Source organism: Pseudonocardia endophytica, from assembly GCF_004339565.1.
GTDB lineage: Bacteria > Actinomycetota > Actinomycetes > Mycobacteriales > Pseudonocardiaceae > Pseudonocardia > Pseudonocardia endophytica.
In genome coordinates, this window is the sequence record NZ_SMFZ01000001.1 from 3552484 (window position 1) to 3663342 (window position 110859).

A 110859-nucleotide genomic window follows, 5' to 3' on the forward strand; every position below is an offset into this window, starting at 1 on the left:
GTCCTGCACCTCCTGCATGAAGTCCTGCTCGGCGTGCTCCGCGGAACCGACGAACCACCAACCGAGCAGGAGCAGGAACGGGTAGGTGAGGAAGCCGAGCAGCAACCACGGCAGCCGGATCCCGAACAGCGAGACCTCGCCGATCGACGGGAACGCCGCGAACAGGGCGGGCATCACGAACAGCCCCAACAGCGCGACGCCGCCGACCTGCAGCGAGATGCGCAGCTGCGTGCTCACCAGCTGGGACCGCAGCATCGAACCGACCGGACCGGGATCCTGCACGTCGACGACACCGCGGACGGACTGGGCGACGGTCCGCCGCTCGGACAGCACGATGCGCTTCCGCTTTCCCTGCGGCGCCGAGTCGAGGTCCGGGCACTCCGGACGGGCGTCCTCGTCGACGTCCGGCTCCTGCTCGACGTCGGTCGTGGCGCCCGCGAAGCGACGGGGCCGGACGCCGGTGTGCGGGTTCGGGGACGGCGCCTCCATCGGAGGCGGCGCCGGCACCGGCGGCTCGTCCAGGCCGGGGGCGCGCCAGATCACCTCGGTGTCCCCGGTCAGGCCGGTCGGCGCGAGGTCGTCCAGGTCGTCGTCGAGATCGTCGTCCTCGTCGTCGTACGGGTAGTCCTCGACGACGCGTTCGGGTGCGACGACGCCCGCGGCGCGGGTCCCGTTCGAGCCGGCCGCCCACAGCGCGGGGACGATGCGGGTCTCCGGCTCGATGTCGTCGACGCCGTCGGCGCCGGTCGTGCCGCCGGGCCGGTCGAGCGTCCATCCCGCACCCGGCACACGGCGCGGAAGGCCCGCCGGCGGCCACTGCTTGGGCGGGGTGGGCGGCGGTGCGGTCCTGGCGGGGTCCGCGACGGGCCCGCGGGGCTCCGGCGAGGACGCCGCGGGGCCCGGCATCCGGAACGGACCCTCCGGGAACGACGACGCGTCCGGTTCCTCCCGCATGCCGTCCGGCGCGTAGGGATCGGGCACGCGGGTCGAGCGACGGCGCGGCGTGCCCCCCGTCGCGGTCACCGCACGCGGGGGTGGCGTCCCGTCCGGCGGTGGGTCCCCGTCGTCCCCCGGTGCGGTCCGGGCGCGGTCGCTGCGGCTGTGCCGTCCGGTCTCGTTGCCCCCCTTGGCGGCGATCCGCCGCTGGATCTCCTGCTGCACCCACCCGGCGTCACCCGCGCCGGCGTTCCTGTTGCCGTCGGAGTGGGCCCGAGGGCGGGGTGGCGAGGCGTCCGGGCCGAACACGGGAGCGCCGACGGCGCCATCGCCGTCGGCGTCGTCCGCCCCACCCACCGACGGCGACGCGGCGCCGTCGGTGTGCGTACTCATCTCTGGCTCCACGCCTGCTTCGTCGCCCGGACCAGACGGTCCTTCAGCTCACGGGTGTGCCGGCGGCTGACCGGCAGCTCGGCGGTCTCCGGCCCGGACCCGATCCGGACGACGTACCCGGACCCGGCCAGCCGCAGCTCGGTGACCAGCGGCAACGCGACCAGGAACGAGCGGTGGATGCGCACGAACCCGGCGTCGCGCCACCGCTCCTCGAGCACCGACAGCGGGATCCGGACGAGGTGGCTGCCGTCGGTGGTGTGCAGGCGGGCGTAGTCGCCCTGCGCCTCGACATAGCGAACGGCGGAGCGCGGAACCAGCTTCGTGGTGCCGGCCAGCTCGACCGGGATCACCTCGTCGTCGTTCGCATCGTCGCGGATCGGCTCGACCGGGGCGGCCGACGACCGCGAGGACACGATCCGGTCCAGAGCGGCCGACAGACGCTCCGTACGCAGCGGCTTGAGCAGGTAGTCCTTCGCGCCGATCTCGTAGGCGTCGACGGCGCGGTCGTCGTGCGCGGTCACGAACACGACGTCCGGGCGGATGGTCATCCCGGACAGCACGCGGGCGAGCTCGAGACCGTCGAGCCCCGGCATCCGGATGTCCAGGAAGACCACGTCGATGTCGGTGTGCTCGGCGACGTCGGTGCCGGTCGACGGCAGCTCGCCCCCACCGGCCTGCAGGCGCGAGCCCGCACCCCCGGCACCACGTTGGCGGCTGTTCAGGATGCGCAACGCCTCGGTCGACTCGGATGCGGTCAGGACGGTGCGGACGCGCGGGTCCTCACCCAACAGGAAGGCGATCTCCTCGAGAGCGGGCTGCTCGTCGTCCACCGCGAGCACGACCAAGCCCCGAGTGGTGTCGTTGCTGTCCACGATCTCCCTCATCCTGCGTCCGGCTCGGGCGACGGGAGCGACCTCGATGATCGCTCCGGCGCCGGAACCATGGTGACGTGCATTCGCCCGGAGTGCCAGGGCATGAACCTGATCAGTGACCGGTCCGGCACGGAGCGCCAACGGTTCGTGTCGATGCGCAGCTCAGCGGGCTCCGTGCTCCACACGGCCGTCTCACAACCCGAACCGGGCCCACGCGGACCGGATCTCCACTGCGGACAGTGCGTCCTGCGCCCATCCGGCGGACGCGCCCGCGGCGGGCGACCCGACGCCGAGGCGGGCCAGGAGCGGCCTGCGGCTCTCGACGGGCCGGGCCTCGGCGTCCGGGAACCGCTCGGCCAGCACGGCGCGAGCCGTCCCCAGCCCGTCCACCAGTCCCAGCTCGAGCGCGCGCCGCCCGAGCCACACCTCGCCGTCGAACAGCTCGGTGTCGCCGGGCTTCAGACGGTCCCCGCGACGCTCGCGGACCCAGTCCGCGAACTGGGTGTGCAGCTGGTCCTGCAGCCCGCGCAGCCAGGTCACGTCCTCGGTCTTCTCCGGCTGGAACGGGTCGAGGCGGGACTTCGACCCGCCGGCGGTGTAGAGCCTCCGCTCGATACCGAACCGTTCGATCAGGCCGTCCAGTCCGAAGCCCTGGCTGATCACGCCGATCGACCCGACGATCGACGTCGGATGCGCGTAGATCTCGTCCGCGGCGCAGGCCAGCCAGTACCCGCCGGATGCGGCCACGTCCTCGCAGAACGCGAGTACCGGCACGTCGCGCTCCGCGGCGAGCGCCCGGATCCGGTCGCCGATCAGCGCGGACTGCGTCGGCGACCCGCCCGGGGAGTTGACCAGCAGCGCGACGGCGGACAGCCCGGCGGGTGCGAACGCCCGTTCCAGCACCTTCTCCAGGTTCGCCGCGTTCAGGACCGACCGCGGGACGGGTGCCGGATGCGGGCTGATCACCCCGTGCAGGCGGACGAGCGACACGACGGGACCGGACGCGGACTCCCCCAGCCGTCCGGGCAGACGGGAGCTCAGTGCGCCCGGGACGCGCAGGACATCCATGGCATGCCACCGTACGCGCGCGCGGTCCGTGACGGCGCCCGACCGGATCGGCAGAGCCCACGCCGTCGCAGGTCACCCGGTCGGTGGAGCGTCAGGCGCGGATGCCCGCACGGAACTTCGGCACCCGCAGCGTGATCTTCATACCTTCGCCGATCGCGGTGTCGACGACCAGGCCGAAGTTGTCACCGAACGCGGAGCGCATCCGGTCGTCGACGTTGCCGAGCCCGACGTGCGCGCCGGACAGGTGCGCGTCGTCCAGGTCCTCGTTCAGCCGGTCCGGGTCCATGCCGACGCCGTCGTCCTCGACGACGATCACGCACTCGGTACCCGCGTTCTCCGCCCGGATGGTGATCGTGCCGCCGTTCGGCTTGCCGGACAGGCCGTGCCGCACGGCGTTCTCGACGAGCGGCTGCAGCGCGAGGAACGGCAGGACGACGTTGAGCACCTCGCTGTCGATCTGCAGGCGGATGTTCAGCCGGTTGCCGAACCGCGCCTTCTCCAGGCGGATGTAGCGGTTGATGTTGTCCAGCTCGTCGGTCAGCGTCGTGTACTCGCCGGCCGAGCGGAACGAGTAGCGGGTGAAGTCGGCGAACTCGATCAGCAGCTCGCGGGCCCGGTTCGGGTCGGTGCGGATGAACGACGCGATCGTGGTCAGCGCGTTGTAGACGAAGTGCGGCGAGATCTGGGCCCGCAGCGCGCGGACCTCGGCCCGGTTCAGCCGCTCGCGGGAGTCGTCCAGCTCGGCCAGCTCCAGCTGGCCGGAGACGTAGCGCGCGACCTCGGCCGTCGTCCGCAGTACCGGAGGACCCGCCGTCGACGGCGTGAGCGCGGCCAGCGTGCCGATGATGTTGCCGTCGCTCTCCAGCGGGACGACGACGATGCCGCGCACGTCGCATCCGGGCTGGTTGCAGCGGATCGCGGTGTGGCTCATCAGCTGCTGGCGGCCGGTGGACACGACCGTGTCCGCGACGGCCTCCACGTCCGGCTTGTGCTGGTCGGCGCCGCCGTCCCAGCCCAGAACCGTGCACCGCGCGTCGGTCATCGCGAGCGCAGTCGTGTCCACCAGCTGGCGCAGGTACGGCAGCGCCTGCGACGCGGAGTGCGGGGACAGCCCCTCGCGCAGCACCGGCGCCGCGAGCGCGACGGTGTGCAACGTGGAGAACGTCGCCTTCTCCAGCGGCGACGACGCGTTGTTGCGCTTCGTGCGCCGCGACCACAACAGGAACGCGACGATCGCGGCGAGCGCCACGACGGCGATGACCGTCACGGCGGTCGCCGGCGACACCAGGACCTGCGCGAGCAGCACCGGCTACCTCACCAGCCGGGACAGGCGCCGGTCGGCGAGCGGTCTACCGCCGGTCTGGCAGGTCGGGCAGTACTGGAACGAGCGGTCCGCGAACGACACCTCGCGGACCACGTCGCCGCAGACCGGGCAGGGCAGGCCGGTGCGGGCGTGCACCCGCATGCCGGAGCGCTTCTCGCCCTTCAGCGACGCGGCGCCCTGCCCGACCGAGCGCTCCACGGCGTCGGTGAGCACGGCGTGCATCGTCTCGGCCAGCACGTCGAGCTCGGCCTCCTTGAGTTTGGACGCCGTCGCGTACGGGGACAGCTTCGCGGTGTGCAGGATCTCGTCGGAGTAGGCGTTGCCGATCCCGGCGATCGTCTGCTGGTCGGTGAGCACGGTCTTGAGCCGTCGTGTGTCGCCGGCGAAGATCTCGCCGAGCCGCGCCCGTCCGATCTCCAGCGCGTCCGGACCGAGCCGCGCGATACCCGGTACCTCGGCCGGGTCCCGCACCAGGTACACGGCCAGGCGCTTCTGTGTGCCCTGCTCGGTGAGGTCGAAGCCGGGCCCGCCGACGGAGTCCAGATGCACCCGCAGCTGCAACGGGCCGCGGCCCGGCTTCGGTGGTGTGGTGGACGCCGTGTCGTGCCAGCGCAGCCAGCCCGCCCGGGACAGGTGGGTGATCAGGTGCAGCGGCTCGTCCGGGCGGTCGGCGAACTCCACCGACAGGAACTTGGCGTACCGCGAGGCACCGGTGACGACCCGCCCGACGAGCGACTGTGGCGTCGGGTCGAACGTCTTGAGCGCGCTCATGCTCGCCACGTCGACGCGCGCGACCGGACGGTAGATCGCGTGTTCGCGCAGGTGGTGGGCCAGTGCCTCGACCTCGGGCAGTTCGGGCATGTCAGTTGACCGGCTGCAGGGGGCTGTCGGCGTGTCCGGGCGTGGCGCGGGTGCGGAGGCTGCGCAGCACCACGCGGGTCTCCTCCCGTGCCGCCGCCTGGCCGCGGACCATGCCGGTCCAGTGCTCGGCGGGCAGGTCGTACCCGCCCTGGGTCTCGGCGACGATCGTCCAGGGGCGGCGGAAGAACCAGCGGACCGGGAAGAACCCGACGATCACGATGATCGCCAGCCAGTAGAACCACGGCATGTAGACGTGCTCCGGGAGCCACACGAACACGACCACCCAGAACAGCACGAGCGACGACAGGATCAACACCATCGCGCCACGGCCGCCGTCGACGTCGTGCTCGAACTCGTCGCCCATCGCCGGTGTCGACCACTCGATGTTCCGGCGGACCTGCCACTCCCTGTTGTCCGCCGCGATGACCGTCTTCGTCGCCACGTCTCCGCCCTCTGCCCGTGCCCGGGCGCCATGGTCCCACAACGCGCACCCGTTCCGAGTGATCAGCAGGCCGGGTCGGCGGGACGACGCTCCTCGGCACCGGGGGCGAGCAGCTCGCTGCGGGTCAGCACGACGGGGTCGGGCCCGTCGTTGCGCATCTCGTACGGCGTGGCGTCGGCGACGTAGAAGCTGCGCTCCGGCGCGACCGGCGCGGGCGTGCACGCGTCGCGCTGCACGACGGTGACCGTGCCGGAGCGGACGACGGAGATCACCGCGCCCGGGTGGGTGATCCAGCCGCTGCTCTGGCCGGGGGCGAGCGTCTCGGTACGCACCAGGAACTCGGCGGGCCCCGGCGTCCGGATCTCGACGGGCGCGTCCAGCGTCCCGCGGGCGTCCGACCCGGCGGCGGCCACCGGCACGGGTGGAGCGGGCTCCGGTGCGGCAGCGGCCGGAGGTCGTGGTGGCGGCGGCGCGTCGTCCTCGTGGCCGAGCTCGCCGGGCCGCGCGCAGCCGGCGGCGAACGCCGTGACGACCAGGGCCAGCACCGCGGTCCGCACGACCGGTCGGGTCACCTCCATGGGGCGGAGGCTACGGCGGGCTCACCACCGCAGCGGGAGGCGGGTGACGCCGTTGATGAAGTTCGAGGTGAGCCGCCGTGGGGCACCGTCGAGACCCACCTCCGGCAGGCGCGTGAGGAACTCGGTGAGGAACAGCCGCATCTGCAGGCGGGCGAAATGCGCGCCGAGACACAGGTGCGGGCCCTGGCCGAACGCCATGTGGTCGTTCGGGGTCCGCGAGATGTCGAAGCGGTCCGGGTCGGGGAAGCGGCGCTCGTCGCGGTGTGCGGACACGTGGTAGACGACGACCTTGTCCCCTTCGGCGATCTTCTGCCCGTTCAGCTCGAGGTCGCGGGCGGCGGTGCGCCGGAACGTGAGCACCGGCGGGTGCCAGCGCAGCATCTCCTCGATCGCGCCGGGTAGGAGTGCCTCCGGATCGGCGCGCAGCGCGGCGTAGGCCTCGGGATGTTCGACGAGCGCGAGCACGCCGCCGGGCAGCGCGCTGCGGACCGTGTCGTTCCCGGCGATGACGAGCAGGAAGAAGAACATCTCCAGCTCGGGGTCGGTCAGCCCGCGGCCGTCCACCTCCGCCTCGACGAGCGCGGTCATCACGTCGTCGGCCGGCTCGGCGCGCTTGCGGGCGGCGAGGTCCTGGGCGTAGGCGAACATGTCCTCCAACGCCGCCGGTGATCGCGGGTTGACCGGCTTGCCGTCGTCGTCGGTCAGCGTCTCGGCGTGCTCCGGGTCCTGGTAGCCGATCACCCGGTTCGTCCAGCGCAGCAGCCAGGGCCGGTCCGCCTGCGGCACGCCGAGCAGGTCGGACAGGTTCTGCAGCGGGAAGTCGTCGGTCACCTGTGACGGCAGGTCGCACGCCCGCTCGCCGGCGACGGCGTCGAGCAGCGCGACGGCCCGCTCGCGGACCTGGTGGGCCGACCGGTCGAGTCGCCGACGGGTGAACGCGCCGGTCACGAGCGTGCGCAGCCGGACCTGCTCCGGCGGGTCCATGTTGAGGACCATCCGGCGGATGAACGGCAGGTCCGACGGGTCGGGGTCGCGGATCTGCGTCGCCCCCAGCGACGACGAGTAGTCGGCCGGGCTGCGCAGGACGTGCCGGACGTCGTCGTAGCGGGTGACGGCCCAGTAGCCGGGGCCCGCGGGCCAGCCGTCCACCTCGTGCTCGTCCTGCCAGGACACGGGCTCGGTGTCGCGCAGCCGGCGCAGCGCGTCGTAGGGGATCGCGCGGCCGAAGATCCGCGGGTCGAAGACGTTCTCGGTCACGGTCGCCACCCCGACATCCTGCGGTGTCGCACGTCACGGGCAAAGCGTTTGCGTCGCGCAACGAACCGGCGCATGCTTGCGCCCGGCAACTACTTGCGTGATACACGCATTTCGATGCAAGACGAAAGGAGGCGAGCAGTGAGCATCGACGCCGGACCTTCGGTGGAAGCGACCGGGACCGAACCCGGTGGCGCCGACCTCGAGCTGGCCGACGACGTCGTCCGGGAGCTGTTCCTGCTCGTCCGACAGGTCAAGCGCTCCGCGGAACGCCACCGGCCGGAGATGGTGGTCGACATGGCCGGCTACCACGTACTGGTCTACCTCAACGTCGAGGGACCGCAACGGGCGGGCGAGCTCGCCGCCGCGTTCCACTCCGACCCGTCCACGGTCAGCCGGCAGGTCGCCGGGCTGGTCAAGGCCGGGCTGGTCGAGCGCCGGGCGGACCCGGGCGACGGCCGAGCGAGCATCCTCGCCGCGACCGACGAGGGCGTGAGGGTCATCGAGACCGAACGCCGCCGCCGCGCCCGTGTCATCGCCGCCGTTCTCGGCGGCTGGTCCGCCGAGGACCGCGCCGCGCTGACCGGCCTGCTCGCCCGCTTCCGTGACGACTATCAGTCCTTCGAGGACCAGGGAGAACGTTCATGACCACCGCTGCTGCCCCGACAGCAGCTCCCCAGGAGACCGAGAAGGCTCCCGGAGAACTGACGCACCGGCAGATCCTGACCATCCTGGGCGGGCTCCTGCTCGGGATGTTCCTCGCCGCACTCGACCAGACGGTCGTGTCGACGGCGATCCGCACCATCGCCGACGACCTGCAGGGCCTGTCCCTGCAGGCGTGGGCCACCACCGCGTTCCTGATCACCAGCACGATCACGACGCCGCTCTACGGCAAGCTCTCCGACATCTTCGGCCGCAAGCCGCTGTTCATGACCGCGATCTCGATCTTCCTGATCGGCTCGGTGCTCTGCACGCTGGCCTGGTCGATGTACTCGCTGGCCGCGTTCCGCGCGGTGCAGGGTCTCGGTGCGGGCGGCCTGATGTCGCTCGCGCTGACGATCCTCGGCGACATCGTCCCGCCGCGTCAGCGCGCCCGGTACCAGGGCTACTTCCTGGCCGTGTTCGGCACGTCGAGCGTGATCGGCCCGGTCATCGGCGGCCTGCTGTCCGGTGTGGACTCGATCTGGGGGATCTCCGGCTGGCGCTGGATCTTCCTGGTGAACGTGCCGATCGGCCTCGTCGCACTGGTCGTGGTCATGCGCGTGCTGAACATCCCGCACGTCAAGCGCCCGGCGCGGATCGACTGGCCCGGTGCCGTCGCGCTCAGCCTCGGCCTGGTGCCGCTGCTGATCGTCGCCGAGCAGGGCCGCGAGTGGGGCTGGGGCTCCACGTCGGCGATCGTCTGCTATGTGATCGGCGCCGTCGGCATCGTGCTGTTCTACCTGGCCGAGCGGGCCTACGGCGACGACGCGCTGCTGCCGCTGCGCCTGTTCCGGACCGGCATCTTCTCGCTAGGCGCGATCATCAACCTGCTGATCGGCATGGCGATGTTCGGCGGGATCGCGCTGCTGCCGCAGTTCCTGCAGATCGTGCACGGCGCGACGCCGATCGAGTCCGGCTTCCTGATGCTCCCGCTGGTCGGCGGCATCATGGTCTCGTCGATCGTGTCCGGCCAGATCACCTCGCGCACCGGTCGCTACAAGATCTTCCCGGTGATCGGCACCGCGTTCATCGCGATCGCGCTGTTCCTGATGTGGCTGTTCGTCACGGCGGACATCCCGCTCTGGCAGCTCGACCTGATGATGGCGCTGATGGGCCTCGGCCTCGGCCAGTGCATGCAGACGCTGGTGCTGGCCGTGCAGAACGCGGTCCCGGCGCGGGACATGGGTGTCGCGACGTCGTCGACGACGTTCTTCCGCCAGATGGGCGGCACGCTCGGCACCGCGATCTTCCTGTCGATCGTGTTCTCGACGGTCGGGGACAAGATCGCCGACCAGATCCGGTCGGCCGTCGGCACCGGCTTCGGCGGGGCGCTGACCGATCCGGCGGTGGCCGCGAACCCGGCCAACCAGCAGGTGCTCCAGGGTCTGCAGAACGGCGGAGGCAACCTCGGCTCGTCGGTCCTGACCGACTCGTCGTTCCTGCAGCGGATCGACGCCCGGCTGGCCGCGCCGTTCCTGAACGGCTTCACCGAGTCGATGACGCTGGCGTTCCTGGTGGCCGCGTGCGTGATCGCCGTCGGCTTCGTCCTGGTGCTGTTCGTCAAGGAACTGCCACTGCGCACGATGTCCGGCGCCCAGGCGGCGCTGGCCGAGGAGGCGGCACGCAAGCGTGCCGAGGCCGGCCTGCCGGCCGAGGGGACCGAGGAGACGGAGGGTGTCGCGATGGCCGACAGGTCCGAGTCGACCCAGTCGAACCAGTCGATCGAGCAGCCGGCAGGGGCGCCGCAGCCGGTCGCCGCGGTGACCGCGGGTGGCGGGTCCGGTGTGACGGCGACCGGTGACGGTCCGGGCGTCCACGGCGTGGTGCACCGCACCGACGGGACCGGCCTGGCGGGTGCCGTCGTCACGGTGACCCACCTGACCGGCAGCCAGCAGGGTCGGGCGACCACCGACGCCCAGGGCCGCTACGAGGTCGCGCTGCCGTCCGGGGGCCAGTACCTGGTGGTCGCGATGAGCGGCTCGCTGCCGCCGAACGCGGCGACGATCACCGTCGACGGACGGCCGGTGCGTCACGACGCGCTGCTGTCCGGCAGCAGCGGGGTGCGCGGCGTCGTCCTGGACGGCGACGGGACCGGGGTCGGCGACGCGTCCGTCTCGCTGATCGATGCCAACGGCGACGTGCTGATCTCCGGCCGGTCCGACCGCTCCGGGCGGTTCGGCCTGACCGGTGTGCCGGAGGGTCGCTACACGCTCACCGGCACCGCGGCGACCCACGAGCCGGCCGCCGTCGGCGTCGAGGTCCCGGCCGCGGGCACGGTCGAGTGCGACCTGCGACTCCCGCAGCGTGCCCGGCTGACCGGCCGGGTCGTGGCGGCACCGGAGGGGCACCCGGTGCCCCGCGCACTCGCGACGCTGATCGACGCCGAGGGCACGGTCGTCGGCTCGACGGTGTCCGATGTGGACGGGACGTTCTCGTTCGAGGGCCTGCCCGCCGGTTCCTACACGCTGGCGACCAGCGGCTACGCGCCGGTGGCGACGGTCGTGTCACTGGAGGCCGGCCGGGTGACCCACACCGACGTCGAGTTCGGACACCCGCTGGGTGACACCACGCTCCAGCCGGAGGCTCCGGCGCCGACCGACACGTCGGCCCCGTCGTCGGAGAACACGAACGGCCACCACGGCCAGCACCGCGTGGAGACCGAGGTCCGCTGACCCGCTGACCTGCTCTCCCCGCCCGTCCCGCCTTTCCGAACGAGGGGCACCTTCGAGCAAATGTGATTGCTCGAAGGTGCCCCTCGTTCGCGTCGGAGGTGGGTGCTCTCGTCGAGATGCGGCTCAGCGGGGTCCCGAGATCGACTCCGCCCGTTGGGCTGCAGCTCGGCGCGGTCGTCGATCACGCCCGCCGTGCGAACGCCGGCGCAGCCCGACCGGCCCGCTCGGTCGCCATACCCGCGACGGTCACACCCGAGCCGGGTCACGCACCAGATCGCTGCCGCACGGCTGGTGAGAACCGGAACGTGCCGGTCGATTCGAGCAGGGGATCGAGTGGCACGTTGCGGCGGTTCCGACCGCTCCGACCGGCACCGGCGCAGGTCACCCGCGCCCTGCTCGTCGCTCGATCAGCCTCTGGGGCGGGTCGTCGGCATCGCTGGGGCTGCCCGCGGTCCGGGCCGCGGTCGTCAGGCCGTCGTGAAGTCCAGCGTCGGCGGGAGGACGCCCTCGAGTGCGAGCAGCCACTCCTTCACCGGGCGCCCGCCGCCGAACCCGCCGAGCCCGTCGGACGCGAGGACGCGGTGGCACGGCACGACGACCGGGATCGGGTTCGACCCCATCACCGAGCCCACGCCGCGTGCGGCCGTGTAGCCGTGCCCGGGGTAGGCACCGGACAGCTCGGCCAGCTCCGCGTAGCCGACGGTCTTCCCGTAGCCGACGTGCGCGTACAGCGCCTGCAACACGGTCCGGGCGGTGCCACCGGTCAGGCGCCAGTCGATCGGGACGTCGAACGTGCGGCCCTCGCCGGCGAGGTAGTCGCGGACCACGGACGCGGCCCGGGCGGTCAGACCGTCCGCATCCGGCTCGTGCCGCACCTCCAGCCCGAGACGGCGCGCTGCGGCCTGCGGCACGTCCGGGTCCTCACCCCACGCGACGCTGACCAGTCCGGCCCCGGTCACACCGAGCGTCAGCCCGTGCACCGGCGACGGCGCGGGCACGACGGTCCACGCGAGGTCACCGCCCACACCTCAACCCTACGGGCAGACCCCGCGGTCGACCGGTGCGAACGGAGCTCCCGAACGGCCCGCTCGGGCGAGCGCAGCTCTCGGCCGGACCGTCGGGCCAGCGGAGCTCCGGCCCGGCTCCGACGAGCGCGGCTGGTCGGGCGAACGGAGCTCTCGGCCGGCCCGGTCGAGCGAGCGGAGCGCTCGTCCGAGCCGATGCGCCGGTCAGGCGCGGTCGGCGTCCACTCCGGTGCCGACCGGGCAGGCCACGCCGGTGCCACCGATGCCGCAGTACCCGTTCGGGACCTTGGCGAGGTACTGCTGGTGGTAGTCCTCGGCGTAGTAGAACTGCGTCAGTGGGGCGACCTCGGTGGTGATCCCACCGCGCCCGGCCTCGCGAAGGGCGTCGCCATAGGCCGTCGCGCTCGCCTCGGCCAGTTCCGCCTGCCGCTCGTCCACGGTGTAGACGGCCGACCGGTACTGGGTGCCGACGTCGGCGCCCTGGCGCATGCCCTGGGTCGGGTCGTGACCCTCCCAGAACACCGTGAGCAGTTGCTCGTACCGGACCTTGGAGGGGTCGAACACGACGAGGACGACCTCGGTGTGCCCGGTCCGTCCGGTGCACGTCTCCTCGTAGGTCGGGTTCTCCGTGTAGCCGCCCGCGTAGCCGACGGCCGTCGAGTAGACGCCGGGGGTCTCCCAGAACAGGCGCTCGGCGCCCCAGAAGCAGCCCATGCCGAACACCGCCGTGGCCATGCCATCGGGAAACGGGGGGATCAGCCGGTTGCCGTTGACGAAGTGCGTCTCCGGAACGGGGATCGGGGTCGAGCGGCCGGCCAGCGCGTCCCCTGCGTCCACCATGCGGGACCTGTCACGACCGAAGCCGAACACCATGACGTCGAGGTTACGCGTTCGAACGCACGGTCTCGACGCGAAGCCGTGCGCCCTCGGCGAACGCTGGGCCGTCCGGGTGACAGTTCGCACCAAGGGGTGGCAATCGTCCACCGTGGTGGCTATCAGTGTTCGCCATGCCGGAGATCGCACCGATCGTGGGCCAGCCCGTGGCGTACGGGATGGCGCTGGCGATGGCGGTGCTGTTCGTGTTCGCCGTCTACATCGGCCGGTATCCGCTGACCTTGGCGCACGAGGGTGCTCACATGCTCGCACTCGTCGCGACGTTGCAACCGATCAAGGACTGGGAGATCCAAGACAACGCCGATGGCGCGACCAGCTGGAAGACCGAACCGGGTTGGTTGGCGTTCGTGTTGGCGGCGTTCGTCGGCTATGCCGGACCGCCGTTGCTCGGCCTCGGCGGTGCCGCGCTGATCGCGGACGGAAACGCATGGGGTGTGCTGATCCTGACGCTCGTCCTGTGCATCCTGGCGCTCGTCCCGGCCCGCAAGTGGGGCCTGGCGTTCCTGGTACCGCTGCTGATCGTGCTCGGGGTCGGCTGGACGCTGATCGACGGAACGCCCGACGTCCGGGCGGCGGTCGCCGTCGGAATGGTGTGGTATCTGCTGCTCGGCGGCCTCGTCATGACCTTCCTCCACTTCGGCAAGTCCGTCGACTCGGGCCTGCTGGCGAAGAAGACCCTCATACCGAGATTCGTCTGGAGTGTGATCTGGGTCGTGATCGGCCTCGTCTGCCTGATCAAAGGCGGGGCGCTGCTGCTCGCTCGTTCCTGACCGTCAGAGCGCGATCGCCGCACCCACACCGCTTCGCGGATCCACAGCCGCACGGAGCGCCGGCCCACCCCGCCCGACGGCGCACATCCGGCCGAGCGCCCACTCCCCCGCGTCGTCGACGAGGTGCCCGCGGCGGGTCAGCCCGGCCAGCGTCGACGCACCCAACCGGGACTCGACGACCAGTCCTCTCGGCTCCCACCCCCGCGGAGCGAACGACGCGGGGAACGCCGTGGAGTGCCACATCGGCGAGTCGATCGCGGCCTGGAGATCCAGTCCGGCGCGCGTGTGCGCGAGCACGAAGCACAGCTGCCACTGATCCTGCTGGTCACCGCCGGGCGTGCCGAACGCGATCCGCGGCTCGCCGTCGTACAGCCCCAGTGACGGGCTGAGCGTCGTGCGCGGACGGCGGCCGGGCACGAGCGAGCTCGGCAGCCCGTCCTCCAGCCAGAACATCTGCGCGCGCGTGCCGAGACAGAACCCGAGCGACGGGATCGTCGGCGACGACTGCAGCCACCCGCCGGACGGCGTCACCGAGATCATGTTCCCGGCCGCGTCGACGACGTCGACGTGCACGGTGTCGCCACGGGCCACGCCCTCGCGGCTCACCGTCGGCTCGCCGGTGCCCGGCCCGTCCGTCCCGGTGCCACGCCCCGCGCCGGGCGTCGCCGCGTACTCGCCGATCCGCGGTGCGCGCCCGCCGGGCGAGCCGGGACGCAGGCCGTCGTCGGCGGTGTCACCGATCAGCGCACGCCGCGAGGCCGTGTAGGCGTCGGACAGCAGGTCGTCGATCGGGACCGGCGCGCTGTCGCCGTACCAGGCCTCCCGGTCGGCGAACGCCAGCTTCGCCGCCTCCGCCGCCGCGTGCACCGTGTCGGCGGTGGCCACACCGTCCACATACGACAGATCGAGGCCGTCGAGCAGGCGGAGCTGCTGGGCGAGCACCGGCCCCTGCGACCACGGACCGCACTTGGCCACCGACCACCCGGCGCCGGCCGGGGCGATCACCGCGTCCTCGTACGACGCGCTCCAGTCCGCCATGTCCTGCGCGGAGAGCAGGCCGGTGTGGTCCAGACCGGTCTCGTCGCGAACCGGTGTCGCGCAGAACTTCTCGATCTCCTCGGCGACGAAACCCCGGTACCAGGCGTCCCGCGCCGCGTCGATCCGCGCCTCCCGGCTCGGCCCGCGTGCCGCGCCCAGCAGCCGCTGCCAGGTCGCGGCCAGCGCGGGCAGCCGGACGAGCTCGCCCGCCGCGGGCACCCGGCCGTCCGGCAGCCACTGCGCCGCCGACGACGGCCAGTGCTCGCGGAAGTGGTCGGCGACGACTCCGATCGCCATCGGCACCCGCGGGACCAACGGCACCCCCGCCGCCGCGTAGCCCAGAGCCGGGGCGAGCACGTCGTCGAGCTCCCACGTGCCCTGGTCCCGCAGCAGCGTCAGCCAACCGTCCCACGCACCGGGCACGGTCGCCGCGAGCAGGCCGGTCCCGGGGACGATCGTGCAGCCCTCGTCCCGCATCCGGGCGACGGTCGCCGCCGCCGGAGCGACACCCTGGGCACACAGCACCCTGGGCGTCGGATCGGCCGCCGTGACGAACACGGCGGGCAGCTCACCACCGGGCCCGCACAGGTGCGGCTCCGCGACCTGGAGGACGAAGCCGCACGCCACGGCCGCGTCGAACGCGTTGCCGCCGCGGGCGAGTACGGCCGCCGCCGTCGCCGTGCCGAGATGATGGGTGCTGCTGACCGCGCCGGAGGGGCCCAGCCGTTCGTATCCGCGTGGCGCCACACCGGCATCCTGCCCCGTCCGTCCGTTCGGCACCGGGCGTCGGGTCGCCCTCAGATCTCGGAGGCCAGCGGAACCCCCCGCATCGCGTCCGACGACATCCACACCCGTAGCGCCTGCGTCGCCGCCACGTCGTCGGCGTTGTAGGCCAGCAGCCGCTCGCGCTGCAGCGGGTCGGGTTCGACGCCGTCCATCCCGACCGCGTCCCGGTACCAGCGCATCGAGTTCTCGCCGCCCGCCTCCGGGTCCCGCCACGAGAACCCCGCCGCCGGAGCGATCTTCTTCAGTCCCTTGCCGTGCGTGCACAGGAACCAGGCCGAGACGACACCGAACAGGTCCACCCAGTCCGGGCCGGACACGAACGCCTGCACCTCCTCGGTGCTCGGCACGCCGGGGACCCCCGCGAACCGCTCCGCCGACCCGAACATCCAGCGGTTCTCGGCCTGCTCGTTGTAGCAGTACGCGGCGAACGTGCGGCCGCTCGCCGCCGCGTCCCGGCGCACCGCGGTCAGCCACGTCCAGAACTCACCGAACGAGCGACCCTCATCGGGCGTCGGCACCGGGTGCCACGTGGCGAACGCCCGGTATCCCGGTTCCTCGTCGCCGTCGCGGGCCCCGCCCGGGTAGGTCAGCAGCGCCCCCCACAGGTAGGCACCGGCCTCCCCGAAGCTCTCCATGTCCACGTCGACCTCGACGTCCGCCCTGCGGACCGGCACGGACTCCACCCGGCGCAGCACCGTCCGCCCCGCCCGGCGGGCCCTGGCCAGCGCGACCAGGTCGGCGAACGGCGGACCGGGCAGCGGGACCGGCAGCTCGGCGGGCGGACCGGCCGGGTCCAGGCGGGCCAGCTCGGCCACCGTGGCGACGCCGACGCCGCGGAGCAGCCGCCCGGTCTCCCCGTGCGCGACGAGGCTGACGTCGTCCACCGCCTCCAGCTCCCGCTCGCAGGTCGGCCACCAGGGGCAGCGGCGGCACTCCGTGACCCGCGAGGGCCGGGCGAGCGCCTCCCGCCCGGCCGCGGCCGCCTCGGCGACGGCTCTGCGGTCGGCGAACCGCGCGTCGTACTCCGCGAGCGTGTGCCGCCCACCCGGCCAGTGACCGGCCAGCAGGTCCTGCCAGACCACGACGTCCGCGTCCATCCCGATCACGCCGCCGAGCCGGCCTGCCGCGTCCGGCGGCGCCCACCCGGCGGTCTCCAGCATGCGGGTCAGGCCGGCGAGCGCGATCAGGTCGCGCGGCTGGGAGCGGACCTTGCGGTCCGGGTCGAGCCGGGCGCGCTGCGGCCACGGGTCGGTGAGCGCGGTGGTCAGCGCACCCTCACCCGGATCGGTGATCCTGCGGCGGACCACGAGCAGCGGGACGTACCCGCCGCCGGGCCGGCGGACGAGCAGATCGGCCGACCCGCGCCTGCCCGCATCACGGTCGACCGGCAGCACCGCGCCCCAGATCAGCGGGGCGCCCGCCTCGACCAGCTCGGCCGTGCGCGCGGCCCGCTCGGCAGCCGATCCGTCGCGGCCGACCTCGTGCCATCCGGCTCCGGACGCCCCCGCCAGCACGGCTCCGACCTGCGCACGGTGCTGCTCGGCGTCCGACCGGCGCTGCTCGGCCGCCGGGTCCGGCAGCGCGCGCTCGGCGTCCACCGCGGACGGATCGTGGTCCAGGTGAACCCGCCTGCGACACCGGGTCAGTGCGGACGCGTCCAGCAGGACGGAACGGGCGGTGCCACCCGTGCCCGCCCGGTCCCCGGTCATCGTGCTCACGGGTCGAGGGTAAGGACACCCCCCGACAGTCACGCCCCGGCGGTGTTGCTCCTGCGCCCGCACGGGTGACGGCCCTAAGCTGCGGCCGACGTCGTCGGAGTCGATCCGTGGTGCTGACGCACACGGGGTCGGGAGGAGCTACTCATGGGACTGCTGCGCAGGAAGCCGACCGCGGCCGAGAGGGCGGCGACGGCGACCCGGGAGGCGGCGGTCACCGCGTCCGAACACGTGCAGGACGCGCTCGGCACCGCCTCCGAGCGGGCGAGCGAGTTCGCGGGCGAGGCCCGCGTGCAGGCCGACCGGGCCGCCGAGAAGCTCGCCGACCGGGCCGAGAAGGCCCGCGAGCGCGCCGACGCGGCCGGCCGTCGTGCGGAGAAGGCTCAGCGCAAGGCGGGCAGGAAGGCCGCAACCGCGGCGAAGAAGGCACGCAAGGTCGCGAGCAGTGCCGTGGAGAGCGCGTCGTCGACGCTCTCGACGGCCGACCGCAAGGCCGACCGCAAGATCGCGCGCTACTCCGCGAAGGCGGACGCCGGTGCCCGCAAGGCCGAGGCGAAGGCCCAGCAGGCCGCCACGAAGGCCCAGGCCAAGACGGACAAGCTGGCGATCGAGCAGGCGGAGAAGGAGCGGCAGGCGCACGAGTGGAACGCCGCGCGCGCCAAGCGCTACCTCGCGCTCAGCCGCGTCGTCGCGCCGGTCCTCGCCCCGTACGCGATGGCCGCCGCCGGCACGCTGCGCCACCGCTGGGACGACCACCGCTCACGCCGCCTCGGCGTCTCCCCGGACGAGCTCGGCGGCTACAGCGGCCGCGGCGGACACCTGCACGCCCGGATCTCGCGGATCGCGAGGACGTTCGGGGAGCTGAAGGACGACGGGTCGACCGAGCGCAGCCCGCAGGCGAAGGCGTTCGTGGAGTCGAACGAGCCGCGGCTGCACGACTTCGCCGCGGCCGTCCGCGCCGCCGAACAGATGCCGGCGAACCGCCGCAAGGCGGCCTACCGCGCGGTGTCGAAGGACCTGGACCGGATCGAGGTCGAGCTCCTGTCGCACCTCGGCATCAGCGCCTGACGGTCACCCTTCGCGGTAGGTCTCCAGCAGCCGCAGCCACACCTCGCTGATCGTCGGGAACGCCGGTACCGCGTGCCAGAGCCGGGACAGCGGTACCTCCCCGACGATCGCGATGGTGGCCGCGTGCACCAGCTCGGAGACGTCCTGGCCGACGAACGTGACGCCGACCAGCACGTCCCGGTCCGTGTCCACGACCATCACAGCGCGCCCGGCGTACCCGTCGGCGTGCAGTGACGAGCCCGCCACCGCGATGTCGATCTCGACGGTGCGCGCGGTGATCCCGGCGTCCGACGCCTGAGCCGACGAGAGCCCGACGGCGGCGACCTCGGGATCGGTGAACACGACCTGCGGGACGGCCCGGTGGTCGGCGGTCGCGGCGTGCTCGCCCCACGTCCCGGTGTGCACCGCGGCTCCGGACGCGCGGGCGACGATCGCGTTGCCGGCGATCCGCGCCTGGTACTTGCCCTGGTGGGTGAGCAGGGCGCGGCCGTTCACGTCGCCGACGGCGTAGAGCCACCCTTCTGCGCCCGCGACCGCGCAGGACTCGTCGACGGCCAGCTCCCTCGGCTCGATCCCGACCGTGTCCAGCCCGACGTCGTGCGTCGAAGGGCGACGGCCGGTGGCGACCAGCAGCTCGTCGACCTCGATCGTCCCGCCGCCCGCGGTCAGCGTGATCGCGTCGCCGGCAGCGGGCGCGACCGAGTCGATCCCCTGGTCCAGGCGGACGTCCACACCGGCCTCGCGCAGCCCTGCGGCGACCCGCTCACCCGCCACCGGCTCCGTGGAGGGCAGCAGCCGGTCACCCCGGTTGAACAGCGTCACCTGCGAGCCGAGGCGCGCGAACGCCGTCGCCATCTCGCAGCCGACCACCCCGCCGCCGAGCACGCCGAGCCGCGGCGGGACCTCCTTCGCCGACGTCGCGTCCCGGGATCCCCAGGTGCGTACCGTGTCCAGGCCCGGCACCGGCGGCGTCACCGGCACGCTCCCGGTCGCCAGGACGACGGCGTGCCGGGCGCGCAGCACGGTCGTCGAACCGTCCGGAGCGGTCACCTCGACGGTCCGCTCACCGGCCAGCCGCCCGCGTCCGCGCAACACCGCGATGCCGGCGCCCTCGGCCCAGTCGACCTGGCCGGCGTCGTCCCAGTCGCCGGTGAAGTACGTCCGCCGCGCCAGTACCTCCTGCGGGTCGTACTCGGCGGTGACACCGGGCAGCCGCCGGGCGTCCACGACCGCCTGCGGCGTGCGCAGCAACGCCTTCGACGGGATGCACGCCCAGTACGAGCACTCCCCGCCGAGCAGCTCGGCCTCCACGATCGCGGCGGACAGCCCACCCTGGACCGCGTACCCGGCGGCGTTCTCGCCCACCGGCCCGGCGCCGATCACGACGACGTCGTACTGACTCTCGCTCGGCAAGCCTCGCTCGGCTTCCTGCTCATCGGCCATGCGGGCATCTTCCCGCCCGGCCGCGCGGTCACGCCTCCCGGTCCGCCATCTCCGCGACGGCCGCCGCGACGTCCTGGTACCCGTTGCGGAGCTCGAGCGTCTGCCCGGCCGTGCCCGGCGACTCGAGCAGCGCGACGAGCACGGCCGCCGTGTCGTCCCGGGTCACCGTGCCCGACCCGTCTCCGCTCCGCGGATCACCGTCCCCCATGTCGCGGTCCACCGGGGGCGGAGCGAGCAGGATCTTCCCGGTGGCCGGCTCGTCGGTCAGCCTGCCGGGGCGCAGGATCGTGGCGTCCAGGAGCAGGTCGGCGCGGATCGCGTCCTCGGCGGCCTTCTTCGCCGCGATGTAGGCGGCCCAGACCTCGCCGCGCTCGGGATCCGGCTCGTCGTCCACACCGGTCGCCGACACGAGCAGGTACCGGCGGACGCCCGCCTTCGCGGCGGCGTCGGCGAGCAGCAACGCCGCTGCCCGGTCCACGGTGTCCTTGCGCTCCGCCGTGCTGCCGGGGCCCGCCCCGGCCGCGAACACGACCGCGTCGGCACCGTCGAGCTGCGCGGCGACCTCGGCGATCGAGGCGGTCTCCATGTCGAGGACGGCGACCGACGCGCCCGTCGCCTCCACATCGGACACGTGGTCGGGGTTGCGCACCAGGGACCGGACCGCGTGCCCCGCCCCGGCCAGCCGCTTTGCCAGCAGCAGCGCGATCTGCCCGTGTCCGCCTGCGATCACCACGTTCATGAGCGGCGACGTTAACCGTTCGCCGGTGCCTCCGCCCGGTTCGGGCGCAGCGTCCACACGACGGTCAGACGGGTCGTCGTCCGCCCGCTGCCGTCGGTGACGTCGACCTCCACCGCGAACTCGGGCCGCCCGCCCGCCTCGAGCTCGGCCAGCACCTCACCGGAGGGACGGGTCAGCACCGCCTCCGCCCGCAGGTCGCCGCGGGCCAGCTTCAGGTATCCGATCTCCGAGCGGACGACCAGCGGCGTGGCCACCTCGCCCGCGGAGGCGAACGCCGCCAGCCCGACGGCGCCGGACGCGGTCTCGCCCAGGCCGAAGATGACGGCGGCGTGCGGTCCGCCGACGTGGTTGTGCTGATCATCGCGGTCCGGCAGGACGGCGACCGCCCGCTCGGTGGTGATCTCACCGAACTCGATCCCCGCGGTGGTCACCCACGGCACGGCGGCACGCATCGCGTCCGCCACCCAGCTCGCGTCCTCGGCCATGCGCTGGATGTTACCGCCCGGTAGGCGGGTATCCGCGTGCGCGTCGAGCGCTCGCTTCTGACCGATTTGTCTTGTTTTGCGCCCACAGAGAATGGACCCCCTTGTCGGCCCACTCCAGTGGCATTGAGATCGGTGTGACCGCGGACACCCGGTTTCCCGCCGCCGTGCCCGTACACCGCCCACGACGCACCCACCACATGCGCACCGTCGCGCATCCGACTCCAGGAGGTCCCCCGTGAAGGCCGTGCGGGTGCACGCGTACAAGGAAGACCCCAAGATCGACGACATTCCCGAGCCGACGATCCAGGGGCCGCTCGACGTCATCGTCAAGATCGGCGGCGCCGGTGTGTGCCGCACCGACCTGCACATCGTCAACGGCGACTGGGCCGACATCCAGAACCCGGACCTGCCCTACGTGATCGGTCACGAGAACGCGGGCTGGGTGCACGAGGTCGGCGAGGCCGTCACGAACGTGGCGGTCGGCGACACCGTGATCCTGCACCCGCAGCCGTCCTGCGGCCTGTGCCTCGGCTGCCGGTCCGGCCGGGACATGCAGTGCACCGGCGACGCGTTCTTCCCCGGCCTGTCCAACAACGACGGCGGCATGGCCGAGTTCATGCGCACGACGGCGCGGTCGTGCGTCAAGCTGAACCCGGAGACCAAGCCGGCCGACGTCGCCGCGCTCGCCGACGCGGGCATCACGTCCTACCACGCGGTGCGCAAGGCGGTGCCGTACCTCTACCCGGGCACCAGCGCCGTCGTGATCGGTGCGGGCGGCCTCGGCCACATCGGCATCCAGGTCCTCAAGGCCCTGACCGCCACGAAGATCGTCGTGGTGGACAAGAACCCGGCCGCCCTGGAGCTGGCCAAGGAGATCGGTGCTGACGAGACGGTCGTCGCCGACGGCAACCAGGTCCAGGCCGTGCAGGACCTGACCGGCGGAGGCGGCACCGTGGTCTTCGACTACGTGGCCGAGCAGGGCGTCGAGCTCGAGGCCTGGCAGATGACCGGCCCGGCCGGCTACCAGTTCAACCTCGGCTACGGCGGCGAGTTCAAGGCGCCGACCCTCGACTTCGTGGCCGGCGAGAAGAACGTGATCGGCAACATCGTCGGCACCTACAACGACCTCGCCGAGCTGATGGTCCTGGCCCAGGCCGGGAAGGTCACGCTGCACACCAAGCAGTACCCGCTCGACTCGGCGCTGGACGCCCTGCACGACCTGGACGCGGGCAAGGTCCGCGGCCGGGCGATCCTCGTTCCGTAGATCCACTCCTACCCACCACCACGCGGCACCGACGTCGCAGCAGGAGGATTCGCATGTCGTACGAGAAGGATGGCGAGAAGTACTTCGTCGTGGACTCCCACTCGCACTTCTGGGACGCGTCCCGGGAGAACTGGGTCGAGGGCGCCGAGCAGTACGCCAAGGGCTGGATCGACTGCTTCTACGGCTACCACCAGCTCGGGCCGCCGGAGACCCACTGGGACTGGGAGCACTACCTGAAGGTCTCGCCCGAGGACTTCGAGCGCGACATGTTCACCGAGGGCCACGTCGACGTCGCGATCTTCCAGTCGACGTACCTCAAGGAGTGGTACAAGAACGGCTTCAACACCGCCGACCAGAATGCCCAGATGCTCGAGAAGCTGGGCGACAAGGTCATCGTCAACGGCCGCTTCGACCCGCGCGAGGGCGACGCCGGCCTGCGCCAGCTCGAGGCCGACGTCGCGAAGTACAAGCACAAGGGCGTCAAGCTCTACACCGCGGAGTGGCACGGCGACTCCCGCGGCTACAAGCTGACCGACCCCGAGGCCTACAAGTTCCTGCAGCACGCGCAGGACCTGGGCATCAAGAACGTGCACGTGCACAAGGGCCCGACGATCTGGCCGCTGGACAAGGACGCGTTCGACGTCGCCGACGTCGACCACGCGGCCACCGACTTCCAGGGCCTGAACTTCATCGTCGAGCACGTCGGCCTGCCGCGCATCGAGGACTTCTGCTTCATGGCGGTGCAGGAGCCCAACGTCTACGCCGGCCTGTCGGTCGTCGTCGGCGGCCTGATGCACGCCCGCCCGAAGTTCTTCGCCAAGGTCATGGGCGAGCTGCTGTTCTGGGTCGGCGAGGACAAGATGCTCTTCGGCGGCGACTACAACATCTGGACACCGAAGTGGCAGGTCGAGGGCCTGGTCGACTGGCAGATGCCCGACGACGACCAGTTCGCCGACTACCCGCGCCTGACCACCGCGTCGAAGAAGAAGATCCTCGGCCTGAACGCCGCCCGCCTCTACGACATCCCGGTCCCGGCCGAGATGCAGCTCTCCGACGAGGCGGTGGCTCAGGCATGACGGCCGGGCCTGCGCTCGACGCCGACCGCGGCACAGTCGACCGGCAGGCCGTGTGGTCCGCACTGGGGACGGTGCTCGATCCCGAACTGGACGAGCCGATCACCGACCTCGACTTCGTCGAGACGTGCACCGTCACCCCCGACCCCGACAGCGACAGCGACACCGGTGGTGACGCCGGTGGTGGTGTCGCCGTCACGGTCGGGCTCCGGCTGCCGACGTTCTTCTGCGCCCCGAACTTCTCGTTCCTGATGGTCGCCGACGCCTACGACGCGGTGATGGCGATCCCGGGAGTGAACAGGGCGTCCGTGACGTTGGCCGACCACTCCGCCTCCGAGGAGATCAACGGGGGCGTCGCCGCACACGCCGGGTTCGTCAAGTCCTTCGAGGGCTCGGTCAACGGCGAGGCCGCGGCCGAGCTCGACGAGCTGCGGCGCACGTTCCTGTCCAAGGCCGCGATGGCCGGCCAGGACCGGGTGGCCCAACCCCTCGTCGACGCCGGCGCCGGACCGGACGAGCTGGCCGCGATGACCCTCGGCGAGCTGACCGGCACCGACGCCGACACCGCGGAACTGGGCCGGATGCGCACACGCCGCGAGGCCATCGGCCTCCCGGCCGGCGACGACGCCCCGCTCCTGTTGCACCCCGACGGGAGCCGGGTCACCACCGAACAGGTGCCGCTGCACCTGCGCCGGGCCCGGTTGCAGCGCGTCGGGATCGAGACCAACGGCGAGTACTGCAAGTCCCTGCTGAAGATCCGCTACGCACCCGAAGCGGCGAACCACTAGCCGCACTCCCGAACGAACGGCACCTTCGAGCAACGTGATTGCCCGAAGGTGCCGTTCGTTCGGGAAGGGCGGGCGTCAGGCCGGGGCGGCGTCCAGGACCCGGACGGTGTCGGTCAGGCGGAAGCCGGTGCCGTGACGGAACGGCTCCAGGCCCTTGAGCACCGCCTCGCGCACCGCGCCGGGGCCTGCCGCGCGGGCCGCGTGCCGCCCCGGTGCGGACGCCAGCACACCGGCGACCAGATCGTCCTCGTCCTCGTGGTCCACCGGCACCCGGACGACCTCGATCCCGCGCACGGTCAGGCCGGCGAGCTCGGTGAGCTTCGTCAGCCGGTCGGGGTCGGTCAGCGGGGGCGCGCCGTCGCCCCGCTGCGGCCGCGGTTCGGCCCCGGTCAGGGGCGCCAGCGACGCGCCGATCACGGACGCGTCGCACTCCTCGGGAGCGCCCCAGACGCTCACCCGCACGGAACCGCCCGGCGCGGTCACCCGCGAGGCCTCGCGCAGCGCCACGACCGGGTTCGTCACGTGTTCCAGCACCTGCACGAGCGTGACCAGGTCGAACGCGTCGTCGGCGAACGGGAGCTCGTGCGCGTCGCCGATCCGCAGGTCGGCACCGGGCGCGGCCTGCTCGGCCAGCGACAGCGGACGGCGGTCCACCTCCACGCCGGACACGGTCAGACCGGCCGCGGCCGCCGCGGCGAGCAGGTCGCCCGCCCCGCAGCCGACGTCGAGGAGGCGGGCACCGGGGGCTGCCCCGGCCAGGACGCGGTCGAACAGCGGTGTGTCGCTCACCCGCGCGAGGCTAGTGCCGCACTAACCCCACACCTCGTCGGCCACGCGGACGATCAGCTCCAGCTTCGCCTTCTCCTGGTCGATCGACAGCGCGTTGCCCTCGACCGTGGACGAGAACCCGCACTGCGGGGACAGGCAGAGCTGGTCGATCGGCACGTACTTCGACGCCTCGTCGATCCTGCGCTTGATCACGTCGGGGTCCTCGAGCTCGCCGCTCTTGGTCGTGACGAGCCCGAGCACCACCTGCCTGCCCGGCGGCACGAACCGCAGCGGCTCGAAGCCACCGGAGCGCTCGTCGTCGAACTCGCAGAAGAAGCCGTCCACGTCGAGCTCGCCGAACAGGGCCTCTGCGATGTGGTCGTAGCCGCCCTCTGCCGCCCATGACGACCGGTAGTTCCCCCGGCACATGTGGGTCGTCACGGCCATGTCCGACGGGCGGTCGGCGATCGCCGCGTTGATCTGGCGGATGTAGCGCAGGTGCTGGGTCTCCGGGTCGTCGCCCTTGGCCCTGAGCTCCTCGCGGTGCGCCGGGTCGTTCAGGTAGGCGAGCGCGGTGTCGTCGAGCTGCAGGTAGCGGCAGCCCCGCTCGTACATCGCGGAGAGCTGGTCGGCGTAGGCCGCCGACAGGTCCGCCCAGAACCCTTCGACGTCCGGGTAGACGGTCTCGTCGATCACGGCACGCCCGCCGCGGGCGTAGACCATGCTGGGCGACGGGATCGTCAGCTTCGGGATCGCCGTCGTGGTCGTCGCCTTCAGATAGTCGAACGCCTCGGCGAAGACGGGCTCGCGCAGGTGGACGCGGCCGTCGACGGCCATGCCCGCCGAGGCGAAGTTGTTCTGCCCCTGGGCGTTGCGCATCTTCACCTCCACCTTCCCTGACGTCTTCGTGACGCCGCCGAGCTGGTAGATGAAGTCCATGTGCCACGACGTGCGGCGGAACTCGCCGTCGGTGGCCGAGCGCAGGCCGGTCGATTCCTGCAGTGCGACGACGGCGGCGATGGCGGCGTCCTCGGCCGCACGCAGCCCGTCGTCGTCCAGGGTGCCCGCGGCGTGCTTCGCACGGGCGTCCAGCAGCTCCGGTGGGCGCAGCAGGCTGCCGACGTGGTCGGCGCGGAAGGGCGGTTCGGTGCGGACGGACATGGGCGAAACGTAGCCGCGGCGCGGATCCGTCGCCCGCGCTCTTCCGCCAGGTGAAAGGATCGCCGGCATGGAGTTCGGTGTGGCGGCGTTCGTGACCGACTACGGGATCGACCCCGTCGAGCTGGCCCGCGCGGTCGAGGAACGCGGCTTCGAGTCGCTGTTCGTCACCGAGCACACGCACATCCCGACGAGCCGGGCCACGGAACGTCCCGGAGGCGGCGAGCTGCCGCAGCGGTACTCGCACACGTTCGACCCGTTCGTCGTGCTCGGCGCGATGGCCGCGGTCACCGACCGGGTCGTGCTCGGGACGGCCGTCTGCCTGGTCAACCAGCACCACGTGCTGAACCTGGCCAAGGAGGTCGCGTCCGTGGACCGGCTCGCGGGCGGGCGGTTCGAGTTCGGCGTCGGTCCGGGATGGAACGTCGAGGAGATGGCCCACCACGGCGTGAACCCGCGCAGGCGGACCGCCGAGATGCTGGAGCGCCTGGACGCGCTGCGTGCACTGTGGACGTCCGACGAGGCGGAGTTCCACGGCGAGGTCGTCTCGTTCGACCCGGTGTGGTCCTACCCCAAGCCGACGCGCGTGCCGCCGGTGCTGATCGCGGGCGGCGGCCCGACCGTGCTGGACCGGGTGCTGTCGCACGGCGACGGCTGGATCCCGCTGCGCGTGCCGGTGGACGGCCTGGAGGAGTTCGCGCGGCGGGTCGAGGAGCTGCAGAGCCGGGCCGCCGACGCGTGGCGCGGGCGGATCCCGGTGACGATCTACGGCGGGGCGAAGAAGGCGACCGCGGCGCAGTCCTACGTGGACGCCGGCGTGGACAGGGTGCTGTTCGAGCTCGCCGACCCGGGCCCGGACGGCGATGCGCGGTCCGCGGTCCTGAAGGAGCTGGACGAGCTGGCCGAGATCGCCAGGGGCTAGTGCCGCATCGCGAAACGTTCGGCACCGATCTCGGAGGCCCAGGCGCTTCCGGCACCAACGTTGCGCGACACGGCACTAGCGGGCCCGCCAGACCGGGTCGCGCTTCTCCGCGGCGGCGGCCTTGCCCTCCGCCGCGTCGTCGGTGGCGGCCGCGACCCGGCGGAGCGTCTCCCCGAACCGGATCGCCTCCGTGGTGCCCATCTCGGCCCCGCGCACGGACATCTCCTTGATCGCGCGCTGGGCCAGCGGCGCCGCGCGGGTCAGTCGGGCGGCGAGCGAGCGGGCGTCGTCGAGCAGCCGGTCGTGCTCCACCACCCACCCGGCCAGTCCGATCTCGTGGGCGCGGTCGGCGTCGATCGTCTCGCCGGTGAGAAGCAGCTCCATGGCGTACTGACGGTTGATCATCCGCGGCAGCCGGATCGCACCGACGATCGTCGGCACGCCGATCCGCGCCTCCGGGAACGAGAACGTCGCACGGTTCGAGGCGATCACGAAGTCGCACCAGGTGAGCAGCGTGACGCCGTAGCCGACGGCCGGCCCGTTCACGGCGGCGACGATGGGCTTGAAGATCTCCCAGCCGCTCTCCAGCGAGTTCACGGTGGGCCGTTCCCAGAAGCTGCCGGGGAAGTCACCCGCCGGGTCCCCGGTCTCCGACCTCAGGTCGGCACCGGCGCAGAACGCCCTCCCGGCGCCGGTGACGATCGCGACCCACGCCTCGTCGTCGGTGCGGAAGCGGTCGAACGCGGCGTTGATGTCGCGCCGCATCGCCCCGTCGATCGCGTTCAGCTTCTCCGGACGGTCGTAGGTGATCGTCGCGACGTGGGCGTCGACCTCGTAGCGCACCAGCGGCGCAGCATCAGCCATGCCGGGACACTAGGGCTCAGGACGCCGCCCCCGCCGGGGCGAGCAGACGGGAGAGCGGCGCCGCGAGGTCGCGGACCGCGCGCTCGAGCTCCCACCGGCGGGTGCCGAACTCGGCTCGGCTGACCGACACCCCGACGGCGCTGAACCGGGCGCCCGCGGTCAGCGGCAGCGCGATCCCGGCCGTGCCGCGGGTGTACTCCTCGACGTCCACCGCGACACCCGCCGACCGCACCCGCAGCAGCTCGCGGTCGAGCAGCCTCCGGTCGGTCAGCGTGCTCGGCGTCAGCGCCCGCACGCCGGACCGGGCCAGCACGTCGCCGAGCTGCCCGGGAGCGAGCAGGGAGAGCACGGCCTTGCCGAGCGCGGTCGCGTGCGCCGGGACCGGTTCGCCGATCCGCAGCCCGGCGACGCCGGGGTGCGCCGTGCAGGAGTCCGCGTGCGCGACCACGACGTCGGTGTCGCGCAGCACGACCAGGTAGGTGGCCGCCCCGACGTCGGCGTGCAGCTCGGCGAGCATCTCGCGGACGGCGGGCGGTGGCGTCAGGTGGTCGGTGAGCCCGCGGGCCAGCTCGACGACGCGGTAGCCCAGCCCGTAGCCGCGCACGGCGTGCAGGCGGACCAGGTAGCCCTCCTCGACGAGCGCGCCGAGCAGCCGGTACACGGTCGGCAACGACATCGACAGCCGACGGGCGAGTGCCTTCGCCGTGATCCCGTCGCCCGCGTCGGCGACGGCCTCGACGATCCGCAGGGCCCGCCGCAGCGCACCACCGGGACCGGACTCGTCCGGACTCACCCACCTAGTGTTGGGCACCGGAAACGGCGGGACAAGCACCGGAGGGTCGATCGTGGCCGGCACGACGGAGCGGCAGGGCGGCGCCTACCGCCCGGTCACGCCCGCCGTGCTCGCCGAGCACGTCGTCGGACGCGCCGCGGCGACGCCGGGACGCGCCAGGGTGCTGCTCGACGGTGCCCCGCCCTCCGGGGCGGACGCGCTCGCCGACGCCGTCGCCGAGTTGCTGCGCCTGCGCGGGCGACCGGTCGTCGTCGTGCGTGCGGCCGACTTCCTGCGACCGGCGTCCGTGCGCCTGGAGCTGGGGCACACCGACGTCGACATGTTCCTCGACGGCTGGCTCGACGACGACGCGCTCCGGCGCGAGGTGCTCGACCCGGCCGGTCCGGAGGGGTCCGGGAGGGTGCTGCCGCGGCTGCGTGACCCGGTGCGCGACAGGTCGTTCCGCGATGCCCCGCAGGACATCGGCCCGGACGGCGTCGTCGTCGTGGCCGGCGCGCGGATGCTCGGCCGCGGCCTCGACGCGGAGCTGACCGTGCACCTGCGGATGTCGCCCGGCGCACTGGGACGTCTGCTGCCCGACGACGAGCGGTGGACCGTCGAGGCCTACGAGCGCTACGACCGCGAACGGGTACCGCAAGACCTGGCGGAGATCGTCGTCATGGCCGATCATCCGGAGCGCCCTGCGATGCGTGACCGCGACGGGTGACACCCGTCCGGCACGGGGACAGCAGAACGAGCGATGGCGCCCGCAACCGAAAGCGAGAACCATCGTGAGGGAGGAGGTGAAGCTCGAAGTGTGGGCGAGGAGGGAGTTGAACCCTCACGTCCTTACGGACACACGGACCTGAACCGTGCGCGTCTGCCATTCCGCCACTCGCCCTGACGACAGAAAAGTTAGCACCTGCCCCGGAGGGCGCCGTGCGGGGGGTACCGCCCCTCGCCCACCCGGGGTCGAAGCCGTGTCGGTTAGCACAGATACGATCGCCTCTGTCACCGACACGCCGACTCGTTATGGAGGAGATCATTTGGGCCGCGTGGATCGCTTCGAGCGCCGTCTCCAGGGGATGGTGGGCGACGCCTTCGCGCGGGTCTTCGGGGGCAGTGTCGTCCCACAGGAAGTCGCACAGGCACTGCTGAGGGAAGCCGAGGACCACATCGAGCAGCTCGCGGGAGGACGCCTACTGGCGCCCAACCGGTACACGGTGCTGCTCAGCCCCAGTGATCTCGACCGCATGGCCGATGACGAGGACGGGGTCGTCGCGTCCCTGTCCGCGCACGTGGCAAGGGAACTCACCGACCAGGGATGGGACACCTACGGTGAGGTCGTAGTCTTTCTGGAGCGCTCCGAGGCGCTGCACACGGGACAGTTCCGCACCCGCTCGGCTGTCGACCCCGACGCTTCCCGTCGGGCCGCCAACAGAGCTCGCACCGCAGGAGAAGCACCCATGAGCCAGCAACCGGGCCACCCCGAAGAGAACGGGCAGTACGGATACGACCGTGGCGCCCCCGGCGGATACGGCCAGCAGACCTACGCGCCCCCGGGGTACGAGCAGGAGCGCGGCCAGCAGCAGGGCTACGGCGGCTACGGCCAGCAGCAGCCGGGCTACGACCAGCAGGGCTACGGCCAGCAGGGCTACGGCCAGCAGCCCGGCTACGACCAGGGCTACGGCCAGCAGGGCTACGGCGGCCAGCCCGGCTACGACCAGCAGGGCTACGGCCAGCAGCCCGGCTACGGCCAGCAGCCCGGGTACGACCAGGGCTACGGCCAGCAGGGCTACGGCGGCCAGCCCGGCTACGACCAGCAGGGCTACGGCCAGCAGCAGGGCTACGCGGGTCAGCCCGGGTACGGCGGCCAGCCCGGTTACGACCAGGGCTACGACGGCTACGGCCAGCAGCAGGGCGGCTACGGCGCCCCGCAGGGCTACGCCCAGCCTGGTTACGACCAGGGCTACGACGGCTACGGCCAGCAGGGCGGCTACGGCGCCCCGCAGGGTTACGCGCAGCCCGGCTACGACGGCTACGGCCAGCAGCAGGGCGGCTGGGGCCAGCAGCAGGCGCTCGCCGCCATGCTGATCCTGGACGACGGCTCGAACCGGAACTACCAGCTGTCCGAGGGCACCCACGTCATCGGCCGCGGCCAGGACTCGAACTTCCGGCTGCCGGACACCGGCGTCTCCCGCCGGCACCTCGAGGTCACGTGGGACGGCCAGATCGCGACGCTGAACGACCTCGGTTCCACGAACGGCACCACGGTCAACAACAGCCCCGTCCAGAGCTGCCAGCTGACCGACGGCGACGTGATCCGCGTCGGGCACTCCAGCCTGGTGTTCCGCACCCAGGGCTGAGACCCGGCGGCGGTACGGAAAGATGCGGTGGACCCGATCGGAACCTGACCGGTCGGGCACGCGCCGGTGCCTCCGGCGCCGCCGCGGGGAACGAAAGCGAGCAGTGAGTGCCGGAACTGGTGCTGCAGCTGACCAGAGGGGGATTCCTGGCCCTGCTCTGGTTGTTCGTGCTGCTCGCGCTGCAGGTGGTGCGGTCGGACCTGTACGCGGCCTCCGGGCTGCGGTCGGTGCTGCCGGGCCGCGGTTCCCGTGGAGGACGCGTGCGCTCGGCGGGCCGCGGCAGCCGTACGCCGCGTCAACTGCTGGTCACACAGGGCCCCCTCGCCGGCAGCCGCATCACGCTGGACTCCCGGCCGATCCTGATCGGCAGGGCCGACGACTCCACGTTGAAGCTGGACGACGACTACGCCTCCACCCGGCACGCGCGCATCTCGCAGCAGGGCGAGGAGTGGTACGTCGAGGACCTCGGGTCGACGAACGGGACCTATCTCGAGAGGGCTAAGGTCACCGGGCCCACACGGGTCCCCCTCGGGGTCCCGGTCCGCATCGGCAAGACGGTGATCGAGTTGCGATCATGACGACTCCCGCATGAGATCGCCGCGACGAGCCCCGACCGAAGCCGGAGCCGCCCCGTGACACTGGTGCTGCGTTACTCGGCCCGCAGTGACCGTGGGCTGGTCCGGCAGAACAACCAGGACGCCGTCTACGCGGGACCGCGTCTGCTCGCGCTCGCCGACGGCATGGGCGGCCACGCCGCCGGCGAGGTCGCCTCCTCGCTGGTGATCTCCGCGCTCGCTCCCCTCGACGACGACGTCCCCGGTGACGATCTGCTCGCCGAACTGCGCGCGGCCACCCACGAGGGCAACGACGCGATCTCGAGGCACGTCGCCGACGCCCCCGACCTCGAGGGCATGGGTACGACGCTGACCGCGATCCTGTTCGCGGGCTCCCGGCTCGGAATGGTCCACGTCGGCGACTCCCGGGCCTACCAGCTGCGCGGCGGCGAGTTCGCCCAGATCACCAAGGACGACACGTTCGTCCAGTCGCTGATCGACGAGGGCCGGATCACCGAGGACGAGCGGGAGAACCACCCGCAGCGCTCGCTGCTGCTGCGCGCGATCACCGGTCAGGACGTCGACCCGTCGCTGACCATCCGCGAGGCCCGCGCCGGCGACCGCTACCTGCTCTGCTCGGACGGCCTGTCCGGCCCGGTCAGCGACGACACGTTGCGGGACACGCTGCTCGACTACGCCGACCCTCGCGAGTGCGCCGACCGGTTGATCGAGCTCGCCCTGCGCGGCGGCGGCCCGGACAACATCACCTGCATCGTCGCCGACGTCGTCGACGTCGACTACGGCGAGGACGCGCCGATCATCGGCGGGTCGGCGGGACGCAACCACCGCAGCGACGACGGCGACTACCGCCACGAGGACTCGACGGCCGGGTCGACGTCGGCGTTCCGTGCGGCCGCCACGACGCTGCCGCGCACCCAGAAGACCGAGCCGGTCCGGCTCGAGCCCCGTTCCACGCCCGCGCCGAAGCGGCGCAGGGGGCTGCGGCCGGTGGCGATCGTGCTCGGCGTCGTGATCGTGCTCGGACTCGGTGCGTGGCTGGCCCGCACGCTGGTGATGCAGCAGTACTACGTGAGCGTCGCGGACAACGAGGTGGCGATCTACCAGGGCGTGCGGGGCACGGCGCTGGGCATCCCGCTGCAGTCGGTGGCGGAGCGCTCCGACATCGGGCTCGACGACCTGCCGCAGACCGTCCGGAGCCAGGTCACCGACGGGATCGTCTCGACCGACGGGCTCGACGGCGCGCACGCCACCGTGCTGCGCCTGCGCGACCGGATGCTGCCGCTGTGCTCGACGCTGGCGCCCCCGCCCGCACCGGTCGTGCTCCCGCCGCCGGCTCCCGGCCAGCCGCCGGTGACGACGACACCGCTGCCGACGGTGAAGGCCGAGCCGGGCACGAACTGCCGGAACACGAGCTGATGGCCGCACCCGCCACCCCTGCTCCGACCTCCGACGCCGCCGCGCCTCTCCCCACCGGGCGCGGCGTCGAACTGCTGCTGCTCGCGTTCGCCGCCGTGCTGACCACCGGTGCGCTGGTGCTCGTCGAGGCGAACCAGGAGCAGACGCTGACGACGTCGCTGCTCTACCTCGGGCTCGCCTACCTGGTCCTCTTCGCCGGCGCGCACATGGCCGTGCGCAAGTGGGCCCCGTACGCCGACCCGCTGATCCTGCCCGCCGTCGCGCTGCTCAACGGCCTGGGCCTGGTGATGATCCACCGGATCGACCTGGCCAAGGCCGACCGGGCCCAGCTGCTCGGCCGGGAGATCCCGTCGTCGATGGCGACGCCGCAGGTCGGCTGGACGGTGCTCGGACTCGTCCTGTTCGTGGCCGTCCTGATCTTCATGCGCGACCACCGGGTGCTGGCCCGCTACGGCTACACGGCCGGGTTCGCCGGACTGGTGTTCCTCGCCATCCCCGGCATCCTGCCGTCGTCGATCTCCGAGGTGAACGGCTCCAAGCTGTGGATCCGGATCCCCGGCGTCGGCGGCATCCAGCCCGGCGAGTTCGCGAAGATCCTGCTGATCATCTTCTTCGCGGCGTACCTCGTGCAGAAGCGCAACCTGCTCTCCACGGCGGGCCGCCGGTTCCTCGGCATGGAGCTGCCCCGCGCCCGCGACCTGGCCCCGCTGCTGGCCGCGTGGGGGCTGTCCATCGGCGTGCTGGTGTTCGAGCGCGACCTCGGTAGCTCGCTGCTGATCTTCGGCCTCGTCCTGGTGATGCTCTACACGGCCACCGAGCGGGTCTCGTGGATGGTCATCGGGCTGCTGTTCTTCGTCGGCGGCGCGGTCATCGCCTACAACCTGTTCGGCCACGTGCAGACGCGTGTGGAGATCTGGCTCGACCCGTTCACCGACTACGACGGCAGCGGCTACCAGCTGGCACAGGCCCTGTTCGGGATGGGCACCGGCGGCGTCGGCGGGAGCGGACTCGGCGCGGGACGCCCGGACCTGGTCCCGTTCGCCGAGTCGGACTTCATCTGGTCCTCCCTCGGCGAGGAGCTGGGGCTGATCGGGCTCGCCGCGATCCTGGTGACCTACCTCGTACTGATCACCCGCGGTCTGCGCAGCGCGCTCGCCGTCCGGGACACGTTCGGCAAGCTGCTGGCCACCGGGCTCTCGTTCTCGGTCGCACTGCAGATCTTCGTCGTGATCGGCGGGGTCACGAAGCTGATCCCGCTCACCGGCCTGACGCTCCCGTTCCTGTCCTACGGCGGGTCGTCGCTGGTCGCGAACTACGCGCTCGTCGCGATCCTGCTCCGGATCTCGCACGTGGCGCGCGCGCCGCTGCCGCGCAGGCCCGAGAAGCCCCGCGCCCCGATCGCCGAGGCCGGGACCGAGCTCGTGCAGCGTCCGCGCGGAGGGGACCAGTGAACCGCCCGGTCCGCCGCGTCGCCCTCGCCGTGATGGTGATGGTGGTCGTCCTGCTGGGCAACGCCACCTACGTCCAGGTGGTGCAGGCCGGTGCCTACCGCGACGACCCGCGCAACCAGCGCGTCCAGATCGACGAGTACTCCCGCCAGCGCGGCCAGATCACCGCGGGCGGGGAGGTGCTGGCGCAGAGCGTCGCGACGAACGACCGGCTGAAATACCTGCGCCAGTACCCGAACGGCCCGGCCTTCGCCCCGGTCACCGGGTTCTTCTCGACGGTGTACGGATCGAGCGGGCTGGAGCGGTCCACCGACGGCGTGCTCAACGGCACCGACGACCGGCTGTTCGTCCGGCGCGTGTCCGACCTGATCACGGGGCGAGACCCGGCGGGCGGCAACGTGGTGACGACGATCAACCCGGCCGTCCAGAAGGTCGCGTTCGACCAGATGTCGTCGAAGAACTTCGAGGGTGCCGTCGTGGCGCTCAACCCGCAGACCGGCGACATCCTTGCGATGGCCTCGACGCCGTCGTACGACCCGAACCCGCTGGCCAGCCACGACGCGGCCGAACAGCAGCAGGCGTGGAAGGCCGACTCCGCGCAGAACCCGGACGTCCTGACGAACCGGGCGATCTCGGAGATCTACCCGCCCGGATCGACGTTCAAGCTGGTCGACACGGCGGCCGCACTGCAGAACGGCTTCACCCCGGACAGCCAGCTCACGGCCGCGCCGAACATCACGCTGGCCGACTCCACGACGACGCTGGAGAACTACGACGGCACGCCCTGCGGCACCGGTGCGACCGCGTCCCTGCGGGACGCGCTGGCCCGGTCCTGCAACACCGCGTTCGCTCAGCTCGGCGGCGAGCTCGGCGCCGACAAGATCCGGGCGCAGGCCGAGTCGTTCGGCGTCGGCCGCTCGGACCTGCAGATCCCGATGACCGTCCAGCCGTCGTCGGTCGGCCCGATGTCCGACACGCCGTCCACCCAGCAGTCGGCGATCGGCCAGCGCGACGTCCGCCTGACGCCGCTGCAGAACGCCATGATCGTCGCGTCGATCGCGAACGGCGGCCAGACCGTCGCCCCGCACCTGGTCAAGGAGATCCAGAGCCCGCAGCTCGACGTCGTGGACACGACGGAGCCGGACCGGATGAGCCGGTCCATGCCGCAGAACGTCGCGTCCACGCTGACCGACCTGATGATCGGTTCGGAGAACCGCACCCAGGGCGGCGGGAAGATCACCGGGGTGCAGATCGCGTCCAAGACCGGCACCGCGGAGCACGGCACCGACCCGAAGAACACGCCGCCGCACGCCTGGTACGTCGCGTTCGCGCCGGCCGAGGACCCGAAGGTCGCCATCGCCGTGATCGTGGAGAACGGCGGCAACCGGGCGCTGGAGGCGACCGGCGGCTCGGTCGCGGCACCGGTCGGCCGCGCGGTGATCGCCGAGGCGCTGCGAGGCGGCCAGTGACCGCTTCCCGACCACCCGGCGCCGTCCGGTGCCCCTCCTCGCCGGGGGGCACCGGATGAGCGCGCTCGCCACCGGTCAGCTGATCTCGGACCGGTACCGCCTGGACCGGCGGATCGCGGTCGGTGGCATGGGCGAGGTGTGGGAGGCCCAGGACACCCGCCTGGGCCGCAGTGTCGCGGTCAAGGTGCTCAAGGCCGACCTGTCCGACGACCCGGAGTTCCTGCACCGCTTCCGGATCGAGGCACGCACGGTCGCCTCGCTCGACCACTCCGGGATCGCCGCCGTGCACGACTACGGCGAGGACGACGGCCCGGCGGGCGGCGGCCGGACCGCCTACCTGGTCATGGAGCTGGTGCGCGGCGAGCCGCTGTCCACCCGGATCGGCAGGGGTCCGATGCCGGTGTCCGACACGCTGGACGTGCTCGAGCAGGCGTCGCGTGCCCTGCAGGCGGCGCACGCGCGCGGTTTCGTGCACCGCGACGTGAAGCCGGGCAACATCCTGCTGCGGACCGACGGCGTCGTGAAGCTCACCGACTTCGGGATCGCGAAGGCGGCGGACGCGGTGCCGGTCACCCGGTCCGGGATGGTCATGGGCACCGCCCACTACATCGCCCCCGAGCAGGCCAGCGGCGAGGAGGCCGGACCGGCGGGCGACGTTTACTCGCTGGGCATCGTCGGGTACGAGTGCCTGGCCGGGCACCGGCCGTTCCGCGCGGACAGCGCCGTCGCGGTCGCGATGATGCAGGTCCGCGACGACCCGCCGCCGCTGCCGTCGTCGATCCCGGAGCGGGTACGCGGGCTGATCTACTCGGTGCTGGTCAAGGACCCGGACCAGCGCTACGCGGACGGCGCCGAGTTCGCCGCAGCGGTCGCCGCCGTGCGCGACGGCCGTCCGGCGCCCGCCGCGGGGATCGCCTCCGGCGACCCGGCCACCTCGACCGTCCGGGCCGAGCCGCAGGCGCCGCCCGCACCCGCTACCCCGCCACCCGGCTCCGGTCCGATCCCCGGCGGCCCGCCGCCGGGTGGGCGTGGCCCGGCCGGGTTCGCGCCGGAGGCTCCGCGCAGGCCCGGTCCGCCACCACCCGGCCGTGCGGGTCCCCCGCCACCGATGCGGCAGGCGGATCCCGGCTCCACGTACCCGGACGACGCGCCCGCCAGGACGTCGACCCCGCCGGACGCGGAGGCGCCGTGGGCGACCGGGAACCGGCGCAGTCCGGTCCCTCCCCCGCAGCGTCGCCCGGTCGAGCCACCGCCAGACTCCGGCAGGCACGCGTCGGTGGGTCCGGTCCGGCCGGCCGAGCACCGTGTGGAGCACCCGTCCGGCCCCCTGGACATGACACCGCGCCGCTCCGGCCGGAGCAGGGCGTTCCTGGCAGTGCTGTTCGTGCTGCTGGCGCTCGTCGCGATCGCGATCGCGGTGCTGATCCTGCGCGGGGGCTCGCTGAGCGCGCTGACCGCGACGTCGGTGACCGGTACCACCGGTACCGTCATCGGATGGAAGGGCGACCTCGTGGGTCCGGCGGACGGCGGACGGCCGCCGGAGACCGGCAGGTACGGATCATCGGCGGTAGTCGTCCGATGAGCCCTCCGTACCGCCGTTCCGGCGCAGCCGGACACGCCGGGCCGGTACGACACGGCCCCGAACGGCATGATGTGTACGCCACCGACCCCGGGAACCTGAGCTGATGACGACACCCCGTCTGCTGTCCGAGCGATACGAGCTGGGAGACCCGCTCGGCTACGGCGGCATGTCCGAGGTGCACCACGGGATGGACACGCGCCTGTCCCGGGACGTCGCCGTCAAGGTGCTGCGCGCCGACCTGGCGCGCGATCCGCAGTTCCAGCTGCGCTTCCGTCGCGAGGCGCAGAACTCGGCGTCGCTGAACCACCCGGCCATCGTCGCGGTCTACGACACCGGCGAGGTGGAGAGCGAGTTCGGCCCGCTGCCCTACATCGTCATGGAGTTCGTCGACGGGCAGACGCTGCGCGAGATCGTCAAGACCACCGGTCCGCTGTCCCAGCAGCGGGTGGTCGAGGTGATGGCCGACGTGTGCGCGGCGCTCGACTTCTCGCACCGGCACCAGATCATCCACCGGGACGTCAAACCCGCCAACGTGATGATCAATCGGGCCGGCGCGGTCAAGGTGATGGACTTCGGCATCGCCCGCGCGCTCGGTGAGGGCCAGAACGTCACCCAGACCGCCGCCGTGATCGGCACCGCCCAGTACCTGTCCCCTGAGCAGGCCCGCGGCGAGTCGGTGGACGCGCGGTCGGACGTCTACGCCGCGGGTTGTGTGCTCTACGAGCTGCTCACCGGCGACCCGCCGTTCACCGGCGACACCCCGGTCGCGGTCGCGTACCAGCACGTGCGGGAGGACCCGCGCGCCCCGTCGGAGCTGAACCCGTCGGTGCCGCCCGCGCTGGACGCGATCGTGCTCAAGGCGCTGTCCAAGAACCCGGCGAACCGCTACCAGTCGGCCGCCGAGATGCGCGCCGACCTGATCCGGGTGCGCAACGGTGAGCCGGTGCTCGCGCCGATGGTGATGAGCGAGTACGAGCGCACCGAGCTGATGGAGTCCGACGCGACGGCCGCCGTCCCGACCCGGCGGGTGTACGCCGGGGGCGGCGGTCCGCCGACCGGCAGGCACACGATCCCGCCCGGCCACCCGGACTACGACGACGAGCCGCGCGGCGGCCGAGGCAAGAAGATCGGCATCTGGATCGCCGTGATCGCGGTCCTCGGGCTGCTCGGGTTCGTCGGGTACCAGATGTTCGGCACCAGCGGCGCGTCCGCGGTGACCGTTCCGGACGTGCTCGGTCAGACGCCCGACCAGGCCCGCGGCGCCCTCACCCAGGCGAACCTGCTGCCCGACCTCCAGCAGGAGCCGTCGGAGACGGCACAGGTCGGCAAGGTCGTCCGTACCGACCCCGGCGGCGGCAACAGTGTCCCGGAGAACAGCCGGGTGACGATCTTCGTGGGCACCGGGCCCGCGCAGGCCACCGTCCCGGCGCTGACCGGCAAGACGATCGACGAGGCACAGCCCCTGCTGCAGGGGGCCGGCCTCCGGCTCGGCGGCCAGACCGAGCGGGAGACGTCGGACTCGAACCAGGTCGGGAAGATCATCTCGTCGGACCCCGGTCCCGGAGTCACGGTCCCCGGCAACACACCGGTCGCCGTCGTGATCGGCAAGGAGCAGACCACGGTCGCCGTGCCGGACGTGTCCGGGCAGTCCGCGGACCAGGCGCAGTCGACGCTGCGGAACGCCGGGTTCACGAACGTCACGACGAGCACCGTCGACGGCGGCGGCCAGGCGGGCTCCGTCGTGGGCACCGACCCGTCGGCCGGGACCAAGGTCTCGAAGAACGCCACGATCACCCTGCAGATCAGCAAGGGGAACCAGAAGCAGGTGCCGAACGTCGTCGGGCAGGACTACCGCAACGCGGTGAACCAGCTCGACGCGGCCGGGCTGGCCTACCGCCTGCAGGCCCAGCAGGTCTCGGACACCTCGCAGGTGAACAAGGTGCTCTCCCAATCGCCGTCCGGCGGTTCACAGTCCGACGGCAACACCGAGGTCCAGCTCGTCGTCGGCGCGGCGGGCGGTCAGAACAACGGCGGCGGCAACACCGGGGACAGCACGTTCGGTCCCGGGTTCCCGTTCAACAACTAGGGAGACCGGATGCGGGTCCTGGTCGTCGACAACTACGACAGCTTCGTCTACAACCTCGTCCAGTACCTGGCCCAGCTCGGCGTGGAGCCGGTCGTGCGCCGCAACGACGAGGTGGAGCCCTCCGACGTCGACGAGTTCGGAGCCGTGCTGCTGAGCCCCGGCCCCGGAACGCCGGAGCGGGCCGGTCGGAGCATCGAGCTCGTGCACGCCGCCGCCCGTAGCGGACGGCCGCTGCTCGGCGTCTGCCTGGGCCACCAGGCGCTCGGCGTGGCGTGGGGCGGCGTCGTGGAGCGCGCCCCGGAGCTGCTGCACGGCAAGACGTCGCTGGTCCACCACGACGGCGTCGGGGTGCTGCGCGGGCTGCCGTCGCCGTTCGTCGCCACCCGCTACCACTCGCTGACCATCCGGCCGGACGATCTCCCGCCGGAGCTGCAGGTCACCGGCCGCACCGAGTCGGGCCTGATCATGGCCGTCCGGCACCGGGACCTGCCCATCGAGGGAGTCCAGTTCCACCCCGAGTCGGTGCTCACCCAGCACGGGCACCGGCTGCTGGCCAACTGGCTCGGAACCGCAGGTCACGCCGTTCCGGAGGCGACGGTCGCGGCCCTGGGCGCCGAGGTCGAGCAACTGGTCGCCGGGGTCTGACAGGTCGACCGTCCCCGATCCACGCTACGGTGGACGGCGAGCTCCCCGGCCCAGATACACGGGGCCGTCCGCACGGAAACAGCGTTCGATGAGGTCCGATGCCGAAATCCAAGGTTCGCAAGAAGAGCGACTACACGCCGCCCACGACGAGCCGGACGCCGGTCAAGGTGGCCGGCCCGACGCATCCGGTCTACATCGGCGTGATGATCGCGATGTGGGTGATCGGTCTGGCCTGGCTCGTGGTGAGCTACCTGGCCGGTCCGGGGTCGAGCGGCGCCCAGGTGCCGTTCATGGTCCCGCTCGGGAACTGGAACTTCCTCATCGGCTTCGCGCTCATCGTGATCGGCCTGCTGATGACCATGCGCTGGCGCTGAGCTGCTGAAACACACGCGTGTAAGTCCATCCCCAGTGTGGATGGTTACTGTGGATAGTCGAAATGATCACGATGAGTGATCAGCAGGAGTGGTCGACGCCAGGTGGGCTCGTCGTCATGGCGTGGGTGCTCGCCGTGGCCGCGCTGGCCTGGTTCGTGCTGCTGCGCGTCGCCGCGGCGGACGCCCCGGGACAGCTGCTGGCCGCTGTCGCGACCATCGGCCTGGGTCTCGCCGCGCTGTCCGGCACGCGCGCGCGGCCCCGCCTGAGCGCCGGACCGGACGGGCTCACGGTCCGCAGGCTCACGTGGAGCCTGCACGTGCCGTGGTCACGCGTCGACGGGATACGCGTCCTGCGGACCCGTCGCCTCGGCCGCGAGACGTCACTGCTGGAGCTGGACCTGCGCACCGCCGTCGACGACGGGGAGCGGCTCGTCGTGCTCGGCCGGCTGGAGCTCGGCGAGGACCCGGAGGAGGTCGCCGAGGCGTTGCACGCCCGCCTCGGGTGACGCGCTCCGGGCGTCAGACGACCGAGACGCCGATCAGGGCGAGCAGCACCACCACGACGCCGGACACGGCCGCGATCTGCAGACCCGGGCCGTTGCGCGCCGGCGTGTAGACCAGCGCGGCGGTGGTCGCGGCTCCGGCCACGAGCCCGCCCAGGTGCCCGACGAGCGAGATGCCGGGGACCACGATGCTGATCACGATGTTCAGCGCGATCAGGCCGAACGCCTGGCGGGCCGGTACACGCAGGCGCAGCGCGAGGACGGCCAGCGCGGCCATCACGCCGAACACGGCACCGGAGGCGCCCGCAGTCTGGCTGGCCGGGCTCGAGAACAGCATGACCGCGGCCGACCCGCCGAGAAGCGACACCGCGTAGACCGTGATCAGGCGCGCCCGTCCGAGCACGCCCTCGACCTCACGGCCGATCACGAACAACGCGAACATGTTGAACAGCAGATGGATCGGGCCGAAGTGCAGGAAGCCCGAGGTGATCAGACGCCACCACTCGCCGTCGGTGACCAGGCCCGGCACGAGGGAGCCGTACTGGAACAGCGCCGACGCGTCGTTGCGGTTCAGGCTGCCCGCGGCGACCACGGTCAGCGCGAACACGACGACGTTGACCGCGATCAGCGCGGGCACCACCACCGGCCGTCCGACCCGCCGGGCGCCGGCGACGTTGCGCCAGCGGGGCGTCGAACGCACCCCTTCCTGCACGCAGTCGACACACTGGTACCCGACCGACGCCTCGCGCAGGCAGTCCGGGCACGCCGGACGTCCGCAGCGCGAGCACCCGAGCCGGGTCGGCCGGTCGGGGTGCCGGGCGCAGACCGGTACCGCCTCGGGCGGACCCGGCGGGGGTGCGGCCGGGCCGGTCAGTTCTGCTCGATCTCGACGCGCTGGATGACGATGTCGTTCAGCGGGCGGTCGGCCTGGCCGGTCGTCGTCTGCGCGATCTGGTCCACGACGGCGCGGGACTCCGCGTCGGCGACCTCACCGAAGATCGTGTGGCGGCGGTTCAGGTGCGGGGTCGGCCCGACCGTGATGAAGAACTGCGAGCCGTTCGTCCCGGGGCCCGCGTTCGCCATGGCCAGCAGGTACGGCCGGTCGAACTTGAGCTCCGGGTGGAACTCGTCGCCGAACTCGTAGCCCGGGCCGCCGCGGCCGGTGCCGGTCGGGTCGCCGCCCTGGATCATGAATCCGCTGATCACACGGTGGAAGATCGAGCCGTCGTAGAACGGCCCGGAGTCGCCACCGCTCGCGTTCGGGCGGCTGTAGTCCTGGGAGCCGTCCGCGAGGCCGACGAAGTTCGCGACCGTCTTGGGGGCGTGGTCCGGGAACAGCACGATCCGGATGTCGCCCTCGGAGGTCCGCAGCGTCGCGGTCGTCTTCGCGTTTCCTGGTTCGGTCACGACTACCATCGTGCCAGGACAGACATACCCCCGCGGGAGGCAGGTCGATGACGAAAGCCAGTCGCAACTGGACGCGTGCCCGATCGGATGCGGCGAGCGCCGCGGAATCGCTCGGCGACGCCGTGTCGATCGTCGGCTCGGACCTCGCGACGCGTGCGTCCGAGGGCCTCGACGAGGTCCGCGAGTCCCTGGCCCAGGCGATCGACCCGGGCACCGCGAAGACCCGGCGCCTGCCGTGGATCCTTGCGCTGATCGGGCTGACCGCGCTGTCGGTCTGGGGCTGGCGGCTGGCGCTGAGCCGCCCGAAGCCGACCGACCCGGGCACCCCGACCTCGACGACGGCGCCGAGCGAGGGCCAGCTGTTCGGCAAGCCGGTGGGTAACGGCCAGGACCGCACCGAGGCCTGAGGACCCCGCTCAGCCCAGCACGTCGCGCAGGAAGCCGGTCACGTCCCGCTCGTAGCGGGACGGATCGGCGTTCCAGCTCGCCGTGTGCTCGACGCCCGCGACCTCGACGTAGCGCAGCGGCCAGTCGAGTGCGTCGGCGGCCCTCGCGAGTGCCCGGCTGCCCGCCACCGGCACGGCCGTGTCGGCGTCGGAGTGCACGACGAGCGTCGGCGGACGGACCGCGGGCGGGTTGCGGACCAGGTCGAACCGGTCGACGTCGAAGCCGATCCGCAGACCGGTGAACGCCAGCGCCGGCCCGACGAGCGGTGTCGGCAGGTGCCGGTTCGCCGCCTGCAGCCGCAGCGTCGAGCGCCAGTCCAGCAGCGGCGCGTCCCACACGACGGCGGCCACCCGGCGGGCCAGCCGCGAGCGGCCCAGGAACGCCCCGCCGATCGCCGCGCCCATCGACCACCCGAACAGCACGACCCGACGGGCACCGCGGCCCAGCACGTACCGGACGGCCACCTCCAGGTCCTCCCACTCCGTGTCGCCGAGGTGGTACCGGCCGTCCGGAGCCTGCGGCGCACCCGCGTCGTTGCGGTAGCTGATCACCAGCTGGGACAGCCCGGCCGCGTGCAGGGCGGGTGCGATCCGCAGCGCCTCGCGCCGTGAGCTGCCCCTCCCGTGCACGGCGACCACCCAGTCACCGCCGATGCCGTCGCCTCCCGGCGCGGGGATCTCCCACGCCGGGGCCGGACCCAGCGGGGTGCGGACGTCGACCTCGGTGAACGCCAGTCCCCTGACGGACGGGTCGGGATCGAACGGCCCGGCGTCGACGACGGCCGGCCCGGTCACCGGGCGCGGTCCGGACAGCCACGACCGCACGACGTAGCCGCCGTCGGCCCCGACGACGTCCCCGAGCACGGCGAGCTGCTCCGTGCCGTCGTCCCCGACGGGTTGACGCAGACCCCACACGCCGGGCTGCGCGACGGCCCGGCTGCGGCGCACCGTCACGGCGTCACCCTGCGCGGAGATCACCCGCTCCGGGTACGCGACCCGCGGCCGCGGGCTGATCAACACCGTCGAGTAGTGCCAGCTCAGTGCCGTCCCCGCCGCGGTGGCCGTCGCCACCGTCCCGGCCAGCGTCCCGGTCAGCAACGCCCACGACCTCCGCACGCGGCCATCCTCCCCGCCGTCCGCGCCGGACCACCACCTGTCGTAACCCGACCGGGGTCAGGCGGAGCATTCAGCGCAACCGGTTGGGCCGATAGCGCGTTCACCGAGTTCGTTGCGACGGAGCGCAACCAGAGCGGCCATGATTCGTTACACATGCGGGTGCTCCCCACACCCCGACGCTCCCCGACGTCAATCCGAAGGACCGCAACCGCATGGACACCTTCGCCCGCAACGCACTCCGGTTCTCGCTCGCCGGAGCCGGAGTCGTGGTGCTCGGCGCGAGCTACATCGGTCAGGCCTCGGCCGACGAGGCCGACAAGGCCGACGACGCACCGGAGACCGGCTCGTCGAACCTGATGACCGCCGACCCGACCGCAGCCGTACCGGACGCGACCTCGCTGGTCGCGCTGCCGACCGTGCCGGCGCCCCAGTACCTGCTCGCCCCGTCATCGCTCGACACGTTCGTGCTGCCCACCGTCTCGGACGCCGTCGCCCTCCCCGAGCTCTGAGCCGGCTCCGCAGCCGTCGTCCTCGCTCCCCCGATCGTCCGGAGGACCCACGCATGAACTCCTACGCACGCACAGCACTCCGCGTCTCGCTCGCCGGCGCAGGCGCCGCCGCACTCGGTGCCGGACTCGCCGGCCAGGCGTTCGCCGACGACGAGCCGACACCGAACACCGATCCGGCCGCGCTGCCCGACACGTCACAGGTGCAGGACAACTACGCGCCGCAGGGCGGCGACTCGGCCGACTTCACCGACGCGGACGAGACCGCGTCGCCGTTCCCGCAGTTCCCGGGCGGCGGCTCGTTCTCCCCGCTGCAGACGGTTCCCACTCCGCAGGGCCTGCTGGACACCGAGAACGTCCAGAACTTCCTGACGCCGGACGGCCAGGACATCGCGAAGGTCGTGTCGGACCCGCTGGCGCTGCAGCACGAGGGCTGAACATCTCGCCCGGGTGACGTCCTCGATCACCCGGAGCAGTATCGTCACCGCTCCGAGTGACGATCCAGGCCCGAACGGCTCCAGTGAGGAACCGTCGTTGGTCCATCTCGTTGCTCTTTCCGGGGCTCCGGCCCCGAGACGCTCCCCGACGTCACACCGAAAGGCACTACACATGGACACGTTCGCGAGGAACGCGCTGCGGCTGTCGCTCGCAGGCGCCGGTGTCGCCGTACTGGGCGCCGGCTTCGTCGGCCAGGCCTCCGCCGCCGAGCAGCCCGGCAGCGACCTGCTGAACAACCAGGTCCCCGACACGTCGAACGTCGAGTCGACCCTGACCGGCGCCGTGCCGTCCACCAGCGACAACACGATGTCGCTCGGCGGCCAGAACGTGACCGGCGCCGTGCCGACGAAGGCCACCCCGACCGCGGCAACGCCCTCCTCGGACTCGCTGCCGTCGCTGGCCGACACCCAGGCGTTCCAGGTTCCGAGCGTCGCGAACCTCCAGGCCCCCGGCCTGTCCTGACGCACGCTCCCCTCGGCCGTCCGTGCAGCGTGGCACGGGCGGCCGTTTCGCGTCCGGGGCCGGTGCCGGACCGCGGCTCAGCGGGGGACGCGGACGACGAACTCGTAGCGGTCGAAGTCGTCCTCGTCGACGCTGACGTGCCGGACGAACCGGAACCCGGCCCGTTCGGCCACCCGCGAGGACGCGCCGTTCGCCGGGTCGACGTCGATCAGCACGCGGTCCACGTCGCCGCGCTCGCCGAGGTAGCGGCAGACCAGCCGCACCGCGCGCGTCGCCAGCCCGTGCCCGCGGAACCGCGGGTACAGCCCGTAGGCCAGTCCCGCCTGCCGGGTGGCGGGCTCCGGGTCGAGGTCGGCGTCGATCGTGCCGCAGAGCGTCACGCCCCGGTCCACGCGGATGCCGAACGAGAGCTTCGGACCGTCGGTCGCCCAGCGCTCGATCGAGCGGCGGACGTGCGCGTGCACGGTGGCCCGTGAGCCGGGACCACCGTTCAGCCAGCGGACGAGTTCCTCGTCCTCGCCCGCGAGGTGCGGCTCGACGTCCTCCCACCGCAACGGGCTGATCACGATCACGCCGTCGGTCAGCGTGTTCGCGGGCAGGGGCACGGAGTCATCTTGCAGGAGACACTCAGTGTTCGTGCCCGGGGGACACCGCGTAGCGGACGAGCAGCGTGTCGTGCGCGGCGACCACCGACAGCAGCGTCAGGCGGACCGGATCGAGGCCCGTCCCGCGGGCGATCCGGCCTGCGTCGCCGGACACCAGGAACGGTGCGACGGTCAGCCGCAGCTCGTCCACCAGCCCGGCCGCGGCCATGCTGCCGAACAGCGCGGGACCGCCCATGCAGTTGATCCGGTTCAGGCCCCTCCGGCCGAGCTCGGCGACGACGGCCGCGAGGTCGACGTCGTGCTCCCCCGTCACGACGACGTCGGCGCCCGCCGCGGCCCACGCGTCGCGCAGCTCCGACGGCGCTGCGGCACAGGTGAACACGATCGTCGGGACGAGCGTGTCGGTGAGCACCGGCGCGTCCGCGGGCAACGATCGTCCGGACGCCGTGACGACGGCGGTCGCGGCGATCTCACGCAGGCCGTGCCGGGCCCGGCGACCGGCGGCGCGCTCGCCCGGCTTCACACCGGTGAACCCCTCGGCGACCGCGGTGCCCGCCGCCACGAGGACGACGTCGGCGAGGTCGGTCCCGAGGTCCAGGACCTGCCGGTCCGGCGGCGTGGAGAGCCCGCGCGAGCTCCCCTCGACGGTGACCGCTCCGTCCGCACTCGACACGAAGTTGACGACGACCCGCGGTACCGGACCGTCGGGGTACCGGTAGAGCTCCTCCAGCCCGGCCGCGTCGATCGGCCCCGCCCGGTCCGGCGGCCAGACCAGGTGGTTCGCGCTCACGCGAGCAGCCGCACGGTCCGCGACGGCCTGCGCTCGCCGCGCACCGTCGCCACCATCTCGCAGGTCTCCCGGGTTGCCCGGACCTGGTGCGCCCGCACCATCGCGACGCCGCGGTCGGCGGCCAGCGCGGTCGCGGCGAGCGTCCCGGTGAGCCGCTCCCCGAGCGGCACGTCGAGGGACTCCCCGACCACGGTCTTGTTCGACATCGCCAGCAGCACCGGCCAGCCGGTCGCGACCATCCGGTCGATCTCCCGGAGCACGGCGAGGCTGTGCAGCGTGTTCTTCGAGAAGTCGATCGCCGGGTCGATCAGCACGCCGTCCGCGGGCACGCCCTCGGCGACGGCGCGTTCGGCGAGCGCGACCGTCTGGTCCACGACGGAGGCGACGACGTCCTCGTAGCGCGGGCGGTGCGGCTCGGTCCGGGGCGCGACGTGGTCGGTGTGCGCGCTGACGTAGCCGGCGCCGTGCCGGGCCGCGACCTCCAGGATCCCGGGGTCGGCGGCCGCCCAGTTGTCGTTGACCAGATCGGCGCCCGCCTTGCACACGGCGTCCGCCGGTCCGGCGCGGAACGTGTCCACGCTGATCACCACGTCCGGGAACTGCGACCGCACCCATTCCACGGTCGGCACCACGCGCTCGATCTCGTCGGCCTCGGTGACCTCGGAACCGGGGCTGGCCGGCACGCCGCCGATGTCGATCACGTCGGCACCCTCGCGGACGGCGGCCGTGACGGCGTCCCGCGCGGCCTGCTCGGCGAACGTGGCGCCGTGGTCGTAGAACGAGTCCGGCGTGCGGTTGACGATGGCCATCACCATCGCGCGGTCCCGTGTCCACGTCCGGCCCCGGAACGTCAGCCTCGGCACGTGGGGCTCCTCCTCGCTCTCGTGATCACCCGGCCGTCCCATCTTCGCCCCTCGCCGCCTCCGCGTGCCCGTCGGATAGCCGTTGACTCAGTCAATAGAATCTCTGACGAATACAACGAAGGGATCGTGTCATGTCGACGGGAACTGCCGCGGTGCAGCACGTCCGTGCGTTCAACCGCTTCTACACGCGGGTCATCGGCGTGCTCGACGCCGGGCTCGCCGGCTCGTCGTACACGCTCACCGAGGCCCGCGTGTTGTTCGAGCTCGCCGACCGCGGCGGCGTCGAGACCGGCGACCTGCGACGCGACCTCGGCCTGGACGCCGGCTACCTCAGCCGGATCCTCGGGCGGTTCGACGAGCGCGGCCTCGTCGAGCGGGAGCGCGCGTCCGGCGACGGCCGCAAGCAGGTCGTCCGGCTCACCGACGCGGGCCGCGCGACTTTTCGGGATCTCGACGAGAAACAGACGGACGCGGTCCGCGACCTGCTCGCCCCACTGGGCAGCGGGTCGCAGGACCGGCTGGTCGCAGCCATGCGCGACGTGCGCCGCGAGCTCGACGAGCACCCGGCACCACCCGCCGTCGTGCTCCGCGGGCTGGAGCCTGGCGACCTGGGCTGGGTGGTGTCGCGGCACGGCTCGCTCTACGCCTCCGAGTACGGATGGGACGGCACGTTCGAGACACTCGTCGCGGGCGTCGCGGCCCGGTACGCGGAGGCGGCCGATCCCCGGTCGGCCGGGTGGATCGCGGAGGTCGACGGCGAGCGCGCCGGGTCCGTGTTCTGCGTCCCGGGCGCCGACGAGGACACTGCCGTGCTGCGGTTGCTGCTGGTCGAGCCGGGATTCCGCGGATTGCGGATCGGTTCTCGTCTGGTTGACGAGTGTCTACGGTTCGCCCGGCGCGCGGGATTCCGGAGGATCACGCTGTGGACCGTCGACCTGCTCGACTCGGCCCGGCACATCTACGAGCGCGCGGGTTTTCATCTTGATGACGAGAATACTGTCCACCGGTTCGGTGCGGAGCTGAACAGCCAGAACTGGTCCCGCGCGCTCTGAGTCCGCGCCCCGGCAGGAGCTGCTGTTCGACCGGGAACCCGGTGAGTGACCTCGACGGTCATGGCGCCGACGGACGCCGGCCGCGAGGATCCCCGCATGACCGACACGGACGCCCTCCTCGACGCGATGCCGTTCGCCCGCCTGCTCGGCATGACCGTCGACGAGGCGTCGGCCGAGCGGGTCGTCGCCCGGCTCGAGCACCGACCGGACCTGTGCACGACCGGCGGGCTGATGCACGGCGGCGCGCTGATGACGTTCGCCGACACGACGGGCGCGCTCTGCGCCTACCTCGGCCTGCCCGAGGGTGCCGGCACGGCGACGACGAGCTCGCACACGTCGCTGTTCCGCGCGGCGAGGGCCGGCACGCTCACCGCCACGACGCGCGCGCTCCATCGCGGCCGGACGTCGGTCGTCGTGCAGACCGACGTGACCGACGACGAGGGGCGCCCGATCAGCCAGACCACGCAGACCCAGGCCGTGCTGATCGGACGCTGACCGTCCGCCGCGCACGGGATGCGCAGCGATCCGGCCGACGTGCGCCCATTCGGTGAACGCACGCGTCCGGGCTCGCGCGTACTCCGGATCTCCGCGCGTTCAGCGGATCACCGCGCGGACCGGGCTACGGTGATCCCGTGCTGGACCACGTGTCGATCACCGTCGACGACCTGGACGCCGCCGTCCGGTTCTACGACGCCGTCCTGGGCGAGCTGGGGCACGAGCGGGTGTCCTCGACCGGATCGGCCGCCGGGTACGGCCCACGCAACTCACCGGACGACGACACGCACTGCTACCTGTCGATCGTGCTGGGCTCCCCCGCTCCGGACGACCGCCACTGGGCGTTCCGCGCCGGGGCCCGCGCCGACGTCGTCCGGTTCCACGCCCTCGCGATGGTCAATGGCGGCTCCGACGACGGCGGCGTCGACGAGCGCCCGGAGTACCACCCCGGCTACTTCTCCGCGTTCGTCCGCGACCCGTCCGGCAACCGCCTGGAAGCGGTCCACCACCGCCTCTGCTCTGGCTGACATGTCGCTCATGGCTGTTCGATCACGGCCCGGACAACCATGAGTGCCATCTCAACCGGTGTCGATCACCGACGCGGCGATCCGCAACCTGCGCGAGCCGTCGGCCCGTCCCACACCGCCGATCATGCACTCGCGCGCGATGCCACCTCCGCGAGCGTCCGGGCCGTCGTCGTCGCCCCGTCGGTGCGGACCTGGCCCGCCACGTCCACGGCACAGCACCGCATCGTCGCCCTGCTCGCGCAACGCGAGGGCCAGAGCGAGCATCGGCTCGACCTCACCCCGCGACCCGACCGTCGACATCAGCACCCTCATGGGTGCCGGAGTCTGCGCCGCCGACCGGGTCTTGCCGCACGACGCCCCGTCGGATATACCGTGACGTGGCAGGTCAGGCCAGGTGCCGTCCGGAGATCGCGCGGGCGATGACGAGCTGCTGGATCTGCTCGGTGCCCTCGAAGATGTCGTAGATCTTCGCGTCCCGGTGCATGCGCTCGACCGGGTGCTCGCGGGAGTAGCCTGCCCCGCCGAGGATCTGGATCGCGCGCTCCGTCGACCACACCGCGACGCGGCCGGCCTTCAGCTTGGACATCGAGCCCTCGCCCGCGGTGAACGGGACGTCGTTGCGCCCCATCCACGCCGCGCGCCAGACCAGCAGGCGGGCCGCATCGATCTCGGTCTTCATGTCCGCCAACGTGAACGAGATCGACTGGTTGTCGATGATCGGCCGTCCGAACGCGACCCGGTCCTTCGCGTACTCCAGCGCGTACTCGTAGGCGGCGCGGGCGATGCCGATCGCCTGCGAGCCGACGGTCGGACGGGACATCTCGAACGTCCGCATCGCCGCGGAGCCCTGCGAGCGCTCCCCGGAACGGGCCCTGGCCAGGCGCTCGTCGAGCTTCTCCTTGCCGCCCAGCAGGCACGAGCCCGGGACGACGACGTCGTCGAGGAAGACGTCGGCCGTGTGCGACGCGCGCAGGCCCATCTTCTTGATCTTGCGCGTGGACTCGAGGCCGGGCGTCCCGGGCGGCACGACGAACGCGGCCTGCCCCTTCGTGCCCAACGACGGGTCGACGACGGCCTGCACGACGTGGATGTTCGCGATGCCACCGTTCGTCGCCCACGCCTTCTGGCCGGACAGCGTCCACTGGTCGCGCGCGGAGTCGTAGACCGCGCGCGTGCGCATGGCGCCGACGTCCGAACCGGACTCCGGCTCCGACGAGCAGAACGCGCCGACCTTCGGGTCGTCGACGTCGCCGTAGCACTGCGGGATGAACTCGACCATCTGGTCCGGCGTGCCGGAGGAGAAGATGCCGGCCACGGCGAGCGTCGTTCCGAAGATCGCCATCCCGATGCCGCCGTCGCCCCAGAAGAGCTCCTCGTTGACCAGCGGCATCGACAGCCCGGACTCGTCACCCCAGAAGGAGGCGAGCGTCTCGAAGTTGTAGAGCTCGATCTTCGCGGCCTCCTGCAGGATCGGCCACGGGGTCTCCTCCCGCTCGTCCCACTCGGCCGCGGCCGGGCGGATCACGTCGGAGGCGAAACCGTGCACCCAGTCGCGCAGGTCGCGGTGTTCCTCGGACAGCTCGAAGGAAGGCATGAGGGATCTCTCTCGTCACGCGGACGGGATCGTGAACATCTTCTGCAGCGCGGTCGCGAAGCCGACGTCGCCGTCGACCTTGAGCTTGCGGGTCATGAACAGCGTGACCGGGTTGGCGTTGTTCGTGACGACCTTGAGGAACTCCGTGCCGGGCAGGGTCAGCGCCGTGCGGTAGTCGCCCTCGGCGCCCTCGGTCACCCGGCACGTCCCGCCGGACATCGTCGTCGTGAAGCTGTCCACATCGGAGCCGTCCTTGATGTGCCAGTGCACGATCTGGGTGTTCCCGCCGGCGCCCTTCGACGAGTAGAACTCGCTCATCCGCCCGAAGATCGCGTCCAGGACGGCGCGCCGCACCGACGACGACATCACGGTCGCCAGCTGCTGCTTCGAGGCGCTCTTCACCAGCCGGGCGAAGATCGACGGGTCCACGTCGGCCGGGTCGCCGTCGCGCAGCGCGACGGTCAGCGTCTCGATCAGCTGCTCGTCGGACAGGGACTTCGGGTCGACGCTGCGACCCAGCTCGTTGACGTCGACGGTCTCGGCCATCGCGCTTCCACCTCGCCGTGGGGGTATCCGGTACCGGCGGTACCGGTTCGACGAGGCGTTACTTTACGCATCAGTAGGTTCGATGCACAACTCACACGGCCGTGGCATCCTTCGGCTTGTAGGTCTCCGCGATCAGGTACGCGGACACGGCCGTCACGACGCCCATCGCCAGCAGGTACCAGGACGTCGACGCGGACGTGCCGGTCGCCTCGTACAGCGATGCGGCGATCAGCGGGGCGAGGCCGCCGCCCAGCACGGCACCGATCTGGTAGCCGAGCGAGGCGCCCGAGTAGCGCACCTCGGGGCTGAACAGCTCGGCGAACAGTGCGGCCTGCGGCCCGTACATCGCCGAGTTCGCGGCCCCGCCGAGCAGCAGCCCGAGGAAGATCAGGAACGTCGACCTCGTGTCGATCAGCCAGAACACCGGGAACGCGACGAGGATCGTGCCGATCGCGCCGGCCAGGTAGACCGGTCGTCGGCCCACCCGATCGGAGAGCAGCGCGAACAGCGGGATCAGCGCCAGGTTGACCACGCTGGAGCCGACGATGCCGATCAGCATCGTGGACTCCGGCAGCTCGAGCGTCTTCGTGCCGTAGGACAGCGCGTAGATGATGAAGATGTAGAAGCCGCCGTTGACGGCGATGAACGAGCCGGCCGCGAGCAGGATCGCCTTCGGGTGCGAGCGCAGGACCTGGAGGACCGGTGAGCGCCGGCGGCTCGGGTCCTGCTCCACCGCCTTGAACGCCGGGGTGTCCTCCAGCGTGCGCTGCGCGTAGATCGCCACGCCGATCAGGAAAACGCTGAGCAGGAACGGGACCCGCCAGCCCCAGGCCAGGAACGCCTCCTCGCCGAGCCCGGCCTCGAGCAGCAGGAAGATCCCGTTCGAGATGATCACCGCGATCGGGACGCCGAGCTGCGGGAAGCTGCCGTAGAAGCCGCGCCGGTTCGCCGGCGCGTACTCGGTGGCGATCAGCACGGCGCCGCCCCACTGCCCGCCGACGGCGAGGCCCTGCAGGATCCGCAGCACGAACAGCAGGATCGGTGCGGCCACGCCGATCGACGCGTACGTCGGCAGCAGGCCGACCAGCGTCGTCGACGCCCCCATCAGGAACAGCGCCGCGACCAGCGCCTTCTTCCGCCCGATCCGGTCGCCGAAGTGGCCCCAGATGATCCCGCCGATCGGGCGCGCGATGAACCCGACGGCGAACGAGCTGAACGCGGCCAGCGTCCCGACGAACGGGTCGACGCTCGGGAAGAACGCCGTGTTCAGCACGAGCGCGGCGGCCGTGCCGTAGATGAAGAAGTCGTACCACTCGATCGTCGAACCGATCAGGCTCACCGTCGAGGTCCGCCGGACATCCCGCCGAGCGTCCACCGTCGCCATCGCCGCCCCCTCGCGTCGTGGAAGAACCCGTCCACCCTGTGCGTGCACGGCGCAACGGACCATGGGCGCGGAGCACAGGATGTGACCCGCGTCGCACAGCACCGCGCACTCCGGCTTGGCACCGCGTCCGGGGCGAGGCATCCTCCGGAGATGGCCGAACCCGCAGGACACGGCCGCGCCGCGGTGCCGCGGACGCGCGTCGGACCCGACGTGGGAGCCGCGAACGAGGGCGACGAGGCGCTGACGACGCTGTGCCGGGCGCTGCGTGAGGACGTCGACGGGCTGGCCGACCGGCTCACCGTGATGATCCTCGAGCGGGAGGACGTCTACGGCGAGCTCGGCGTCCCGATCGACACCGACCTGCGGGCCACCTGCCGCGCCAACATCGACCGGACGCTCGCCGTGCTGGCCGGCGACCTGCCGACGCATGTCGAGCGGGCGCGGGTCACCGTCGAGACCGGGCAGCGGCGGGTCCGCCAGGGCGTCCCGCTGGAGGTCGTGCTGCGGGCCTACCGGCTGTGCGGGCGGTTGCTCTGGGAGCGGATGTGCCGGATCTCCTCCGACCGCTTCGACGGGCGGTTCGACCGTGCGTTGCTCGGTGCGGCGGACCGGGTGTGGGCACTGATCGACAGCGCGTCGGACCGGCTCGTGGACGCCTACCGCCGGGAGGAGGCGCAGTTGCGCAGCCTGGACGACGGCCGTCGCTACTCGATGACGGAGGGCCTGCTGCAGGGCCGCGGCCGGGACCCGGCGTTCGCCCGCGACGCGTCCCGGGTGCTCGGGCTGCCGGAGCACCAGGACGTGGTGATCGTCGTCGCCCCGCACGCCGACGGGGTCGGCTCGGACGGCGCCGGAGCGCCGGAGGGCGCCCGCGAGGCGCTGGCGGCGGCCGGGATCGGCTCGGTGTGGCACACCCGGCCGGGTGAGGTCGTCGGGGTGGTACCGGTTCCCGCCCGCGTCACGTCCGCCGTGTGCGCGGCGCTCGGCCCGTGCGCCCGCGGTCCGATCGGAGTGTCCTCCCCGGTCACCGGCCTGGACCGCCTGGACGAGGCGCACTCAACGGCCCGGCTGGCGGCGGCCACGCTCCCGGCCGGTGAGCCCGCCGTCGCGGCGCTGGACGACCGGCTACCCGAGGCGCTGCTCACCGGGTCGCCCGAGCTCGCGCAGCGGATCCGGCGGCACGCACTCGGCCCGCTGCTCGATCTCCCCGCGGCCGAACGGGACGTGCTGCTCGACACGCTCGCCGCCACATTGGACGCCGACGGCTCACCGTCCCGCGCCGCGTCGGTGCTCTACTGCCACCGCAACACCGTGATGTACCGGCTGGCCCGGATCGAGACGCTCACCGGGCGCCGGATCGCCGACCACCGGGACCGGCTGCTGATGGGCCTTGGCCTGCTCGCAGGCTGATCATCCGGCGTCGCGGTGGTTACCATGCCGCGCATGCCCGCCGCCCCGCGTCGCCGCCTGCCGCCGGAGCAGCGGGAACGGCAGGTCCTGGACGCGGCCGTGCGGGTGTTCTCGCGGGGCGGGTTCCACGACGCGTCGATGGACGCCGTCGCGGACGAGGCGGGCGTGTCCAAGCCGATGGTCTACACGCACGGCGGCGGCTCCAAGGAGGAGCTGTTCGCCCGCTGCATCCGCCGTGAGGGCGACCGGCTGCTGGCCTCGGTGTCCGGGGTCGACTCCGGCGACGGAGCCGCCGACCCGGAGGCCCGGCTCTACGGCGGCCTGCGCGCGTTCTTCGCCACCGTCACGTCGCACCGCGACGGCTGGCTCGTGCTCTACCGGCAGGCGCGCACCGGCACGTTCGCCGACGAGGTGCAACAGGCCCGGCGGCGGATCGTCACCCGGGTCGCCGAGCTGCTCGCCGACGAGGCCGTCGCGCCGGAGGCCGCTCTGCCCGTCGCGTCCACTTTGGTCGGTGCCGCGGAGGGCCTCGCCGAGTGGTGGTTCGACGGCGGCGCGGACACCGGCGTCGATCCCGACGGCCTGGCGGCACACCTGATGAGCGTCGTCTGGCCGGGCCTGTCCGCCCTGCGCTCCGGTCAGGTGTGGACGCCGGGAAACTGAACGTCGTCCCCGGTGATCGTCGGTCGGGTGCGGAGACGGCCAGACACGGCAGTTTCCGCCCCGGATCGGTGATCACCCGACCGTCTCGCGGAAACCGGTGGCGGCCCGGCCCTGCCCGCGGCTAGGGTCGTCTCCGACATGAGGCACTGACTCCGTCCCGATCACCCGCGGCCGAGCCCGGGCGATCGTCCTCCGCGCTCCGGAGTCCCCTCGTGTCCTCCTCCCCCGATCTCCAGCCGCTCGTCGCCACCGGCATCGTGCGCACCCACGCCGGCCGGACCCGCCCGGCGCTCGACGGGCTCGACCTCACCGCGGCTCCCGGCGCCCGGGTCGGCCTGATCGGCGAGAACGGGTCCGGCAAGTCGACGCTGCTGCGCGTGCTGGCCGGCGTGGACCGGCAGGACTCCGGCGACGTGCGCCGTCCCGACGACCTCGTGTACCTGCCGCAGGAGCCCGCGGTGGCTCCGGACGGCACCGTCGGCGACCTGCTGGACGACGCGCTGCGCCCGCTGCACGACGCGGTCGCCGAGCTGGAACTGCTCGCCGAGCGGATCGCCGACGAGCCGGACCGCTACGACCGGGTGCTCGCCTGGGCCGTCCAGCACGACGCGTGGGACGCCGACCGGCGCGCCGACGTCACGGCCGCCGCGCTCGGCGTGTCCGATCTGGACAGAGCGCGTCCGGTCGCGACGCTGTCCGGCGGGCAGCGCACCCGGCTCGCGCTGGCCGCCGCGCTCGTCCGCCGCCCGGCCTGCCTGCTGCTCGACGAGCCGACGAACCACCTCGACGACACCGCACTGGACCTGCTGGAGTCGAACCTCGTCGAGCTGCCCGGCGTCGTCGTCGCGGCCAGTCACGACCGGGCGTTCCTGGACCGGGTCTGCACCGAGCTCGTCGACCTCGACGCCGGCGCGCTCGGCACCGACGGCCATGGCGGGCAGCGGTTCTCCGGTCGCTTCACGGAGTACCTGGAGCACCGGGCGGCGTCGCGCCGACGCTGGGAGGAGCGGTTCGCCGCCGAGCAGGACGAGATCGACCGGTTGCGGGACAAGGCCCGCACCGGGACCGAGGCGATCGCGCACAACCGCGGTCCTCGGGACAACGACAAGTTCATCCACGCGTTCAAGGGCGGAGGAGTCGAGCGGACCCGCGCCCGGCGCGTCCGGGACGCGGAGCAGCGCCTGGAGCGGGCGCAGCGCGACGCCGTCCGCAAGCCGCCCGCGCCGCTGCGGTTCTCCGGGCACCTCGGCGGGGCCGGCACCGGCGGGCTCGCCGTCTCGGTACGCGACCTGGAGGTCGACGGGCGCGTGCGGGTCGACGTCCTCGACGTCGCGACCGACGGGAAATTGCTGGTCACCGGCCCCAACGGGTCCGGGAAGTCGACGCTGCTCGCGGTGCTGGCCGGGACCCTCGTCCCGGACCGGGGCGACGTGCAGGTCCGCGCCCGCCGCGTCGGGCTGCTCGCCCAGGACCCCGACCTCGGGGACCCGCACCGGACGGCCGAGCGCGCGTACGCCGACGCCGTCGGGGCCGCGACGGCCGAGCGCGTCCCGCTGCGCACGCTCGGGCTGCTGCCGCCCGCCGAGCACGCGACGGCCGTCGGCGAGCTCAGCCTCGGTCAGCGACGACGGCTGGCGCTCGCGATCGCCGTCGCGGACACTCCGGATCTGCTGCTGCTCGACGAGCCGACCAACCACATATCGCTGACGCTCGCCGGTGAGCTGGAGGACGCGCTCCGGACCGCCCCGGGTGCGATCGTCGTCACCTCGCACGACCGCTGGCTGCGGGAACGCTGGGACGGTCCGGTGCTCGCGCTGGCGCGGTGACAGGATCTCCGACCATGAGCCGTCCGACAGTCCAGGTCCTCGTCGCCAGCACCCGTCCCGGCCGCGTCGGTGAGCCCACCGCCCGCTGGATCGCCGAGCAGGCCGAGAAGCACGGTGCGTTCGACGTCGAGATCGTCGATCTGGCCGAGGTCGACCTACCGATGTTCGCCGAGCCGAAGCACCCGCGGTTCGGTGAGTACGAGCTGCAGCACACGAAGGACTTCAGCGAGCTGATCGGCCGCGCGGACGGCTTCGTGTTCGTGTTCCCGGAGTACAACCACAGCTACAACGCAGCTTTGAAGAACGCGCTCGACCACCTCAACAGGGAGTGGGCGAACAAGCCGGTCGGGCTCGTCAGCTACGGCGGTGTCGCCGCGGGCTCGCGCGCGGCGGTGGCGCTGGAGCCGGTCCTGGTCGCGCTGCAGATGCGGATCGTCGGGACCGTGCCGATCCCGTTCATCGCCCAGTTCGTGCACGAGGAGGACGACGGACGGGTGTTCCGGCCGAACGAGATGGTCGAGGCGGGCACCGACGGGATGCTGGACTCCCTGGCCGCGGCACTGGGCAGCTAACGCCGGGACCTGCCCGGCGACGTATCGGGCATGGGTGAGCAGTGGACGACGACGTCGACCCCGACGCTGCTCCGGCGCAACCGGCCGGACGACGAGGGCGAGGCGGCCGCGTACCGGGTCTACGACCCCGGCCTGCTCGCCGGCCGGAACCTGTCGCTGACCGCCGCCGGGAAGACCGAGTCCCCCTACGACGTGGCGCAGGGGCTCGGCATGATCGCGCTCCTGGCCGGGTCGGCGATCGTGGCGCCGATCGTGTTCTCCGACGGCGGGTTCTGGTCGACGGCACTGTGGGTCCTCGCCGGGAGCGGCGCGGCGTTCGTCGTGCTCATGGTGCTGTTCTTCGCGTTCGTACGTGACCCGTTCGAGGCGTACCGCAGGCGTCACGGGCAGAACGCGTCCCCGTTCGTCGAGGTGGACGCCGCCGACGGCTCCCGGGCCGGGACGCTGTGCGCCCTCGCGGAGTCGATCACGTCGACGGCCGCGTGGCGGGACGGGGCGATCGACCCGGAGCGGCTGGTCCCCGAGACGCTCTGGTCCGCGGTGCGGCTGGCCGCGCGGGTCGCCGACGAGCAGGGGCGCCTCGCCGATGACGAGCGGCGCGGGACGTCCGAGCGCGTGCTCGAGCCGAGCCGCACGGAGCTGGCCGCGGCCCGGTCCGACCTGGAGCACATCGAGCGGAACCTGCGCGAGATCGGGCGGATCGCCCGCGAGATCGACGCCCGCCCGACGGGAGCGGCTCCCGGCACCGTGTCCGGCCCGACGACCCGCACGGCCGAGTCCGCCGTCGCCGGCACCGACGCGATCCTGGCCCAGTCGCAGGCGTTGCGCGACATGCTGCGGTGAGGACCGCGCTCAGCCGAAGCTGATGCCCTGCGAGCGGGAGCGCTTGAGCTCGTAGAACGCCGGGAAGCGGGCGAGCCGGACGGCGCCGTCGAACATGTCGAGCGCGTCCTGCCCACGCGGCACGGCGCCGAGCACCGGACCGAAGAACGCGACGCCGTCGACGTGCAGCACCGGCGTGCCGACGTCGTTGCCGACCGGCTCCATGCCCTCGGCGTGCACCCGGCGCACGGTGTCGTCGCGCTCGTCGGAGTCGGCCGCGGCGTACAGGTCCTCTGCGTCGAGTTCGGACAGCACCTCGCGCAGCACCCGGTCGCGGCCGCGCAGCTCCCGATCGTGGAAGCGGGTCCCGAACGCGCGCACGAAGTCCCGGATCACCTGCTCGCCGCGCTGCTCGGCCAGCGCGTGCCCGACACGGACCGGGCGCCACGCGCTGTCGTCGCCCTTGTCCGCCTCCGGCGTGTGGCCCTCACGGCCCTCGTTCAGCACAGCGAGGCTCATCAGGCGGACGTGCAGGTCCAGCTCCCGCTGCGGCTCCACCTCGTCGAGCAGCCAGCGGAACGCGAGCCAGGCGAACGGGCAGACCGGATCGACGTAGAGATCCACGCGAGCGCTCACGGTCGTCGAGCCTGGCTCAGCCCTCCTCGGGGAGCAACCCGTCCAGGACGACGCGCAGGATCCGGGCCATCCGCTCGTCGCCGGACTCTCCGGGGTCCGCAGGGGGATCGGCGAACACGGCGGCCAGGTGCGGGTGGGTCCCGTCGTGGGCCATGCCGACGAGCACGGTCATCTGCGCGGCGACGAACTCCTCGTCGAGCGCGCCGCCGTGGCCCGGACGTTCGTGCACGGCCGTCGTCTGGACCATGCCGGCGATCACGCCGACCGCCTCCATCTTCCTCGAGCCGGGCGCCGGGCTCGCCGCCATCAGCCCCAGGATCTGCTCGACCCGCCGGACGGAGTTCGGGCCGAACGGCGGGCGGGTGACGATCCCGTCCACGATCCAGGGCCGTCCGCGCAGGTAGCGCAGGAGATCGATGTTGTGCGCGACGACGTCGGCCCGCCAGTCCCCCGTGTCCGGCGGCGCCGGGAGGTCGGCGAACGCCCGGTCGACCATGAGGTCCACCAGATCGTCGCGTGTGGACACGTGCCGGTACAGCGACGCCGCCCCCGTCCCGAGCTCGGCCGCCACCCGGCGCATCGTCACGGCCGCGAGGCCCTCCGCGTCGGCGACCGCGATCCCGGCGTCGGTGATCTGCTCGCGGCTCCACTCGGCCGGGCGTCCGGTCGTCGACTCCACGACCGGACGCAGCCAGATGGGCCGGCGCGCCATGGCTCCTCCGGTTCGTCGGGTTCGGTCCCCCAGCCAACCAGACCGCCCGTGGCGACGTTTGCGAACAGCGTCCGCGAATCGCTACCCTCGAATGCGTACACTGTTCGCGAAATAGGGGGGCGGCCGTGAGCAGCGATCTCACGCCGGGGCAGCACTGGAGCGTCGAGCTGGCCGGCATGACGTTCCACCTGGACACGATCCTGGCCACGGTGATCGCGGGCGGGATCGTCGCCGGGACCGGACTGTTCGTCGCCCGGCGCGCGTCCGTGACGAACCCGGGACGGCTGCAGCTGGCCTACGAGGCGCTCGTCGGCTGGGTCCGCCGCCAGGTCCGCGACGGGATGGGCCTGGACGCGCCCGCCGGACTCGTCGGCTTCTGCGTGACGACGTTCGCGTTCATCCTCGTCTGCAACTGGCTCGCCGCTCTGCCCACCGAGCACGTGCTCCCGCCGCCGACGGCCGACGTGAACCTCGTCTACGCGATGACGCTCGTCGTGTTCACGTGGCTGAACGTGTGGGCGATCCGGTTCTCACCCCGCGGCTACGTCCGGCACATCACCGAGCCGTACAAGGTCATGGCCGGGTTCGAGTTCGTGATCACGTACTTCTCCCGGCCGGCGTCGCTGGCGCTGCGGCTGTTCGGCAACCTGCTGGCCGGCGGGATCATGGTGTCGGTGATCGGGCTGCTCCCGGCGTACCTGCTCTGGCTGCCGAACGCCGGGTGGAAGCTGTTCGACATGTTCATCGGCGCCATCCAGGCACTGATCTTCACGCAGCTGACGATCATCTACTTCGCCGACTACGTGCACGCCGCGCCGCCGGAGGACCGTCGTGCCGTCAGTGCCGCTCCAGCCAGTGAGGGTTCGTCATGATCCCGAGCACGTTGCCGAACGGGTCGACGACCGACGCCGTCACGAAGCTCCCGTCCCCGCGGGGGGTCAGTGGCTCGTACTCCGTGGCGCCCAGCGCGATCAGCCGCGCGAGCGTGCCCTCCAGATCGTCGACGTGCCAGAACACGACGGCGCCTCCCGGCGCGTTGCGGGCGCCGGGCGGCGCGTACCGGCGGTCGATGATGCCGATCTCGTCGGCGTCGTCGCCGATCCGGAACTCGACGTAGGCCGGCGTCTCGGGCGGGTAGGCGTAGTAGGCCTCGACGCCGAACAGCTCGGCGTACCAGTCGCGGGCCGCGGCCAGGTCGTCGGCGAAGAAGCTGATGGTGGAGATCCCTCGGAACATGGGTGCATCATCGCCGGGTGAAGTGCTCGCCTTCTGAGCACTTTTCCTGGCATTCTTCGACGCGTGCGTGCGGACCGGTTGGTGGCGATCCTGTTGCTGATCCAGGCGCGCGGGCAGGTGACCGCCGCCGAGGTCGCGGCCGAGAACGAGGTGTCGACGTCCACCGCCCGCCGCGACCTGGAGGCGCTGTCCGCGTCCGGCGTCCCGGTCTACCCCCAGCCGGGCCGCGGCGGCGGGTGGACGCTCGTCGGCGGCGCTCGCACCGACCTCAGTGGACTGACCGCACCGGAGGCGCGGGCACTGTTCCTGCTCGCCGGTCCGGCCGCGACGGCGGACCCGCCGGTCCGCTCCGCGCTGCGCAAGCTCGTCCGGGCGCTGCCGGAGACGTTCCGAGCAGGCGCCGAGGCTGCGGCCGACGCCGTCGTCGTCGACCCGGCGCGATGGGGTGCGCGCGGACCCGACGCGGGCGGCCCGGCCGGGGCGCTGCAGGAGGCCGTCGTCGCCCGCCGCCGGATCACGATGGGCTACGCCGACCGGCGCGGGAACGCGACCGAGCGGCTCGTCGACCCGTGGGGTCTCGTCGACAAGGACGGCACCTGGTACCTCGTGGCCGGTACGGCGGACGGGCGGCGGACGTTCCGCCTGGACCGGATCACCTCCGTCGACCCGACCGACGTGCCGTCCGAGCGGCCCGACGGCTTCGATCTCCGGCAGGCGTGGGACCAGGTCGTCGACGACGTGGAACGCCGCCGCTCCACGGTCACGGCCACCGTTCGGGTCGCGGCGCGGTTCGTGCCGGTGCTGCGCGACCACTTCGGACGGCACGCGACCGTGCTCGGTGGTGGCGACGGCGACCCGGTCCGGCTACGGGTCGCGGCCCACTCCGCGGTGTCGATCGCCGAGCAGCTCGCCGGATGGGGCGCACGCGTGACCGTCGAGGAGCCGGACGCCGTGCGCGACGAGCTCGCCCGGATCGGCGCGGAGCTGGTCGCGTCGAGTAGGAAGGACCCATGAGCAGCCCGCTTGGCCCCTCCGACAGGGTCGTCGACTACACGACCCGGTTCGCCACGTTCCTCGCCGACGAGGTCGCGCCGATCGAGGAGGCGCTGGCGGCGAGATCCGTCGGCACGCCGTGGCAGCCGGTGCTCGACGAGGCCGGGCGGATGCACCCCGAGGTCTGGGAGGCCCGACGCGAGGTGCAGCGCCGCTCCGCCGCGGCCGGGCTGTTCAACCCGCACATCTCGTCCGATGTGGGCGGTGGCGGCTTCTCCCGGGTGGAGATGCAGCACGTCGAGGAGTTCGTCTACTCAAGCTCCGGGCTCGGTCTCGGGCTCGCGGCGCTGGCCTGGACGGAGAACGCCAGCCCGGCCATCGAGCGCTGTTCGCCCGAGGCGCGCGAGCGGTTCCTGCAGCCGCTGCTGGACGGGACGATCACCGGCGCGTTCTGCAACACCGAGCCGTCGGTCGGCACCGACGTGCTGGCGATGGACACGCACGCCCGCCGCGACGGGTCGGACTGGCTGGTGTCCGGCACGAAGGCGTGGATCACGAACTCGCACTTCGCGGACGTCCTGCAGGTCACGGCCGTCACCGACCCGGGAGCCGGGACGCGCTCGCTGTCCATGTTCCTGATCGACGCCGGGGACAAGGGCTTCACCCGCGGCCGGGACATCCCGACGATGCTCGGCGACGGGCTGACCGGCGAGCTCCACTTCGACGAGGTCCGGGTGCCCGCCGAGCACGTCGTCGGCGAGCCGGGCGACGGGTTCGGGCTGGCCATGTCGTGGATCAACTGGCGGCGGATGTGCCGCGGCGGCATGTGCGCCGGCTGGGGCTCGTGGCTGCGCGACCGCGCCGTCGCCCGCGCGAAGAAGCGACACTCCGGCGGGAAGCCGATCGCCGAGCTGCAGGCCGTGCAGCACCTGCTCGCCGACATCGACACCGACGTCTACACGGCCCGCGCGATGTCCCTGCAGGCACAGTCCGAACTGGACGCTCTCGGGCCGTTCGCGCAGCCGCTGCACCCGGACGCGCCGCGGCTGATCAGCATGATCAAGGTCGTGAACGACGAGTCGTTCTTCCGCGTCGCGGACAACGCGCTGCAGGTGCACGGCGGCACGGGGCTGCTGCAGGGCAGCCCGGAGGAGAAGCTGTTCCGCCTGGCGCGCAACCTGAAGATCCCGGCCGGCACGGTGGAGATCCAGCGCAACGCGATCGCCCGCGGCGTCCTGCGCCCGGCATGACGCTCGCGTGCGTGACCGGGCGGTTCCAGCCGGTGCACGTCCAGCACATGGAGCTGTTCGGGACCGCCCTGCGGGAGGCCGACCACCTGATCGTCGCCGTCACGAACCCTGACCACTCGGCCCGGCACGAGGAGTCCACGTCGGACCATCGGCACACCGACGGGGCGAACCCGTTCGTCTACTTCGAACGGCTCCGGCTCCTGGAGGCGGCGCTGGACGGCGCCGGGTTCGCGGGCCGCGCGTCGGTCGTGCCGTTCGACCTGACCCGGCCGCACGTGTGGCCGGAGTACGTGCCGCTGCACGCGCGTCAGTTCGTCAGGGTCTACGACGCGTGGGAGCGCGAGAAGGCCGACCGGCTCGCCGGCGCCGGCTACACGGTCACGGTTCTCGACGGCGACCCGGACTCCCGGGTGTCCGCATCGGACATCCGCGCCGCGCTGGCGTCCGGCACCGGCTGGGAGGCGTTCGTCCCACCGGCGACCGTGCCGCTCCTGCGCGAGCTCCGATGAGACCCGCCGGGCACGGCGAGACCCAACCGCGCCTCGACGACGACCGCCTGCCCGTCGTGCTCGTCGTGCTGGACGGGCTCGGGGACCGGCCGATCCCGGAGCTGGACGGACGCACGCCGTCCGAGGCGGCGCGGACGCCGAACCTGGACGCGTTGGCCGCGAACGGCTGCACCGGCTGGCACCTGCCGTTCGGCTGGGGCCCCGCGCCCGCGTCGGAGCTCGCGCACTGGGCGATGTTCGGCTACGACGGCGTCCCGTTCCCCGGCCGCGCCGTGCTGGAGGCGCTCGGCGCCGGGCTCGCGGTGCCCGGGGACACGGCCGTCACGCACGCCGCGCTGCGCACGTCGGAACCCGACGGGGACAAGCTGTGGATCACCGGACGGGCCGGGCGCGGCGACGAGGAGGACGCCGCCGCGCTGTTCGCCGAGCTCGACCCGGTCGACGCGACGCTGCTCCCGCTCGGGGCCCGCGGCGAGGCGCTGCTGACGGCTCCCGGCTGCCGCAGCGGCGCGGTCACCGACTCCGACCCGTTCTTCGAGACGGTCCACCCGTGGCTGCGCCCCGTCCCCACGGCACCCGAGGGCGGGGCGTTCGCCGCGCTGCTCGGACGGCTGCTCCCGGCGGTGCGCGGGCGGCTGCTCGCCTCCCCGGTGAACGAGCGCCGTCGCGCCGACGGCCTGCCTGCGCTGGACGTGCTGACCACGAAGTGGTCCGGCAGCCGCGGCCGGATCCCGCCGTTCGCCGAGCGCAACGGCGTCGCGGGCGCCGCCGTCACGAGCACGCGGCTCTACCGCGGCATCGCCGCCGCGCTCGACATAGCGTCGACCCATCTGTCCCCTGTGGACGACCATGGCGCCGACATGGCCGCCCGCCTGGACGCGGCCCGCGAGCTGATCGCGGACGGCGCCCGGTTCGTCCACGTGCACACGAAGGCGACCGACGAGGCCGGGCACACGAAGGACTCGTTCGCGAAGCGGGACGTGCTGGAAGCGCTCGACCCCGGCCTGGCCGGGCTCGCCGAGCTGAGCCGGGACGCCGTCGTCGCGGTGACCGGGGACCACGCCACCCCGTCCACGCACGGAGTGATGCACGCCGGGGAACCGACCCCGCTCGCCGTCGCCGGTCCGACCGTCCGCGCCGACGACGTGACGGCGTTCGGCGAACGACCGGCCGCGGCAGGCTGGTACGGACGGGTCCGCGCGGCCGAGCTGCTGCCGCTGCTGTTCGGGCACGCGAACCGCGCCGTGTTCCTCGGACACCGCATCACCCGGGATCCGGTCCCCGCGCTGGCGGACGACCCGGAACCGTTGCCGCCGTGACTCAGGGCGGTTCCGAGCCGGATCCCGGCGCCTGCTCGTCGCCGGCGTCGGCGTCCTGCTCGAACGCGGGCGGGCCGTCCTCCTGCTCGTCGCGCGTCTGGTCGGCGCGCTTGCCGAGCACCTTCTCCTCCAGCGCGTCGAGCGTCTCGTCGAGACCGTCGTCCGGCTCGCGGCTCTCGCCCGTCGGCTCGGTCATGGGGTCTCCCTGCGTCGTGCCACCGTCGCCGACGGTACCCGCGCCGCGGCGGGTCAGCCGTTCGACGACGTCGCGCACGTGATCACGCGCGACGCGGCGGGACCCGCGGGATCGGAGCCGTAGGCGGCCCTGGCGTCCGGCAGGCCGGACGAGAGGCGGTGGGCGGACTCGTTCAGCCACGCGTACCCGGACCCGCCGTACACCCAGACCGGGTCCGTCGCACGCAACGACCCCTTTCCGTCGCCGACCGCCGCGGACAGGTACTGCAGCCCGTCGTCGTCGACGACGAACTGGCGCGACGAGAACGCGTCGCTCTTGCGGGCCAGGTGGGCGGACAGCGCGGCGAACAATGTCGGCTGTGCGTTCGTACACGTCAGCGCGTCCTGGCTCTGCACGGCCGGGCGGCGCTGGTCGGGACGGTCGTCCCCGGCGAACCTGTCCCACGCGAGCACGCCGAGACCCACGACGGCCACCGCGACGACGGTGACCAGCCCGGACAGGATGCCCCTCACCCAGGGGCCGGCGGTCATGCCCCCGACAGTAGCCAGATCCGACCAACATCGCCGGACACGGCGTTACGGACAGATCAACATCACTGAGTCAGGTGGGTGTTCGGCCTCCGGGCAAGGGGCGCAAGCGATGGGAGCTCGACGACCGTCACGCCGGCCTCCTCGAGGATCTCCGCGCCACGGCCCTCGACGAACGTGGACGGCTCGCGCCACGCCGTCACCACCCGTCCGATCCCGGCGTCGAGGATGTGCCGCGCGCACGTGACCGGCCGCGACGCGCGGGCGCCGCACGGTTCCAGCGAGCTGTAGATCGTGGCCGTGGCCAGGCGGGGGTCGGAGGGGTCCAGCCCGGCCAGCGCGACCTCCTCCGCGTGGTCGGCCGGCGAACCGGCACGGGAGAACCCGGTGGCCAGCACCTCGCCGTCGGCCGCCACGACGACGGCGCCGACGGAGAACGCGGTCTCCGACGGCGGGCAGCGCTCCGCGAGGTCACAGGCGGCGGCCAGCCACCGGTGGTCCGGGTCGCCGATCCGGTAGTGCAGCAGCACGAGGTCGCCCATCGGACGTGCCCGGACCAGGGTCATCGGGCTGCCCGGCCCCTGCGGGAAGGCACCCGGTCCGACGAACCGGGGGGCGGCCTCGTCGCCGACGAGGAACGGCGCGACGACGACCTGGATCTCGTCGACCAGCCCGGCCGACAGCAGTGCCGTGTGGACCGCGCCGCCGCCCTCGACCATCAGCCGGGCCACGCCGCGGGACGCGAGGTCCTCCAGCACGGCGCCGAGCCCGTCGGCGGCCGCGACCTCGACGCCCAGCCGGTCCCGGACGGCGGCGACGGATCCCGGCGACGCGTAGACCAGCGTGTCCGCACCCGCCGTCGTGAACAGCGCGGACGACGGGTCCAGGTCACCGGACGTCGTGAGCACCACCCGCAGCGGGCTCGACGTGTGCCCCGCGCGCTCCCGCGCGGCCCTGCGCTCCGCCGACCGGACGAGCAGGCGCGGGTCGTCCGCGCGGACCGTGCCCGCCCCGACGAGGATCGCGTCGGACGCGGCGCGGACGCCGTCGACGCGGTCGAGGTCGGCGGCGTCGGAGAGCACCAGTCGCGACGACGACGCGTCGTCCAGCCGGCCGTCCAGCGACATCGCCGCGGAGAGGAGTACGTGCGGGCGCACGCCGACGACCCTACGGCGGACCATGGGCACCATGGACGAGGAGCGGATCTACCAGCGCTACCTGGACACGCTGAACGAGCGCCGGTTCGACGATCTCGGGCAGTTCGTGCACGACCGTCTCGTCTACAACGACGAGGACTGGACGCTCGGGCGGTACGTGGGCCGGCTCGTCGACGACGTCGCGGTCATCCCGGACCTGCGCTACGACGCCGAACTCGTCGTGACCGGTCCGGACCGGATCGCCGCACGGCTGCGCTTCGACTGCTCGCCCCGCGGGACGTTCCTCGGCGTCGAGACCGACGGCAGGCGCGTCGCGTTCGCCGAGCACGTGTTCTACCGCCTGCACGACGGCCGGATCGACCGCGTGTGGTCGCTGATCGACGTCGAAGCCGTGCGCAGGCAGTCGGACAGCTGACGGGTCAGCCGCCGAGCGTCCGCTCGAGCAGCGCCTGCAGGCGCCGACGCTCCGCCGGCGCGAGCCGCTCCAGCACCGGCGACAGCGCAGCCAGGATCTCGGCGTACAGCCGGTTGGCGAGCTCGTGCCCCTCCGGGGTCAGGAACACCTCGACGACGCGGCGGTCCGTCCCGGTGGGCGCGCGCTGCACGAGCCCGCGCCGCGCGGCGCGGTCCACCAGCCCGGACAGCGACGACCGGTCCAGACCCAGGTGGTCGGCCAGCGCGGTCATGCGCGGGCGGCGGTCACGCAGGATCGCCAGCACCCGGAGCTGGGTCAGCGACAGGTCGTGCGCCGTCCCGACCTTCGTGAGCACCGCGGTGACCGCGAACGAGCTCTGCACGAGCGCGTCGACCAGCCCGTCGTCGTCCGGCACGGCGTCTCCCTTTTGATTGGTAATCCCCAGTAGTACTGTTGGGATCACCAACTATATCCTGGAGGGTCCGATGAAGGCAGCGGTGGTGACCGCGTTCGACGTCGCTCCGGTGTACACCGAGTTCCCGGAGCCGGTGGCGACCGGTCCGCACGACATCGTGGTCGACGTCGTCGCGGCCGGCCTGCACCCTCGGGTGCGGTCGCAGGCCGACGGATCGCACTACACGTCGACCGACGAGTTGCCGCTCGTCCCGGGCGTCGACGGAGTCGGCCGCGACCCGGACGGGCGGCTGCGCTACTTCGTGCTCGACGGGACGGTGTCCGGATCGATGGCCGAGCGGACGGTCGTCGACGCCCGCCGCAGCGTCGTGCTGCCGGACGGCGTGGGCGGACCGGACCCGGTCGCCGTCGCGGCCGCGATGAACCCGGCGATGTCCTCCTGGGTCGCGCTGCGCAGGAGGATCGGGTTCCGGGCCGGGCAGGACGTGCTGGTGCTCGGCGCCACCGGCAACGCGGGACGCACGGCCGTGCAGGTGGCCCGTCGTCTCGGCGCAGGCCGGATCGTCGCCGCAGGCCGCAATGCCGACCTGTTGGCCGGCCTGCCGGCGCTCGGCGCCACGGCGACCACGACGCTGGACGCGGGCGGGCTCGGAGCGGCCGCGGCGGACGTCGACGTCGTGCTGGACTACGTCTGGGGCGAGCCGACGGCGGCCGCGATGGCCGCCGTCGTCACCGCCCGCGCGGACCGGTCCCGGCCGCTGACGTGGGTCGAGATCGGGTCCGTGGCCGGACCCACGGCCGCGATCGGATCGGCCGCACTGCGCGCCGCCCGGCTGGAGATCGTCGGCAGCGGGCAGGGGTCCGTCCCCACCGGCGACATCGTGGCGGAGCTGGCCGCGCTCGCCGGGGAGATCGGGACCGGGACGTTCGCCGTCGACGCCGCCGCGGTGCCGCTCAGCGATGTCGAACGCGCGTGGGGAAAGTCCGTCCACACGGGACGGCGGATCGTCATGACGCCCTGACCGTCAGAGTGACGCGAGGACGTCGAGCCCGACACCGTCGGCCGTGGCCATGTAGATCTGCTGCCGGGTCGCCGGGCCGTCGATCCGCACGTGCCCACGCGGCCCATGGTAGTCCGAGCACCGCGCGAGCTCGGTGACCCGTTGCGCGTCCACCGTCCCGGCCGAGTGCACCAGGCACGCCAGCAGCCGGATCCCTTCGTAGCAGGACTCCCCCGGCGCACCGAGCGCCGGAGCCTCCGGGCCGAACCGCCGCGCGTAGCGGGCGCCGAAGCCGAGTCCCTCCGCCGTCGGCAGCGCCTCGAACCACCCGGCCGCGGTGAACACGTCGGTCGACGCCGCAGGGCCGAGGTCGCGCAGCATGCTCTCGTCCATCAGCGGGGAGAACCGCGCGCAGCGCTCCTCGAGGCCGCGTTCGGCGAACTGCCGGTTGAACCGCACGGAGTCGTGGCCGACGAGCATCATCAGCACGCCGTCCGACCCGCTGTCGGAGATCCGGTCGAGGACCGGGCCGAAGTCGCGCGTGCCGAGACCCACGAAGTCGGCCTCGCCGATGGTCGGGCCGGCGCGGTCGTCGTCGACGAGTGCCCGCACGGTCGCGGTCGACCTGCGGGGCCAGACGTAGTCGTTGCCGACGACGAACCAGTCGCGGACGCCGATCTCCTCGGACATCCACCGCAGGCCGGGATGGAGCTGGATCTCCGGCGTCTCGCCGATCGTGATCACGCCGGGCGTCGTCTCGCCGCCCTCGTAGAGCGCCGTGTAGACGTACGGGACGCGGGCACGCAGGCGCGGTGCGAGACGCTGCCGGACGGCCGACAGGTGCCAGCCGACGACGGCGTCGATCTCCCCGTTCCCGACGAGCCGTTCCACCTCGCACGCGACCCGCTCCGGCCCGCGCCCGCCGTCGACGATCCGCAGCCGGACCGGCTCGGCCAGGACGCCGGAGCCCTCGTTCAGCTCCTCGGCCGCGAGCCGCGCGCAGAGGACGCAGGACGGCCCGTACACCGCCTCCGGACCGGAGAGCGGCACGACGAGGCCCACGGTGAACACTGGGCTGGAACCTCGGGTGGTGCCCGGTTCATTCCGCTATTCTCATGCGGGCACGCGCATCAGTCGTCGCAACGAGGAGGCGCACCGTGCTCGCACCAGAAGCGGACTGCAGCTGCGGACCGAACTGTTCCTGCGGCTGCCAGCAGGGTGGTCCCTGCCGGTGCGGGGGGTCGAAGGACTGACGTGACCGGCCCGGCCCCCGGGGAGTCCGTCCTCGGCAGGGTCGTCCGGATCCTCGCGGTCTTCGAGCCGGACCGGCCGGAGGTGGCGGTCACCGCCATCGCCCGGTCGTCGGGCCTGCACGTCGCGACCGCGTCCCGGCTGGTCGCCCAGCTCGTCGAACACGGCCTGCTGGAGCGCACCGAGAGCGGACGCGTCCGCGTCGGGATGCGCCTGTGGGAGCTGGGCCAGCGCGCCTCGCCGACGCTGACGCTGCGCGAGGCGGCGATGCCGTTCCTGGAGGACCTGCACGCTGCCGTCGGGCACCACGTGCAGCTCGGTGTGCTCGACCGGACCGAGGTCATCTTCACCGAGCGCCTGTCCGCGCCGGGAGCGGTGGTCAACTACACGCGGATCGCCGGACGGCTGCCGCTGCACGCGTCGTCGTCAGGGCTCGTGCTGCTCGCACACGCACCGGCCGAGCTGCAGGAGCGGATCCTCGCCCGGCCGCTCGAGCGGTTCACCGACCGCACCGTCGCCGACCCGGGAGAGCTGCGACGGCTGCTGGCCCGCGTCCGGCGCGAGGGTGCCGTGGTCACGCCGGGGTTCATCCACCCGGACGCGACCGGGGTCGCCGTCCCGGTGCGCGACGGGGCGGGCGACGTCGTGGCCGCGGTGGCCACGATCCAGCCGACCGACGGCACGGCGGGCGCTCTCGTCCCGGCGCTGCGTGCGGCCGCGCACGGCATCCACCGGTTGCTGTCTCGCTGAGTGAGAACGCTGTTCTCCGACGACCGCGCGGGTCGCATGCTCGTGCACCATGTCCGACCGCGCCGCCACCGTCGTCGTCGCCACCCGCCGCGACGAGGCACGCGACGTCGTGTCGCTGGAGCTGGTCGCCCGGGACGGCGGCCGCCTGCCGGACTGGGAGCCGGGCGCGCACGTCGACGTCGTGCTGCCGGACGGCTCCACCCGTCAGTACTCGTTGTGCGGGGACCGCTGGGACGCCCACCGCTACCGGATCGGCGTGCTGCGCGAGCCGGACGGCCGCGGTGGCTCGGCCTACGTGCACGACCGGCTCACCGAGGGCGACACCGTCGGCCTCGGCGGGCCGCGCAACAACTTCCCGCTGGTCCCGGCGGAGCGCTACCTGTTCGTGGCCGGCGGGATCGGCGTCACCCCGATCCTGCCGATGATCCGCACCGCGGAGCAGACGGGCGCCGAATGGCACCTGCTCTACGGCGGCCGCACGCGGGCGTCGATGGCGTTCCGCGACGAGCTCGCCCGCCACGGCGACCGGGTGCGTCTCGTGCCGCAGGACGAGCACGGGCTGCTCGACCTGGCCGGGTTCCTCGGCGAGCCGCGCGCCGACACCCGCGCCTACGCCTGCGGGCCGCCTCCGATGCTGGCCGCGCTGGCGGACGTGACGGCGCGGTGGCCTGCGCACACGGTGCGGACCGAGCGGTTCGTCGCCACGGAGACGCCGCCGGTACGGGACGCACCGTTCGACGTCGAGCTCGCCCGGCGCGGCGCCACGGTCACCGTCACGCCGGACCGCACCGTGCTGCAGGCCGTCGCAGACGTCGGGGTCGACGTGCTGTCGTCGTGCCGCAAGGGCGTGTGCGGCACCTGCGAGACCGGGGTGCTCGACGGCGACCCGGACCACCGCGACTCGATCCTCGACGACGACGAGCGCGACACCGCCGACTCCATGTTCATCTGCGTGTCCCGCGCCCGCGGCGACCGCCTCGTGCTGGACCTGTAGGGACGATGACCCTCACCGAGACCGACCCTTTCTGCACCGACGTCCTCACCGACCCGGTCCCGTTCCACGAACGCCTGCGCGCCGCCGGGCCGGTCGTGCGGCTCCACCGCTACGACGTGCTCGCCCTGTCCCACTACGAGCACGTGCACGCCGCGCTCGTGGACTGGCAGACGTTCCGCTCCGGGGCCGGGGTGGGGCTGTCGCACTTCGGCCGGGAGGAGCCGTGGCGGCCGCCGTCGCTGCTGCTGGAGACGGACCCGCCCGGCCACGACGCGCCGCGCCGGGTGCTGTCCACGATCCTCGGCCCGCGCGCTCTCCGGTCGCTGCGGGAGCGCTGGGCCGCCGACGCGGAGCTCCTCGTGGACGAGGTGCTGGCCCGCGGACCCGAGTTCGACGCCGTCGCCGCGATCGGCGAGACGTTCCCGCTGCGGGTGTTCCCGGACGCGGTCGGACTGCCGGTGCAGGGCCGGGAGAACCTGCTCCCGTACGGGAACATGCTGTTCAACGCGTTCGGCCCGCACAACGAGCTGGTCGACGCCGTGCTGCCGCGGATGCCGGAGCTCTCGGCATGGGTGAACTCCCGCTGTACCCGCGAGTCGCTCGCGCCGGACGGGTTCGGCGCGGACATCTGGGCGGCCGCCGACCGCGGCGACATCACGCCCGAGCAGGCCCCGCTCGTCGTGCGCTCGCTGCTGTCCGCGGGTGTGGACACGACCGTCACCGGGATCTCCGCCGTGCTCTACGCGTTCGCCACGCACCCGGACCAGTGGGCGCGGCTGCGGGAGCACCCGGAGCTGGCCCGTGTGGCGTTCGACGAGGCGGTGCGCTGGGAGTCGCCGGTGCAGACGTTCTTCCGGACGACGACGCGCGCGGTCGAGATCGCCGGCGTGCGGATCCCGGCCGAGCAGAAGGTGCTGATGTTCCTCGGCTCGGCGAACCGCGACCCGGCCCGATGGGGCGACGACGCCGATCGGTTCGACCTGGCACGCGACCCGTCCGGGCACGTCGGGTTCGGGATGGGCATGCACCAGTGCGTCGGCCAGCACGTCGCGCGGCTGGAGGCCGAGTCCGTGCTGCGCGCACTCGCCGCCCGGGTGGAGACGATCGAGCTCGCCGGGACCCCCGTGCGCCGGCCGAACAACACGATGCGGGCATGGGAGTCGATGCCGGTCCGGGTGCGTCCCGCATCCTGATCCCATGAACGGTGCGCGGTCGCTGCTGTCCGGTCTCGTCGGCGCGGGTGTCGACGTGTGTTTCATGAATCCCGGGACGTCGGAGATGCACTTCGTGCAGGCACTCGACGCCGTGCCGGACATGCGCGGCGTGCTGGCGCTGTTCGAGGGCGTCGCGACGGGTGCGGCCGACGGGTACGCGCGGATCACCGGCCGCCCGGCGGCCGTCCTGCTGCACCTGGGCCCTGGCCTCGCCAACGGCACGGCGAACCTGCACAACGCGCGCCGGGCGCACTCGCCGGTGCTGTGCGTCGTCGGTGCGCACGCGACCGACCACGTCCGCCACGACGCGCCGCTGCAGTCCGACATCGACGCGATCGCCCGCGGCGCTTCCGGATGGGTGCACACGAGCGGGACGACCCGGGCGCTGGCGTCCGACGCGATGCGCGCGGTCGAGGCGACCGGTCGCGGCGGCGGTCAGGTGGCGACGCTCGTCCTGCCCGCGGACGTGTCCTGGTCGGACGGTGGGCGGGTCGCCCCGCCGCGACCGTTCCCTGTCCCGTCCCCCGTATCGATCGAGGCGCTCGACTCGGTGGCCGCGTCGGTCGGAGAGGGGACGGTGCTCCTGCTCGGCGGCGACGCGCTCTCCGAACGTGGCCTGCGCGCGGCGAGCCGGATCTCCCGGGCGACCGGCACCCGGCTCGTCGCGGAACGGTTCGCGGCGCGGATGGAGTCCGGCGCGGGCGTGCCGACGGTCGACCGGCTCGCCTACCTCGCCGAGCAGGTCCGCCCTCAGCTCGCAGGCGCGACGACGCTGGTACTGGCCGGGGCCCCGTCGCCGGTCGCCTTCTTCGCCTACCCCGGTGTGGAGAGCGATCTCGTGCCCGACGGGTGCGCCGTGCTGGAGCTGGCCGACGCGGCTCAGGACGTGGTCGGCGCGCTGGAGGCGCTGGCCGGGCGCCTGGCGTCCGATGTGGATCCGGACCTCGCTCCACTCTCTCCGGTGGACCCCGAGCCGGGCCCGTTGTCCGTCCGGTCGCTGGGCGCGGCGATCGCCGTGACGCTGCCGGAGAACGCGATCGTGGTCGACGAGTCGATCACCTCGGGCGGCGGGCTGAAGGCGCTGACGACGGCGCCGCGGCACTCCCTGCTGACGCTGACCGGTGGTGCGATCGGGCAGGGCCTGCCGGTCGCGACCGGCGCGGCCGTCGCGGCGCCGGACCGGCCGGTCGTGACCGTCGAGGCGGACGGCAGCGCGCTCTACACGATCCAGGCACTGTGGACACAGGCGCGCGAGCAGCTGGACGTGACGACCGTCGTCGTGAACAACGCGGCCTACGCGATCCTGCGCGGCGAGCTCGCCCGCACCGGAGCGGGCGGGGCCGACGAGCGCGCGCAGCGGATGCTCGACCTGACCGATCCGACGACCGACTTCACGGCGGTCAGCCGCGGCCTCGGCGTGCCCGCCGAGCGCGCGACGACGTCCGAGGAGCTCGTCGCGGCGCTGCGGAAGGCGCACGCCGAGCCCGGGCCGCACCTGATCGAGGCGATCGTGCCGCCGGTCGCCTAGGGCACAGGGAACGTCGTCGCGGCGGCCATCCCGGTGATCCACTCCGGGACGGGTTCGTAGCCGGTCCACCGCAGCGGTTCCCGCACCGCGGCCATGCCGGCGAGCCAGGTGCGGATCTCCTGCCCGCCGCTGCCCGCGGCCTCCTCGATGCCGTCGTGCCCGAGCGCGACGACCGGGTCCAGGTCGCCCGCGGAGAGCCGATCCAGGAACCAGCGGTCCCAGTCGGCGTTCACCCGGGCGTCGGCGTTCCCGGCCATCGCGCGCACCCGCGGCTCGCGGGCCGCGGAGAACGCGACGACGTCGGCGCGGCCGTGGATCAGCGTGTCCCGCTTCGCGTCGTCGACGGCCGGGTCACGCGGGTCGTTCGACGGCAGCCAGTGCGACAACCCGCCGCTGGCCACGACGAGGACCCGCCCCGCCGCCGTCGCGGACCCGATGGCGCGGCCGATCGCCTCCCCGAGCGCGACACACCGGGCCGGCGACGGCAACGGCGGAGCCGCCGTGTTCACGACGATCGGGACCACCGGCACGTCGAAGCCGCCGGTGGTCATCTCGTAGCTCTGCACGATGCCGTGGTCGACGGTCAGCGAGTAGGACAGCGCGAGGTCGAACCCGTCGTCGGAGATCGCGTCGTGGAGCTGCCAGGCCAGGTCGGAGGCGACCGGCAGGTCCCCCGGCGTACTGCCGTAGTCGCCGAACCCGACGGCCTTCTCGACACCGATCGTGAACGGCGGCATCAGGTCGTAGAACGCACCGTGGAAGTGGTCCGGCCCGATCACGACGACGGCGTCCGGCTCGAGCCGGGCGACCGCGTCGCACACCCGGGAGGCGTGGTTCAGGAACCGCCCTCCCGGTGCGTCGGCCGACTCCGGCGGCAGCAGCGTCGCGAACGGCGAGTGGGACATGCCGACGAAGCCGGCGATCGCACTCATGCCCCGGCCCCGAGGAACGCCTGGTGCGCGGCGAGGTAGTGCGTCGCCTGCTCCCACTGTGGCCAGTGCCCGGCGTCGGAGATCACGTGCAGCCGCGAGTCCGGGATCCAGTCCAGCAGCATCTGGGCCTCGTCGAGCCCTCCGGTCGGGTCGTGGTCGGTCCAGAGCAGCAGCGTCGGCGAGGCGATCCGGCCCACCCACGACGGGTCCCAGCTGTACGGCCTGCGGATCACCGGGTCCTGCAGGACGAGGATGTTGTCGACGGCGCGGCGGAAGCCCGGACGGCTGTAGACGCCGCGGCGCAGGTCCACCAGCTCGTCGGTGACCTGGGACTTGTCGTGGAACAGCCACTCGACGCGGGGACGCACGTTCTCCTCGCTCGGGTCGGCGACAGCGCGGGTCGTGGACTCCTTCAGCCGGGCCATCACCTCCGGCTTGTTCGCGATGTTGCCCGGCGTGTTCAGCACGAGCCGGTCGACGCGACCCGGGTGGTGCGCCGCCGTCCACGCCGCGACCCAGCCGCCGAGCGACTCGCCGGACAGGTGCGCGACGCCGATCCCGAGCACGTCCAGCAGTCCCACCAGGTGCTCGGACAGCACGTCGATCGTGAACGGCGTGTCCGGCAGGTCCGACCAGCCGTGGCCGACCATGTCGTAGGCCGTGACCCGGAACGAGCGGGCCAGGCCCCCGATGTTGCGCGCGTACGCCTCGAGATGCCCGCCGGTCCCGTGCAGCAGGACGAGGTCGGGCCCGGCCCCGGCCTGCAGCACCCGGGTCCGGACACCCCCGACGTCGACGTGGCGCAGCTCGTGGTCGACGTCGGCGAGCTCGCCCCAGATGCTGACGTGCGCGGTCGCGGTGCTGGTGGTCATGTGGGGTCCCCTCCGAAACGGGCGCGTGCCTCTGCGATGTCGACGAGACCGGCGCTCTGGCGGCGGTTGACGCCGAGCAGCCCGAGCAGCCGCGAGTTCTCGATGGTCAGGAACTCCACCGGCTGGTCGGCGGAGTCGTTCCAGTGGCGGTGCCAGGTCCAGGGCGGCGTGTAGACGAGGCTGCCGGTCGTCCAGGTGACCTCGTCGTCCTCGATCTCGCTGCGCCCGTCGCCGGCCAGCACCATGTGGACGGTCTCGTGGTGGTGGCGCTGCATGTCCGAGCTCCCGCCCGGCGGGATCGTCTGGCGGAACAGCTCGAACGTCGCCGTCGGGAGATCGCCGGCCACGGACAGCGCGCTCGGGTTGTGCACCTCGCCGATCGGCAACGGCTGCATGTCCGCGGCGTGCACCACCAGCGGCCGTCCGCGCCCCGGCGTCACGGTGTCGGTCAGGCCCGCGAGGAACGTCCCCATGTCGAATCCGCTCACACCGCCGAGTCTGCGGACGCAGCGATGGCGGGCACGAGCACCTGTCCCGGTCAGCGGGACACGTGTTTGGAACCGCCCGGCGCGCTGCCGAACAGTGGTCCGCGACACACCACACCCGAAGGAGGCGCACAGTGACGCTCGGTGGCGGTTACATGCTCCCCTCACGCGAGGGGAAGTCGATCGGGGCCCTCGGTCTGGGCATCACCACGAAGACCGACGGGGACTCCACGCGCGACGCGTACTCGCTGTTCGAGTACGCGATCCCGGCCGGCCGCAGCGGCCCGCCCCCGCACATCCACCACCGCGAGGACGAGTCGTTCATCTGCCTGTCCGGAAAGCTCGACGTGATGCTCGGCGGCGAGAACTTCACCATCTCCCACGGCGACTACATCTACCTCCCGCGGGACGTGAAGCACACGTTCGGCAACCCGTACGACGAGGAGGCGCGGGTCATCTCGGTCGTCTCCCCCGCAGGTCTGGAGCGGTACTACGAGGCGCTCTCGGCGCTGCCGCCCGGCCCGCCGGACATCCCCACCATCAAGACGATCATGGCCGACTTCGGGATCGAGCTGCTCGGTCCGCCGCCCGCCCCGAGCGGGGGCTGAGCGCCGTGCGCGTCGGCATCGTCGGGGCCGGGGTCGCCGGCCTGTGCACAGCGAAGATCCTCTCCGGGCTCGGGCACGAGGTTGTCGTCCTCGACCGCACACCGGACGTCGGGGGCGTCTGGAGCCGCACCCGTCGGTACCCGGGGCTGTCCACGCAGAGCGTGCGGGACACGTACGCGTTCTCGGACTTCCCGATGCCCGCCGACTACCCGGAGTGGCCGTCCGGCGAGCAGGTGCAGGCGTACCTGGAGTCCTACGTCCGGCATTTCGGACTGGAGCCGCTGCTGCGGCTGGGTACCGAGGTGCGTTCCGCGGAGCAGGACGGCGACGGGTGGCGTCTCGCCCTGCGGTCCGTGGACTCCGGCGAGGAGTCCGTCGAGACGGTCGACCACCTCGTCGTCGCGAACGGGGTGTTCTGCGAGCCGAACATGCCGGCCCTGCCCGGGCGTGACGAGTTCGCCGCGGCCGGTGGGCGCTTCCTCGCCGCGGGCGACTTCCACGACGTCGAGGACGCGCGCGGCAAGCACGTCGTGGTGATCGGGTACGGCAAGACGGCCTGCGACGTGGCGGTGGCTGCCTCGGAGACGGCCGAGAGCACGTCGGTGATCGCCCGGACGCTCGTGTGGAAGGTGCCGCGGCACGTCGCGGGCGTGCTGAACTTCAAACACCTGCTGCTCACCCGCCTCGGCGAGTCGCTGTTCCGCTACGCGCGGCTGCGCGGGTTCGAGAAGTTCCTGCACGGTCCGGCGCGCGCCGTACCCGGACGGATCCTCGACTCGCTCGGCCCCGTGTCGGCCCGCCAGTTCACGCTCGCCGATCTGGACCTCGTCCCGCCCGGCGCGTTCCGGGACATCGTGCGCGGCGCGATCGGGCTGTCCACCGACGGCTTCTACGACCGGGTCGCGGCCGGCGACATCACCGTCCGGCGGGAGCGGACCGTCGCGCGGCTGCTGGAGAAGGACGGGCACCCGCACGCCGAGCTGGACGACGGGTCCGTGGTGCGCGCCGACCTGCTGGTCGCCGCGACCGGCTACACGCAGGGCGTGCCGTTCCTGGACGACCTCACCCAGGCCCGGATCCGCGACGAGCGCGGCAACTTCCTGCTCTACCGCCAGATCCACCCCGTCGACGTGGGGCATCTGTCGTTCGCCGGGTACAACTCGTCGTTCTTCAGCCCGTTGAACGCCGAGATGGCCGCGATCTGGATCGCCGCGCAGCTCGACGGGCACCTCGCGCTGCCCGATGCTGACGTCATGCGCGCCCGCATCGCCGAGCAGCTCGCGTTCATGGACGACGCGGTCAGCGGCCACCACTGCCACAACACGAAGATCATCCCGTTCTCGCTGCACAACGTGGACGAGGTGCTCGACGACCTGGACCTCGACATCGGTCGCGGCGCGCGCTTCAAGCAGTGGCTGAACCCGATCGACCCGCGTGCCTACGCGCACGTCGCGACCCGCATGGCGGAGCGGACGGCACGAGGATGAGCCATGAGGCCCGCTTGCTCACCGCCGTCCCGGAGTCCGACGGCGCCGGCTCGCTGGAGCGGGCCAGCGCCATCCTCGCCGCGTTCGACGACGAGCACCGCGAGCTCTCGCTGGCCGGGCTCGTGCGCCGCACCGGGCTCGCCCGGTCCACGACGCACCGGCTCGCGACCCGGATGGTGGCGCTCGGCTGGCTGGAGAAGCCGGACGACCGCTACCGGGTCGGGACGAGCATGCTCAAGCTGTCCGGCCTGGTGCCGCTGCGCCACCGGCTGCGCGAGGCGGTCCTGCCGTTCATGCAGGACCTGCACGAGGCGACCCGCAGCACGGTGCAGCTCGGCGTGCTCGACGGCCCCGACGTCCTGATCGTGGAGAAGATCGCCGGGCACCGGCGGATGCCGATGCTGTCCCAGGTGGGCGGCACGGTCCCGGCGTACTGCTCCAGCCTCGGGCGCTCGATCCTGGCGTACTCGGACGCCGCCGTCGTGGACGCGACGCTGGCCGCGCCGATGCCGGCGCGCACGGCCCGGACGCTCACCTCGCCGGACGCCGTGCGCCGCGAGCTGGTCCTCGTCGCCGACCGCGGGTACGCCGTCGAGCTGGAGGAGGGCAACGTCGGGATGAACTGCATCGGTGCACCCGTGTTCGGGCCGCTCGGGGACGTGGCGGCGGCGATGTCGGTGACCGGGCCCGCGGACATCGTCCGTTCCGAGCGGTTCGGGCTGGCGGTGCGTATGGCCGCGGCCGCGGCGTCGCGGGCGTACTCGCGCTGGAAGTAGCACCATCGGCTCGTGGCCTACCTGCTCGACAACCAGCAGACGCAGGCCGGCATCCGGTTCCGGGCGCTGGCCGAGCTGTTCGACCCGCCGACGTTCCGGCGTCTCGACGCGCTCGGCGTGGGTGCGGGATGGCGGTGCTGGGAGGTCGGCGCGGGCGGTCGGGGCGTGCCGGACGGGCTGGTCGCCCGGGTCGGCTCCTCCGGCTTCGTCCTGGCCACGGACATCGACACGTCCTGGCTGGGCTCGTCGTCGGGTCCGCTGCAGGTACTGGAGCACGACGTCGGGACCTCGCCGGCCCCCGTCGTGGATCTCGATCTGGTGCACGCCCGTCTCGTGCTCACCCACGTCCCCGAGCGCGACGCGGCACTGGCCACGATGGTGTCCTCGCTGCGTCCGGGCGGGTGGCTCGTCGTCGAGGAGGCCGACCCCGGGCTGCAGCCGCTGCTGTGTCCCGACGAGTACGGGCCGGAGCAGGAGCTGGCGAACCGGCTGCGGCGCGGGTTCCGGGAGCTGATGTCCGGGCGGGCCGCCGACCTGGCCTACGGCCGCACGCTGCCACGGCGGCTCCGGGACCACGGCCTCGTCGACGTCGGCTCCGAGGGGTTCTTCCCGATCACCGGCGACGCGTGCACGACGCTGGAGGTGGCGACCGTCGAACAGATCCGCGGTCGGCTCGTCGGAGGCGGCATCGCGACCGACGCCGAGGTCGACGACCACCTGGCGAACGTCGCCGCCGGGCGCCTCCCCGACCTCGCGACCTCCCCGATGATCACCGCCTGGGGCAGGATCGCGTCATGACCGGACCACGGGTGCTCGTCATCGGCGTCGATCCCCGCCGCTACGCCGACCGGTGGGACCCGACGCCGATCCTGGACGCGCTGGAGCGCGGCGACCGGCGCTTCGAGGAGTACGGGATCTCGCACCGCACCGCGCTCGTGCATCCCGGCGACGACGACGCGATCGAGACGATCGTGTCGTTGCTGGAGTCCGAGCCGTGGGCGGTCGTGGTGATCGGCGGCGGGGTGCGCAACGGCGAGGGCCTGCTCGAGTACTTCGAGCTGCTGATCAACCGCGTCCGGGAGCACGCTCCGCAGGCCGCGATCGCGTTCAACGCCACTCCGGAGGACTGCGCTGACGCCGCCCGTCGCTGGCTCCCCGTCACCTGAGGTGCGGCCGCAGGAACAGTTCGACGCCCTGGCCGAGGGTGCGCGCATCGCGTCCGAGCGGCTCTGGGGGGTGTGACGCTCCGTTTCGTCCGTTCTGTGGATGCGCCCGCCTGATCTGCAACACCGCCGTTCGGCCTACCGATAGAGGGTCGATCGGCGGGACGAGCAGAACAGGACGTGGGTCGGTGGGCATCTCCTTCGTGGATGCGGTGCGGCTGAGCAGGTCGAACCGGGCGCAGCACGAGCAGATCCGGGAACGGCACGCCGCATTGTCGGAGCGTGTCGAGGACGAGCACGCGGCGCAGGAACAGTGTCGCCGCGAGGTCTACGACACGGCGCTCGTCCCGTTCCGGGACACGTTCGCGCGCCTGAAGAACATCGAACTGGCCGAGCTCGCCGCGATCGTCGCGCCCGACTCCGCCGAGCTGCCGGACGTCGAGCTGCCGACTGTGCGCCCGAAGGCCGTCGGCGGCATCGCCGCGACGGCAGGTGGCGTGACCGTCGGCGCGGGTGCCGGGACAGCGGCGTTCACCGGCGTCGGCGCGTTCGCGGCGGCGTCGACCGGCACCCCGATCGCCTCGCTGTCCGGGGCGGCCGCGACGAACGCGACACTCGCGTGGCTCGGCGGCGGTTCGCTCGCCGCCGGTGGTGGCGGTGTCGCCGCGGGGACGCTCGTGCTGACCGGTGTCGTCGGTCTGCCGATCCTGCTCGCCGGCGGTGGCTACCTCGTCTGGGAGGGGCGGCGCACGCTGCGTAGGCAGAAGGCGACGGCCACGACGCTGACCGAGATCGACGCCGAGCTCGCCCACGACGAGCTGTGCTGGGCCGGGATGATCGAGCGCATGCGGGAGATGCGCACGGTCCTCGGCGACCTGGGGGAGCGCATCCGGACCCGGCTGGAGCCGTTCGTCGGACTCGTCGATCGGAACGCCGACTACGACACCTCCTCGCCCGGCGAGAAGGCCTCCGTCGCGACGCTCGTCCGGCTCGCGACGACGACGGTGACCGTCATGTCGACCCCGCATGCGGACGAGGACCGTGTGGTCACGGACCGGTCCGCCGACGTCGTCCGGGACGCACGGGTGCTGCTTGCCGACCTCGACGAGAAGTGGGCGGCATGACGACCGACTCCGATCGCCGACGGTGGTGCCCGGGTGATGCGGTGCTGTCCGGTGTCGTCGACACTGCGACCCGCAAGCTCGCCGAGCAGACCGAGGAGGCGTTCCGAACGCGAACGGCTGCCGCCTGCATCGCGAAGTGGAACGTGCTCGACCAGCAGCGCGCCGGGCATCTCTTAGAGCTGTGGCACAAGCATTCGTTCAACATCGACGCGATCGGCAAGGGCGCGTCCATCCGAGCGGTGCGGACCGCGTGCGTCGGTGAGCACGCCGCCGCCGCGGACATCCGGCTCGTCGACGGGGACCGCATCGAGGCCGAGATCCAGGCCAAGCTCTACGGCCGGGCGACGGAGACAGCCCGCGCTCTCGCGCAGCCCAAGTACGCGGGGATGCAGCGTCTGGTCGCCGAGGACAAGCTGGCGGACGTCGACAGCGTGCTCGACAAGGCACTCGGCCGGGACGCCGACGGGATCTACCAGGCTGACTACACCGACACGGCCGCCCATCTGACCGACACGGTGACCCACGGCGACGTGCGCAGCTCCCCGGTGTCGTCAGGCGAGATGATCGACGCCGCCAAGGATGCGAAGGGCTGGGGCAACCGCCTCGCCAGCGGTGCCGCGGCACGCCAGATCGGGAGCGCCGCGTTGGGCGGCGCTGCACTCGGCGGGGCACTGTCCGGCGCCGTCGAGACGGTCGCGCAGGTCGCGAAGGTCCGGGCGGGCGAGACGAGCGCCGCGGCGGCGGCCGCGACGGCGGCTGGTGCCGCCGCCCGGGGAGCGGCCCGGTCGGGCACGCTCGCCAGTCTCGGCACGGCCGCTAAGGTCGCCATGACTGCCGGAGGAGTTCCGAAGGCGGTCACAGGTGGTGGCCTCCCCTGCGCCGTGGCGTCCGCGGTGTTCGGGGTGGCCGAAGCCGGGATCGCGCTGGCGCGGGGCGAGGTCGATGCGGCAGAGTTCGCTGCGCGCAGCGGCGAGTCGACGTTCCAGGCCGGGCTCGCGTGGGCGGGCGGGGCCATCGGCCAGACCGTGCTCCCGGTCCCGGTCCTCGGCGCGCTGGTCGGCGGGTTCGTCGGACAGGTCGCCGCGACGCTCATCGTGCAGGGGCTGCAGTACGCCCTCAGCGCCGCGATCGGCGAGGGCGCCGACGAGGAACGGATCACCCTCCTCGAGGCCGAGACCCGCGCCGCGATCGACACCGCCGCCGTGCTCGGGGAGGCCGAGCGCGTCCTCGGCGACGCCTACGACGTGTGCATCGCCCGGACGGCCGTTCCCGCGGTCGACGACGTACTGCTGACCACCCTGCGCGACGGCCCCGATCAGGGACTGCTCGTGTTGACCGACCTCGGCCGCCGTGTATACGGCGTCCCGCTGTTCCTCACCGCCGAGGAGTTCGACGACTGGATGACCGACCCGCTGACGTCGTTGACGCTGGACCCGAACCGGTAGCGACCACACTACTCACGTTCGCCAGTGCACGGCTGGCACTCGATCTCGGGGACGTCGATGCGGCTGACCCCGCGGGCCCACCCGGCAAGGCATGTGATCTGCCGATTCCCTGGTTCTCGAACGTATGTTCTAGTACGATGGAAGCATGACCACCGCCGCCGAGCACCCGGCCATCGAGCCGGGACGCGCCCCGCGCGATCTCGTGGCGTGCGCTCCGCGGCTGATACGAGCCTCGATCGAGAACCTGGCCGGCATCACCCCCGACGGAGTGGAGCGGGCCGAGCTGATCGATGGGATCGCGGAGCTCGAGGCCGCGATCGCCACCGCCCAGGCGGCTCAGGCCGCATGGATCCGGACGTTCGCCCGCGCCGAGGCCGCCCACCAGCTCGAACGCGGCGGCCTCACCGAACCCGAGAAGATCCAGCGGACGATCGCCGCCCAGGTCGGACTCGCCTGCCGCGTGTCACCCACCGAGGGGCGCACCCGGGTGCGCGTCGCCCGGGACCTGCACGACGGCCTCGACCACGTCCGTGCGCTGTCCCACGCCGGGGAACTCTCCGCGCAGAAGATCCGCGCAATCGCCTCCGAGGTGTCGCATCTCGATCCCGCCGAACGCTCCGAAGTGGACCGGCTCTTGCACACCCAAGGCGTCACCGGGCGCGACGGGCGCGGCGTCGGGAAACTGCGCGACCTCACCAGACGACTCGCTGCTCAGGTCGCGCCTGGGAAGTTCCGGGCCCGCTGCGCCGCCGCCCGCACCGGACGCCGCGTCACCCTGCGCCCCGCGGCCGACGGGATGACCGATCTGACCGCGCACCTGTCCGCCGAGCAGGGCGCAGCCTGCCTGGCCGCCCTGCACAAAGCGTTCACCAAGGTCTCCATCGACCCCGCACCACTGACCCGCTCGCGTGGTCAGGTCATGGCCGACACCCTGGTCGAACGCCTCACCGGACAGGCCACCGCGAACGACGTCAACGTCGACGTGCAGATCGTCGTCCCGATCGAAGCCCTCATCGACCCCGACAGCCCCTTGCCGGCGGAGATCCCCGGATGCGGACCCGTCCCCGCCGACCTGATCACCACCACCACCGGCAGAAAGGTGTGGCGACGGCTGCTCACCGCGGCCGGGATCGTGATCGGCGGCGACTCCCGGCGCCGGCACTTCTCCGGGTTCCTCGCCGAACTCGTCCGGGCCCGGGACCGGTGGCGGTGCACCGAGGCCTACTGCGACGCGCCCGCCCGCGAGATCGACCACATCATCCGAGCCGCCGACGGCGGCCCCACCGACTTCGACCACGGCCGCGGGGCGTGCCAGTTCCACAACCTGCTCCGCGAACTCCCCGACTGGACCGTCGAACGCGTCGACGAGGGCGTGCTGACCACCACCCCGACCGGACACACCCACCTCTACCGACTCCCGCGACCCAACCTGTGAACCGGTGGGAGCATCGGCGCGTGGCCAGGTCTCAGGTGACGGAGCAGACGAAGATCGTCCGGGTCGAGATCGTGCTGGCCGACGTCGACCCGGTGGTCCGGCGGGTGGTCGAGGTACCGGGCGGGCTAGGCGAGTGTCGCGGCCCGGACGCCGAAGCGGTCGGCCGGCGCAACTCCGGCTGCTGCCTGGCCGAGTACCTCGACCAGGCGATCGCGCCCTACGCGTACCGCCCGCTCGACGACGGTGACACGCTCCGGCTCGGCGAGACCGAATGGCAGGTCGTCCGCACCCCCGCGTCGGCGGACCACTCGGATGTCGATCCCCTGTCGCTCACCCAGCCGTGGCCCCGCGACTGGCCCGCAGCGGACGGACGGGAGAATGCTTCGGTGAGCTGGACGATCGAACGGCACGACCGCATCGCCGTCGTCACCATGACCACGAACGCGGTCAACGCGCAGAACCGGCAGTTCTTCGCCGACCTGCACGACGCGTTCGACCGTCTCGAGGCCGAGCACCCGGACTCCCCGGTCGTGCTCACCGGCCAGGGCCAGCGCTTCTCGGCGGGGCTCGACCTCGCCGAGCACTTCCCGCTGTTCGCCGGCCCGATCGAGGGCGTGCGGGACTGGTTCGCCGAGTACCGCGCCACGAACATGCGCCTGTTCACCTACCCGCGACCGACGGTCGCCGCCGTCAACGGGCACGCGTTCGCCGGTGGTCTGATCACAGCCGCCGTCTGCGACCGGCGCGTCTGTGTCGAGACCGGCGCCCGGTTCGCGCTGAACGAGGTCCCGATCGGCATCCCGATGCCCGCGGTGTACGTGCGGATGCTGCGCTACGCGTGGGGCGAGCGCGTGGCGGCCCAGATGTCGCTGTACGGCGAGATGATCGACCAGGACCGGGCGCGCGAGCTCGGGATGGTCGACGAGCTCGTCCCCGGCGACGACGTGCTGGCCCGGGCGATCGCGATCGCCGACTCGATCCCGGCGGATACGCTCGAGCAGTACGCGTTCACCAAGCGCGCGGCACAGGCGTCCGCGCTGCGCGACATCGCGGACCTGGCCGACCCGCTCGACCAGGAGCTGCCCGGCTGGTTCACCACCGACGACGCCCGGCACGCGCACCGCCGCTACTGGCGCCAGCTCAAGGGCACCGATGCCACCTGGTGACGAGACCGTGTTCGCCCCGCACAGCTCGGGGTGCATGGGGTGCGGCCCGGACAACCCGGCCGGGCTGCGGATGGCGGTCCGGCGCGACGGCGATGACGTCGTCACCGACATCGTGTTCGACGAGCGTCAGGCCGGTGCGCCGGGGCTGGCGCACGGTGGGGCGGTCGCGGCCGCGTGCGACGACCTGTTCGGCTTCGTCCTCTACCTCGCCCGCACGCCCGCGGTCACGAAGACGCTGCAGGTCGAGTACTTCTCGCCGGTCCCGCTCGGCGCGGCGCACCGGATCCGCGGCCGCCTCGTCGAGCGCGACGGCCGCAAGCTGCACATGAGAGCCGAGGGCAGCGCCGACGACGGCACGGTCCGGTTCACGGCGACGGCGCTGTTCGTGCAGGTCCCGCGCTCGCACTTCGAGGCGTTCGGCACGTTCGAGGATCACCCGGGCCTGACCCGGCTGGAGGCGGGCGACTGACGGCTCACCCCGACGACGGCGCCCGGCTGAGGTCGACGACGCAGAACACGTTCCCGTCCGGGTCGGCGAGCACCACGAAGTCCGGCTCGGCCGGGTAGGCCCACTCCAGACGCGTCGCGCCGAGATCGACCAGCCTCCGGACCTCGGTGTCCTGCTCGTCGGTCGTGTCGACGAGCAGGTCGACGTGGACCCGCGGCCGCGGCTCCGGCGGCGAGGCGCTGACCATGAGGCCGAGCACGCGCTCGCCGTCCGGTCCGGTGAGCGTGCGCCAGCCGTCGCTCGCCCACTCGCCGGAGACGGTCAGGTGCAGCGCGACGGACCAGAACGCCGCCGCGCGCTCGATGTCGGTGACGCCGAGAACGGGGAAGCCGAGCCGCAGCATCGCCTCACGCTATGCCGAACTCGCGCATCTTGCGGTACAGCGTGTTCCGCCCGATCCCCAACGACCGCGCCGCCCGGCTGCGGTTGCCGCCCGACTCGCGGAGCGCCTCGACGACGGCGTCGCGCTCGGCCGACTCCATCCGCCCCATCGTGCGGCGCGGCGTGCGGAGCTCGTCCGGGAGGTCGTCGACGTCGACGATCCCGCCGTCCGCCCGCCGGGCGAGCGCGACGACGGTGGTACGCAGCTCGGCGACGTTGCCCGGCCAGTGCCAGTCCATCAGGCGGTCCCACACCTCGGCCGGGAACCGGGGCGGCGGCACGTCACCGAGCACGGACCGGACCACGGCCGGGAGGTGCTCGCGACTCTGGGCCAGCGTCGGAAGGCGGACCGTCGTGGCGACCTGACGCACCGTGCCGATGACCGCGTCGTCCGCCCCGTCGATGTCGGCCGTGAGCGCCAGCGGGGCCGAGGACAGGGCCTGCAGCTCGGCGGCCGTCGGCGACGGCGCGCGGTGCACCCGCCGCACCACGACGCCACGACCGGCGGCGGCGGCCGTGCGGGCCGCGGGGAACCAGCCGGGATCCCGGTGCGGTTCGACGACGAGCGGGTCGTCGGCGCCGCGAGCGCGTAGCACCGCCAGCGCGGTGTGCAGCTTGCCGGTCCCGCTCGCGCCGGTGACGGCGACGACCTCGCCGAAGCGGACGACGTCGGCGAGCCTGCGGTCGACGTCCGGGTCGTGGTGCAGGCGGGACGTGATCCGGCCGGGAGCCACGGCGCGCGGCGCCGGGACGTCCGGGCGCTTCGGCGCCAGCCGGATGCTGAAGGCCGTCCGCCCGCCCTCGTGGATCGGCTCGACCAGGGCGTCGTGCATCCCGTCGGCGAGCGGGACCTCCATCCGCCGCGGCACGACGGCGGGCCCGTGCTCGGCCAGGAACCGCCACAGCAGCGGGTGCAGCTCCGGCCCGGTGTGCGCCAGCCCGAGCCGGTTCGCCAGCACCGTCTCCTCGTCGACGACGAGTGCGCCCGCCGTCGTGCGGTCGACGTTCAGGTAGGCGCGGACGAGACGGCGGCGCCGGTCGCCCGCCTCCTCCAGCATCCGGGCCTCGATCTGGCGGCCGATGTCCGCCGTCATGACCGTCATCAACGGGTGGACGTCACGCATCGAGCAGGCCAGCGAGAACGAGCCGACCATCTGCCCGGTGTACGGCTCGACGACCGGGGTCCCGGCACAGGTGAGGTCCTCCAGCCGGACGTTGTAGTGCTCCGGGCCGCGGACGAGCACCGGCCGCCTCTCGACGAGGACCGTGCCCAGCCCGTTCGTCCCGACCGACTGCTCGGAGTAGTCGAAGCCCTCGGCCGCGTTCGCCCGGTCCATCGTGTCGCGCTGGCTCCGGACGTCGGTGTGACGCATGACGATCCGCCCGGTCGCGTCGGAGAGGACCATCGCCACCGGCACGTCGGCGAAGCTGTCGGCCAGGCGCGCGAACACGGGCTCCGCGGCGCGGCGCAGGGCCGGTCGTGCGTCGCCCGGCTCGCGGTAGTCGAGGCGGTCCGGTGCGACCGGCACCGCCTCCCCCACACACCGCCGCCAGCTCGTCTCGATCTCACGCGGCACGCCGGTGCTGCCGGGCGGCGCGGTCAGCAGGCCGCCGTCCAGGAGAGCCTCACGGCTGCGCCGGGTCCACTCGCTCTCGGCGCGCGTCAGCGCCGGGCGGTACCGGAACTCGTCTCGACGCATCGTTGCCCCGTGGTCCGTTCCGGTGTTCCACAACGGAACACCTGCGCGGCCGATCCAGTCGCCACGGTAGGAGCCACGTCACATCGGAACAAGGGAGAACCCGATGAGCAACGACGCGCTGCGCGCGCTCTACGCGGACTGGACCGAGATCATCAGCACCACACCCGATCTCACGACGCGCCTGTTCCGCAGCATCTTCGACGAGTGGCACCAGCCCACCCGCGAACCGGAGGACGTCACCTACCGCGAGGACACGGTCGGCGGCGTGCCAGGGATCTGGACGCTGCCGGTCGGGGCCGACACGTCGAAGGTCCTGCTCTACCTGCACGGCGGCGGCTTCGCCGTCGGCTCGGCGTCCAGCCACCGCAAGCTGGCCGGGCACGTGGCCAAGGCGCTCGGCGTCACGGCGTTCGTGCTCGACTACCGGCGCGCACCGGAGAACCCGCACCCGGCGCAGGTCGAGGACGGGGTCGCCGCGTTCACCGGACTGACCGAGCACGGCATCGCGCCGGAGTCGATCACGACGATCGGTGACTCGGCGGGCGGCAACCTCGCCGTCGCGGTCGCGCTGTCGCTACGGGAACAGGGCCTGCCGCTGCCCGGCCGGATCATCGCGTTCTCGCCGTGGCTGGACATGGAGAACACCGGCGAGACGCTGGTGACCAACGCCGCGACCGACGCGCTGGTCACCCCACCGCTGCTGGAGGGCATGATCGCCGGCGTGCTGGCAGAGGGGAAGATCGACCCGACGACGCCGCTGGCGAACCCGCTGCACGCCGACCTCACCGGCCTCCCGCGCCTGTACGTGAACGCGGGCGGCGCGGAGTCCCTGCTCTCCGACGCGACCCGCCTCGTCGACAGGGCCCGCGCGGCGGGCGTCGACGTGACGCTCTCGGTCGTCGACGACATGCAGCACGTGTTCCCGTTCATGGCCGGCACGGCGAAGGTCGCCGACGACGAGATCGCCGCCATCGCGGCCTGGTACGCGCGATGAGCGCCGCGGACGTGGACGCGGTCGTCGTCGGAGCCGGGTTCGGCGGCATCTACATGCTGCACAAGCTGCGCAACGAGCTCGGACTGACCGTGCAGGGTTTCGAGAAGGGCGACGGCGTCGGCGGCACCTGGTACTTCAACCGCTACCCCGGCGCCAAGTCCGACACCGAGGGCTTCGTCTACCGCTACTCGTTCGACAAGGACCTGCTGCAGGAGTGGGACTGGTCGACGCGCTATCTCGACCAGCCGGACGTCGAGAAGTACCTCAACCACGTCGTCGACCGGCACGACCTGCGCCGCGACATCGCGCTCGGCACTGAGGTCACCGGCGCCGCGTTCGACGACGACACAGCACTGTGGACGGTCACGACGAGCGACGGCACGACCCGCACCTGCCGCTACCTGGTCAACGCGCTGGGGCTGCTGGCGAAGAGCAACGTGCCGGACATCCCCGGCCGCGACTCGTTCGCCGGCCGCCTCGTGCACACGAACGCCTGGCCTGCCGACCTGGACATCACCGGCAAGCGCGTCGGCGTGATCGGGACCGGGTCCACCGGGACCCAGTTCATCGTCGCCGCCGCGCGGACGGCGTCGCACCTGACCGTGTTCCAGCGCTCGCCGCAGTACTCCGTGCCCTCCGGCAACGGGCCCGTCGAACAGTCCGAGGTGGACCGCACGAAGCAGGACTTCGACGGCATCTGGCAGCAGGTCCGCGGGTCGATCGTCGCGTTCGGGTTCGAGGAGAGCACGGTGCACGCGATGGAGGTGTCCGAGCAGGAACGGCAGCGCGTGTTCCAGGAGAACTGGGACAAGGGCAACGGCTTCCGGTTCATGTTCGGCACGTTCTGCGACATCGCCTCCGACCCGGACGCGAACGCCGCGGCGGCCGCGTTCATCCGCTCGAAGATCGCCGAGATCGTCGACGACCCGGAGACGGCCCGCAAGCTCACCCCGCACGACCTCTACGCCAAGCGCCCGCTGTGCAACGAGGGCTACTACGAGGCCTACAACCAGGACAACGTCGAGCTGGTCTCGATCAAGGAGAACCCGATCGACGAGATCGTCCCGGAGGGTGTGCGCACGGCGGACGGCGTGGTCCACGAGCTCGACGTGCTCGTGTTCGCGACCGGGTTCGACGCCGTCGACGGCAACTACCGCTCGATGGACCTGCGCGGGCGAGGTGGCCGGCACATCGACGACCACTGGACCGACGGCCCGACGAGCTACCTGGGCGTCTCCAAGTCCGGGTTCCCGAACATGTTCATGATCCTCGGACCGAACGGGCCGTTCACGAACCTGCCGCCGAGCATCGAGGCGCAGGTCGACTGGATCGGCGAGCTGGTGCGAACCGCGGAGCGCGACGGTGTCCGGACCGTCGAACCGACGCAGGAGGCCGAGAGCGGCTGGACGCGGACGTGCCGCGAGATCGCGGACATGACGCTGTTCCCGCAGGCCGACTCGTGGATCTTCGGCGCCAACATTCCCGGCAAGACGAACGCCGTCATGTTCTACATGGCCGGCCACTCGGCGTACCGGGAGAAGCTCGGCGAGGTCGCGGACGCCGGGTACGAGGGGTTCCGGATGGACCGGGTTCCGGACGCGGTCGGGGGCTGACCGCATCCGGGGGCACGCTCGGGGCGTGGACAGACTCCGTCCCGCCCCGAGCTGCCGGCCGGCTGCGGCACGGTGAACCCGTTCGTCGCGGTCCGCCCGACTCCGGGACCCGCCCGACCTACCGGCCGCCGTGCGCCCGGACGGCCACGTCGTTCCAGGCCTCCCACTCGGCGAGGCGGGACTCGTAGTCGGCCCTCACGACGCCGAGCGGCCCGTCCCCGAGGAACGCCCGCAGCGGCGGCTTCTCCGAGTCGACGATCTCGAGCACGGCGGAGGCGGTGGCCGTCGGGTCGCCGGGCCCGCGCGACACCCGCTCGGCGCGGGACCGGTTCGCGATCTCGCGGACCTCGTCGTAGGCGGGCAGCGGGGTCGCGCGCTTCGCGGACGGGCCCGACCAGTCCGTCGAGTACGGGCCCGGCTCGATCAGCGTGACGCGCACCCCGAACGTCTCGACCTCCTGGGCCAGCGCCTGGCTGAACCCCTCCAGCGCCCACTTCGAGGCGTTGTAGATCCCGATGTCGCGGAACGCCGAGACGCCACCGATCGACGACACCTGCAGGATGTGCCCCGACCCCTGCGCGCGCAGGATCGGCAACACCGCCTGCGTGATCCACAGTGCACCGAACACGTTCGTCTCGAGCTGCGCCCTCGCCTCGTCCTCGGAGACCTCCTCGACCATGCCGAACTGCCCGTAGCCCGCGTTGTTGACCACCACGTCCAGCCGTCCGAAGTGGTCGGCGGCCTGCGCGACGGCGGCGAAGCCCGCCGCGCGGTCGGTGACGTCGAGCCGCAGCGGCAGGACAGCGTCGCCGAACCGCGCGCGCAGGTCGTCGAGCGTGCCTGTGTCGCGCGCCGTCGCAGCGACGCGATCACCCCGCTCCAGTGCGGCGACGGCCCACGCCCGTCCGAAGCCCTTGGACGCGCCGGTGATGAACCAGACCTTCATGGAACTTCCTCTCTCGTTCGACGGTGTCCAGCTCACCACCGGATCCGGCCGTTTCCGGGCGTGACCGGCGCCCCGTCCGACCGGGGGTCCGGCAGTACCCCCTTCGCGGCCGACGCAGGCCCGGAACCGACCTACGCTGGGTGTCATGGCAGGCAACACCGAGTTCCGGGACTTCCTCGCGTCCCGCCGTTCCCGCATCACCCCGGAGCGGGCGGGTCTCGCCGCGAAGCCGGGGACGCGCCGGGTGCCTGGCCTGCGTCGCGAGGAGGTCGCCGAGCTGGCCGGCCTCAGCGTCGACTACTACGTCCGGCTCGAGCGCGGCCGTGCGACCAACCCGTCGGCGTCCGTGCTCGACGGCATCGCCCGCGCGCTGCGGCTCGACGAGGCCGAACGCGCGCACCTGTTCGACCTGGCCGGCGTGACCCCGGACGCGCACCGCGCCCGTCGGAACCCTCCGCAGCGGCCGCACCCCGGCCTGCTGCGCGTGCTGGACACGATCGAGCACGTCCCGGCGATGATCTTCGGTCGCCGGATGGACGTGCTGGCCGCGAACCGGCTGGCCCGCGCGCTGATCATCGACTTCGACGCGCTGCCGCTCCGTGACCGCAACATCGCGCGGTTCGTCTTCCTCGACCCGGCCGCGCGCACGCTCTACCCGGACTGGGCCGCGGTCGCCGAGGACATCGTCTACGGGCTGCGCCTGGACGCCGGTCGGGACCCGCACGACCCGCGGCTGACCGAGCTCGTGGGCGAGCTGACCGTCGCCGATCCCGACTTCGGCCGCTGGTGGAGCACGCACGACGTGCGCCGTCGCACCGGCGGGGTCAAGCGCTTCCGGCACCCGATCGTCGGCGCCCTGACGTTGCACTACGACCGGCTCACCGTCCCCGACGTCACCGACCAGCGGCTGAGCATCTACTCCCCGGAACCGGGCTCCGAGTCGGCCCAGGCGCTGCGCCTGCTCGGTGACTGGACGGCGGCGGACCCGGCCCCGCAGGCGCCCGGACCTGGACACACCGTCCCCGACGGGTCTTCAATCACGGAGGTATGAGCGCCCACGTCGAGTGGTCGACGCGCTCGGTCGACGAGACCGACGCGTTCGACTACTGGCGCGACATGATCTGCGACGCGTTCGTGCAGCTCTCCGCCCGTCCGCGCTCGCCGGAGCCGTTCAGCGGGCACATCGCGCACTCCGACCTCGACACCGTGCAGCTGTCCACGGTGACGGCCGGGCCGCAGCAGGTGGACCGCACGACGTCGCTGATCGCGCGCAGCCACGAGGAGTTCGTGCTGGCGAGCATCCAGCTCGACGGCCGCGGGGTCGTCCAGCAGTCCGGACGGGACGCCGTGCTGGACGCCGGCTCGATGGCGTTCTACGACAGCACCCGCCCCTACACGCTCGGCTTCGACGGCCCGTTCCGCCAGCTCGTCGTGCAGGTCCCGAAGCGCGCGCTGACCACACGCCTGCTGACCGACGGGACCGCGGTGCCGCTCGGACGGGACGGTCCCGCCCGGCTCGTCTCGGACTTCTTCGTCGGGCTCGCGCGCGGGGCGGGCTCCGGGGCGGAGATGCAGGCGCTGGCGCCGCACGCGATCGGGCTGCTGGACTTCGCGCTCGGTATCGCCGCCGACGGCGCCCGGCCGAACCAGGCGGCCGTCTCCCGCCGGGTCCGGGACGCGGTCGCGGCGGCCGCCGACCAGCCGGACGCGAGCGTCGACACCGTCGCCGCGGCCTGCCGGACGTCGCGCCGGACCGTGTTCCGCGCGCTGTCCGAGGACGGCACGACGTTCACCGAGCTGCTGCGCGCCGAGCGCGTACGCCGGGCCGCGCAGCTGCTGCGCACCCGTCCGGACCTGCCGGTGGCCGTCGTCGCGGCCCGCAGCGGGTTCGCCGGACCGGCGCAGCTGCACCGGGCGTTCCGCCGCGAGCTCGGGACGACACCGGGCGAGGCACGGACTATCACCCCGCCCGGCGCGGACCGTCACCCGTGATCCGGTGACCACCGCCACCCTCGCCCGAACACGAGAGCAGAGGAGTGGTCATGGGACACGTGGTGCGCGCGGCCGCCGTGCAGGCCGAGCCGAGGTGGATGGACCTGGACGCCGGCGTGGCGCAGGTCGTCGAGATCATCGGGGACGCGGCGGCGCGCGGTGTGCAGCTCGTCGCGTTCCCGGAGACGTTCCTGCCCGGCTACCCGTGGTGGATCTGGCTGGACTCCCCGGCCATGGGCATGCAGTTCGTGCCCGGCTACGCGGAGAACTCGATGACCCGCGACGGCGAGCACATGCAGCGGATCGCGCGGGCGGCCGGTGAGCACCGGGTGCACGTCGTGCTCGGGTTCAGCGAGCGCGCGGGCGGCAGCCTCTACATGGCGCAGGCGTTCATCTCCGACGACGGCCGCGTCGTCAGCGTGCGGCGCAAGCTCAAGCCCACCCACGTGGAGCGCTCCGTGTTCGGCGAGGGCGACGGCAGCGACCTGCAGGTCCACGACACCTCACTGGGCCGCGTGGGTGCGCTGAACTGCTGGGAGCACCTGCAACCGCTCACCAAGTACGCGATGTTCAGCCAGAACGAGCAGATCCACGTCGGGTCGTGGCCGAGCTTCTCGGTCTACCGCGGCGCCGCGACCGCGCTCGGCCCCGAGGTCAACAACGCGGCCAGCCTCATCTACGCGGTGGAGGGGCAGACGTTCGTCGTCGCCCCGTGCGCCACGGTCGGGCAGGCCGCGCACGACCTGTTCTGCGACACCGACGTGAAGCGCCAGCTCCTGCTCCAGGGCGGCGGCTTCGCCCGGATCTACGGGCCGGAGGGCAGCCCGCTCGGCGAGAACCTGCCGGAGACCGAGGAGGGGCTCGTCGTCGCCGACCTGGACTTCTCGATGATCGCGATCGCGAAGTCGGCGGCCGACCCGGTCGGGCACTACTCGCGCCCGGACGTGATGCGGCTGCTGATCAACCGGGCGCCGAACCCGGCCGTCGTGGAGCGGGAGGTTCCGGCGCCCGCGTTCGTGGACGCCGACGAGGTCGGCTGACACCTCCCCCGGCGCGCAGCGGATTAGATTCATCGTCCATGGCTGCCGTCGACTCCCGCGCCGAGCCTGAGACCCGGACACCGGGCGTGCTCTGGATCTGCGTCCTCGCGCTGCTCACCGCCGTCGCCCCGCTCGCCACCGACATGTACCTCCCGGCGCTGCCGGAGCTGGCGGCCGACCTCGGCACGACGGCGTCGGCGGTGCAGCTGTCGCTCACCGCGTTCCTCGTCGGGCTAGCCGTCGGACAGCTGGTGATCGGTCCACTCTCCGACGGGTGGGGCCGGCGGCGGCTGCTGCTCGCCGGGACCGTGCTGTGCCTGCTCGCCGGCGTCGGCGCCGCCCTGGCTCCGACGATCGCGGTGCTCGTCGTGGCCCGGTTCCTGCAGGGGTTCGGCGGCGCGGCCGGGATCGTGCTGAGCCGGGCCGTGATCAGCGACCGGACCACCGGGAACCAGACCGTCCGCCTGTTCTCGGTGATGATGGCGATCAACGGGATCGCCCCGGTGGTCGCCCCGCTGATCGGCGGCGCGCTGACCGGGATCGTCGGCTGGCGCGGCGTGCTGGGGGCCGTCGCGGGCCTCGCCCTGCTGATGGTCCTGGGCGCGTACTTCGTGGTTCCGGAGACGCTGCCGGCCGGGAAGCGCACGCCGGGTGGGCTGCGCCGGACCGGACGGCACGTGCTCACGGCGCTGCGACGGCGCCGTTACGTCGGCTACACGTTCGCGTTCGCGTTCTCGTTCGCGGCGATGTTCGCCTACATCTCCGGCTCGTCGTTCGTCCTGCAGGACACGCTCGGACTCACCACCGGGCAGTACTCGATCGCGTTCGGCGCGAACGCGACCGCGCTCGTCCTGAGCAGCATCACCAGCGGACGGCTCGTCTCCCGCGTCGCTCCGGAGCGGCTGCTCGCAGCCGGGATCGGGGCGCTGGTCTTCGTGTCCGCCGCGCTGCTCGTGGTGGTGCTCCTCGGCGCCCCGGTCTGGCCGGTGCTCGTCCTGCTGTTCCTCTCCACCGCGAGCCTCGGCTTCGTGCTCGGCAACGGTGCGGGACTGGCCACCGCGCAGGTCCGCGACCTGGCCGGGACCGGGTCCGCGCTGCTGGGGGCGCTGCAGTTCGGGCTGGGCGCGGCCGTCTCGCCGCTGGTCGGCTCCAGCCCGCTCGTGATGGCCGTCGCGATGCTCGTCGCGTCCGGGATCGCCGCGCTGGCGCTGGGCCTGCTCACCCGGGAGCGCGTTCCGGCATGATCGCCGCCGCGACCGACCGGAACGCGACGGCACCCGCATCGGCTTCGACGTCGACGGCCGTCGTCGGGTTCCTGGCTACGACACGCAGGGGACCCCGTCGGCCGTGATCGGCGGTCCGGTGTCGGCCGGGGCGGCGTCCGGCGCGTCGTCGCCGGGCGGCTTCGCGGCGTCCGACGGCGCGGAGGAGCCGTCGGAGGAGGTCGGGCCCGTGTAGTCGCGGCCGAGCACGACGCTCACCCGGCCCGCCGGGAGCGACGGGTCCACCTCCGTCGCCACGCCACCGAGCGCCTGCGCGACCCGGTCGGCGTCCGCTGCGGTGGCCGCCGTCACGACCGAGGACCGGCGGGACCCGGTGTTCCCGAGCGTGCCCGGCACCATGCCGTCGTTGTCCAGGCGGTCCTGCACGGCAGCGCCGAGGCCGGTGCGCGACGTCGCGTTCTGGACGTCGACGGTCAGCTGCGACGGTGACGGCGCCGCGGGCGCGCTCGGGTCGGCCGGGGCGGGTCCGGTGGCCAGGTCGTGGAAGAACCGCTGGACGAGGGCGGGGTCGACCTGGACGGCGTCCCCGTCGGACGGGGTGGAGAGATCGGAGCGCCCGACCGGCATCGTGCGGAACTCGATCTGCCCGCCGTTGATGCCCTTGACCTGCCCGGCGAACGCGAGCAGGTCCCAGCCGGGGTCGACCACGACGAACTGGCCGACGGCGCCGAGCAGATCGCTCAGCTTGGCCGGGTCCGCCAGCGTCCCGGCCGAGAGCACCTGGTGGCTCAGCCCGGCCAGGAACGCCTGCTGGCGCACCACGCGGTCGAGGTCGCCGCGCGGGAGGCCGTGGCGTTGCCGGACGAACGCCAGAGCGGGCGCGCCCTCGAGCGTCTGCGGCCCGGCGGGGAACCTCGCACCCGAGTACGCGTCGTCGACCGGGGCGGACAGGCACACCGGGACGCCACCGACGGCGGTCGTGATGGCCGCGAACCCGGCCAGGTTGATCTCCGCGTAGTGGTCGATCGACACGCCGGTGAGCTGCCCGATCGTCTCGGCGAGCAGCCTGCGGCCCGCGTCGTCGGACTCGCGGTTCAGGTCCGGTCCGGTCACACCCTGTGCGGACAGGCGGGCGCGCTCGGCGGCCGCGCCGCTGGCGTACGCGGAGTTGATCTTGTGCTTGCCCTGTCCAGGGATGTTCACGTAGGAGTCCCGCGGGATGGACACGGCCGTCGTCGGACGCGACGGGTCGTCCGGCACCCGCAGCAGGATCATCGTGTCGGTGTTCGACTCGCCGTCCGACTCGCCGGCGTTCAGCGCGTCCAACACGTTGCGCGGCAACGGGTTGCCGCGGGCGTCCGTGCGGCTGTCCAGCCCGACGAGCAGGATGTCGGTCGCGCCGTCCGCGGACTTCGGGCCGGCCAGCACGTCGCTCGTGGACAGATTGCCGTTCAGCGCGCTGTAGACCGTCCACGCGTAGCCGGTCACGAGCAGCACGGCGACCGAGACGAGCGCCAGCGCGACCCGCCCCACACGGGCGGCCCGCGAACGGGTGCGGACCGGCGGCTCCGACCGGGGTGGCGGCATCGGCCCGGTCCCGTGGTCCGGGCGGGGGGTCCTCGGCGGCGGCGTCGACGACTCCGGACCGGCTCCACGACGCCGGGGAGTCGAGGGCAGTGGCTCGGTCGGCCCCTGCATCCCACCTCCGTCTCCGCCCCGTGCCTCGGCCGTCACGGCGCGGAGCGTTCCGCGCCACCACCGACGCTAACCGTGACCACCACGACCGTGTCGTCCGGGCGCCGGGAGACGGCGTCCGAACAGGACAACGACGCCGAACACCCCTCCGCACGCCCCTGCCGAGTGCATGGACGGCTCCCTCAATATTGACTTACTAGTTAATATTGTGTCAGTCTCGCGGTCATGCGGGCGGTGCGGGTGATCGGGTTCGACGGGCCGACGGGGGTGGCGTGCCACGAGGTCGCCGAGCCGGAGCCCGGCCCGGCCGACGTGCTGGTCGAGGTGCGCGCGGCGGGGGTGGTCTTCCCGGACGTCCTGCACACGCGCGGCGCCTACCAGGAGCGCCACGACCCGCCGTTCACGCTCGGTGGCGAGTGCGCGGGCGTGGTGCGGTCGGCTCCGACGGGATCGCCGCACCGGCCCGGTGACCGGGTGGCCGCACTGCCCCCGATCGGGGCGTTCGCCGGCGTCGTCGCCGTTCCCGAGCACCTCGTCCTCGCCCTGCCGGAGGCCGTGACGTTCGACGAGGGCGCGTGCCTGCCGATCAACTACCTGACCGCGCACTTCGCGCTGGGCGAGCGGGGCGGTCTCCGCCCGGGCGAGACGGTCCTCGTGCACGGCGCCGCGGGCGGCGTCGGGACCGCGACGATCCAGCTCGGGGCCGCCCTCGGCGCCCGCGTCGTCGCCGTGACGTCCACACCGGAGAAGGCGGCGCTCGCCCGGAAGGTCGGCGCGCACGAGGTGGTCGACGCCGCGACGTTCCGTGTGGAGGTCGACGAGCTCACCCGCGGCGGGGGCGTCGACGTGGTGGTGGACCCGGTGGGCGGCGACCGGTTCACCGACTCGCTGCGTTGCCTGCGCCACCGCGGCGGGCGACTGCTCGTCGTCGGGTTCACCGCGGGCGCGATCCCGACCGTGAAGGTCAACCGGCTGCTGCTCACGAACACCGACGTCCGCGGCGTCGGCTGGGCGAAGCCGGCGTTCGCCGAGCCCGGGTTCGTCGGGGCGCAATGGGAGGACCTGATGCCGCACCTGCGCTCCGGCGCGCTGGCCCCACCCGTGTCCGCCGCCTACCCGTTCGCGCGGGCCGCGGACGCACTCACCGCCGTCGACGAGCGGCGCGTGCTGGGCAAGGTCGTCCTGCACCCGGACCACTGAGGAGGAGCCGATGCGCTGGGGTGTCTCGGTCATGTACTGGCCGTGGATGGCGTGGGACGAGCAGGTCGCGCTCGCCCGCCGCGCCGACGAGCTCGGCGCCGACTCCGTGTGGGTCGCCGAGGGCTACGGCCAGGAGGCGGTCGCCCTGCTCGGCGCGCTCTCCGCCGTCACCGAGCGCGTCCGCCTGGCCGCCGGGATCCTGCAGATCCCCGCCAGGGCTCCGGCGGCGACGGCGACCGCCGCCGCGACCCTGGACCGGATCTCCGGCGGGCGGCTGCTGCTCGGGCTCGGACTGTCCGGCCCGCAGGTGTCGGAGGGCTGGTACGGCGTGCCGTTCACGGCCCCGCTGCGGCGCACCCGCGAGTACGTCGAGATCGTCCGGGCGGCACTGTCCGGGGAGCGGCTGACCTACGACGGTCGCGAGTGGACGATCCCGACACCGGACGGGCTCGGGCTCGGCAAGCCGCTGAAGATGCTCGGACCCGGTGCCGTGCAGGAGCGCGTACCGATCTACCTCGGCGTCGGCGGGCCGCGCACGGTGGCGCAGTGCGGCGAGATCGCCGACGGCTGGCTGCCGTTCCTGTTCAGTCCCGAGCACGCCGACGAGCTCACCGCGCCCCTGCTCGACGGCATCGCGGCGGCCGGGCGTCGGCGCGCCGACGTGACGGTGGCCCCGATGGTCCCGGCCGCCGTGCACGACGACCTCGGCACCGCGCGCGACCTCGTGCGCCCGATCCTCGCGTTCTACCTCGGCGGGATGGGCGCGAAGGGCAGGAACTTCTACACCGACCTCGCCGTGCGCTACGGGCACGGCCCGAGCGCTCTGACCTGCCAGGACCGGTTCCTGGCCGGCGACCGCCGCGGCGCCGAGGCCGCGCTCACCACGGAGCTGATCGACACCGTCGCGATCGCCGCGACACCGTCCACACTGGAGAAGCGCCTCGGGGCGTTCGCCGACGCCGGGGTCGACACGCTCGTCGTCACCCCGTTCGGCGACCGCGCGGGCGTGCTCGACGCGATGGCAGGAGCGCTCGCATGAGAGACGTCGTGATCGCCGGGGTGGGCAGCACCCGCTTCGGCCGCCACCTCGACCGCACCTACGGCTCGCTGGTCTCCGAGGCCGTGACGACCGCGCTCGGCGACGCCGGCGCCTCGGCGGGCGACGCCGGCCTCGTCGTCTACGGCAACAGCGGTGCCGGCGTGGTGTACGGCCAGGAGTCGGTGCGCGGCCAGCACGCCGTGCGCGGCACGGGGCTGGACGGGATCCCGCTGGTGAACGTGGAGAACGCGTGCGCCACCGGCTCGACCGCCGTCAACCAGGCGTGGCTGGCCGTCGCCGCCGGACAGGTGGACGTCGCCGTCGCGATCGGTGCCGAGAAGCTCAACCACCCCGACCGGTCGCGGGCGTTCGCCGTCATGACGGCGGCACTCGACCAGGACCGCCTCGACGAGATCCGCGACGACCTCGGCACCGGTGGCAGCGGCTCGGTGTTCATGGACCTGTACGCGCGCTGGACCCGCTGGTACGCCGAGCGGACGGACGCGACACCCGAGGACTTCGCCCGGGTCGCCGTGAAGAACCATGCGCACGGCGCGCTCAACCCGCACGCCCAGTACGGCGCGACGCTCACCGTCGACGAGGTGCTCGCGGCCCGCCGGATCAGCGGGGACCTGACGCTGCCGATGTGCGCGCCGATGTCCGACGGCGCCGCAGCGGCCGTGATCACCACGCCGGAGATCGCCCGGCGGTGGGGCGCGCAACCGGTGCGGCTGCTCGCCACCGTCGTCGGGGCCGGGCGCGCGGGAGCCTACGGCGAGCTCGTGCCCGCGACCGCCCGGCGCGCGTTCGCGGCGGCAGGCGTCGGACCGGAGGACGTCGACCTGCTGGAGTGCCACGACGCCGCCTCGCCCGCGGAACTGATCGTGCTGGAGGAGCTGGGTCTCGCCGCGGACGGCGGCGGTGTCGGCCTGCTGCGCGACGGCGTGACCACGCTCGGCGGGCGGATGCCGGTCAACCCGAGCGGCGGGCTCGGCAGCAAGGGCCACCCGATCGGCGCCACCGGGCTCGGCCAGCTCGTGGAGCTGACCGACCAGCTGCGCGGCCGCTGCGGGGACCGCCAGGTCGAGGGCGCCCGGATCGGCATGGCCGAGAACGCGGGCGGCTACCTCGGGCCGGACGCCGCGGCCGCGTCGGTGACGATCCTCGGTGCCGCGTGAGCGCACTGCGGATCGAGCGCGACGGGGCGGTGGCCCGGCTCGTGCTCGCCCGCCCGGAACGGCACAACGCGCAGACCCCGCAGCTGTGGGCGGAGCTGCGCACGGCGGGCGCCGCCCTCGTCGACGACGGGTCGGTGCGCGCCGCGGTCGTCGCGGCGGACGGTCCGTCGTTCAGCTCGGGACTCGACCTCGGTGAGCGGGAGCCGGGCGGGTTCCTGCACCGCGTCGCGCACGCCGGCGACGACGGCGCCATGGCCGCGATCGCCGAGGCACAGGCCGCGTTCACGTGGATCGGGGCGGCACCGTTCCCGGTCGTCGCGGCCGTGCGCGGCTACGCGATCGGCGCGGGCATCCAGCTCGCGCTCGCCTGCGACGTGCGGATCGTCGCGCCGGACGCGACGCTCGCCGTCGCCGAGGTGGGTCTCGGCGCGGTCCCCGACCTGGGCGCGACGACCGCGCTCCCCCGGCTGGTCGGTCTCGGGAGGGCCCTGGACCTCGTGCTGACCGCCCGCCGGTTCGACGGGGTCGAGGCCGTCGCGATGGGACTCGCACTGCGGACGGCCACCGACGTCGACGCCGACGCCATGGCGTACGCGCAGGCGCTCGCCGCCGCCCCGCGCGCGGCACTGGCCGCCACGAAGGCCGCCACCCGCGCGTCGGACCCGGACGTCTCGCTCGCGATCGCCGCCAGGGGGCAGGTCGAGTGCGTGCGCGCGATGTACGCGCGATAGGTCAGGCGGGCAGCAGCGTGCCGAGCAGCTGCTCGATCTGGCGGGACAGCTCGTCGGGCCCGACCGGTCCGTCCGGGTCGTACCAGCGGAACAGCGTCGACAGCATGGACAGCACGAGGTTTGCCACGACCGTCGGGTCGAGCGGCGAGTCCGGTGGCAGGCACTCCTGCACCAGGACCCGGAAGTCCTGCGTGCGGGCGTGCGCCCACGACCGGAACGCGTCCCGGCCCGCGTCGGAGAGCTCGACCTCCTCGGAGAACACGATCGCGTAGAACGTCCGCCGCGACGTGGCCGACGCGATGTGGGTGGAGATCATCCGCCGGAGCCGGGTCTGAGCGGGCTCGCCGCTGCTCATGACGTCCTCGAGCTGGCGGGTCATGACACCGGTGACCTCGTCGACCATGAGGTCGAGCAGGTGCTGCTTGCTGCGCGTGTACTTGTAGACGGTCGGGCGGGAGATGCCTGCGGCCTCGGCGATGTCGTCGATGGTGGAGTTGCGGTAGCCCTTGCTGCGGAACGTCTCGGCCGCCGCGGCGACCAGTGCCGTCGTGTCCGTCGCCCGTCCCCGTGCCATGGCGCAATACTGCCCGGTCAGTATCGGATCCTGATACCGGCCTCGCGGAGCACCTCGTCGGTGTGCTCGCCCAGCCCTGGCACACCGCGCTCCGGGCCGGGCAGGTCGCCGTCGACGACCAGCGGCTGGCGCAGGAACACCTCGCCACCCACCCGGGCCAGCAGGCCGCGGTCGGCGAGCTGCGGATCGTCCAGCACCTCGGCCGGCCCGCGCACGGCGGCGACGCACGGCACGCCGGCCAGAGCGATCTCCCAGTGCGCGAGGTCGTACGTGGCGAACCGGTCGCCGAGCCGCCCGCGCAGCTCGGCCCGGCGAGCGATGCGCTCCGCGCCCGGCACGTCCGCGAGATCGGGCAGGTCGAGCGCGACGCACAGGTCGTGCCAGAAGTGGTCCTCGAACGCGATCGACAGCGAGATCCACCGCCCGTCCGACGTCGCGAACAGCCCGTATCCCGGGTCCTCGCCGAGCTCGTCGGGCGGCATCCCGTTCGCGGCGGGGACGAGACGGGTGGCCGCGACCGCCAGCAGCGAGTCGAGCATCGCGACGTCGTAGTGCCCGCCGCGACCGCTCGTGCCGCGGCCGGCGAGCCCGCTCAGCGCGGCGACGGCGGCGAACAACCCGGACGCGACGTCGGCCAGCGCCATGCCGGGCATCGCGGGCGCTGCCGGGTCGAGCAGCCCGGCGAGTGCCTGGAACGTCAGGTCGTGCGCGGGCCGGTCGCGGTGCGGGCCGTCCTGCCCGAAACCGGAGATCGACACGACGACGAGGCCGGGATTCGCGACCGTGAGCTCGGCCGGATCGAGGCCGAGCCGGGCGAGCACTCCTGGCCGGAAGCCCTCCAGCAGCACGTCGGCCCGGTCGACGAGCGCCCGGCACGCGATGCGGCCGCCCTCGGTCTTGAGGTCGAGCGCCACCGATCGTTTCCCTCGCCCGAGCGCCGCGAAGTGTCCTGGGAACGCCCGCGCCGGGTCGCCGCCGGCCGGCCGCTCGACCTGGACGACGTCGGCACCGAGATCGGCGAGCAGCATCGTCGCGAACGGGCCCGGGTACTGCTCGGCGAGGCTGACCACCCGGTACCCCTGCAGCGGCGCCGGCGTCATGGCGTGATCGCGTAGCCGCCGTTGACCGGGTACGTCTGCCCGGTGACCCATGACGCCGCGTCCGAGGCGAGGAACAGCACGGCGTTCGCCGCGTCCGACGGCTCGCCGAAGCGGCGCAGCGGGTAGCCGCGCAGCATCTTCCTCGCGATCTCCGGGTCGGCGATCGCCGGCGCGATCCCGGGTGTGGCCACGGTGGACAGCGCGACGCAGTTGACCGTGATCCCGTGGCGCCCGACGGACTTCGCCAGGCCGCGGCTGAACCCGGCCGCGCCCGCCTTCGCGCCGCCGTAGACGGCGAGGTTCGGCTCCCCGGTGCGGCCCGCGTCGGAGATCACGGTGACGATCCGTCCGTACCCGCGCTCGACCATGCCGGGCAGCACGGCCCGCGACGCGTTCAGCACGCCGTAGAGGTTCGTGCCGATCCACGGCTCCCAGTCCTGCGGTCCGGTCTCCCAGAACGGCGGGGTGTGCGCGAGCGGGTCCTCGGCGGGTCCGGCGTTGCCCGCGTTGTTGACGAGCACGTCGACCGGACCGTTCTGCCCGACCATGGCAGAGACGGCGTCGAGGTCGGTGACGTCGCAGCTCACCCCGACCGCCTCGCCGCCGTCGTCGGTGATCTCGCCGGCGACGGTCTTCGCCCGGTCGGCATGGAAGTCGTTCACGACGACTGCGGCCCCGTGCGCCGCGCAGTGCAGCGCGACCTGACGGCCGACGCCCTGCCCCGCTCCGGTCACCAGCACGCGACGGCCGGTCATGTCCAGGATGTTCATTGCTCACCTTCCGGGGAAGTCGGGCGTGCGCTTCTCGGCGAACGCGGTGATGCCCTCGCGCCAGTCGGACGAACGCTCGTGCAGGGCGGAGACCTCCAGCTCCCGGGTCAGCGCGGACGGCTGCGGGGTGTCGTGCGCGGCGTTCGCCAGCCGCTTCATCGCCGCCAGCCCGACCGGGCTGCGCGCCGCGAGCACGGCCACCAGCTCGTCGACGGCGGAGGTGAGCGCGTCGTCGTCGACGACGTCGGCGAGCAGGTCGGTGCCGAGGAACCGCTCGGCCGGGAACAGCGATCCGGTGAACATGAGGTGCTTGGCGGTGGACAGGCCGAGCCTGCGGACCAGCCGCACCGACGCACCGCCGCCGGGCACCTGCCCGTAGACGGCGTGACCGTCGCCCAGCCGGGCCGAGCGGGCGGCGATCGCGACGTCGCACACCAGGACGAGCTCCAGCCCGCCACCGACGGCCAGGCCGTTCACCGCCGCGACGACCGGGAGGCGGAACGACTCGATCCGGTCGAGCACGGTGCGGACCCGGTTCAGGAACGCGTTCGTCGCGCTCGCCGCCCCGGGTGGCGGCGGTGCGTCGGACAGGGCTCGCGCGTACGCGAGGTCGGCGCCCGCGCAGAACGCGCGCCCGGCCGCGGCGATCACGACGGCACGCACCCCCCGGTCGGCGTCGGCGGCGTCGAGACCGGCCGCGAGCCCGTCGACGACGTCCTGGTCGAGCCCGTTGAGCACCTCGGGTCGGTTCAGGGTCAGCCACATCGCCGCACCCCGCCGCTCCTGGAGCACCGCGTCGTTCGAGGTCATGGCGGAGAGGCTTGCAGAATACTAACTGATAAGTCAACATTGCCGCCGACACCCGGCCCCGACGAGGAGGGGAGAGCGACGTGGCTCCCGGTCCCGCCCCATCACCCACCGTGCCGCCCTGGGCGGCCGGCCCGTCCTACGGCGACGTCGTCGTCGAAGCACTCACCCGCTACCCGCGCCGCGACGCGTTCGTGCTCGGTGAGCGCCGCGCCACCTACGCCGAGATCGCCGATCTCGTCGGGCGGACCCAGACCGTGCTCGACGAGCTGGGCCTGCGCCCCGGCGGCGCCGTCGGCGTGCTCAGCCCGAACGCGCCCGAGGTGTTCGTCGTCCAGACGGCCGCCGTGCTGAACGGCGCCCGCTACACCGGCCTGCACCCGCTGTCCTCGCTGGAGGACCACGTGTTCCTGTGCGACGACGCGGAGATCGAGGTGCTGGTCGTCCATCCCGTGTACGCGGAGCGAGCGGCGGCCGTCGCGGAGCGCGCCGCGAGCGTGCGGCACGTGCTCTCCCTCGGACCCTCCGAGGCCGGGCCGGACCTGCTGGACCGGTGCGCCCGGACCGCGCCGCGCACCCTGCGCGCGCCCGACCTCGACCAGGAGACGACGGCCTGGCTGCAGTACACCGGCGGCACGACCGGGACGCCGAAGGGCGCGATGGTCCCGCACCGGGCACTGGTGCAGCTGGCGCAGTCGGTCACGAACTCGTGGGGGCTGCCAGAGGCACCCGTCTACCTGGCCGCCTCGCCGATCACGCACGCCGCCGTCCTGCCGGTGACGGCGGCGCTCGTCCGCGGCGGCACGGTCGTCCTGCAGCAGGGCTTCGATCCGGACGGGTGGCTCACGGCCGTCGAGACCGAGCGGGTCAACTTCGCGTTCGTCGTGCCGACGATGATCTACGCGCTGCTCGAGAAGGCGGATCCGGCCGCGCGGGACCTGAGCTCGATCGAGACGCTCTGCTACGGCGCAGCCCCGATGACACCGCAGCGACTCGTGGAGGCCCAGGAGGTGTTCGGCCCCGTGATGCTGCAGGGCTACGGGCAGAGCGAGTCCGTCGGCATGGCCACCAGCCTCCGCAAGGACGAGCACGACCCGGTCGGGCGGCCGGACCTGCTGACGTCGTGCGGTCGCCCGGTCGCGGGCGTCCACATCGAGCTCCAGGGCGACGACGGCGTGCCCGTCGCCGACGGCGAGGTGGGCGAGGTGTGCATCCGGTCGCGCGCGGTCATGAACGGGTACTGGAAGCGCGACGAGGAGTCGGCCCAGGCGCTGCGCGGCGGGTGGCTGCGGACCACCGACCTCGCCGTCCGCGACGCCGAGGGCTTCCTGCACCTCGTCGACCGCAAGAAGGACATGATCATCACCGGTGGGTTCAACGTGTACCCGCGGGAGATCGAGGACGTCCTGACCGGGCACGAATCGGTCTCGCAGGCCGCCGTCGTCGGTGTCCCGGACGAGCGGTGGGGCGAGGCCGTGGCGGCGTTCGTCGTGGCCAGGGCCGGTGCCGAGATCGATGTCGCCGCCCTGACCGCGCTCGTCCGCGAGCGGAAGGGCCCGCACCAGGCACCGAAGCGGGTCGAGATCGTGCCCGAGCTCCCGACGACGGGGGTCGGCAAGATCGACAAGAAGGCGCTGCGGGCCGTGCACTGGGCCGGTCAGACCCGGAACGTGCACTGAGCGACGCCTGCGGAGCGAGGAGACGACACTGATGGGCACACCCTTCGTCCTGGACGCCGACCACCGGGTCTTCCGCGACACGGTCCGCGACCTCGCCCGCTCCGAGTTCCTACCCGGCTACCTCGGCCGCGCGGCCCGCGACGAGTTCCCGCACCAGGAGGTGAAGCGTCTCGCCGCGGCCGGGCTGCTGGACCTGACACTCGCCGAGGAGCGCGGCGGCCAGGGGGCCGATCTGATCGCGCTCGGGCTCGCCTGCGAGGAGGTCGGCTACGCCGATCCGAACCTCGGCTACGTCCTGTTCGCGACGAACCTCGTCGTGCCCCTGCTGGCCGCACACCCGGGGTCGGCGGTCCGCGGCTGGGCCACGCGGGTCGCGGCGGGCGACGCGCTGGCCTGTTTCGCCGTCACCGAGCCCGGCGGTGGGTCCGACGCGGCGGCGCAGCGGACCAGGGCCGAGCGGGTCGACGGGGGCTGGCGGCTGACCGGGGAGAAGACGTCGGTGACCCAGGCGCCGCACGCGGACGTCGCGATCGTGCTCGCCCAGACCGATGCGGGCAGCCGGGCCCGCGGCATCGGCTGCTTCCTCGTCGAGACCGCCGACCCGACCGTCTCGTCGCAGCGCTTCGCCGATCCCGGCTTCCGACCCCTCGGCCGTGGGTCCGTGACCATGGACGGCACGTTCGTGCCCGACGAGCGGGTGCTGGCCGAGCCCGGCGGCGGGTTCCAGCAGATCATGGCCGAGTTCGACCTGTCCCGGACACTCATCGCCCTGACCTGCGCAGGAGCCGCACAGCGGGCGCTCGACCTGGCCTCCTCGTACGCGAGCGAGCGCGTGGCGTTCGGTCGCCCGCTCGCGGCGAACCAGGGCGTGTCGTTCCCGATCGCCGAGCACACGACGTACCTGGAGGCCGTCCGGGCGCTGGCGTTCCACACGCTCGGGCTGCGGATGGCCGGGGAACCGCACACCACGCAGGCCGCGATGCTCAAGTGGTGGGCGCCGCGGGTCGCGTTCGCCGCCGTCCAGGAGGCCGTCGTGCTGCACGGGCACGTCGGCTGGTCGGAGGAGATGCCGCTGCAGGCGCTCCTGCGCGACGTCTCCGGCTACCAGATCGGCGACGGCACGCCGCAGATCCAGAAGATCATCATCGCGCGGGACGTCCTGGGCAGGGTCGCGGTGGACCACTGACGGCGCCGGTCAGGCCGGCGCGATCTCGATCGGCGCCGGCCCCCGCCCCTCCCACGCCCAGCGGAAGGTCGCCCGGACCCCGTCGCGCCAGCCGGGGCGGCAGGCCACGGCAGGCGCGTACCCGTCGTCGGTCTCGGCGGCCCGGCACTCCGCCTCGATCAGCTCCGCGCGAGCCACGCACGCCCGCTGGGTGACCGGCGACCGCGGGAGGCCGCCGCACAACGCCGTCCGCATCGGGACCGCGGCCAGCCACCGGCAGGTCTGCGCCACGGCCGCGGCGTACCCGTCGACGCCCGGCTCCGTCCCGCGCCGCCGCGCCTCGTCCCAGACCGCGAGGAACTCCTCGCGCGGCACGTGCACGTTCTCCGGTCTCACCCGATCCAGGGTGACACCGCCCGGCGGCATCACCAACGGTCCGGCCCTGGAGCTTTCCGGCCGGATGTAGGAGCATCGGTCGTCTCACTGTGACCAGTGCCCGCCTCCGACGGAGGTGTCGATGAGGACATCCGGCCCGGACGAAGCGTCGTCGCTCCGTCCGGAGATCGCGTCTGCGTGGCGGCGGGCCGAGCTGAGCGGGCTGAACCCCGGCTCCGCGCTGGGCGAGCCGGAGCTCGCCGCGTTCGACGAGGGCAGCAGGCTCCTGCTGGCCGCCGGACCGGTGCTCGACGACGTCGCCGAGCGCCTGGCCGACACGCGGTTCAGCCTCCTGCTCGCCGACCGGGACTCGCGGATCGTCGCCCGGCGCCTCGGGACGTCCGGGCTGGCCAGGGCACTGGACGCGGTGCTCGCGATCCCCGGCAACCGGTACTCCGAGGAGACGACCGGCACGAACTCGCTGGCCAGCGCGTACGAGGTGCGGACCGGGATCGCCGTGCACGGCGAGGAGCACTTCCTCGAGCCGCTGAAGGGCTTCACCTGCTTCGGGTGCCCGATCGTGCACCCGGCCACCGGCAGGCTCGAGGGCGTCCTGGACGTGACCGGCTACGCGCGGGACGCGCATCCGCTGCTGAGCTCCGTCGTCGGCATCGCCGCCCGGTCGATCGAGGAACGCCTGCTCGCCGGTTCCGCCGCCCGCGAGCAGGCCATGCTGCGGGCCTACCGGGCACGGACGGCGCGCAGCCGCCGCCCGGTGATCGTCTTCGGTGACGACATGGTGCTCGCCAACGAGGCGGCGTCGGACCTGCTCGACGGCACCACGCAGGCGATGCTGCGCGAGCTCGCCGAGCACGCCGCCCTGCGCGGCACCGGTCGGGGGACGGTGACACTGCCGTCCGGCGCCGACGTCGCGTTCGAGAGCGGGCCGGTGGACGGCGCGGCGCACGCCGTCGTCGTCGAACTGGCGGCCGACGTGCCGGGCGCCCGCAGCGCGATCCCCCGCCGTCGCAGGCCCGACGACCCGGTCGCGGCCACGCTGGCCCGCGCCCGCCGGGAACGCAGGCGGGTGGCGATCCGCGGCGAGGCCGGGACGGGACGCACGCACGCCGCCCGTGTGCTCGCCGGGGACGCTCCGGTCCGGTTCCTCGACCCGGACGCGGACCCGACGCTGCTCGCGGACGGGCTCACGGTCGTCGAACACGTCCACCTGCTCGACGACGTGGCGGCGGTGCGGCTGAGCGCGGCGCTCGACGCGGATCCCTCGGCCTGGGTCGCGCTCACCGTGGCCCCGCCGGACCGGCTCCGTCCGGACCTGCAGGCGCTGCTCGCCCGGTGCCCGGTGGGCGTCGAGCTGGTGGCGCTGCGGCACCGCAGGGCCGAGATCCCCGGCCTGGCCCGTGCCATCCTCGCCGACCTCGGTACCGGTCGGGGGTTGACCCCGGCCGCGGCGCGCGCCCTGATGCACTGGTCGTGGCCGGGGAACGTGCAGGAGCTGGCGACCGTGCTGCGCCGTGCCGTCGACGCGTCCCCGGCAGGTGACCTCCGGCCGGAGGATCTCGGGCTCGACCATCGCTCGCACCGCGGCGGGCGCTCCCTGTCCCCGCTGCGCCAGGCCGAGGCGGACGCGATGCTCGCGGCGCTGCGCAGGCACGGCGGGAACAAGTCGCACGCGGCCGCCGAGCTGGGCATCAGCCGCACGACGCTCTACCGCCGCGTCCGGGAGCTGGGACTCGAGTAGCTGTCCACTTCTGCAACAGATACGTCGGACGCTCCGCCTCCAGGATGACCGGAAACCCGCAGTGGGCCCGGTC

The 110859-nt window shown here is 72.9% G+C and carries 114 protein-coding genes and 1 tRNA gene (1 of these 115 only partly in view); 65 read left to right on the top strand and 50 right to left on the bottom strand.

Annotation, left to right across the window (positions count from 1 at the left end; translation table 11 throughout):
* The 8 genes from EV378_RS16430 to EV378_RS16465 form a co-directional block, all read right to left on the bottom strand.
* Positions 1-1329, bottom strand: the 5' portion of a protein-coding gene (locus EV378_RS16430) for a hypothetical protein (protein WP_132426169.1). 6 nt of this gene lie to the left of the window's left edge; 1329 of the gene's 1335 nt are visible here — the first part of the coding sequence; its start codon is at positions 1327-1329; its stop codon lies off the left edge, out of view.
* Positions 1326-2201 (bottom strand): LytR/AlgR family response regulator transcription factor, encoded by an 876-nt coding sequence (locus EV378_RS16435; protein WP_207908688.1) that lies wholly within the window; start codon positions 2199-2201, stop codon positions 1326-1328. The genes EV378_RS16430 and EV378_RS16435 overlap by 4 nt, the downstream gene beginning before the upstream one ends.
* A 192-nt stretch (positions 2202-2393) precedes the next feature.
* A complete protein-coding gene (locus EV378_RS16440; protein ID WP_424511244.1) occupies positions 2394-3260 on the bottom strand; it encodes a S49 family peptidase in 867 nt (288 codons plus the stop codon).
* 100 nt (positions 3261-3360) lie between these two features.
* On the bottom strand, positions 3361-4575 hold the full coding sequence (locus tag EV378_RS16445; protein ID WP_243653497.1) for a histidine kinase: 1215 nt from the start codon (positions 4573-4575) through the stop codon (positions 3361-3363).
* Positions 4576-4578: 3 nt separating this feature from the next.
* Positions 4579-5454, bottom strand: a complete 876-nt coding sequence (locus EV378_RS16450; protein ID WP_132426178.1) for an Fpg/Nei family DNA glycosylase — start codon at positions 5452-5454, stop codon at positions 4579-4581.
* A 1-nt stretch (position 5455) separates the two neighbouring features.
* Positions 5456-5896, bottom strand: a complete 441-nt coding sequence (locus EV378_RS16455) for a hypothetical protein (RefSeq protein ID WP_132426181.1) — start codon at positions 5894-5896, stop codon at positions 5456-5458.
* Positions 5897-5958: 62 nt separating this feature from the next.
* Positions 5959-6474 carry a cupin domain-containing protein gene (locus EV378_RS16460; RefSeq protein ID WP_132426184.1) on the bottom strand — a complete coding sequence of 172 codons (516 nt, stop codon included), beginning with the start codon at positions 6472-6474 and terminating at the stop codon, positions 5959-5961.
* A gap of 21 nt (positions 6475-6495) precedes the next feature.
* The gene (locus EV378_RS16465) at positions 6496-7731 is read right to left on the bottom strand and encodes a cytochrome P450 (protein ID WP_424511226.1); all 1236 of its coding nucleotides are present in this window, start codon (positions 7729-7731) and stop codon (positions 6496-6498) included.
* 138 nt (positions 7732-7869) lie between these two features.
* Between EV378_RS16465 and EV378_RS16470 the strand changes: the two genes are divergently transcribed.
* Together EV378_RS16470 and EV378_RS16475 are read left to right on the top strand one after the other, a co-directional pair.
* Positions 7870-8376 carry a MarR family winged helix-turn-helix transcriptional regulator gene (locus tag EV378_RS16470; protein WP_207908689.1) on the top strand — a complete coding sequence of 169 codons (507 nt, stop codon included), beginning with the start codon at positions 7870-7872 and terminating at the stop codon, positions 8374-8376.
* A complete protein-coding gene (locus EV378_RS16475) occupies positions 8373-11102 on the top strand; it encodes an MFS transporter (protein WP_132426193.1) in 2730 nt (909 codons plus the stop codon). Before EV378_RS16470 ends, EV378_RS16475 begins: the two co-directional genes overlap by 4 nt.
* A 467-nt stretch (positions 11103-11569) precedes the next feature.
* Here the strand turns inward: EV378_RS16475 and EV378_RS16480 are convergent, their stop codons facing one another.
* Together EV378_RS16480 and msrA are read right to left on the bottom strand one after the other, a co-directional pair.
* Positions 11570-12127 carry a methylated-DNA--[protein]-cysteine S-methyltransferase gene (locus tag EV378_RS16480; protein ID WP_132426196.1) on the bottom strand — a complete coding sequence of 186 codons (558 nt, stop codon included), beginning with the start codon at positions 12125-12127 and terminating at the stop codon, positions 11570-11572.
* Between the two features lie 204 nt (positions 12128-12331).
* Positions 12332-13000 (bottom strand): peptide-methionine (S)-S-oxide reductase MsrA, encoded by a 669-nt coding sequence (msrA, locus tag EV378_RS16485; RefSeq protein WP_132426199.1) that lies wholly within the window; start codon positions 12998-13000, stop codon positions 12332-12334.
* A 134-nt stretch (positions 13001-13134) separates the two neighbouring features.
* On the opposite strand from msrA, the gene EV378_RS16490 reads away from it, so the two are divergent.
* On the top strand, positions 13135-13791 hold the full coding sequence (locus EV378_RS16490) for a M50 family metallopeptidase (protein ID WP_132426202.1): 657 nt from the start codon (positions 13135-13137) through the stop codon (positions 13789-13791).
* A 3-nt stretch (positions 13792-13794) separates the two neighbouring features.
* Here EV378_RS16490 and EV378_RS16495 read toward each other — a convergent pair whose 3' ends face one another.
* Positions 13795-15576 (bottom strand): gamma-glutamyltransferase family protein, encoded by a 1782-nt coding sequence (locus EV378_RS16495; RefSeq protein ID WP_132426205.1) that lies wholly within the window; start codon positions 15574-15576, stop codon positions 13795-13797.
* Between the two features lie 50 nt (positions 15577-15626).
* Positions 15627-17324 (bottom strand): TM0106 family RecB-like putative nuclease, encoded by a 1698-nt coding sequence (locus EV378_RS16500; protein ID WP_132428015.1) that lies wholly within the window; start codon positions 17322-17324, stop codon positions 15627-15629.
* A 153-nt stretch (positions 17325-17477) separates the two neighbouring features.
* On the opposite strand from EV378_RS16500, the gene EV378_RS36355 reads away from it, so the two are divergent.
* A complete protein-coding gene (locus EV378_RS36355) occupies positions 17478-18398 on the top strand; it encodes a DUF6474 family protein (RefSeq protein WP_132426208.1) in 921 nt (306 codons plus the stop codon).
* A 3-nt stretch (positions 18399-18401) separates the two neighbouring features.
* Here EV378_RS36355 and EV378_RS16510 read toward each other — a convergent pair whose 3' ends face one another.
* The 3 genes from EV378_RS16510 to EV378_RS16520 are packed head-to-tail and all read right to left on the bottom strand — an operon-like array spanning position 18402 to position 21065.
* Positions 18402-19841: a dihydrolipoyl dehydrogenase family protein gene (locus tag EV378_RS16510; protein ID WP_132426211.1), complete on the bottom strand. Its 1440-nt coding sequence runs from the start codon at positions 19839-19841 to the stop codon at positions 18402-18404.
* A gap of 28 nt (positions 19842-19869) precedes the next feature.
* The gene (locus tag EV378_RS16515) at positions 19870-20580 is read right to left on the bottom strand and encodes an NAD(P)H-binding protein (RefSeq protein WP_132426214.1); all 711 of its coding nucleotides are present in this window, start codon (positions 20578-20580) and stop codon (positions 19870-19872) included.
* Between the two features lie 11 nt (positions 20581-20591).
* A complete protein-coding gene (locus EV378_RS16520) occupies positions 20592-21065 on the bottom strand; it encodes a DUF4442 domain-containing protein (RefSeq protein ID WP_132426217.1) in 474 nt (157 codons plus the stop codon).
* Between the two features lie 235 nt (positions 21066-21300).
* On the opposite strand from EV378_RS16520, the gene EV378_RS16525 reads away from it, so the two are divergent.
* The 3 genes from EV378_RS16525 to EV378_RS16535 are packed head-to-tail and all read left to right on the top strand — an operon-like array spanning position 21301 to position 24190.
* The gene (locus EV378_RS16525; RefSeq protein ID WP_132426220.1) at positions 21301-22329 is read left to right on the top strand and encodes an NAD(P)-dependent alcohol dehydrogenase; all 1029 of its coding nucleotides are present in this window, start codon (positions 21301-21303) and stop codon (positions 22327-22329) included.
* 53 nt (positions 22330-22382) lie between these two features.
* Positions 22383-23405, top strand: coding sequence for an amidohydrolase family protein (locus EV378_RS16530; protein ID WP_132426223.1), 1023 nt, complete (start codon positions 22383-22385; stop codon positions 23403-23405).
* Positions 23402-24190: an iron-sulfur cluster assembly protein gene (locus EV378_RS16535; RefSeq protein WP_132426226.1), complete on the top strand. Its 789-nt coding sequence runs from the start codon at positions 23402-23404 to the stop codon at positions 24188-24190. Before EV378_RS16530 ends, EV378_RS16535 begins: the two co-directional genes overlap by 4 nt.
* A gap of 75 nt (positions 24191-24265) precedes the next feature.
* On the opposite strand, the gene EV378_RS16540 is transcribed toward EV378_RS16535, so the two are convergent.
* Complete coding sequence (locus EV378_RS16540) at positions 24266-24979, bottom strand: class I SAM-dependent methyltransferase (protein WP_132426229.1); 714 nt, start codon at positions 24977-24979, stop codon at positions 24266-24268.
* Positions 24980-25000: 21 nt separating this feature from the next.
* Positions 25001-26119, bottom strand: a complete 1119-nt coding sequence (locus tag EV378_RS16545) for a 5-methyltetrahydropteroyltriglutamate--homocysteine S-methyltransferase (protein ID WP_132426232.1) — start codon at positions 26117-26119, stop codon at positions 25001-25003.
* Positions 26120-26186: 67 nt separating this feature from the next.
* Here EV378_RS16545 and EV378_RS16550 point away from each other — a divergent pair, with 67 nt between their 5' ends.
* A complete protein-coding gene (locus EV378_RS16550; protein ID WP_132426235.1) occupies positions 26187-27038 on the top strand; it encodes an LLM class F420-dependent oxidoreductase in 852 nt (283 codons plus the stop codon).
* A 75-nt stretch (positions 27039-27113) separates the two neighbouring features.
* Here the strand turns inward: EV378_RS16550 and EV378_RS16555 are convergent, their stop codons facing one another.
* Both EV378_RS16555 and EV378_RS16560 read right to left on the bottom strand, forming a co-directional pair.
* Entirely contained in the window at positions 27114-27902 is a 789-nt protein-coding gene (locus tag EV378_RS16555; protein WP_132426238.1) for an enoyl-CoA hydratase/isomerase family protein, read from the bottom strand.
* Positions 27903-27918: 16 nt separating this feature from the next.
* A complete protein-coding gene (locus EV378_RS16560; protein WP_165922312.1) occupies positions 27919-28695 on the bottom strand; it encodes an IclR family transcriptional regulator in 777 nt (258 codons plus the stop codon).
* Positions 28696-28747: 52 nt separating this feature from the next.
* Between EV378_RS16560 and EV378_RS16565 the strand changes: the two genes are divergently transcribed.
* Entirely contained in the window at positions 28748-29401 is a 654-nt protein-coding gene (locus tag EV378_RS16565) for a nucleoside/nucleotide kinase family protein (protein WP_243653499.1), read from the top strand.
* A 91-nt stretch (positions 29402-29492) separates the two neighbouring features.
* Here the strand turns inward: EV378_RS16565 and EV378_RS16570 are convergent.
* Positions 29493-29575 (bottom strand) — tRNA-Leu (locus EV378_RS16570).
* A gap of 145 nt (positions 29576-29720) precedes the next feature.
* On the opposite strand from EV378_RS16570, the gene EV378_RS16575 reads away from it, so the two are divergent.
* The 10 genes from EV378_RS16575 (at position 29721) to EV378_RS16620 (ending at position 41141) form a co-directional block, all read left to right on the top strand.
* Entirely contained in the window at positions 29721-31040 is a 1320-nt protein-coding gene (locus EV378_RS16575) for a DUF3662 and FHA domain-containing protein (RefSeq protein ID WP_132426244.1), read from the top strand.
* Between the two features lie 107 nt (positions 31041-31147).
* Positions 31148-31618, top strand: a complete 471-nt coding sequence (locus EV378_RS16580; protein WP_132426247.1) for an FHA domain-containing protein FhaB/FipA — start codon at positions 31148-31150, stop codon at positions 31616-31618.
* Between the two features lie 54 nt (positions 31619-31672).
* Positions 31673-33031, top strand: coding sequence for a PP2C family protein-serine/threonine phosphatase (locus EV378_RS16585; RefSeq protein ID WP_132426250.1), 1359 nt, complete (start codon positions 31673-31675; stop codon positions 33029-33031).
* Complete coding sequence (locus EV378_RS16590; protein WP_132426253.1) at positions 33031-34482, top strand: FtsW/RodA/SpoVE family cell cycle protein; 1452 nt, start codon at positions 33031-33033, stop codon at positions 34480-34482. Before EV378_RS16585 ends, EV378_RS16590 begins: the two co-directional genes overlap by 1 nt.
* Positions 34479-35948 carry a peptidoglycan D,D-transpeptidase FtsI family protein gene (locus tag EV378_RS16595; protein WP_132426256.1) on the top strand — a complete coding sequence of 490 codons (1470 nt, stop codon included), beginning with the start codon at positions 34479-34481 and terminating at the stop codon, positions 35946-35948. Before EV378_RS16590 ends, EV378_RS16595 begins: the two co-directional genes overlap by 4 nt.
* A gap of 55 nt (positions 35949-36003) precedes the next feature.
* Positions 36004-37530, top strand: a complete 1527-nt coding sequence (locus tag EV378_RS36770) for a serine/threonine-protein kinase (protein WP_132426259.1) — start codon at positions 36004-36006, stop codon at positions 37528-37530.
* Between the two features lie 103 nt (positions 37531-37633).
* Complete coding sequence (pknB, locus tag EV378_RS16605; protein ID WP_132426262.1) at positions 37634-39616, top strand: Stk1 family PASTA domain-containing Ser/Thr kinase; 1983 nt, start codon at positions 37634-37636, stop codon at positions 39614-39616.
* Positions 39617-39625: 9 nt separating this feature from the next.
* Positions 39626-40261, top strand: a complete 636-nt coding sequence (locus EV378_RS16610) for an aminodeoxychorismate/anthranilate synthase component II (RefSeq protein WP_132426265.1) — start codon at positions 39626-39628, stop codon at positions 40259-40261.
* Positions 40262-40359: 98 nt separating this feature from the next.
* Positions 40360-40635, top strand: a complete 276-nt coding sequence (gene crgA, locus EV378_RS16615) for a cell division protein CrgA (RefSeq protein ID WP_132426268.1) — start codon at positions 40360-40362, stop codon at positions 40633-40635.
* A gap of 71 nt (positions 40636-40706) precedes the next feature.
* Positions 40707-41141 carry a PH domain-containing protein gene (locus EV378_RS16620; RefSeq protein WP_132426270.1) on the top strand — a complete coding sequence of 145 codons (435 nt, stop codon included), beginning with the start codon at positions 40707-40709 and terminating at the stop codon, positions 41139-41141.
* Positions 41142-41154: 13 nt separating this feature from the next.
* On the opposite strand, the gene EV378_RS16625 is transcribed toward EV378_RS16620, so the two are convergent.
* A complete protein-coding gene (locus EV378_RS16625; protein WP_243653500.1) occupies positions 41155-41838 on the bottom strand; it encodes a rhomboid family intramembrane serine protease in 684 nt (227 codons plus the stop codon).
* Between the two features lie 170 nt (positions 41839-42008).
* Positions 42009-42554: a peptidylprolyl isomerase gene (locus tag EV378_RS16630; protein ID WP_132426276.1), complete on the bottom strand. Its 546-nt coding sequence runs from the start codon at positions 42552-42554 to the stop codon at positions 42009-42011.
* A 38-nt stretch (positions 42555-42592) separates the two neighbouring features.
* Here EV378_RS16630 and EV378_RS16635 point away from each other — a divergent pair, with 38 nt between their 5' ends.
* Complete coding sequence (locus EV378_RS16635) at positions 42593-42952, top strand: hypothetical protein (RefSeq protein ID WP_132426279.1); 360 nt, start codon at positions 42593-42595, stop codon at positions 42950-42952.
* A 9-nt stretch (positions 42953-42961) separates the two neighbouring features.
* Here EV378_RS16635 and EV378_RS16640 read toward each other — a convergent pair whose 3' ends face one another.
* Positions 42962-44107 (bottom strand): alpha/beta hydrolase family protein, encoded by a 1146-nt coding sequence (locus EV378_RS16640; protein ID WP_243653501.1) that lies wholly within the window; start codon positions 44105-44107, stop codon positions 42962-42964.
* A 212-nt stretch (positions 44108-44319) separates the two neighbouring features.
* On the opposite strand from EV378_RS16640, the gene EV378_RS16645 reads away from it, so the two are divergent.
* The 3 genes from EV378_RS16645 to EV378_RS16655 all read left to right on the top strand — a co-directional run bounded on the left by EV378_RS16645 (position 44320) and on the right by EV378_RS16655 (position 45573).
* Entirely contained in the window at positions 44320-44616 is a 297-nt protein-coding gene (locus EV378_RS16645) for a hypothetical protein (protein WP_132426281.1), read from the top strand.
* Between the two features lie 53 nt (positions 44617-44669).
* Entirely contained in the window at positions 44670-45050 is a 381-nt protein-coding gene (locus EV378_RS16650; protein ID WP_132426283.1) for a hypothetical protein, read from the top strand.
* 172 nt (positions 45051-45222) lie between these two features.
* Entirely contained in the window at positions 45223-45573 is a 351-nt protein-coding gene (locus tag EV378_RS16655) for a hypothetical protein (RefSeq protein WP_132426286.1), read from the top strand.
* A 77-nt stretch (positions 45574-45650) separates the two neighbouring features.
* On the opposite strand, the gene EV378_RS16660 is transcribed toward EV378_RS16655, so the two are convergent.
* Genes EV378_RS16660 through folP form a run of 3 tightly spaced genes read right to left on the bottom strand, consistent with a single transcriptional unit; the run spans position 45651 to position 47831 of the window.
* Complete coding sequence (locus EV378_RS16660; protein ID WP_165922313.1) at positions 45651-46178, bottom strand: GNAT family N-acetyltransferase; 528 nt, start codon at positions 46176-46178, stop codon at positions 45651-45653.
* 22 nt (positions 46179-46200) lie between these two features.
* Positions 46201-46968, bottom strand: a complete 768-nt coding sequence (locus EV378_RS16665; RefSeq protein ID WP_132426292.1) for a dihydrofolate reductase family protein — start codon at positions 46966-46968, stop codon at positions 46201-46203.
* A complete protein-coding gene (gene folP / locus EV378_RS16670; protein WP_243653502.1) occupies positions 46965-47831 on the bottom strand; it encodes a dihydropteroate synthase in 867 nt (288 codons plus the stop codon). Before folP ends, EV378_RS16665 begins: the two co-directional genes overlap by 4 nt.
* 131 nt (positions 47832-47962) lie before the next feature.
* On the opposite strand from folP, the gene EV378_RS16675 reads away from it, so the two are divergent.
* From EV378_RS16675 to EV378_RS16685, 3 genes are all read left to right on the top strand, one after another.
* Complete coding sequence (locus EV378_RS16675; RefSeq protein ID WP_132426298.1) at positions 47963-48883, top strand: bifunctional helix-turn-helix transcriptional regulator/GNAT family N-acetyltransferase; 921 nt, start codon at positions 47963-47965, stop codon at positions 48881-48883.
* 96 nt (positions 48884-48979) lie between these two features.
* Positions 48980-49378, top strand: coding sequence for a PaaI family thioesterase (locus tag EV378_RS16680; RefSeq protein ID WP_132426301.1), 399 nt, complete (start codon positions 48980-48982; stop codon positions 49376-49378).
* A 137-nt stretch (positions 49379-49515) separates the two neighbouring features.
* On the top strand, positions 49516-49905 hold the full coding sequence (locus EV378_RS16685; RefSeq protein WP_132426304.1) for a VOC family protein: 390 nt from the start codon (positions 49516-49518) through the stop codon (positions 49903-49905).
* A 51-nt stretch (positions 49906-49956) separates the two neighbouring features.
* Here the strand turns inward: EV378_RS16685 and EV378_RS16690 are convergent, their stop codons facing one another.
* The 4 genes from EV378_RS16690 to EV378_RS16705 form a co-directional block, all read right to left on the bottom strand.
* On the bottom strand, positions 49957-50217 hold the full coding sequence (locus EV378_RS16690) for a hypothetical protein (RefSeq protein WP_132426307.1): 261 nt from the start codon (positions 50215-50217) through the stop codon (positions 49957-49959).
* 73 nt (positions 50218-50290) lie between these two features.
* Positions 50291-51499: an acyl-CoA dehydrogenase family protein gene (locus EV378_RS16695; RefSeq protein ID WP_132426310.1), complete on the bottom strand. Its 1209-nt coding sequence runs from the start codon at positions 51497-51499 to the stop codon at positions 50291-50293.
* 15 nt (positions 51500-51514) lie between these two features.
* Positions 51515-52045, bottom strand: coding sequence for an SCP2 sterol-binding domain-containing protein (locus EV378_RS16700; RefSeq protein WP_132426313.1), 531 nt, complete (start codon positions 52043-52045; stop codon positions 51515-51517).
* Between the two features lie 91 nt (positions 52046-52136).
* The gene (locus EV378_RS16705; protein WP_243653503.1) at positions 52137-53384 is read right to left on the bottom strand and encodes an MFS transporter; all 1248 of its coding nucleotides are present in this window, start codon (positions 53382-53384) and stop codon (positions 52137-52139) included.
* Between the two features lie 195 nt (positions 53385-53579).
* Between EV378_RS16705 and EV378_RS16710 the strand changes: the two genes are divergently transcribed.
* From EV378_RS16710 to EV378_RS16730, 5 genes are all read left to right on the top strand, one after another.
* Positions 53580-54839 carry a PucR family transcriptional regulator gene (locus tag EV378_RS16710; protein ID WP_132426319.1) on the top strand — a complete coding sequence of 420 codons (1260 nt, stop codon included), beginning with the start codon at positions 53580-53582 and terminating at the stop codon, positions 54837-54839.
* A gap of 33 nt (positions 54840-54872) precedes the next feature.
* Positions 54873-55502: a TetR/AcrR family transcriptional regulator gene (locus EV378_RS16715; protein WP_132426322.1), complete on the top strand. Its 630-nt coding sequence runs from the start codon at positions 54873-54875 to the stop codon at positions 55500-55502.
* Positions 55503-55714: 212 nt separating this feature from the next.
* The gene (locus EV378_RS16720; RefSeq protein WP_132426324.1) at positions 55715-57328 is read left to right on the top strand and encodes an ABC-F family ATP-binding cassette domain-containing protein; all 1614 of its coding nucleotides are present in this window, start codon (positions 55715-55717) and stop codon (positions 57326-57328) included.
* Positions 57329-57342: 14 nt separating this feature from the next.
* Complete coding sequence (locus tag EV378_RS16725; RefSeq protein ID WP_132426327.1) at positions 57343-57900, top strand: NADPH-dependent FMN reductase; 558 nt, start codon at positions 57343-57345, stop codon at positions 57898-57900.
* Positions 57901-57930: 30 nt separating this feature from the next.
* Entirely contained in the window at positions 57931-58743 is an 813-nt protein-coding gene (locus EV378_RS16730; protein ID WP_132426329.1) for a hypothetical protein, read from the top strand.
* Between the two features lie 9 nt (positions 58744-58752).
* Here the strand turns inward: EV378_RS16730 and EV378_RS16735 are convergent, their stop codons facing one another.
* Together EV378_RS16735 and EV378_RS16740 are read right to left on the bottom strand one after the other, a co-directional pair.
* Entirely contained in the window at positions 58753-59358 is a 606-nt protein-coding gene (locus tag EV378_RS16735) for a mycothiol-dependent nitroreductase Rv2466c family protein (protein ID WP_132426333.1), read from the bottom strand.
* 16 nt (positions 59359-59374) lie between these two features.
* Positions 59375-60070: a TetR/AcrR family transcriptional regulator gene (locus tag EV378_RS16740; RefSeq protein ID WP_132426336.1), complete on the bottom strand. Its 696-nt coding sequence runs from the start codon at positions 60068-60070 to the stop codon at positions 59375-59377.
* A 125-nt stretch (positions 60071-60195) separates the two neighbouring features.
* Here EV378_RS16740 and EV378_RS16745 point away from each other — a divergent pair, with 125 nt between their 5' ends.
* Complete coding sequence (locus tag EV378_RS16745) at positions 60196-60942, top strand: FoF1 ATP synthase subunit A (protein ID WP_243653504.1); 747 nt, start codon at positions 60196-60198, stop codon at positions 60940-60942.
* On the opposite strand, the gene EV378_RS16750 is transcribed toward EV378_RS16745, so the two are convergent.
* The gene (locus tag EV378_RS16750; RefSeq protein ID WP_132426339.1) at positions 60908-61306 is read right to left on the bottom strand and encodes a VOC family protein; all 399 of its coding nucleotides are present in this window, start codon (positions 61304-61306) and stop codon (positions 60908-60910) included. The genes EV378_RS16745 and EV378_RS16750 overlap by 35 nt on opposite strands.
* A 63-nt stretch (positions 61307-61369) precedes the next feature.
* On the opposite strand from EV378_RS16750, the gene EV378_RS16755 reads away from it, so the two are divergent.
* From EV378_RS16755 to EV378_RS16770, 4 genes are read left to right on the top strand one after another with little or no spacing between them, the layout of a single operon-like run.
* Positions 61370-62320 carry a helix-turn-helix transcriptional regulator gene (locus EV378_RS16755; RefSeq protein WP_132426342.1) on the top strand — a complete coding sequence of 317 codons (951 nt, stop codon included), beginning with the start codon at positions 61370-61372 and terminating at the stop codon, positions 62318-62320.
* Complete coding sequence (locus tag EV378_RS16760) at positions 62317-63549, top strand: acyl-CoA dehydrogenase family protein (protein ID WP_132426346.1); 1233 nt, start codon at positions 62317-62319, stop codon at positions 63547-63549. Before EV378_RS16755 ends, EV378_RS16760 begins: the two co-directional genes overlap by 4 nt.
* Before the next feature lie 11 nt (positions 63550-63560).
* Complete coding sequence (locus tag EV378_RS16765; protein ID WP_243653505.1) at positions 63561-64058, top strand: adenylyltransferase/cytidyltransferase family protein; 498 nt, start codon at positions 63561-63563, stop codon at positions 64056-64058.
* Complete coding sequence (locus EV378_RS16770; RefSeq protein WP_132426352.1) at positions 64055-65377, top strand: BPG-independent phosphoglycerate mutase family protein; 1323 nt, start codon at positions 64055-64057, stop codon at positions 65375-65377. Before EV378_RS16765 ends, EV378_RS16770 begins: the two co-directional genes overlap by 4 nt.
* Position 65378: 1 nt before the next feature.
* Here the strand turns inward: EV378_RS16770 and EV378_RS16775 are convergent, their stop codons facing one another.
* The 3 genes from EV378_RS16775 to EV378_RS16785 all read right to left on the bottom strand — a co-directional run bounded on the left by EV378_RS16775 (position 65379) and on the right by EV378_RS16785 (position 67281).
* Positions 65379-65573, bottom strand: a complete 195-nt coding sequence (locus EV378_RS16775; RefSeq protein ID WP_132426355.1) for a hypothetical protein — start codon at positions 65571-65573, stop codon at positions 65379-65381.
* A gap of 53 nt (positions 65574-65626) precedes the next feature.
* Complete coding sequence (locus tag EV378_RS16780) at positions 65627-66103, bottom strand: hypothetical protein (RefSeq protein WP_132426358.1); 477 nt, start codon at positions 66101-66103, stop codon at positions 65627-65629.
* A 62-nt stretch (positions 66104-66165) separates the two neighbouring features.
* Positions 66166-67281 carry a dihydrofolate reductase family protein gene (locus tag EV378_RS16785; RefSeq protein ID WP_132426361.1) on the bottom strand — a complete coding sequence of 372 codons (1116 nt, stop codon included), beginning with the start codon at positions 67279-67281 and terminating at the stop codon, positions 66166-66168.
* 7 nt (positions 67282-67288) lie between these two features.
* Between EV378_RS16785 and EV378_RS16790 the strand changes: the two genes are divergently transcribed.
* Positions 67289-67672 carry an ester cyclase gene (locus EV378_RS16790; RefSeq protein WP_132426364.1) on the top strand — a complete coding sequence of 128 codons (384 nt, stop codon included), beginning with the start codon at positions 67289-67291 and terminating at the stop codon, positions 67670-67672.
* A gap of 4 nt (positions 67673-67676) precedes the next feature.
* Here EV378_RS16790 and EV378_RS16795 read toward each other — a convergent pair whose 3' ends face one another.
* A complete protein-coding gene (locus tag EV378_RS16795) occupies positions 67677-68087 on the bottom strand; it encodes a MarR family winged helix-turn-helix transcriptional regulator (protein ID WP_132426367.1) in 411 nt (136 codons plus the stop codon).
* A 70-nt stretch (positions 68088-68157) separates the two neighbouring features.
* Between EV378_RS16795 and EV378_RS16800 the strand changes: the two genes are divergently transcribed.
* Positions 68158-69108 (top strand): quinone oxidoreductase family protein, encoded by a 951-nt coding sequence (locus EV378_RS16800; protein ID WP_132426370.1) that lies wholly within the window; start codon positions 68158-68160, stop codon positions 69106-69108.
* A 3-nt stretch (positions 69109-69111) separates the two neighbouring features.
* Here the strand turns inward: EV378_RS16800 and EV378_RS16805 are convergent, their stop codons facing one another.
* Positions 69112-70158 carry a substrate-binding domain-containing protein gene (locus tag EV378_RS16805; protein WP_243653506.1) on the bottom strand — a complete coding sequence of 349 codons (1047 nt, stop codon included), beginning with the start codon at positions 70156-70158 and terminating at the stop codon, positions 69112-69114.
* A gap of 183 nt (positions 70159-70341) precedes the next feature.
* On the opposite strand from EV378_RS16805, the gene EV378_RS16810 reads away from it, so the two are divergent.
* Genes EV378_RS16810 through EV378_RS16825 form a run of 4 tightly spaced genes read left to right on the top strand, consistent with a single transcriptional unit; the run spans position 70342 to position 74824 of the window.
* Positions 70342-71088, top strand: a complete 747-nt coding sequence (locus EV378_RS16810; protein WP_132426373.1) for an IclR family transcriptional regulator — start codon at positions 70342-70344, stop codon at positions 71086-71088.
* 49 nt (positions 71089-71137) lie between these two features.
* Positions 71138-72082 carry a PDR/VanB family oxidoreductase gene (locus EV378_RS16815; protein WP_132426375.1) on the top strand — a complete coding sequence of 315 codons (945 nt, stop codon included), beginning with the start codon at positions 71138-71140 and terminating at the stop codon, positions 72080-72082.
* A 5-nt stretch (positions 72083-72087) separates the two neighbouring features.
* Positions 72088-73275, top strand: coding sequence for a cytochrome P450 (locus tag EV378_RS16820; protein ID WP_132426378.1), 1188 nt, complete (start codon positions 72088-72090; stop codon positions 73273-73275).
* A 4-nt stretch (positions 73276-73279) separates the two neighbouring features.
* Positions 73280-74824, top strand: coding sequence for an acetolactate synthase large subunit (locus EV378_RS16825; protein WP_132426382.1), 1545 nt, complete (start codon positions 73280-73282; stop codon positions 74822-74824).
* Here the strand turns inward: EV378_RS16825 and EV378_RS16830 are convergent.
* From EV378_RS16830 to EV378_RS16840, 3 genes are read right to left on the bottom strand one after another with little or no spacing between them, the layout of a single operon-like run.
* Positions 74821-75756 (bottom strand): DODA-type extradiol aromatic ring-opening family dioxygenase, encoded by a 936-nt coding sequence (locus EV378_RS16830; RefSeq protein ID WP_132426385.1) that lies wholly within the window; start codon positions 75754-75756, stop codon positions 74821-74823. The two genes, EV378_RS16825 and EV378_RS16830, sit on opposite strands and share 4 nt — an antisense overlap.
* Positions 75753-76628, bottom strand: coding sequence for an alpha/beta fold hydrolase (locus EV378_RS16835; protein ID WP_132426388.1), 876 nt, complete (start codon positions 76626-76628; stop codon positions 75753-75755). Before EV378_RS16835 ends, EV378_RS16830 begins: the two co-directional genes overlap by 4 nt.
* Complete coding sequence (locus tag EV378_RS16840) at positions 76625-77116, bottom strand: cupin domain-containing protein (RefSeq protein WP_243653507.1); 492 nt, start codon at positions 77114-77116, stop codon at positions 76625-76627. Before EV378_RS16840 ends, EV378_RS16835 begins: the two co-directional genes overlap by 4 nt.
* A 152-nt stretch (positions 77117-77268) precedes the next feature.
* On the opposite strand from EV378_RS16840, the gene EV378_RS16845 reads away from it, so the two are divergent.
* The 10 genes from EV378_RS16845 (at position 77269) to EV378_RS16890 (ending at position 86786) form a co-directional block, all read left to right on the top strand.
* Positions 77269-77721, top strand: coding sequence for a cupin domain-containing protein (locus EV378_RS16845; protein WP_132426391.1), 453 nt, complete (start codon positions 77269-77271; stop codon positions 77719-77721).
* 5 nt (positions 77722-77726) lie between these two features.
* On the top strand, positions 77727-79208 hold the full coding sequence (locus tag EV378_RS16850; RefSeq protein WP_132426394.1) for a flavin-containing monooxygenase: 1482 nt from the start codon (positions 77727-77729) through the stop codon (positions 79206-79208).
* On the top strand, positions 79205-79984 hold the full coding sequence (locus EV378_RS16855) for an IclR family transcriptional regulator (protein ID WP_132426397.1): 780 nt from the start codon (positions 79205-79207) through the stop codon (positions 79982-79984). Before EV378_RS16850 ends, EV378_RS16855 begins: the two co-directional genes overlap by 4 nt.
* Positions 79985-79996: 12 nt before the next feature.
* Positions 79997-80782, top strand: coding sequence for a methyltransferase domain-containing protein (locus EV378_RS16860; RefSeq protein WP_132426400.1), 786 nt, complete (start codon positions 79997-79999; stop codon positions 80780-80782).
* On the top strand, positions 80779-81150 hold the full coding sequence (locus tag EV378_RS16865) for a hypothetical protein (protein WP_132426403.1): 372 nt from the start codon (positions 80779-80781) through the stop codon (positions 81148-81150). The genes EV378_RS16860 and EV378_RS16865 overlap by 4 nt, the downstream gene beginning before the upstream one ends.
* A 185-nt stretch (positions 81151-81335) precedes the next feature.
* Positions 81336-82271, top strand: a complete 936-nt coding sequence (locus tag EV378_RS16870; RefSeq protein WP_132426406.1) for a hypothetical protein — start codon at positions 81336-81338, stop codon at positions 82269-82271.
* Positions 82268-83716 carry a hypothetical protein gene (locus EV378_RS16875; RefSeq protein WP_132426409.1) on the top strand — a complete coding sequence of 483 codons (1449 nt, stop codon included), beginning with the start codon at positions 82268-82270 and terminating at the stop codon, positions 83714-83716. Before EV378_RS16870 ends, EV378_RS16875 begins: the two co-directional genes overlap by 4 nt.
* Before the next feature lie 145 nt (positions 83717-83861).
* The gene (locus EV378_RS16880; protein WP_132426412.1) at positions 83862-85151 is read left to right on the top strand and encodes an HNH endonuclease; all 1290 of its coding nucleotides are present in this window, start codon (positions 83862-83864) and stop codon (positions 85149-85151) included.
* A gap of 20 nt (positions 85152-85171) precedes the next feature.
* Positions 85172-86317: an enoyl-CoA hydratase/isomerase family protein gene (locus tag EV378_RS16885; protein ID WP_132426415.1), complete on the top strand. Its 1146-nt coding sequence runs from the start codon at positions 85172-85174 to the stop codon at positions 86315-86317.
* The gene (locus tag EV378_RS16890) at positions 86304-86786 is read left to right on the top strand and encodes a PaaI family thioesterase (RefSeq protein WP_243653508.1); all 483 of its coding nucleotides are present in this window, start codon (positions 86304-86306) and stop codon (positions 86784-86786) included. The genes EV378_RS16885 and EV378_RS16890 overlap by 14 nt, the downstream gene beginning before the upstream one ends.
* Positions 86787-86790: 4 nt before the next feature.
* Here the strand turns inward: EV378_RS16890 and EV378_RS16895 are convergent, their stop codons facing one another.
* Both EV378_RS16895 and EV378_RS16900 read right to left on the bottom strand, forming a co-directional pair.
* On the bottom strand, positions 86791-87168 hold the full coding sequence (locus tag EV378_RS16895; protein WP_132426418.1) for a VOC family protein: 378 nt from the start codon (positions 87166-87168) through the stop codon (positions 86791-86793).
* A gap of 4 nt (positions 87169-87172) precedes the next feature.
* Positions 87173-88906 (bottom strand): sigma-54-dependent Fis family transcriptional regulator, encoded by a 1734-nt coding sequence (locus EV378_RS16900; RefSeq protein WP_132426421.1) that lies wholly within the window; start codon positions 88904-88906, stop codon positions 87173-87175.
* Positions 88907-89009: 103 nt separating this feature from the next.
* On the opposite strand from EV378_RS16900, the gene EV378_RS16905 reads away from it, so the two are divergent.
* Positions 89010-89900, top strand: a complete 891-nt coding sequence (locus EV378_RS16905) for an alpha/beta hydrolase (protein ID WP_132426424.1) — start codon at positions 89010-89012, stop codon at positions 89898-89900.
* Complete coding sequence (locus tag EV378_RS16910) at positions 89897-91513, top strand: flavin-containing monooxygenase (RefSeq protein WP_132426427.1); 1617 nt, start codon at positions 89897-89899, stop codon at positions 91511-91513. Before EV378_RS16905 ends, EV378_RS16910 begins: the two co-directional genes overlap by 4 nt.
* A gap of 118 nt (positions 91514-91631) precedes the next feature.
* On the opposite strand, the gene EV378_RS16915 is transcribed toward EV378_RS16910, so the two are convergent.
* Positions 91632-92459 carry an SDR family oxidoreductase gene (locus tag EV378_RS16915; protein WP_132426430.1) on the bottom strand — a complete coding sequence of 276 codons (828 nt, stop codon included), beginning with the start codon at positions 92457-92459 and terminating at the stop codon, positions 91632-91634.
* Positions 92460-92604: 145 nt separating this feature from the next.
* On the opposite strand from EV378_RS16915, the gene EV378_RS16920 reads away from it, so the two are divergent.
* The 4 genes from EV378_RS16920 to EV378_RS16935 are packed head-to-tail and all read left to right on the top strand — an operon-like array spanning position 92605 to position 96735.
* A complete protein-coding gene (locus tag EV378_RS16920) occupies positions 92605-93510 on the top strand; it encodes a helix-turn-helix domain-containing protein (protein ID WP_132426433.1) in 906 nt (301 codons plus the stop codon).
* Positions 93507-94451, top strand: coding sequence for an AraC family transcriptional regulator (locus EV378_RS16925; RefSeq protein WP_132426436.1), 945 nt, complete (start codon positions 93507-93509; stop codon positions 94449-94451). Before EV378_RS16920 ends, EV378_RS16925 begins: the two co-directional genes overlap by 4 nt.
* A gap of 50 nt (positions 94452-94501) precedes the next feature.
* Positions 94502-95491, top strand: coding sequence for a carbon-nitrogen hydrolase family protein (locus EV378_RS16930; protein WP_132426439.1), 990 nt, complete (start codon positions 94502-94504; stop codon positions 95489-95491).
* Positions 95492-95529: 38 nt separating this feature from the next.
* Entirely contained in the window at positions 95530-96735 is a 1206-nt protein-coding gene (locus EV378_RS16935) for a multidrug effflux MFS transporter (RefSeq protein WP_132426442.1), read from the top strand.
* Between the two features lie 75 nt (positions 96736-96810).
* Here EV378_RS16935 and EV378_RS16940 read toward each other — a convergent pair whose 3' ends face one another.
* The gene (locus EV378_RS16940) at positions 96811-98301 is read right to left on the bottom strand and encodes an LCP family protein (protein WP_132426445.1); all 1491 of its coding nucleotides are present in this window, start codon (positions 98299-98301) and stop codon (positions 96811-96813) included.
* A gap of 333 nt (positions 98302-98634) precedes the next feature.
* Here EV378_RS16940 and EV378_RS16945 point away from each other — a divergent pair, with 333 nt between their 5' ends.
* Genes EV378_RS16945 through EV378_RS16960 form a run of 4 tightly spaced genes read left to right on the top strand, consistent with a single transcriptional unit; the run spans position 98635 to position 102557 of the window.
* Positions 98635-99609, top strand: coding sequence for an NADPH:quinone oxidoreductase family protein (locus EV378_RS16945; protein WP_132426448.1), 975 nt, complete (start codon positions 98635-98637; stop codon positions 99607-99609).
* Positions 99610-99619: 10 nt separating this feature from the next.
* Positions 99620-100648, top strand: a complete 1029-nt coding sequence (locus EV378_RS16950; RefSeq protein ID WP_132426451.1) for an LLM class flavin-dependent oxidoreductase — start codon at positions 99620-99622, stop codon at positions 100646-100648.
* A complete protein-coding gene (locus tag EV378_RS16955; protein ID WP_132426454.1) occupies positions 100645-101826 on the top strand; it encodes a thiolase family protein in 1182 nt (393 codons plus the stop codon). The genes EV378_RS16950 and EV378_RS16955 overlap by 4 nt, the downstream gene beginning before the upstream one ends.
* Positions 101823-102557: an enoyl-CoA hydratase/isomerase family protein gene (locus tag EV378_RS16960; RefSeq protein WP_165922314.1), complete on the top strand. Its 735-nt coding sequence runs from the start codon at positions 101823-101825 to the stop codon at positions 102555-102557. Before EV378_RS16955 ends, EV378_RS16960 begins: the two co-directional genes overlap by 4 nt.
* 1 nt (position 102558) lies before the next feature.
* On the opposite strand, the gene EV378_RS16965 is transcribed toward EV378_RS16960, so the two are convergent.
* Genes EV378_RS16965 through EV378_RS16980 form a run of 4 tightly spaced genes read right to left on the bottom strand, consistent with a single transcriptional unit; the run spans position 102559 to position 105811 of the window.
* Entirely contained in the window at positions 102559-103131 is a 573-nt protein-coding gene (locus tag EV378_RS16965) for a TetR/AcrR family transcriptional regulator (protein WP_132426460.1), read from the bottom strand.
* Positions 103132-103148: 17 nt separating this feature from the next.
* Positions 103149-104231, bottom strand: coding sequence for a CaiB/BaiF CoA transferase family protein (locus EV378_RS16970; protein WP_165922315.1), 1083 nt, complete (start codon positions 104229-104231; stop codon positions 103149-103151).
* Positions 104228-105001, bottom strand: a complete 774-nt coding sequence (locus EV378_RS16975) for an SDR family NAD(P)-dependent oxidoreductase (protein WP_132426466.1) — start codon at positions 104999-105001, stop codon at positions 104228-104230. The genes EV378_RS16970 and EV378_RS16975 overlap by 4 nt, the downstream gene beginning before the upstream one ends.
* A 3-nt stretch (positions 105002-105004) precedes the next feature.
* Positions 105005-105811, bottom strand: coding sequence for an enoyl-CoA hydratase/isomerase family protein (locus tag EV378_RS16980; RefSeq protein WP_132426469.1), 807 nt, complete (start codon positions 105809-105811; stop codon positions 105005-105007).
* A gap of 80 nt (positions 105812-105891) precedes the next feature.
* Between EV378_RS16980 and EV378_RS16985 the strand changes: the two genes are divergently transcribed.
* Positions 105892-107487, top strand: a complete 1596-nt coding sequence (locus EV378_RS16985) for an AMP-binding protein (protein ID WP_243653509.1) — start codon at positions 105892-105894, stop codon at positions 107485-107487.
* Between the two features lie 31 nt (positions 107488-107518).
* Positions 107519-108673 (top strand): acyl-CoA dehydrogenase family protein, encoded by a 1155-nt coding sequence (locus tag EV378_RS16990; protein WP_132426472.1) that lies wholly within the window; start codon positions 107519-107521, stop codon positions 108671-108673.
* Positions 108674-108682: 9 nt separating this feature from the next.
* On the opposite strand, the gene EV378_RS16995 is transcribed toward EV378_RS16990, so the two are convergent.
* Positions 108683-109048: a hypothetical protein gene (locus EV378_RS16995; RefSeq protein WP_132426475.1), complete on the bottom strand. Its 366-nt coding sequence runs from the start codon at positions 109046-109048 to the stop codon at positions 108683-108685.
* A 121-nt stretch (positions 109049-109169) separates the two neighbouring features.
* On the opposite strand from EV378_RS16995, the gene EV378_RS17000 reads away from it, so the two are divergent.
* Positions 109170-110786, top strand: a complete 1617-nt coding sequence (locus EV378_RS17000) for a sigma-54-dependent Fis family transcriptional regulator (protein WP_132426478.1) — start codon at positions 109170-109172, stop codon at positions 110784-110786.
* Positions 110787-110859: the final 73 nt, after the last annotated feature.

Excerpts from the sequence above, each read along its gene's own strand:
- EV378_RS16980 (WP_132426469.1), bottom strand. The coding sequence starts at position 105,811 with ATGACCTCGAACGACGCGGTGCTCCAGGAGCGGCGGGGTGCGGCGATG.
- EV378_RS16875 (WP_132426409.1), top strand. The coding sequence starts at position 82,268 with ATGACGACCGACTCCGATCGCCGACGGTGGTGCCCGGGTGATGCGGTG.
- EV378_RS16450 (WP_132426178.1), bottom strand. The coding sequence starts at position 5,454 with ATGCCCGAACTGCCCGAGGTCGAGGCACTGGCCCACCACCTGCGCGAA.
- EV378_RS16895 (WP_132426418.1), bottom strand. The coding sequence starts at position 87,168 with ATGCTGCGGCTCGGCTTCCCCGTTCTCGGCGTCACCGACATCGAGCGC.
- EV378_RS16555 (WP_132426238.1), bottom strand. The coding sequence starts at position 27,902 with ATGGCTGATGCTGCGCCGCTGGTGCGCTACGAGGTCGACGCCCACGTC.
- EV378_RS16675 (WP_132426298.1), top strand. The coding sequence starts at position 47,963 with ATGTCGACGGGAACTGCCGCGGTGCAGCACGTCCGTGCGTTCAACCGC.
- EV378_RS16865 (WP_132426403.1), top strand. The coding sequence starts at position 80,779 with ATGACCGGACCACGGGTGCTCGTCATCGGCGTCGATCCCCGCCGCTAC.
- EV378_RS16900 (WP_132426421.1), bottom strand. The coding sequence starts at position 88,906 with ATGCGTCGAGACGAGTTCCGGTACCGCCCGGCGCTGACGCGCGCCGAG.
- EV378_RS16785 (WP_132426361.1), bottom strand. The coding sequence starts at position 67,281 with ATGGTCCGCCGTAGGGTCGTCGGCGTGCGCCCGCACGTACTCCTCTCC.
- EV378_RS16460 (WP_132426184.1), bottom strand. The coding sequence starts at position 6,474 with ATGGAGGTGACCCGACCGGTCGTGCGGACCGCGGTGCTGGCCCTGGTC.
- EV378_RS16690 (WP_132426307.1), bottom strand. The coding sequence starts at position 50,217 with ATGAGGGTGCTGATGTCGACGGTCGGGTCGCGGGGTGAGGTCGAGCCG.
- EV378_RS16845 (WP_132426391.1), top strand. The coding sequence starts at position 77,269 with ATGCTCCCCTCACGCGAGGGGAAGTCGATCGGGGCCCTCGGTCTGGGC.
- EV378_RS16725 (WP_132426327.1), top strand. The coding sequence starts at position 57,343 with ATGAGCCGTCCGACAGTCCAGGTCCTCGTCGCCAGCACCCGTCCCGGC.
- EV378_RS16780 (WP_132426358.1), bottom strand. The coding sequence starts at position 66,103 with ATGACCGCCGGCCCCTGGGTGAGGGGCATCCTGTCCGGGCTGGTCACC.
- pknB (WP_132426262.1), top strand. The coding sequence starts at position 37,634 with ATGACGACACCCCGTCTGCTGTCCGAGCGATACGAGCTGGGAGACCCG.
- EV378_RS16630 (WP_132426276.1), bottom strand. The coding sequence starts at position 42,554 with ATGGTAGTCGTGACCGAACCAGGAAACGCGAAGACGACCGCGACGCTG.
- EV378_RS16645 (WP_132426281.1), top strand. The coding sequence starts at position 44,320 with ATGGACACCTTCGCCCGCAACGCACTCCGGTTCTCGCTCGCCGGAGCC.
- EV378_RS16620 (WP_132426270.1), top strand. The coding sequence starts at position 40,707 with ATGAGTGATCAGCAGGAGTGGTCGACGCCAGGTGGGCTCGTCGTCATG.
- EV378_RS16820 (WP_132426378.1), top strand. The coding sequence starts at position 72,088 with ATGACCCTCACCGAGACCGACCCTTTCTGCACCGACGTCCTCACCGAC.
- EV378_RS16535 (WP_132426226.1), top strand. The coding sequence starts at position 23,402 with ATGACGGCCGGGCCTGCGCTCGACGCCGACCGCGGCACAGTCGACCGG.
- EV378_RS16545 (WP_132426232.1), bottom strand. The coding sequence starts at position 26,119 with ATGTCCGTCCGCACCGAACCGCCCTTCCGCGCCGACCACGTCGGCAGC.
- EV378_RS16770 (WP_132426352.1), top strand. The coding sequence starts at position 64,055 with ATGAGACCCGCCGGGCACGGCGAGACCCAACCGCGCCTCGACGACGAC.
- EV378_RS16695 (WP_132426310.1), bottom strand. The coding sequence starts at position 51,499 with ATGCCTTCCTTCGAGCTGTCCGAGGAACACCGCGACCTGCGCGACTGG.
- EV378_RS16965 (WP_132426460.1), bottom strand. The coding sequence starts at position 103,131 with ATGGCACGGGGACGGGCGACGGACACGACGGCACTGGTCGCCGCGGCG.
- EV378_RS16650 (WP_132426283.1), top strand. The coding sequence starts at position 44,670 with ATGAACTCCTACGCACGCACAGCACTCCGCGTCTCGCTCGCCGGCGCA.
- EV378_RS16635 (WP_132426279.1), top strand. The coding sequence starts at position 42,593 with ATGACGAAAGCCAGTCGCAACTGGACGCGTGCCCGATCGGATGCGGCG.
- EV378_RS16490 (WP_132426202.1), top strand. The coding sequence starts at position 13,135 with ATGCCGGAGATCGCACCGATCGTGGGCCAGCCCGTGGCGTACGGGATG.
- EV378_RS16975 (WP_132426466.1), bottom strand. The coding sequence starts at position 105,001 with ATGAACATCCTGGACATGACCGGCCGTCGCGTGCTGGTGACCGGAGCG.
- EV378_RS16905 (WP_132426424.1), top strand. The coding sequence starts at position 89,010 with ATGAGCAACGACGCGCTGCGCGCGCTCTACGCGGACTGGACCGAGATC.
- EV378_RS16920 (WP_132426433.1), top strand. The coding sequence starts at position 92,605 with ATGGCAGGCAACACCGAGTTCCGGGACTTCCTCGCGTCCCGCCGTTCC.
- EV378_RS16935 (WP_132426442.1), top strand. The coding sequence starts at position 95,530 with ATGGCTGCCGTCGACTCCCGCGCCGAGCCTGAGACCCGGACACCGGGC.
- EV378_RS16760 (WP_132426346.1), top strand. The coding sequence starts at position 62,317 with ATGAGCAGCCCGCTTGGCCCCTCCGACAGGGTCGTCGACTACACGACC.
- EV378_RS16500 (WP_132428015.1), bottom strand. The coding sequence starts at position 17,324 with ATGACCGGGGACCGGGCGGGCACGGGTGGCACCGCCCGTTCCGTCCTG.
- EV378_RS16945 (WP_132426448.1), top strand. The coding sequence starts at position 98,635 with ATGCGGGCGGTGCGGGTGATCGGGTTCGACGGGCCGACGGGGGTGGCG.
- EV378_RS16790 (WP_132426364.1), top strand. The coding sequence starts at position 67,289 with ATGGACGAGGAGCGGATCTACCAGCGCTACCTGGACACGCTGAACGAG.
- EV378_RS16835 (WP_132426388.1), bottom strand. The coding sequence starts at position 76,628 with ATGACCACCAGCACCGCGACCGCGCACGTCAGCATCTGGGGCGAGCTC.
- EV378_RS16950 (WP_132426451.1), top strand. The coding sequence starts at position 99,620 with ATGCGCTGGGGTGTCTCGGTCATGTACTGGCCGTGGATGGCGTGGGAC.
- EV378_RS16590 (WP_132426253.1), top strand. The coding sequence starts at position 33,031 with ATGGCCGCACCCGCCACCCCTGCTCCGACCTCCGACGCCGCCGCGCCT.
- EV378_RS16680 (WP_132426301.1), top strand. The coding sequence starts at position 48,980 with ATGACCGACACGGACGCCCTCCTCGACGCGATGCCGTTCGCCCGCCTG.
- EV378_RS16530 (WP_132426223.1), top strand. The coding sequence starts at position 22,383 with ATGTCGTACGAGAAGGATGGCGAGAAGTACTTCGTCGTGGACTCCCAC.
- EV378_RS16520 (WP_132426217.1), bottom strand. The coding sequence starts at position 21,065 with ATGGCCGAGGACGCGAGCTGGGTGGCGGACGCGATGCGTGCCGCCGTG.
- EV378_RS16930 (WP_132426439.1), top strand. The coding sequence starts at position 94,502 with ATGGGACACGTGGTGCGCGCGGCCGCCGTGCAGGCCGAGCCGAGGTGG.
- EV378_RS16880 (WP_132426412.1), top strand. The coding sequence starts at position 83,862 with ATGACCACCGCCGCCGAGCACCCGGCCATCGAGCCGGGACGCGCCCCG.
- EV378_RS16700 (WP_132426313.1), bottom strand. The coding sequence starts at position 52,045 with ATGGCCGAGACCGTCGACGTCAACGAGCTGGGTCGCAGCGTCGACCCG.
- EV378_RS16710 (WP_132426319.1), top strand. The coding sequence starts at position 53,580 with ATGGCCGAACCCGCAGGACACGGCCGCGCCGCGGTGCCGCGGACGCGC.
- EV378_RS16890 (WP_243653508.1), top strand. The coding sequence starts at position 86,304 with ATGCCACCTGGTGACGAGACCGTGTTCGCCCCGCACAGCTCGGGGTGC.
- EV378_RS16915 (WP_132426430.1), bottom strand. The coding sequence starts at position 92,459 with ATGAAGGTCTGGTTCATCACCGGCGCGTCCAAGGGCTTCGGACGGGCG.
- EV378_RS17000 (WP_132426478.1), top strand. The coding sequence starts at position 109,170 with ATGAGGACATCCGGCCCGGACGAAGCGTCGTCGCTCCGTCCGGAGATC.
- EV378_RS16750 (WP_132426339.1), bottom strand. The coding sequence starts at position 61,306 with ATGTTCCGAGGGATCTCCACCATCAGCTTCTTCGCCGACGACCTGGCC.
- EV378_RS16510 (WP_132426211.1), bottom strand. The coding sequence starts at position 19,841 with ATGGCCGATGAGCAGGAAGCCGAGCGAGGCTTGCCGAGCGAGAGTCAG.
- EV378_RS16955 (WP_132426454.1), top strand. The coding sequence starts at position 100,645 with ATGAGAGACGTCGTGATCGCCGGGGTGGGCAGCACCCGCTTCGGCCGC.
- EV378_RS16610 (WP_132426265.1), top strand. The coding sequence starts at position 39,626 with ATGCGGGTCCTGGTCGTCGACAACTACGACAGCTTCGTCTACAACCTC.
- EV378_RS16925 (WP_132426436.1), top strand. The coding sequence starts at position 93,507 with ATGAGCGCCCACGTCGAGTGGTCGACGCGCTCGGTCGACGAGACCGAC.
- EV378_RS16475 (WP_132426193.1), top strand. The coding sequence starts at position 8,373 with ATGACCACCGCTGCTGCCCCGACAGCAGCTCCCCAGGAGACCGAGAAG.
- EV378_RS16775 (WP_132426355.1), bottom strand. The coding sequence starts at position 65,573 with ATGACCGAGCCGACGGGCGAGAGCCGCGAGCCGGACGACGGTCTCGAC.
- EV378_RS16990 (WP_132426472.1), top strand. The coding sequence starts at position 107,519 with ATGGGCACACCCTTCGTCCTGGACGCCGACCACCGGGTCTTCCGCGAC.
- crgA (WP_132426268.1), top strand. The coding sequence starts at position 40,360 with ATGCCGAAATCCAAGGTTCGCAAGAAGAGCGACTACACGCCGCCCACG.
- EV378_RS16550 (WP_132426235.1), top strand. The coding sequence starts at position 26,187 with ATGGAGTTCGGTGTGGCGGCGTTCGTGACCGACTACGGGATCGACCCC.
- EV378_RS16830 (WP_132426385.1), bottom strand. The coding sequence starts at position 75,756 with ATGAGTGCGATCGCCGGCTTCGTCGGCATGTCCCACTCGCCGTTCGCG.
- EV378_RS36770 (WP_132426259.1), top strand. The coding sequence starts at position 36,004 with ATGAGCGCGCTCGCCACCGGTCAGCTGATCTCGGACCGGTACCGCCTG.
- EV378_RS16855 (WP_132426397.1), top strand. The coding sequence starts at position 79,205 with ATGAGCCATGAGGCCCGCTTGCTCACCGCCGTCCCGGAGTCCGACGGC.
- msrA (WP_132426199.1), bottom strand. The coding sequence starts at position 13,000 with ATGGTGTTCGGCTTCGGTCGTGACAGGTCCCGCATGGTGGACGCAGGG.
- EV378_RS16740 (WP_132426336.1), bottom strand. The coding sequence starts at position 60,070 with ATGGCGCGCCGGCCCATCTGGCTGCGTCCGGTCGTGGAGTCGACGACC.
- EV378_RS16715 (WP_132426322.1), top strand. The coding sequence starts at position 54,873 with ATGCCCGCCGCCCCGCGTCGCCGCCTGCCGCCGGAGCAGCGGGAACGG.
- EV378_RS16655 (WP_132426286.1), top strand. The coding sequence starts at position 45,223 with ATGGACACGTTCGCGAGGAACGCGCTGCGGCTGTCGCTCGCAGGCGCC.
- EV378_RS36355 (WP_132426208.1), top strand. The coding sequence starts at position 17,478 with ATGGGACTGCTGCGCAGGAAGCCGACCGCGGCCGAGAGGGCGGCGACG.
- EV378_RS16940 (WP_132426445.1), bottom strand. The coding sequence starts at position 98,301 with ATGCCGCCACCCCGGTCGGAGCCGCCGGTCCGCACCCGTTCGCGGGCC.
- EV378_RS16515 (WP_132426214.1), bottom strand. The coding sequence starts at position 20,580 with ATGAACGTGGTGATCGCAGGCGGACACGGGCAGATCGCGCTGCTGCTG.
- EV378_RS16815 (WP_132426375.1), top strand. The coding sequence starts at position 71,138 with ATGTCCGACCGCGCCGCCACCGTCGTCGTCGCCACCCGCCGCGACGAG.
- EV378_RS16970 (WP_165922315.1), bottom strand. The coding sequence starts at position 104,231 with ATGACGCCGGCGCCGCTGCAGGGGTACCGGGTGGTCAGCCTCGCCGAG.
- EV378_RS16730 (WP_132426329.1), top strand. The coding sequence starts at position 57,931 with ATGGGTGAGCAGTGGACGACGACGTCGACCCCGACGCTGCTCCGGCGC.
- EV378_RS16825 (WP_132426382.1), top strand. The coding sequence starts at position 73,280 with ATGAACGGTGCGCGGTCGCTGCTGTCCGGTCTCGTCGGCGCGGGTGTC.
- EV378_RS16800 (WP_132426370.1), top strand. The coding sequence starts at position 68,158 with ATGAAGGCAGCGGTGGTGACCGCGTTCGACGTCGCTCCGGTGTACACC.
- EV378_RS16910 (WP_132426427.1), top strand. The coding sequence starts at position 89,897 with ATGAGCGCCGCGGACGTGGACGCGGTCGTCGTCGGAGCCGGGTTCGGC.